The sequence below is a fragment of the Bacillus salacetis genome (genome assembly GCF_049177075.1).
Lineage (GTDB): Bacteria > Bacillota > Bacilli > Bacillales > Bacillaceae_B > Rossellomorea > Rossellomorea salacetis_A.
The window spans coordinates 1021647-1136989 of the sequence record NZ_CP185377.1 but is presented as its reverse complement, the minus strand read 5'-3'; the positions used below and the strand labels follow the sequence as shown (position 1 = coordinate 1136989).

General features: G+C 43.0%; 106 protein-coding genes, 16 tRNA genes, 3 rRNA genes, 1 pseudogene and 1 riboswitch (1 of these 127 only partly in view). Of the genes and pseudogenes, 31 read left to right on the top strand and 95 right to left on the bottom strand.

Annotated elements, in window-relative coordinates:
- Positions 1–66 precede the first annotated feature (66 nt).
- On the top strand, positions 67–252 hold the full coding sequence (locus ACOJQI_RS05750) for a YhzD family protein (RefSeq protein ID WP_421384059.1): 186 nt from the start codon (positions 67–69) through the stop codon (positions 250–252).
- A 35-nt stretch (positions 253–287) separates the two neighbouring features.
- Here ACOJQI_RS05750 and ACOJQI_RS05745 read toward each other — a convergent pair whose 3' ends face one another.
- The 6 genes from ACOJQI_RS05745 to ACOJQI_RS05720 all read right to left on the bottom strand — a co-directional run bounded on the left by ACOJQI_RS05745 (position 288) and on the right by ACOJQI_RS05720 (position 7415).
- Positions 288–1082, bottom strand: a complete 795-nt coding sequence (locus ACOJQI_RS05745) for an enoyl-CoA hydratase (RefSeq protein ID WP_421384058.1) — start codon at positions 1080–1082, stop codon at positions 288–290.
- A gap of 155 nt (positions 1083–1237) precedes the next feature.
- Positions 1238–2851 (bottom strand): long-chain fatty acid--CoA ligase, encoded by a 1614-nt coding sequence (locus ACOJQI_RS05740; RefSeq protein WP_421384057.1) that lies wholly within the window; start codon positions 2849–2851, stop codon positions 1238–1240.
- A 197-nt stretch (positions 2852–3048) separates the two neighbouring features.
- The gene (locus ACOJQI_RS05735; RefSeq protein ID WP_421384056.1) at positions 3049–4542 is read right to left on the bottom strand and encodes a coproporphyrinogen III oxidase; all 1494 of its coding nucleotides are present in this window, start codon (positions 4540–4542) and stop codon (positions 3049–3051) included.
- Positions 4543–4765: 223 nt separating this feature from the next.
- Positions 4766–5632 (bottom strand): Cof-type HAD-IIB family hydrolase, encoded by an 867-nt coding sequence (locus ACOJQI_RS05730; RefSeq protein ID WP_421384055.1) that lies wholly within the window; start codon positions 5630–5632, stop codon positions 4766–4768.
- Between the two features lie 200 nt (positions 5633–5832).
- The gene (locus tag ACOJQI_RS05725) at positions 5833–6186 is read right to left on the bottom strand and encodes a YlbF family regulator (RefSeq protein ID WP_421384054.1); all 354 of its coding nucleotides are present in this window, start codon (positions 6184–6186) and stop codon (positions 5833–5835) included.
- 92 nt (positions 6187–6278) lie between these two features.
- Positions 6279–7415 (bottom strand): DUF445 domain-containing protein, encoded by a 1137-nt coding sequence (locus tag ACOJQI_RS05720; protein WP_421384053.1) that lies wholly within the window; start codon positions 7413–7415, stop codon positions 6279–6281.
- Between the two features lie 155 nt (positions 7416–7570).
- Between ACOJQI_RS05720 and ACOJQI_RS05715 the strand changes: the two genes are divergently transcribed.
- Genes ACOJQI_RS05715 through ACOJQI_RS05700 form a run of 4 tightly spaced genes read left to right on the top strand, consistent with a single transcriptional unit; the run spans position 7571 to position 12549 of the window.
- On the top strand, positions 7571–8947 hold the full coding sequence (locus ACOJQI_RS05715) for a YheC/YheD family protein (RefSeq protein WP_421384052.1): 1377 nt from the start codon (positions 7571–7573) through the stop codon (positions 8945–8947).
- Positions 8913–9998: a YheC/YheD family protein gene (locus tag ACOJQI_RS05710; protein ID WP_421384051.1), complete on the top strand. Its 1086-nt coding sequence runs from the start codon at positions 8913–8915 to the stop codon at positions 9996–9998. Before ACOJQI_RS05715 ends, ACOJQI_RS05710 begins: the two co-directional genes overlap by 35 nt.
- On the top strand, positions 9995–11359 hold the full coding sequence (locus ACOJQI_RS05705) for a YheC/YheD family protein (protein ID WP_421384050.1): 1365 nt from the start codon (positions 9995–9997) through the stop codon (positions 11357–11359). Before ACOJQI_RS05710 ends, ACOJQI_RS05705 begins: the two co-directional genes overlap by 4 nt.
- Positions 11356–12549 (top strand): YheC/YheD family protein, encoded by a 1194-nt coding sequence (locus ACOJQI_RS05700; protein WP_421384049.1) that lies wholly within the window; start codon positions 11356–11358, stop codon positions 12547–12549. The genes ACOJQI_RS05705 and ACOJQI_RS05700 overlap by 4 nt, the downstream gene beginning before the upstream one ends.
- On the opposite strand, the gene ACOJQI_RS05695 is transcribed toward ACOJQI_RS05700, so the two are convergent.
- A complete protein-coding gene (locus tag ACOJQI_RS05695; RefSeq protein ID WP_421384048.1) occupies positions 12542–12934 on the bottom strand; it encodes a hypothetical protein in 393 nt (130 codons plus the stop codon). The genes ACOJQI_RS05700 and ACOJQI_RS05695 overlap by 8 nt on opposite strands.
- 303 nt (positions 12935–13237) lie before the next feature.
- Here ACOJQI_RS05695 and ACOJQI_RS05690 point away from each other — a divergent pair, with 303 nt between their 5' ends.
- From ACOJQI_RS05690 to ACOJQI_RS05680, 3 genes are all read left to right on the top strand, one after another.
- Positions 13238–13447: a YheE family protein gene (locus ACOJQI_RS05690; protein ID WP_421385399.1), complete on the top strand. Its 210-nt coding sequence runs from the start codon at positions 13238–13240 to the stop codon at positions 13445–13447.
- 129 nt (positions 13448–13576) lie between these two features.
- Positions 13577–14494, top strand: coding sequence for a PucR family transcriptional regulator (locus ACOJQI_RS05685; RefSeq protein ID WP_421384047.1), 918 nt, complete (start codon positions 13577–13579; stop codon positions 14492–14494).
- Positions 14495–14614: 120 nt separating this feature from the next.
- Positions 14615–15712, top strand: a complete 1098-nt coding sequence (locus ACOJQI_RS05680; RefSeq protein ID WP_421384046.1) for an ABC transporter ATP-binding protein — start codon at positions 14615–14617, stop codon at positions 15710–15712.
- 82 nt (positions 15713–15794) lie between these two features.
- On the opposite strand, the gene ACOJQI_RS05675 is transcribed toward ACOJQI_RS05680, so the two are convergent.
- Positions 15795–16007 (bottom strand): hypothetical protein, encoded by a 213-nt coding sequence (locus tag ACOJQI_RS05675; protein ID WP_421384045.1) that lies wholly within the window; start codon positions 16005–16007, stop codon positions 15795–15797.
- Between the two features lie 332 nt (positions 16008–16339).
- On the opposite strand from ACOJQI_RS05675, the gene ACOJQI_RS05670 reads away from it, so the two are divergent.
- Positions 16340–16561 carry a small, acid-soluble spore protein, alpha/beta type gene (locus ACOJQI_RS05670; protein ID WP_421384044.1) on the top strand — a complete coding sequence of 74 codons (222 nt, stop codon included), beginning with the start codon at positions 16340–16342 and terminating at the stop codon, positions 16559–16561.
- A gap of 59 nt (positions 16562–16620) precedes the next feature.
- Here the strand turns inward: ACOJQI_RS05670 and fumC are convergent, their stop codons facing one another.
- From fumC to ACOJQI_RS05650, 4 genes are all read right to left on the bottom strand, one after another.
- Positions 16621–18003, bottom strand: coding sequence for a class II fumarate hydratase (gene fumC, locus ACOJQI_RS05665; protein ID WP_421384043.1), 1383 nt, complete (start codon positions 18001–18003; stop codon positions 16621–16623).
- 181 nt (positions 18004–18184) lie between these two features.
- On the bottom strand, positions 18185–18919 hold the full coding sequence (locus ACOJQI_RS05660; RefSeq protein WP_421384042.1) for an amino acid ABC transporter ATP-binding protein: 735 nt from the start codon (positions 18917–18919) through the stop codon (positions 18185–18187).
- An 18-nt stretch (positions 18920–18937) separates the two neighbouring features.
- Entirely contained in the window at positions 18938–19642 is a 705-nt protein-coding gene (locus tag ACOJQI_RS05655; RefSeq protein WP_421384041.1) for an amino acid ABC transporter permease, read from the bottom strand.
- Positions 19626–20453 carry an amino acid ABC transporter substrate-binding protein gene (locus ACOJQI_RS05650; RefSeq protein ID WP_421384040.1) on the bottom strand — a complete coding sequence of 276 codons (828 nt, stop codon included), beginning with the start codon at positions 20451–20453 and terminating at the stop codon, positions 19626–19628. The genes ACOJQI_RS05655 and ACOJQI_RS05650 overlap by 17 nt, the downstream gene beginning before the upstream one ends.
- A gap of 167 nt (positions 20454–20620) precedes the next feature.
- Here ACOJQI_RS05650 and ACOJQI_RS05645 point away from each other — a divergent pair, with 167 nt between their 5' ends.
- Complete coding sequence (locus ACOJQI_RS05645) at positions 20621–21241, top strand: NAD(P)-dependent oxidoreductase (RefSeq protein WP_421384039.1); 621 nt, start codon at positions 20621–20623, stop codon at positions 21239–21241.
- A 45-nt stretch (positions 21242–21286) separates the two neighbouring features.
- Here ACOJQI_RS05645 and ACOJQI_RS05640 read toward each other — a convergent pair whose 3' ends face one another.
- From ACOJQI_RS05640 to ACOJQI_RS05595, 10 genes are all read right to left on the bottom strand, one after another.
- Complete coding sequence (locus ACOJQI_RS05640; RefSeq protein WP_421384038.1) at positions 21287–21784, bottom strand: hypothetical protein; 498 nt, start codon at positions 21782–21784, stop codon at positions 21287–21289.
- The gene (locus tag ACOJQI_RS05635; protein WP_421384037.1) at positions 21781–22161 is read right to left on the bottom strand and encodes a hypothetical protein; all 381 of its coding nucleotides are present in this window, start codon (positions 22159–22161) and stop codon (positions 21781–21783) included. The genes ACOJQI_RS05640 and ACOJQI_RS05635 overlap by 4 nt, the downstream gene beginning before the upstream one ends.
- 242 nt (positions 22162–22403) lie before the next feature.
- On the bottom strand, positions 22404–24422 hold the full coding sequence (locus ACOJQI_RS05630) for an ABC transporter ATP-binding protein (RefSeq protein ID WP_421384036.1): 2019 nt from the start codon (positions 24420–24422) through the stop codon (positions 22404–22406).
- Complete coding sequence (locus ACOJQI_RS05625) at positions 24419–26176, bottom strand: ABC transporter ATP-binding protein (RefSeq protein WP_421384035.1); 1758 nt, start codon at positions 26174–26176, stop codon at positions 24419–24421. The genes ACOJQI_RS05630 and ACOJQI_RS05625 overlap by 4 nt, the downstream gene beginning before the upstream one ends.
- Before the next feature lie 512 nt (positions 26177–26688).
- Positions 26689–27003, bottom strand: a complete 315-nt coding sequence (locus ACOJQI_RS05620) for a YbjQ family protein (RefSeq protein WP_421384034.1) — start codon at positions 27001–27003, stop codon at positions 26689–26691.
- A gap of 2 nt (positions 27004–27005) precedes the next feature.
- Entirely contained in the window at positions 27006–27215 is a 210-nt protein-coding gene (locus ACOJQI_RS05615) for a sigmaY antisigma factor component (RefSeq protein WP_421384033.1), read from the bottom strand.
- A complete protein-coding gene (locus tag ACOJQI_RS05610; protein ID WP_421384032.1) occupies positions 27212–27544 on the bottom strand; it encodes a YxlC family protein in 333 nt (110 codons plus the stop codon). The genes ACOJQI_RS05615 and ACOJQI_RS05610 overlap by 4 nt, the downstream gene beginning before the upstream one ends.
- The gene (gene sigY / locus ACOJQI_RS05605; protein ID WP_421384031.1) at positions 27513–28061 is read right to left on the bottom strand and encodes an RNA polymerase sigma factor SigY; all 549 of its coding nucleotides are present in this window, start codon (positions 28059–28061) and stop codon (positions 27513–27515) included. The genes ACOJQI_RS05610 and sigY overlap by 32 nt, the downstream gene beginning before the upstream one ends.
- Positions 28062–28261: 200 nt before the next feature.
- Positions 28262–29533, bottom strand: a complete 1272-nt coding sequence (locus ACOJQI_RS05600) for an MFS transporter (protein WP_421384030.1) — start codon at positions 29531–29533, stop codon at positions 28262–28264.
- 134 nt (positions 29534–29667) lie between these two features.
- Entirely contained in the window at positions 29668–30537 is an 870-nt protein-coding gene (locus ACOJQI_RS05595) for a hypothetical protein (protein WP_421384029.1), read from the bottom strand.
- Positions 30538–31037: 500 nt separating this feature from the next.
- On the opposite strand from ACOJQI_RS05595, the gene ACOJQI_RS05590 reads away from it, so the two are divergent.
- Positions 31038–31547: a universal stress protein gene (locus tag ACOJQI_RS05590; protein WP_421384028.1), complete on the top strand. Its 510-nt coding sequence runs from the start codon at positions 31038–31040 to the stop codon at positions 31545–31547.
- Between the two features lie 100 nt (positions 31548–31647).
- Here ACOJQI_RS05590 and ACOJQI_RS05585 read toward each other — a convergent pair whose 3' ends face one another.
- On the bottom strand, positions 31648–32115 hold the full coding sequence (locus tag ACOJQI_RS05585; RefSeq protein WP_421384027.1) for a helix-turn-helix transcriptional regulator: 468 nt from the start codon (positions 32113–32115) through the stop codon (positions 31648–31650).
- Between the two features lie 374 nt (positions 32116–32489).
- Between ACOJQI_RS05585 and ACOJQI_RS05580 the strand changes: the two genes are divergently transcribed.
- A complete protein-coding gene (locus ACOJQI_RS05580) occupies positions 32490–33605 on the top strand; it encodes a histidine kinase N-terminal domain-containing protein (protein WP_421384026.1) in 1116 nt (371 codons plus the stop codon).
- A 40-nt stretch (positions 33606–33645) separates the two neighbouring features.
- Here ACOJQI_RS05580 and ACOJQI_RS05575 read toward each other — a convergent pair whose 3' ends face one another.
- Positions 33646–34326 (bottom strand): GNAT family N-acetyltransferase, encoded by a 681-nt coding sequence (locus ACOJQI_RS05575; RefSeq protein ID WP_421384025.1) that lies wholly within the window; start codon positions 34324–34326, stop codon positions 33646–33648.
- 147 nt (positions 34327–34473) lie between these two features.
- Between ACOJQI_RS05575 and ACOJQI_RS05570 the strand changes: the two genes are divergently transcribed.
- Positions 34474–34905, top strand: coding sequence for a hypothetical protein (locus tag ACOJQI_RS05570; protein WP_421384024.1), 432 nt, complete (start codon positions 34474–34476; stop codon positions 34903–34905).
- A gap of 52 nt (positions 34906–34957) precedes the next feature.
- On the opposite strand, the gene splB is transcribed toward ACOJQI_RS05570, so the two are convergent.
- The 7 genes from splB to ACOJQI_RS05535 all read right to left on the bottom strand — a co-directional run bounded on the left by splB (position 34958) and on the right by ACOJQI_RS05535 (position 39658).
- Positions 34958–35986 (bottom strand): spore photoproduct lyase, encoded by a 1029-nt coding sequence (gene splB, locus ACOJQI_RS05565; protein ID WP_421384023.1) that lies wholly within the window; start codon positions 35984–35986, stop codon positions 34958–34960.
- A gap of 12 nt (positions 35987–35998) precedes the next feature.
- Positions 35999–36244 (bottom strand): transcriptional regulator SplA domain-containing protein, encoded by a 246-nt coding sequence (locus ACOJQI_RS05560; RefSeq protein ID WP_421384022.1) that lies wholly within the window; start codon positions 36242–36244, stop codon positions 35999–36001.
- Positions 36245–36597: 353 nt separating this feature from the next.
- Positions 36598–36738 (bottom strand): hypothetical protein, encoded by a 141-nt coding sequence (locus ACOJQI_RS05555; protein WP_421384021.1) that lies wholly within the window; start codon positions 36736–36738, stop codon positions 36598–36600.
- A 107-nt stretch (positions 36739–36845) separates the two neighbouring features.
- Positions 36846–37583, bottom strand: coding sequence for an ABC transporter ATP-binding protein (locus tag ACOJQI_RS05550; RefSeq protein WP_421384020.1), 738 nt, complete (start codon positions 37581–37583; stop codon positions 36846–36848).
- Positions 37555–38346 carry an ABC transporter permease gene (locus ACOJQI_RS05545; protein ID WP_421384019.1) on the bottom strand — a complete coding sequence of 264 codons (792 nt, stop codon included), beginning with the start codon at positions 38344–38346 and terminating at the stop codon, positions 37555–37557. The genes ACOJQI_RS05550 and ACOJQI_RS05545 overlap by 29 nt, the downstream gene beginning before the upstream one ends.
- Complete coding sequence (locus ACOJQI_RS05540; protein ID WP_421384018.1) at positions 38343–38633, bottom strand: thiamine-binding protein; 291 nt, start codon at positions 38631–38633, stop codon at positions 38343–38345. Before ACOJQI_RS05540 ends, ACOJQI_RS05545 begins: the two co-directional genes overlap by 4 nt.
- 14 nt (positions 38634–38647) lie before the next feature.
- Entirely contained in the window at positions 38648–39658 is a 1011-nt protein-coding gene (locus tag ACOJQI_RS05535) for an ABC transporter substrate-binding protein (protein WP_421384017.1), read from the bottom strand.
- A gap of 132 nt (positions 39659–39790) precedes the next feature.
- Positions 39791–39902, bottom strand: a riboswitch (TPP riboswitch).
- 200 nt (positions 39903–40102) lie between these two features.
- On the opposite strand from ACOJQI_RS05535, the gene ACOJQI_RS05530 reads away from it, so the two are divergent.
- On the top strand, positions 40103–41005 hold the full coding sequence (locus ACOJQI_RS05530) for an aldo/keto reductase (protein WP_421384016.1): 903 nt from the start codon (positions 40103–40105) through the stop codon (positions 41003–41005).
- Positions 41006–41152: 147 nt separating this feature from the next.
- On the opposite strand, the pseudogene fbpA reads toward ACOJQI_RS05530, so the two are convergent.
- The 5 genes and pseudogenes from fbpA to ACOJQI_RS05505 all read right to left on the bottom strand — a co-directional run.
- Positions 41153–41239, bottom strand: a pseudogene (gene fbpA / locus ACOJQI_RS05525) (Fur-regulated basic protein FbpA); the annotation flags it as partial.
- A 101-nt stretch (positions 41240–41340) separates the two neighbouring features.
- Positions 41341–42585, bottom strand: a complete 1245-nt coding sequence (locus ACOJQI_RS05520; protein ID WP_421384015.1) for an ATP-binding protein — start codon at positions 42583–42585, stop codon at positions 41341–41343.
- A gap of 132 nt (positions 42586–42717) precedes the next feature.
- Complete coding sequence (locus ACOJQI_RS05515) at positions 42718–43902, bottom strand: site-2 protease family protein (RefSeq protein ID WP_421384014.1); 1185 nt, start codon at positions 43900–43902, stop codon at positions 42718–42720.
- Between the two features lie 150 nt (positions 43903–44052).
- Positions 44053–45240: an HD-GYP domain-containing protein gene (locus ACOJQI_RS05510; RefSeq protein WP_421384013.1), complete on the bottom strand. Its 1188-nt coding sequence runs from the start codon at positions 45238–45240 to the stop codon at positions 44053–44055.
- A gap of 314 nt (positions 45241–45554) precedes the next feature.
- Positions 45555–45893 (bottom strand): hypothetical protein, encoded by a 339-nt coding sequence (locus ACOJQI_RS05505; protein WP_421384012.1) that lies wholly within the window; start codon positions 45891–45893, stop codon positions 45555–45557.
- 183 nt (positions 45894–46076) lie between these two features.
- Between ACOJQI_RS05505 and ACOJQI_RS05500 the strand changes: the two genes are divergently transcribed.
- Positions 46077–47429, top strand: coding sequence for a TrkH family potassium uptake protein (locus tag ACOJQI_RS05500; protein ID WP_421384011.1), 1353 nt, complete (start codon positions 46077–46079; stop codon positions 47427–47429).
- A gap of 29 nt (positions 47430–47458) precedes the next feature.
- Here the strand turns inward: ACOJQI_RS05500 and ACOJQI_RS05495 are convergent, their stop codons facing one another.
- The 5 genes from ACOJQI_RS05495 to ACOJQI_RS05475 form a co-directional block, all read right to left on the bottom strand.
- Positions 47459–49594: a heavy metal translocating P-type ATPase gene (locus ACOJQI_RS05495; protein WP_421384010.1), complete on the bottom strand. Its 2136-nt coding sequence runs from the start codon at positions 49592–49594 to the stop codon at positions 47459–47461.
- The gene (locus tag ACOJQI_RS05490) at positions 49587–49955 is read right to left on the bottom strand and encodes an ArsR/SmtB family transcription factor (RefSeq protein ID WP_421384009.1); all 369 of its coding nucleotides are present in this window, start codon (positions 49953–49955) and stop codon (positions 49587–49589) included. Before ACOJQI_RS05490 ends, ACOJQI_RS05495 begins: the two co-directional genes overlap by 8 nt.
- Positions 49956–50149: 194 nt before the next feature.
- Positions 50150–51568, bottom strand: coding sequence for a SpoVR family protein (locus ACOJQI_RS05485; RefSeq protein WP_421384008.1), 1419 nt, complete (start codon positions 51566–51568; stop codon positions 50150–50152).
- 115 nt (positions 51569–51683) lie between these two features.
- On the bottom strand, positions 51684–52889 hold the full coding sequence (locus ACOJQI_RS05480; RefSeq protein ID WP_421384007.1) for an MFS transporter: 1206 nt from the start codon (positions 52887–52889) through the stop codon (positions 51684–51686).
- Between the two features lie 158 nt (positions 52890–53047).
- Positions 53048–53353, bottom strand: coding sequence for a DUF3889 domain-containing protein (locus ACOJQI_RS05475; RefSeq protein ID WP_421384006.1), 306 nt, complete (start codon positions 53351–53353; stop codon positions 53048–53050).
- A gap of 169 nt (positions 53354–53522) precedes the next feature.
- On the opposite strand from ACOJQI_RS05475, the gene ACOJQI_RS05470 reads away from it, so the two are divergent.
- Positions 53523–53780 carry a YhdB family protein gene (locus ACOJQI_RS05470; RefSeq protein ID WP_421384005.1) on the top strand — a complete coding sequence of 86 codons (258 nt, stop codon included), beginning with the start codon at positions 53523–53525 and terminating at the stop codon, positions 53778–53780.
- A 104-nt stretch (positions 53781–53884) separates the two neighbouring features.
- Positions 53885–54277, top strand: coding sequence for a VOC family protein (locus ACOJQI_RS05465; RefSeq protein WP_421384004.1), 393 nt, complete (start codon positions 53885–53887; stop codon positions 54275–54277).
- Positions 54278–54335: 58 nt separating this feature from the next.
- Here the strand turns inward: ACOJQI_RS05465 and ACOJQI_RS05460 are convergent, their stop codons facing one another.
- The 5 genes from ACOJQI_RS05460 to ACOJQI_RS05440 all read right to left on the bottom strand — a co-directional run bounded on the left by ACOJQI_RS05460 (position 54336) and on the right by ACOJQI_RS05440 (position 60384).
- On the bottom strand, positions 54336–54977 hold the full coding sequence (locus ACOJQI_RS05460) for a response regulator (protein ID WP_421384003.1): 642 nt from the start codon (positions 54975–54977) through the stop codon (positions 54336–54338).
- 14 nt (positions 54978–54991) lie between these two features.
- Positions 54992–56107, bottom strand: coding sequence for a GAF domain-containing sensor histidine kinase (locus ACOJQI_RS05455; protein ID WP_421385398.1), 1116 nt, complete (start codon positions 56105–56107; stop codon positions 54992–54994).
- Between the two features lie 153 nt (positions 56108–56260).
- Complete coding sequence (locus tag ACOJQI_RS05450; protein WP_421384002.1) at positions 56261–58006, bottom strand: phospho-sugar mutase; 1746 nt, start codon at positions 58004–58006, stop codon at positions 56261–56263.
- 222 nt (positions 58007–58228) lie between these two features.
- Positions 58229–59770: a GNAT family N-acetyltransferase gene (locus ACOJQI_RS05445; protein WP_421384001.1), complete on the bottom strand. Its 1542-nt coding sequence runs from the start codon at positions 59768–59770 to the stop codon at positions 58229–58231.
- Between the two features lie 62 nt (positions 59771–59832).
- Positions 59833–60384: a hypothetical protein gene (locus ACOJQI_RS05440; protein ID WP_421384000.1), complete on the bottom strand. Its 552-nt coding sequence runs from the start codon at positions 60382–60384 to the stop codon at positions 59833–59835.
- A gap of 192 nt (positions 60385–60576) precedes the next feature.
- Between ACOJQI_RS05440 and ACOJQI_RS05435 the strand changes: the two genes are divergently transcribed.
- The 3 genes from ACOJQI_RS05435 (at position 60577) to ACOJQI_RS05425 (ending at position 62472) form a co-directional block, all read left to right on the top strand.
- Positions 60577–60999 (top strand): disulfide oxidoreductase, encoded by a 423-nt coding sequence (locus ACOJQI_RS05435; protein WP_421383999.1) that lies wholly within the window; start codon positions 60577–60579, stop codon positions 60997–60999.
- Between the two features lie 3 nt (positions 61000–61002).
- Positions 61003–61470 carry a thioredoxin family protein gene (locus tag ACOJQI_RS05430; protein WP_421383998.1) on the top strand — a complete coding sequence of 156 codons (468 nt, stop codon included), beginning with the start codon at positions 61003–61005 and terminating at the stop codon, positions 61468–61470.
- Positions 61471–61563: 93 nt separating this feature from the next.
- Entirely contained in the window at positions 61564–62472 is a 909-nt protein-coding gene (locus tag ACOJQI_RS05425) for a nuclease-related domain-containing protein (protein WP_421385397.1), read from the top strand.
- 632 nt (positions 62473–63104) lie between these two features.
- On the opposite strand, the gene ACOJQI_RS05420 is transcribed toward ACOJQI_RS05425, so the two are convergent.
- A complete protein-coding gene (locus ACOJQI_RS05420) occupies positions 63105–63500 on the bottom strand; it encodes a DUF5365 family protein (RefSeq protein WP_421383997.1) in 396 nt (131 codons plus the stop codon).
- Positions 63501–63674: 174 nt separating this feature from the next.
- Between ACOJQI_RS05420 and ACOJQI_RS05415 the strand changes: the two genes are divergently transcribed.
- On the top strand, positions 63675–64589 hold the full coding sequence (locus tag ACOJQI_RS05415) for an RluA family pseudouridine synthase (RefSeq protein ID WP_421383996.1): 915 nt from the start codon (positions 63675–63677) through the stop codon (positions 64587–64589).
- Positions 64590–64644: 55 nt separating this feature from the next.
- Here the strand turns inward: ACOJQI_RS05415 and wrbA are convergent, their stop codons facing one another.
- From wrbA to ACOJQI_RS05385, 6 genes are all read right to left on the bottom strand, one after another.
- A complete protein-coding gene (wrbA, locus tag ACOJQI_RS05410; protein ID WP_421383995.1) occupies positions 64645–65250 on the bottom strand; it encodes an NAD(P)H:quinone oxidoreductase in 606 nt (201 codons plus the stop codon).
- A 311-nt stretch (positions 65251–65561) separates the two neighbouring features.
- A complete protein-coding gene (helD, locus tag ACOJQI_RS05405; RefSeq protein ID WP_421383994.1) occupies positions 65562–67832 on the bottom strand; it encodes an RNA polymerase recycling motor HelD in 2271 nt (756 codons plus the stop codon).
- Positions 67833–67995: 163 nt separating this feature from the next.
- Positions 67996–68433, bottom strand: coding sequence for a large conductance mechanosensitive channel protein MscL (gene mscL, locus ACOJQI_RS05400; RefSeq protein ID WP_421383993.1), 438 nt, complete (start codon positions 68431–68433; stop codon positions 67996–67998).
- Between the two features lie 72 nt (positions 68434–68505).
- Positions 68506–69060, bottom strand: coding sequence for a hypothetical protein (locus tag ACOJQI_RS05395; protein ID WP_421383992.1), 555 nt, complete (start codon positions 69058–69060; stop codon positions 68506–68508).
- On the bottom strand, positions 69044–69943 hold the full coding sequence (locus ACOJQI_RS05390) for a hypothetical protein (protein ID WP_421383991.1): 900 nt from the start codon (positions 69941–69943) through the stop codon (positions 69044–69046). Before ACOJQI_RS05390 ends, ACOJQI_RS05395 begins: the two co-directional genes overlap by 17 nt.
- A gap of 232 nt (positions 69944–70175) precedes the next feature.
- On the bottom strand, positions 70176–71825 hold the full coding sequence (locus ACOJQI_RS05385) for a M20/M25/M40 family metallo-hydrolase (RefSeq protein WP_421383990.1): 1650 nt from the start codon (positions 71823–71825) through the stop codon (positions 70176–70178).
- Between the two features lie 175 nt (positions 71826–72000).
- Between ACOJQI_RS05385 and ACOJQI_RS05380 the strand changes: the two genes are divergently transcribed.
- The 6 genes from ACOJQI_RS05380 to ACOJQI_RS05355 all read left to right on the top strand — a co-directional run bounded on the left by ACOJQI_RS05380 (position 72001) and on the right by ACOJQI_RS05355 (position 79848).
- Positions 72001–73299: an NCS2 family permease gene (locus tag ACOJQI_RS05380; RefSeq protein WP_421383989.1), complete on the top strand. Its 1299-nt coding sequence runs from the start codon at positions 72001–72003 to the stop codon at positions 73297–73299.
- Positions 73300–73634: 335 nt separating this feature from the next.
- Positions 73635–76667 carry an efflux RND transporter permease subunit gene (locus ACOJQI_RS05375; RefSeq protein ID WP_421383988.1) on the top strand — a complete coding sequence of 1011 codons (3033 nt, stop codon included), beginning with the start codon at positions 73635–73637 and terminating at the stop codon, positions 76665–76667.
- 220 nt (positions 76668–76887) lie between these two features.
- Positions 76888–77835: an L-lactate dehydrogenase gene (locus tag ACOJQI_RS05370; protein ID WP_421383987.1), complete on the top strand. Its 948-nt coding sequence runs from the start codon at positions 76888–76890 to the stop codon at positions 77833–77835.
- Positions 77836–77927: 92 nt separating this feature from the next.
- Complete coding sequence (locus tag ACOJQI_RS05365) at positions 77928–78362, top strand: collagen-like protein (protein WP_421383986.1); 435 nt, start codon at positions 77928–77930, stop codon at positions 78360–78362.
- 9 nt (positions 78363–78371) lie between these two features.
- Complete coding sequence (locus ACOJQI_RS05360; protein WP_421383985.1) at positions 78372–79040, top strand: SIMPL domain-containing protein; 669 nt, start codon at positions 78372–78374, stop codon at positions 79038–79040.
- Between the two features lie 163 nt (positions 79041–79203).
- Positions 79204–79848, top strand: coding sequence for a spore coat protein (locus ACOJQI_RS05355; RefSeq protein ID WP_421383984.1), 645 nt, complete (start codon positions 79204–79206; stop codon positions 79846–79848).
- Positions 79849–79885: 37 nt separating this feature from the next.
- Here ACOJQI_RS05355 and proC read toward each other — a convergent pair whose 3' ends face one another.
- The 7 genes from proC to ACOJQI_RS05320 all read right to left on the bottom strand — a co-directional run bounded on the left by proC (position 79886) and on the right by ACOJQI_RS05320 (position 88029).
- Positions 79886–80692: a pyrroline-5-carboxylate reductase gene (gene proC / locus ACOJQI_RS05350; protein WP_421383983.1), complete on the bottom strand. Its 807-nt coding sequence runs from the start codon at positions 80690–80692 to the stop codon at positions 79886–79888.
- Positions 80693–80769: 77 nt separating this feature from the next.
- On the bottom strand, positions 80770–81792 hold the full coding sequence (locus ACOJQI_RS05345; protein ID WP_421383982.1) for a phosphotransferase enzyme family protein: 1023 nt from the start codon (positions 81790–81792) through the stop codon (positions 80770–80772).
- Positions 81793–81947: 155 nt separating this feature from the next.
- Entirely contained in the window at positions 81948–83114 is a 1167-nt protein-coding gene (gene yhbH, locus ACOJQI_RS05340) for a sporulation protein YhbH (RefSeq protein WP_421383981.1), read from the bottom strand.
- Between the two features lie 357 nt (positions 83115–83471).
- Positions 83472–85367, bottom strand: coding sequence for a PrkA family serine protein kinase (locus tag ACOJQI_RS05335; protein ID WP_421383980.1), 1896 nt, complete (start codon positions 85365–85367; stop codon positions 83472–83474).
- A 413-nt stretch (positions 85368–85780) separates the two neighbouring features.
- Positions 85781–86530: an oxygen-insensitive NADPH nitroreductase gene (gene nfsA, locus ACOJQI_RS05330; RefSeq protein ID WP_421383979.1), complete on the bottom strand. Its 750-nt coding sequence runs from the start codon at positions 86528–86530 to the stop codon at positions 85781–85783.
- A 93-nt stretch (positions 86531–86623) separates the two neighbouring features.
- A complete protein-coding gene (gene trmL / locus ACOJQI_RS05325; RefSeq protein WP_421383978.1) occupies positions 86624–87106 on the bottom strand; it encodes a tRNA (uridine(34)/cytosine(34)/5-carboxymethylaminomethyluridine(34)-2'-O)-methyltransferase TrmL in 483 nt (160 codons plus the stop codon).
- A 65-nt stretch (positions 87107–87171) separates the two neighbouring features.
- On the bottom strand, positions 87172–88029 hold the full coding sequence (locus tag ACOJQI_RS05320) for an amidase domain-containing protein (protein ID WP_421383977.1): 858 nt from the start codon (positions 88027–88029) through the stop codon (positions 87172–87174).
- Positions 88030–88249: 220 nt separating this feature from the next.
- Here ACOJQI_RS05320 and ACOJQI_RS05315 point away from each other — a divergent pair, with 220 nt between their 5' ends.
- The gene (locus ACOJQI_RS05315; RefSeq protein ID WP_421383976.1) at positions 88250–89146 is read left to right on the top strand and encodes a glycerophosphodiester phosphodiesterase; all 897 of its coding nucleotides are present in this window, start codon (positions 88250–88252) and stop codon (positions 89144–89146) included.
- Between the two features lie 88 nt (positions 89147–89234).
- Here ACOJQI_RS05315 and ACOJQI_RS05310 read toward each other — a convergent pair whose 3' ends face one another.
- Entirely contained in the window at positions 89235–89537 is a 303-nt protein-coding gene (locus ACOJQI_RS05310) for a protein mistic (RefSeq protein ID WP_421383975.1), read from the bottom strand.
- A 159-nt stretch (positions 89538–89696) separates the two neighbouring features.
- Between ACOJQI_RS05310 and ACOJQI_RS05305 the strand changes: the two genes are divergently transcribed.
- Positions 89697–89969: a DUF1292 domain-containing protein gene (locus ACOJQI_RS05305; protein WP_421383974.1), complete on the top strand. Its 273-nt coding sequence runs from the start codon at positions 89697–89699 to the stop codon at positions 89967–89969.
- Positions 89970–89983: 14 nt separating this feature from the next.
- On the opposite strand, the gene ACOJQI_RS05300 is transcribed toward ACOJQI_RS05305, so the two are convergent.
- The 4 genes from ACOJQI_RS05300 to queG all read right to left on the bottom strand — a co-directional run bounded on the left by ACOJQI_RS05300 (position 89984) and on the right by queG (position 94544).
- A complete protein-coding gene (locus ACOJQI_RS05300; RefSeq protein ID WP_421383973.1) occupies positions 89984–91261 on the bottom strand; it encodes an MDR family MFS transporter in 1278 nt (425 codons plus the stop codon).
- 13 nt (positions 91262–91274) lie between these two features.
- A complete protein-coding gene (locus ACOJQI_RS05295; protein ID WP_421383972.1) occupies positions 91275–91883 on the bottom strand; it encodes a TetR/AcrR family transcriptional regulator in 609 nt (202 codons plus the stop codon).
- 145 nt (positions 91884–92028) lie between these two features.
- The gene (locus tag ACOJQI_RS05290; protein ID WP_421383971.1) at positions 92029–93258 is read right to left on the bottom strand and encodes a Bcr/CflA family efflux MFS transporter; all 1230 of its coding nucleotides are present in this window, start codon (positions 93256–93258) and stop codon (positions 92029–92031) included.
- Positions 93259–93407: 149 nt separating this feature from the next.
- The gene (gene queG / locus ACOJQI_RS05285) at positions 93408–94544 is read right to left on the bottom strand and encodes a tRNA epoxyqueuosine(34) reductase QueG (RefSeq protein ID WP_421383970.1); all 1137 of its coding nucleotides are present in this window, start codon (positions 94542–94544) and stop codon (positions 93408–93410) included.
- Positions 94545–94883: 339 nt separating this feature from the next.
- Here queG and ACOJQI_RS05280 point away from each other — a divergent pair, with 339 nt between their 5' ends.
- On the top strand, positions 94884–95555 hold the full coding sequence (locus ACOJQI_RS05280) for a B3/4 domain-containing protein (RefSeq protein ID WP_421383969.1): 672 nt from the start codon (positions 94884–94886) through the stop codon (positions 95553–95555).
- Positions 95556–95672: 117 nt separating this feature from the next.
- Here the strand turns inward: ACOJQI_RS05280 and ACOJQI_RS05275 are convergent, their stop codons facing one another.
- The 29 genes from ACOJQI_RS05275 to ACOJQI_RS05135 form a co-directional block, all read right to left on the bottom strand.
- On the bottom strand, positions 95673–96641 hold the full coding sequence (locus tag ACOJQI_RS05275) for a sugar phosphate isomerase/epimerase family protein (RefSeq protein ID WP_421383968.1): 969 nt from the start codon (positions 96639–96641) through the stop codon (positions 95673–95675).
- A gap of 12 nt (positions 96642–96653) precedes the next feature.
- Entirely contained in the window at positions 96654–97694 is a 1041-nt protein-coding gene (locus tag ACOJQI_RS05270) for a Gfo/Idh/MocA family protein (protein ID WP_421383967.1), read from the bottom strand.
- A gap of 12 nt (positions 97695–97706) precedes the next feature.
- Positions 97707–98735 carry a Gfo/Idh/MocA family protein gene (locus ACOJQI_RS05265; protein ID WP_421383966.1) on the bottom strand — a complete coding sequence of 343 codons (1029 nt, stop codon included), beginning with the start codon at positions 98733–98735 and terminating at the stop codon, positions 97707–97709.
- Positions 98732–99466: a ThuA domain-containing protein gene (locus ACOJQI_RS05260; protein ID WP_421383965.1), complete on the bottom strand. Its 735-nt coding sequence runs from the start codon at positions 99464–99466 to the stop codon at positions 98732–98734. The genes ACOJQI_RS05265 and ACOJQI_RS05260 overlap by 4 nt, the downstream gene beginning before the upstream one ends.
- 16 nt (positions 99467–99482) lie before the next feature.
- Complete coding sequence (locus ACOJQI_RS05255; RefSeq protein ID WP_421383964.1) at positions 99483–101060, bottom strand: response regulator transcription factor; 1578 nt, start codon at positions 101058–101060, stop codon at positions 99483–99485.
- Positions 101041–102852 (bottom strand): sensor histidine kinase, encoded by a 1812-nt coding sequence (locus tag ACOJQI_RS05250; RefSeq protein WP_421383963.1) that lies wholly within the window; start codon positions 102850–102852, stop codon positions 101041–101043. The genes ACOJQI_RS05255 and ACOJQI_RS05250 overlap by 20 nt, the downstream gene beginning before the upstream one ends.
- Before the next feature lie 142 nt (positions 102853–102994).
- Positions 102995–104278: an ABC transporter substrate-binding protein gene (locus ACOJQI_RS05245; RefSeq protein ID WP_421383962.1), complete on the bottom strand. Its 1284-nt coding sequence runs from the start codon at positions 104276–104278 to the stop codon at positions 102995–102997.
- A gap of 71 nt (positions 104279–104349) precedes the next feature.
- The gene (locus tag ACOJQI_RS05240) at positions 104350–105177 is read right to left on the bottom strand and encodes a carbohydrate ABC transporter permease (protein WP_421383961.1); all 828 of its coding nucleotides are present in this window, start codon (positions 105175–105177) and stop codon (positions 104350–104352) included.
- Positions 105177–106118 carry a carbohydrate ABC transporter permease gene (locus ACOJQI_RS05235; RefSeq protein ID WP_421383960.1) on the bottom strand — a complete coding sequence of 314 codons (942 nt, stop codon included), beginning with the start codon at positions 106116–106118 and terminating at the stop codon, positions 105177–105179. Before ACOJQI_RS05235 ends, ACOJQI_RS05240 begins: the two co-directional genes overlap by 1 nt.
- A 264-nt stretch (positions 106119–106382) precedes the next feature.
- A tRNA-Gly gene (locus ACOJQI_RS05230) sits at positions 106383–106456 on the bottom strand.
- A 10-nt stretch (positions 106457–106466) separates the two neighbouring features.
- A tRNA-Leu gene (locus tag ACOJQI_RS05225) sits at positions 106467–106551 on the bottom strand.
- A 10-nt stretch (positions 106552–106561) separates the two neighbouring features.
- Positions 106562–106635: transfer RNA gene (locus tag ACOJQI_RS05220), tRNA-Cys, on the bottom strand.
- A 5-nt stretch (positions 106636–106640) separates the two neighbouring features.
- Positions 106641–106715: transfer RNA gene (locus ACOJQI_RS05215), tRNA-Gly, on the bottom strand.
- A gap of 5 nt (positions 106716–106720) precedes the next feature.
- A tRNA-Gln gene (locus tag ACOJQI_RS05210) sits at positions 106721–106795 on the bottom strand.
- Between the two features lie 42 nt (positions 106796–106837).
- A tRNA-His gene (locus ACOJQI_RS05205) sits at positions 106838–106913 on the bottom strand.
- A gap of 12 nt (positions 106914–106925) precedes the next feature.
- A tRNA-Trp gene (locus ACOJQI_RS05200) sits at positions 106926–106999 on the bottom strand.
- Positions 107000–107011: 12 nt separating this feature from the next.
- Positions 107012–107095, bottom strand: a tRNA-Tyr gene (locus tag ACOJQI_RS05195).
- A gap of 12 nt (positions 107096–107107) precedes the next feature.
- Positions 107108–107183 (bottom strand) — tRNA-Thr (locus ACOJQI_RS05190).
- A 12-nt stretch (positions 107184–107195) separates the two neighbouring features.
- Positions 107196–107271, bottom strand: a tRNA-Phe gene (locus tag ACOJQI_RS05185).
- Positions 107272–107341: 70 nt separating this feature from the next.
- Positions 107342–107418 (bottom strand) — tRNA-Asp (locus ACOJQI_RS05180).
- Between the two features lie 6 nt (positions 107419–107424).
- A tRNA-Met gene (locus ACOJQI_RS05175) sits at positions 107425–107498 on the bottom strand.
- Between the two features lie 69 nt (positions 107499–107567).
- A tRNA-Val gene (locus ACOJQI_RS05170) sits at positions 107568–107643 on the bottom strand.
- 66 nt (positions 107644–107709) lie between these two features.
- A tRNA-Glu gene (locus ACOJQI_RS05165) sits at positions 107710–107784 on the bottom strand.
- 13 nt (positions 107785–107797) lie between these two features.
- Positions 107798–107889: transfer RNA gene (locus tag ACOJQI_RS05160), tRNA-Ser, on the bottom strand.
- Between the two features lie 4 nt (positions 107890–107893).
- A tRNA-Asn gene (locus ACOJQI_RS05155) sits at positions 107894–107968 on the bottom strand.
- An 8-nt stretch (positions 107969–107976) separates the two neighbouring features.
- Positions 107977–108093, bottom strand: a 5S ribosomal RNA gene (gene rrf / locus ACOJQI_RS05150).
- A 269-nt stretch (positions 108094–108362) separates the two neighbouring features.
- A 23S ribosomal RNA gene (locus ACOJQI_RS05145) occupies positions 108363–111298 on the bottom strand.
- A gap of 294 nt (positions 111299–111592) precedes the next feature.
- Positions 111593–113143 (bottom strand): 16S ribosomal RNA (locus ACOJQI_RS05140).
- The 16S, 23S and 5S rRNA genes sit together here with 16 tRNA genes alongside, the layout of an rRNA operon.
- Positions 113144–113462: 319 nt before the next feature.
- Positions 113463–114338 (bottom strand): nucleotidyltransferase-like protein, encoded by an 876-nt coding sequence (locus tag ACOJQI_RS05135; RefSeq protein ID WP_421383959.1) that lies wholly within the window; start codon positions 114336–114338, stop codon positions 113463–113465.
- Positions 114339–114489: 151 nt separating this feature from the next.
- Here ACOJQI_RS05135 and ACOJQI_RS05130 point away from each other — a divergent pair, with 151 nt between their 5' ends.
- Positions 114490–114852 (top strand): YgzB family protein, encoded by a 363-nt coding sequence (locus tag ACOJQI_RS05130; protein ID WP_421383958.1) that lies wholly within the window; start codon positions 114490–114492, stop codon positions 114850–114852.
- Between the two features lie 85 nt (positions 114853–114937).
- On the opposite strand, the gene perR is transcribed toward ACOJQI_RS05130, so the two are convergent.
- Positions 114938–115343, bottom strand: the 3' portion of a protein-coding gene (gene perR / locus ACOJQI_RS05125) for a peroxide-responsive transcriptional repressor PerR (protein ID WP_421383957.1). The gene runs 32 nt beyond the window's last position; 406 of the gene's 438 nt are visible here — the last part of the coding sequence; its start codon lies off the right edge, out of view; the stop codon is at positions 114938–114940.

The following is a 115343-nucleotide window of genomic DNA, read 5'->3' as shown; positions in this document are numbered from 1 at the left end:
TAATTTCAGAAATTATGCAAGAATAATAGTAACAATCAGAATTTTTCAAAAGGGGATAGGAAACTGATGAAAGTTTACAAATTAACAGTTTATGAACAAACAGGGGAAAATATTTTAGAAGATTCATTTGAAGCTTCTTCAGATGATGAAGCAAAAGAAATCGGGAAGAGAATTTTAGAAGAAAAAGGATACGAAGATCACACACACCGTTGTGCTTCTCCACTGGGGAAATTGGTATTGTTTCACCCCTAAAGCAAACCGGGATGACTGCAGTCATCCCGGTTTTATTATTGGCCTTTAAATTGAGGCGCACGTTTTTCTACAAAAGCTCTTATGCCCTCCTGGTGGTCATGAGTCTGGCGCATTTTCCACTGCCCTTCTTTTTCCAGCTGCAAGGTCTTTTCCAAGCGATCCTTATTCAGCTCGGCATAAATGGATTTGGACTCTACGATGGACATTAAAGGCTTTTGCAGGCATTCTGTAATGTATTTTTCTATCGCCCTGTCCAGTTTACCTGATGGAATCGCTTCATCGACAAGCTTCTTCATCAAGGCTTCCTGTCCTTCTATCACTTTTCCTGTCCACATCAGCTTTTTCGCCCTTCCAGAACCAAGGCGTTCCTGCAGGAAAAAGTGACCTCCTCCATCAGGTATCAATCCAATGCCGATAAAATTCATCGCCAGCTTGCTGTCTTCTTCACAAATGATATAGTCGGTTGCCAAAGCAAGACTTAATCCCAATCCGGCTGCAGCTCCATGGATTCCAGTAATGGTCAGCTTTTTCATTGTATACAAGGTCATTGAGAGATCACTGATCACTTCCATAATCTCTGAGAACTCCGCTTCCCCCCCCAGGTTCAGCATCTCCTTGATATCTCCTCCAGAAGAGAAGCCTTTTCCCTCACCTTTTAACACAACAATCAGGATTTCTTCATCCTTCTCAATTTCTTTCAAGCAGTTTAACAGCTCTCTCATCATTTTCGTGTTCATCGAATTCAAGGATTGAGGACGATTTAAAGTGACTGTGGCTGTTTTCCCTTTTTTTTCAATCTTAATGGTTTCATAAAGTGCATTAACATTCATGAGATACACCCCTTATGTAGTAACGTTCCTAATTTTTAAAATATTCTATTAATAATTATATAACAATTTATCGTAAAAGAGTATCCAGAGATATCCCCTGTCAATACTAAATAGAAGAAAGCCGGATCATTCCCGGCTTTCAACATTCTTCTAATCTACTGGCCGACCCTTTCCTTCACTTGGTCCCGGAGTGCCCGCTTGAGAAATTTACCTACTGAAGTTTTTGGTATTTCCTCGAAAAATAAAATTTCGTCCGGAAGCCACCACTTGGCAAATTGCGGTTTAAGAAAATCATAGATTTCTTCTTTTGTTGTGTTCTGATGGTCGCCATCCTTTAATACGACACAGGCAACAGGACGTTCCTGCCATTCCGGATGGGGTACAGCCACCACTGCCGCTTCGAATATACTTTCATGTGCCATCAAAGCATTTTCCAAGTCTACCGACGAAATCCACTCACCGCCCGATTTTACCAAGTCCTTTGTTCGGTCAACAATTTTCACAAATCCTTCCTCATCGACTGTTACAACATCGCCTGTATAAAGCCATCCATCACGGAAGGCATCGACTGTCCGTTCATCCTTATAGTATTCGGAAGCAATCCATGGACCCCTTAAAGTCAATTCGCCCATTTCTTTTCCATCCCAGGCAACCTCTCCATCCTTACCAATGATTTTCATCTCCAGCCCAGGTACGAGGATTCCCTGTTTCGCTTTGACATTGTATTTCTCTTCTTTACCCCAATCCTCCATATAGCTTTTTTCACCGGTGACTGTGGCAAGAGGACTTGTTTCTGTCATTCCATAAGCATGCATGAAAGGAATTCCATGCTTTTCCTCAAAGGCTTTTATCATGCCAAGCGGCGCTGCTGATCCCCCGCAAAGAATCGATCTGACACTGGATAGGTCATATTCATTTTCATCCAGTTCTTTTAACAGGCCGAGCCAGATAGTGGGAACTCCCGCAGTAATAGTTACTTTCTCTTCCTGCATCAACTCTGCCAGCAGTTTAGGGGTGAAATATGGACCTGGAAGAACTTGAGAAGTTCCAAACCATGTTGCCGCAAACGGAAGCCCCCAGGCATTCACATGGAACATCGGAACGACCGGCAGGGCAATATCCTTTTCTGAAACCCCTGTAGTGTCAGCAAGTCCAAGCGCCATACTGTGAAGCACTATACCTCTGTGAGAGTAAACAACTCCTTTGGGATTTCCAGTCGTGGCACTGGTATAGCACATTCCGGCAGGTGCATTTTCATCCAAATCATCACGGAAAGGATGTTCTGGATTGCCTTCAGCCAGAAGCTCTTCATAATGATATACTGGCGAAAGTGTCGTTTCAGGCAGGGTTTCGTCATCCGTCATAATGACAAAAGCTTCCACTGTTTTCAACTGGTCCTTCACCTTTTCAATCAACGGCAGGATATCAGAATCAATCAGAAGGACTTTGTCCTCAGCGTGATTGATTATGTAAATAATATGTTGAGGGGCCAGCCTGATATTGATTGTATGCAGCACGGCACCGCTGCAAGGAATTGCAAAATAGGCCTCCAAATGCCTATGATGGTTCCAGGCCAGGGTCCCGACTTTATCTCCTTCCTTCACACCCAGCTTTTCGAGGGCGCTTGCAAGCCTTCTTGTCCGGGATGCCATTTCTTTATAAGTAAATCTGCTGATACCGCCCTCCGTCCTTGATACAATCTCTTTCTTCGGATAATATTTTTCAGCACGTTCAATCATTTGTGTAAGCAGCAAAGGAGTATTCATCATTTGACATCTCTCCCAACTTTTTGAAATCGCTTTCAATTCACTTCACTAGAATATATGCTTTGTCTTACTATTCTCATTCGCTATTTAAATGAGAAACCCTTTTTAGTTGAGTGAATTTTCTAAATTTTTATATCAAGTGAACGATGAAGAGTTAGGCTAAAAATGAAAACGGTCCTCATTACGAGGACCGTTTTGAATTATTTTAGAAGCTCGCCCAAAATCTGCAGCTTCTTTTCTGTATAGTTTTTGAAGCCTTCATTATAGGCTTTTGGTTCTTTAGGGTTGGCAAAATGAGTGATCTTACCTGTTTCAGGATCGATGAATTTACTTGCAGCACCACACCCGATCCCTATGATTGTCTGCATCTCTTCCATGATCATGATGTTATAAATACTGTCTTGTTCAGGAAGTGCATAACCTACATTTTCAAGATTGCCAAGGATGTTTTTCTGGCGGTACAGATAGTATGGGGCATAGTTATGCTCTTCGGTCCATTTATCTGCCAATGCCATCATTCTTTCAATCTCTTCCCTGTCTGCCACTTTATACTTTTCTTTATTTCTTGTCATTTCTGACGCTCTTTTAAATGATAAGGTGTGGACAGTCAATGATTCAGGCATCAATTTTTCGGTTTCATTCAGTGAATTAGTGAATTCCTCTACCCCTTCTCCAGGCAGTCCGATAATGAGGTCCATGTTAATATTCTTCATGCCCATTTCCCTGGCAAGATGGAACTTTTCAATGGTCTCTTCCACTGAATGATGCCTTCCGATCGCCTTCAGTGTTTCATTTGTGTAAGATTGCGGGTTGATGGAAATGCGGTCAATGTTCCATTTATTCAGAACATCTAATTTTTCCGGTGTAATTGTATCCGGACGTCCTGCTTCCACCGTCACTTCCCGTACTTTATCTACACCAGGGAATGAGCGGTACATTTCTTCATACAACAGATCCATTTGTTCAGCTGTAATGGACGTAGGTGTTCCGCCTCCATAATAAATCGTGGTTATTTTAACTCCATTTTCCTTCAGCCAGCGTCCTGTTTCCTGAATTTCATAATGAAGGCCGGAAAGGAAGGAATCGACTCTGCCCTGCTTTCCTAAGATTGCATAAGCCGGGAATGTACAGTAAGCACATTTGGTTGGACAGAACGGGATCCCGATGTAGATGCTCACTTCTTTCTGTAGGGAATACAAATCAGGAATCACCGATAATTGACGGTCTACGATCCGTTCCATCAGTTCGATTTTCTCATCGGTTATCAGATAATCCTCTTTCAGCTTGCGGCGGATTTCTTCCCTTGGCACACCTTCTCTAACACTTTTATGAAAAAGTTTAGTCGGACGGATTCCCGTAAGGATTCCCCAAGGCTGAATGATGCCGGTATAGTCCTGCAATACGTTTAAATAGACATGGGAGAGAGCATTTTTGAAACTGCGAAACTCCTCTTTATCTGTTTGCTCCCTTTGCACTTCCTTTTTATAGTGCGAAGAATGGCTTCGTTCTTTGGATTCAAGGGTTGCTTGTGCCTTCACATGTCCATGATCTTTGCTCAACTGAAACTCTATATGGAGATCCCCCTTGGTTTCTTCGTAAGGGGCGATCTTGGGTTCTTCAAAAAATAGATTGGCGATAAGCTGCAACGGACGATTGAAACGTTCATCACTCAAACCGCTGAATGTAATGTTCAATGAAATCACCTTTCAAAATCGATTTTCAACTTGTTTAAGTGTACAGAAGGAAGGGGGAATGGTCAATACTAAAGCGGAAGTGGTGCTTTTGGTAGTCCATAGAGGGCTAGCGACCGGCATCATTTTTAAAAAAAAATGCTGCTACCTGTCGCCCCTTCAAATAGAAGTAATTTTCACAGCAAAACAAAAAAACTGACCATGCCAAGGCCAGTTTCTCTAGAATCTATGATTTTATCACATTCATTTTCTTTAAGAATTCAATCGGCTGCTGCTTCCGGAAGAGTTCCTTTACTGCATAGGCAACTCCGTTCTGCTTGTCGGTGCGGGTAATCCAGTCCGCAGCATTTTTGACTTCCTGGGGAGCGTTACCCATTGCAATACCGAGCCCGCAGCAATCCAGGAGATCCCGGTCATCATGATTGGAACCTACCATGACAACCTGTTCTCGGGTGATACCCGCTCTTTCACATACGTACAGAAGGCCCCTCAGTTTAGATACCCCTCTTTTGACGATATCCATTCTGTTATTTCCTGTGATGATGCAGTCCACTTCATGATACATGCCTTTGATCGCCTTCATGGCATCGTGGAGATCTGACTGAGAATTGAATTTCGCTTCTATTTTCAGTGCAGAAGAAGGATCCTCAAACAGGTATTCACTCAGAGAATCTGTATAGTGGGTACTGTAAATAAAGCTTGATTCCCTGTTAAATAAGACTTTTTCCCGCAGTGAACCTGACAGTTTCACTCTGTTCATGACCGCCATCTTATCCTGTACCACTCTCAGCTGGCAATCGAGCTCTTCAAGGAATTTCACCAATTCATAGGCAATATCTTCATGGATTTTATTGACGTACAGCGGTTTATCCAGTTGAGTACCGATATATGCCCCTTGATGGGTTACCAGGGGATTATCAATTTTCAAAGCTTTGGCAACTCTTTTGGCAGAAGGAAATGTCCTCCCTGAAATGAGAGTTACATAGATGCCCTTGCTTTGGACATAATCTATTGCTTCTTTCGTTTCTTTGTTTAAACGGCCATTGTTTAGAAGAGTACCGTCGATATTCATTGCTAACATACGATAAATCATGGATGCGCCCTCCTCGATTGTTGTCTATTTTCACCCTGTGGGAATATATAGATTGGGAGCGGAATGTTGCCATGTCCACTCTGGTCCTTTGTATACTGATATGTTCTTGTCTAGGAGAATATGACAAGTTTTGGAGGGCCTTAAAAGACAAAAAAACTGCCCCAAAGCTTATTAAAGCTGTGGGGCAGTTTCAACTGCTATTACTTCTGCATGGAACCGTATAGGTCTTCTAGTGGTTTCATGATGACTTTATTTAATTCGTTGATCAGCATGCTCATTCTTTGTTCCGCTTCCATCAGCTGGGAAATCTTTTCGTGCTGCTGAACAAGCATTGCCGTTTTTTGCGCATGTTCCACTTCTTCTTGTGTAAGTTCCTGACCGTTCATTTGTTTTTGCTGAAGATTCATTTGGATGTTGCGGAAGTTTTCGAACATTTTGTTAGCCTGCTCGTCATTGTTCACTTCATCATACATCTTCTTCAAATTGTTGAATTCGTCACTTTTTCTAAGTGCACTTTCCAGTTCATTTGCGTAATCGTATAAGTTTACTGCCAAAATAAATACCTCCTAAGATTCTCTAGCCAATCCCCTACCACTATAACAAAAGTGGAAGAAGATTGCGAGGATACCCGTTTTCAGTATTATATCTATGCAATAAACAGTACAATAGCACCCTGGATCAAGCCGATGAGTCCGCCCAGTAATGCACCGAGGTACGTAATCATTTTCAGTTCTTTTGAGGTGATCCCGAGGACAAGGTCTTCCAACCGCTGCACGGAAAAGGTTTCGACCTGTTCCCTGACCACTTCCTGAAGATGAAGTTTTTCCATAATGACCTCGATTTTTTGCGAGACGGCCATTACACTCATTTCAAATACATGGGGTACAATGATGTCTGTAATTCTCTGTTTGAAAGGAGCTAAAATGTCCTTCAGATCCATAGACATCAGCTTGTCCACCGAAACCACTTCAATAATGGAACTCTTCAGGGATGGCAGGACATCTTCATCCTGTACATTTTTCAAGACTTCTTCCCACTTTGATTCTTTCAGCTTCTCCCATTCTTTTCTAAGTAAGTTCCGAAGGATTTCTTTTGTTCCGTCGTGTTTAATGAATTTGATGATTTCCGGCTGGATTTTTTCCGATACGGAAGAATTCCCGAGGAACATCCCCAGCATATTTCCGAGCATCCCTCTTCCTTCAAGAAAGTCGTCGATCATGATCTTTACTTTGCGCTTGCCTTCCGGGCTGTTGAAGTAGGCCTCCCCTTTGCCGGCAATGAAATCAGCTGCCATTGGGATGGCATCCTCAATTTTTTCCTGCCAGTGAAGCGGCACGGTGGACTCTATCGTTCTTGAGCGATATCGTTCTTTGAAGCTGTAATATTTCTGGTCAATCCAATTTTCCATACCTTTTTCGATGACTTCTGTTGTTAAGGGGATGCGTAATTTCTCAAGCCATGCTTCAATGCTTTCATCAGACTCGATGACCGGCTCCACGCTTTCCCCTATCCATTTCACGATATCTGTCTTGAACTGGCTGTTCGTTAATTTTTTTTGAATGCTCTCAGGAGTGATCAAGTGATGCACGACCATATCCCCGAGCTGCACGGCCATTTCACTTCTTCTTTTCGGTATCAAGCCCGGTGTGAACGGGACTCTCCACTTTCCTATATAAACAGGTTTATAAGGCCTGAACAGCATCTTGATGGCAAGGGAGTTGGTCATCCCGCCGATTGCCGCACCAATCACGACCATTATGATAAAGGTAATAAGAATATCCATTATTTCATCCTTCCTTCAGGCTTGCTCGATAATTGAGATATTTAAATTTGTCCCTGAACATTTTCAATAATCTTACATAATATGCTATATCAGCATCCGCCCATTTTAATATTATAAAATTTGTCCAACGACAGCGCAAACGGGGAGTTTTTTTTATGCTATTTAGGTTTGAAGTTTCTAAAACGAATATTGACCAGCCTGTCTTACACATTCCGGAAAGCGCATCTCAGGATTTGAGAACTTTTACAGATGAGACGATTTTCATCAGGATCGGGAATTCACAGATTGAAGCCAGAATAGATGCTAAAACGGGTACTCACGACGTTTATGAGCTGCTTATTCCTCCAGGATATCCGTTGCAGCTGTCGGGATGCCGCAACTTCAACACCCGTTTTTCAAAAAAAATCAGAACCCTGTTCCTTGGCCCTGTCATTACTGTTTTGACTGATATGGACTCTTCAGGAAAGCCCATGCTTGGCCGCCTCGAACAATATTATGATGAGGTCTGCCGTTTTGCTGACACGCATGGAGGATTATTCTGCCTCACCTGCCCGACTCTATTAAACAGGCAGACGGGATATATATTTAATGAAGAAAAAAGAGAATGGTCCAAAAGCAGCATACCACTTCCCGACCTCCTCTATAACAGGATTCATTCACGCAAATCCGACATGGATATACAAGTAAGGACTATTATAGCTGATCTGGAAGAAAAGTCTGTATTTGTTTTCAATACCTCTTACTTAACAAAAGAATATGTTTATGAACTGCTCTCACAGGAAGATCATTTTCTTGAATACCTGCCGCATACTGAAATCTTTTCCTTTTCAAATCTCCGCCGACTTCTTGAATTTCAACAGGACCTTTTCATCAAACATATTGCCGGCAGTCAGGGAAAAAAACTGCTGAGACTAACGTACTTAGAAAATGAGTATCGATTGATCCAAAACCTAGGAAATGAATCTGTTCAGAATTCTTTCTCCTCATTCAATGAAACCGCGGAAGAGCTGGCAAAGCTGAAGGTGTCCTCCAATTTCATCATTCAGGAAACAATCGATCTGCTTAAATCAGATGAAAGATCCTTGGATTTCCGGTTCCTCTGCCACCTCGTTGATCATCGTGAGTGGAAATTGATTTCAGCAGTTGCCAGGATATCCGGAGACGGCCAATTCGTCTCCAATCTTGCTCAAGGTGGCGAGCTTGCCAAACCGTTGAGTGTCCTTGGCGAGTTTTTCAGTCCTGCTGAAGCCTTAAGAATATACCGCCTCATGGAAGAATTAGCTGTATCTGTGTGCAGCAGGCTCGCTGAAAACAGTCCTCTGACGCTTGGGGAGTTAGGTGTTGACCTTGGTGTGGATGAAACAGGGAAGCCCTGGTTGATCGAGGTGAATTCAAAGCCATCCAAGCAGACTTACACCGAAAACAACACAATCCGACCGTCCGTTAAAGCCCTTTATACCTTATCAAAAAACACTTGGGAAGAAAGGAGAGCTTCATATGACCAGACTGGGAATCATGATGCTGGAACCTGATACAACTCATCCCTTTTACACAGGGATGGCGAAAGAAAGTAAAACATATGATGTGGAAGTCGTAATATTTTCACCATTGCAGATTCACCCTCATACCGAATGGATTCAAGGCTACCGGTATTGTACGGATACCCGCTGCTGGAAAAAAGACATCTTTACCATACCCGAATATATATATGACCGAACATTTTATAAGGATGATTTCACATCAAAACAGGCTAAGGCAATCGTTCAATGGCTGAAGAACAGAGATGACTTATGCTTTTTGGGGTATGGACTGCCGAACAAGTGGACGATTTACCGGCATTTAAAAGAACAGGTTAAGGTGTCTCCATATCTTCCTGAAACGACCCTTATCGAATCCATCCCTGAGGCGGTTTCTTTGATCAAAAAAGAGAAGCGTGTAATCATTAAGCCTTTTGATGGGGCGCACGGTGTTGCCGTTTATGAAATACAGGCAGATAAAGAGCAAGTGACCATCCGGACAACGAAAAAGACGGAAATCGTAGAGAAGAAAATGGATGAGGAAACTCTCGCCCGTTGGCTTGAAAGCCTGACCCGCAAAAAAAGCTTCATTTTGCAAAAAAGACTCGATAACCGGGATGAACAAAATCGCCCTTTTGATTTACGCCTGCTTCTTCAAAAAAATGAAAAAGACAATTGGTCGGTTTCTTGCAAAGGATTCCGCGTCGGGAATCAGGCCAGTTTGCTGACCAATCTAAGTGCAGGAGCTGCGGCTATTCCTTATGAAGAATGGAAAAAACATCAGAAGCATTATAACTGGACCTATATTGAATCCGAACTTAAGGACATCATCCGCTATCTGCCCGAGACACTGGAGGAGGAATTTGCGCCTCTTTTCGAAATAGGGCTCGACATCATCATTTGCAGGGACAGTTCCGTCTGGATACTTGATATGAATTCCAAGCCGGGACATAAAATGCTTCAGCTTCTTGCACAAGAAGAAATTGATCGGTTACATTCACTGCCTTTGCGTTACTGCAAGGCGCTGCAAAGAAAAATGCCCGCTACAGGAGGCGATTCTTCTTGATTAAATCATATAAACTGGAAAGATTCGAAACAAACGAAAAAATCATCTATCTTCCCGTCAGTTTCAACCAGGAAAACATCCAAGCCATCTCCCTTGGTTCCCTGCAGGCACAGGCGGTATGCAGAAAACACCCCAACGGACGAAATGTTGTTTCCATCAGCTCCAGCCTGGCAGAGGAATTGGCTCTTCCCCCGTTCATCACGGATATTTACTTGTTCTGCCATGATAATACCATCATATTGGGGCCTTTGATCGGCATCTTCACTTCCGGGTTTACTTCCTTTTTAATGAAACCCATAGGAGAGCGGTCGGCCTTTTTTTCCAAGCTATTATCTCTGCAGTCTTCACTAGGTGTCATCCCCTTTGTTTTCGGTGAAAACCATATCGACTGGGAAAACGGACTAGTGAGAGGACATTTTTTCATCCGGAACCATTGGGAGACCCATGTGGTTCCCCTTCCAAATGTAATCTATGACCGCCTGCCCAACAGAAGAAGCGAGAAAAAGCAAGGATATCAGGATATTAAGGCCCGGCTTCAAAAAGAGTATGGGATACCTTGGTATAACCCCGGCTTCTTTAATAAACTGGATGTTTTCGAAAGGCTTGAAAATGATGAAGGAGCAATCCGTTATCTTCCAGAGACGCATGCTTTTCAATCTTTTTCACAAATCGAGAGAATGATGTCTAAATACGGCCATGTGTTCATTAAGCCTAAAAACGGCAGCCTTGGTCTGGGTGTCCATCAATTTACGTTTGACCGGGACACCGAAGACTATCTGTGCCGGTTCCAGGATAAGGGCGGCAAAAACCGATTGATTAAATCTTCTTCCTTTGAAAAACTGCTTCAAAGAGTGATTCCTGCGAAAGTGTTGAACCGGATGCTCATACAACAGGGGATTCACTTGATTAAGTCTGAAGGCCGCGCTGTTGATTTCCGGGTCCATACCAATAAGGACGAAAATGGGGAATGGCAAGTAAGTGCAATTGCTGCAAAGGTTGCCGGTGAAGGAAGTGTGACGACTCATCTTCATAATGGAGGCAAGGTGAAAAGCTTACAGGAACTATTCACTGACCCGGAACAATGCGAGAGAACGAATGAAAAGCTCAGGAAGGCAGCGATTTCTTTATCCTCTGCACTAGAAAGGAATATGGAAGGATTCATTGGGGAAATCGGCTTCGATTTTGGGATTGATACGCTTGGAAGGGTCTGGCTGTTTGAAGCCAATTCAAAACCCGGCAGGTCGATTTTCTCGCATCCTGACTTAAAATCGTTTGAATTGCTGACACGGAAACTTTCGCTGTCATTTGGTCTATATTTAACACAACAGGTCATGCAGCGTCCCCAGGAGACATTCACATGAAGATTTATTATCAGCCTCAGAAGAAAATTTTCTTTCACTCCGACCCTTCTGTCTCATCACTTTTGTTCGGGAAGAACTCATACGTCCTTCACCGGGAAGATGAGCCTTATAAATATGGATTCGATGTGTCTGTCAAAAACAATATCTGCGGTCCGGTCATCGGTATATTGGCAGCTAAAGAAAAGGGAAGTTACCAGGGTAACTTCCCTTTGTTTCAGGATCTTCAGAGGGTCATCCAATCAAGAGGCGGCATATCTTTCGTCTTTTCCCTGAGCGATATTGGAAGGGAAAGAATTGAAGGCTTGTGCTTTCATGAAGAGAGAAACATGTGGGTATCATGCAGTTTTCCCATCCCTCATTTCATATACAACCGTATTCCTTCCCCTGCCCTTGAAAAAACAGAAGAGTTTTCTGCTTTTCTTCAGTGGGCCAAAGAAAAGAATATCACTTTTTTCAATCCCCATTTTTTTAATAAATGGGAAGTATATCAGTGTCTGGCGGAAAATAATGGGTTAATCCCTCACCTGCCCCAAACGAAATTGCTGCAGGATAAAGATGAGCTGAGAGAGGATTTAACCTCCAGACAAAAGATTTATATCAAGCCTGTTCTCTCTTCCAAGGGAAAAGGGATACGGCTCCTCGAACTGTGCAGTGACGGACAAATCATCTGTAAAAGCACCAAGAAGATTGAAAAATTTAAACGATATGATCGATTAGTGATGAAGTATCCTGAATGGTTTGAGTCGGAAGAATATATTTATCAGGAAGCCATCCAGTGCCGAAAATTGAATAACCACCGGTATGACCTGCGTGTGCTTGTCCATTTTACAGGAAGCAAGTTTGAAATCAGCGGAATAGGGATACGAATGTCCGAACGGCAGGAAGTCACGACCCATGTTCCCCAGGGTGGTAAGATCCTGCCGTTTCACCATATTGAATCAAAAGGACTGGTGGAAAAGATAGAAGTCATTGCAGCAGAGTGCGGCAAACAGCTATTAGCAACATACGGACTCATAGGAGAATTTTCAATGGATTTAGGAATCCAAGAAGACAACGGAGAACTCGTTGTCTTTGAAATCAATTCCAAACCCATGAAATTTGATGAATATGAAATTGAAGCAAAACGGCTGGACCGTCTTGCAGATTCCTTTTTCCATTTCTCAAGAGCAGCAAGGAAATTGTCTACTTGAGAGCATTGTAGATGCATGTAAACCTCACTGCATTCAACGGAGCATCTGTCATGACCATGAAAATAGGCTGGTGAACAGACCAGTCCGGAATATTCATCAGAAGGTCACGGTAAAAGGCCGCTTCCTTAAGCTCTGTTTTCAATGCCATCAGGACACCCTCCCGAAAAGTAGAGAAGGTCCTCTTCTGTTTGTTTAATGTGTGATATTTTCCTGTCAGCATGTAATGCACATATTGCAGGAGTTCATAATGCTTTCGTTTATCACTTTCTGCTTGTTCAATGAATTCCTTATAGACAGGGTTATTGGTCCTTATCAGCAGCTCTTTATAAAAATGGCCAGATGTCCATGTATGATCAATCCCGGTTTGCAGATTATTTACAAACATCCTCAACCCCCCAGTTCAATAAAATCACTTCAGCCCTTTAAAGCGGCGGGGGACAGTCCCCCGCCGCTTTAACGCGTTACCACACTAAGAGGGACTGTCCCTTTTAATGCACTAAAGCATTGACTTAAGGGAAAAAGCTTTATTAAACCGTATGACAGATCATACAAGCTTATGTCATATCTCAGGGATTTTTCGGCAAGATTGTTGTTTAATGCTCCCTCTGTAAATAATGAAGCGAAACGTTTAGAATAGTAAGAAGAGACAGGCATATTAAGCCGGAGCAAAAATGAGGGAGCAATAATGATGATTCAGCATTTTCAATTTCAAAGCATGTATGAAAATAAAAAATTACCAGGTTGGACTTTTTCGTTTTACTATAAAGGGAACAAATATAATGGCAGTTACCATAAAAATGGAACCATTGAATGGAAGGATGAACAGCCTCCAAATTCTGATGAAGAGATGATCAAAAAGCAGATCCATGAGCTCATGCTGTTCCATGTATATGAATAAAGTTAGCAGAATAAAGAGGATTGGCCGCCGGGCCGATCCTTTTCATCTTCCTTTAAAACCATATCGCTTTGAAACCCGTTCATTCTAATCGTAAAATGATACTTATCAAAGAAAATCAAAAGAGGTAATATGATGCTTTCAAAACTTCAACAAAAATACCCAGAATCCAAATTATATACAAATCCTCCTTCAGGGAAAGACCCGGATACTCTTTGGCTGACAACAAAAGAAAATGAGAAATTCCTGGCCATCCCAAAACACCTTTTAACTTCATCCGAAGTCGACCTGCTTCTTACCCTTTTCTCCGAAGCAGAGCCATCCGGAGGCTGGGAGAATGATACACCGGAAAGCCGCAGCTGGCATGACTATCTCTACGAACGCCAGTCTTTAGAAACAAATTTCCCCACAAAAGATCAGTTTCGCGTAATCCAGTTTTCTTTTAAAGAAAAAATGGAAACCGAATTATTAAAAGAAGCTTTTCGCAGTATCTTTGCTGAGCACGCAATCATAGTGTTTACATCATCTGGAACGGGTGCCATTGTGGAGAAGCAAACCGGGACGTCCCTGCCAGAAGAAGAGCTTCTATCTGCAGCCGCTGTCATTGAAGGTGATTTTTTCGCTTCACCCGCCTTTTTCATCGGCAGGTTCCATCCGCTCAATGAGTGCTTTCTTTCCTTTTTTAAAGAAGAAAAGAACCTGTTTTCGTTTGCTGAAAAAAATATATCCAAGAGAAGGGTATTCACGTTCCCTTCAACATTTCCATCATTCGCCCTTCAACATGTGCCAAAACAGATAAAAACAAGACTCTTTGCGGATATCACCCAGCTATTCACAGAAGATGAAGAACTGAGAAAAACTATCAAGACATATCTTGAAAACCAATCCAATACGAGCCAGACGGCTAAAGTGTTATTTATGCATCGGAACAGCGTCCAATACCGGATTGACAAGTTCATTGAAAGAATTGGGATAGACATCAAAACATTTCAAGGTGCACTGACCGTCTATCTTGCCTGCCTGGAATTCGAGCAGGAGGAAAGCAGATGAATGAGCAACCTGCCCAAACCCTCCAGATTTTTTTATGCACATTAACCATTACATTCGGTAAGCGTTTTCTATTACAATGAACCTAACAAAAGAGATAGAAAACAGTAGGAGGAATTTAAAGTGGCAGAATTACAAATGAAGAATATCTATAAAATTTATGATAAAAACGTAACAGCAGTAAAAGATTTCAACCTTGATATCAAAGATAAAGAGTTCATCGTCTTCGTAGGTCCATCAGGGTGTGGTAAATCCACAACACTAAGAATGGTAGCCGGTTTGGAAGAAATCTCAAAAGGTGATTTCTACATCGATGGCAAGCGTGTGAATGATGTGGCACCAAAAGACCGCGACATTGCGATGGTATTCCAGAACTACGCTCTTTACCCTCATATGAGTGTTTATGATAACATGGCATTCGGTTTGAAATTACGTAAATTCGATAAGCAGGAAATCGACCGCCGCGTTCAAGAAGCTGCTAGGATCCTTGGCCTTGAATCTCTATTGGATCGTAAACCTAAAGCATTGTCCGGTGGTCAGCGCCAGCGTGTGGCATTGGGACGCGCCATTGTCCGTGATGCAAAAGTATTCTTGATGGACGAGCCGCTTTCCAACCTTGATGCTAAACTGCGTGTACAGATGAGAGCCGAGATTGCTAAACTTCATCAGCGTCTTCAAACAACAACGATTTATGTTACACATGACCAGACAGAAGCGATGACAATGGCTTCCCGTATCGTTGTCATGAAGGATGGTATCATCCAGCAAGTCGGTTCTCCTAAAGAAGTATATGACAAGCCGGAAAATGTATTTGTTGGCGGTTTTATCGGATCACCGGCAATGAACTTCTTCCATGGAAAGCTTCAAGAAGGCAAATTCACATTCGGAGATGTATCTGTTGAAGTACCAGAAGGAAAAATGAAGGTATTGCGTGAGCAAGGATATACTGGGAAAGACATCATTCTTGGTGTAAGACCTGAAGATATCCATGATGAACCAGTATTCATCGACTCTTCCCAAGGTTCAAAAATCAGAGCAAAAATCGAAGTATCAGAGCTGACCGGTGCGGAAACAATGCTGTATTCCCGCCTTGGCGATCAGGATTTCGTAGCCCGCGTCGATTCCCGTACAGATGTTCAAGCCGGAGAAACTATCGACCTTGCATTCGACATGAACAAAATCCACTTCTTCGATGCTGAAACAGAAGTACGTATCCGCTGATAATAAGAACACATAAAAAAACTGCCGTTCCTATTTGGAATGGCAGTTTTTTTGCAAGCTCTTCGGGATGACTGGATGCATATTAGATTTCTGTGAATTTTATTACCCTTGTTTCCTCGTGCCCGCAATCCCCCGAAAACAAGTGAACGCATTCATCAGAACCTGAACTGTTTGGTACACCATCAGCCAGCTTGATTTCATCAATATCCATATAAGCGCTGTAATCGTCATAGAAATCGTAGATCCTCCCTCTGTCCGTCAATTTCGAACCACATTGGGAACAATCTATCTCCATTCGGGTTACACCATTGCATAATGAGCATACTTTCATTTCAATCACCGTTTTTTCTACAGAATTTAATCATTATTATCCTTTGTTTTTCCTCTTCTTTTATGTGCTAATCACCTGTTTCACTTTAGGAATAAATTCCCTCTTACAAACTTGTATATATTCTTTTAAAAGTTCCATAATACAGAGTAAGAGCAGCAAAGAAACAAACAACGAGACAAACAAAGAGACAACACTTACAACGCTGGGTTACCCAAATTAGATGGCCGCAGAAAATATGCGGGACTGGTGCAAGTCCAGTTGACCCAACCATAAAAACAACAAGGAGATGACAAAACATGCAAAACCAACAAAACTCACGCAGCAACAACTCTAACCAACTAGTAGCTCCAGGAGCTCAACAAGCAATTGACCAAATGAAATTGGAAATCGCTTCTGAATTCGGTGTACAACTTGGTGCTGATACAACTGCACGCGCTAACGGTTCTGTAGGTGGAGAAATCACAAAACGCCTTGTACAAATGGCTGAACAGCAAATTGGCGGTTACACACAACAATAATCTAACTTAATATTAATATGGCTAGAGCCCCTGACATTCAGTCAGGGGCTCCTATTGTTTTACTCTTTTAGATTCACCATCTTCATCGGATCGATCCATTCATTAAATTGTTCTTCAGTCAGATATCCCGAACGTACAGCTGCCTCTTTCAATGTCAGTCCTTCTTTATGGGCAGTCTTGGCAATTTCGGCGGCTTTTTCATATCCGATATGAGGGTTCAGTGCTGTTACAAGCATCAATGAACGGTTGACGAACTCTTCTATCACTTCATTATTTGGTTCTATTCCCTGTGCGCAGTTCTCATCGAAGGAACGGATACCATCCGCCAAAAGCCTTGTTGATTGAAGAAGATTATGGATGATTACCGGCTTGAATACATTCAACTCAAAATTCCCCTGGCTTGCTGCAAATCCAATGACGGCATCATTCCCAAACACCTGTGCAGAAACCATTGTCAATGCTTCACTCTGGGTAGGATTCACCTTGCCGGGCATGATGGAGCTTCCCGGTTCATTCGCAGGGATCGTAATTTCGCCTATGCCGCTCCTTGGGCCGCTTGCGAGCCAGCGGACATCGTTGGCAATCTTCATGACGTCTGCCGCCAGTGCTTTCAAGGACCCATGTACATATACAGCCTCATCATGTGAAGTCAATGCATGGAATTTATTATCGGAAGACACAAAAGGGAATCCAGTTTGATCCTTCAACTGTGCAGCCACCTTATCCCCGAATTTCGGGTCAGCATTAATTCCTGTTCCGACGGCTGTCCCTCCTATGGCCAAATTCAGAAGATGCTTGCTGCTATCCTCAATCATCTTTTGAGACCGTTCTATCATGGTTCTCCATCCGCTGATCTCCTGCCCTAATGTTAAAGGCGTTGCATCCTGCAGATGGGTTCGCCCGATTTTAATGATGTCCATGAACGCCTTTTCTTTGTCCATCAGAGTCTTATGGAATTGTTCCAAGGCCGGCTTCAATTTCTCCTGAATCTCTTTGTATGCCGCAACATGCATGGCGGTTGGAAAGGTATCATTCGAACTTTGTGACATGTTTACATCGTCATTTGGATGGATTTTTTCACCACTGTCCTGGATCATCTGGTTTGCCCTGTATGCAACAACCTCATTCACATTCATATTGGATTGCGTCCCGCTTCCTGTCTGCCAGACAACTAGAGGAAAGTGCTCATCAAGCATCCCTGAAATAACTTCATCACATGCTTTTACAATAGCATCCTTCTTTGTTTCCGACAGTTTTCCGAGTTCATGATTGACAATGGCTGCTGCTTTTTTCAATTGTGCAAACCCGTATGTAACCTCAAGAGGCATTCTTTCCTGGCTGATTTTGAAATTCTCCTTGCTCCGCTGTGTCTGGGCCCCCCAGAACTTATCGGCAGGAACCTGAATCTCACCAATCGTATCGCGTTCTGTTCTGTACTCCATTCCATCTCCTCCTTAACATTTCTCTCTTTTATTTTTCCACTAAGAATCAAGAAATAACATCATTACCAAAATAATGTAGAAATTTTTCATTCTATTCAAAGCCTATGTTATCTTAGGGATCGATATCCACACCATCCAATTCCCAACAAAAAAAGCTTAACCAAAATGGCTAAGCTTTTATTTATTGAATCAAGTTCAAAAACTGGCGTGTCCGTTCATGTTTCGGGTTTTCAAATATATCTGCCGGCTTTCCGCGTTCAACGATGTATCCGCCGTCCATGAAGATGACTTCATCCGCCACTTCTTTGGCAAATTTCATTTCATGTGTAACCACGACCATTGTCATACCTTCCTCGGCAAGGTCTTTCATTACTTTCAATACCTCTCCGATCAATTCCGGATCCAGAGCAGAAGTTGGTTCGTCAAAAAGCATGACTTCCGGTTCAATGGCCAATGCACGAGCGATTCCGACGCGCTGCTGCTGCCCGCCGGAAAGCTGGTAAGGATAATAGTCCATTTTGTCGCCCAAGCCGACCTTCTCCAAAAGAGAAACCGCCTTTTTCCGTACCTCTTCCTTGGACTTCCGTTGAACGATAATCGGCCCTTCCATTACATTCTCAAGTGCAGTCCTGTGGGGGAACAAGTTATAGTTCTGAAAAACCATTCCTGTTTTCCTCCGCATGTCCAATAAATCCTTTTTACTCAGTTTTTTGCTGAAATCTAAATTTGTCCTGCTGATATCAAGCTTTCCCTCATCGGGAACTTCCAGAAGGTTCAGACAGCGCAGGAAGGTTGTTTTACCTGATCCCGATGGACCGATCAAGACGATAACCTGGCCTTTTTCAACCTCTACATCAAACCCTTTTAAAACCTCTAAATCTCCAAAACGCTTCTTCAATCCTTTAATGCTGATCATCCATTATCCCTCCTCTCTTTATTTTGCTATATACCGGTCCAGCCTTGATTCCACCCTGTCCTGAATGAGGGTAAGAATGAAGCACATGACCCAGTACAAGAATGCCGCTTCCATATATAACAGGAGAAATTCATAGGTCGTCGCTGCGATTTCCTGTGCCTTTCTGAACAACTCTGTTACCAGAATTAGTGAAGCCAATGATGTATCCTTCACTAAACTGATAAATGAATTCGATAACGGAGGAATCGATACCCTGGCAGCCTGAGGAAGGATGACTCGTTTCAGATTCTGCCCATAGGTCATCCCGATAGAGTAACCAGCTTCCCATTGGCCCTTTGGAATCGACTGAATGGCTGCACGCACGATTTCAGATGCATAGGCTCCCACGTTTAATGAAAAAGCGATGACAGCTGAAGGAAACGGATCGAATTTCAAAGCTTCGATCCCGAGATTGCCCAAGCCGTAGAAAATAATAAATAATTGCACAAGCAGAGGAGTACCTCTGACAGCCGAAACATACACACGGGCGATGCCCCTGAATATTTTACTGCCCGACAATCTTGCGAGGGCTGTCAAAATCGCCAAGATCATTCCGCATACAAAGGATATCAGTGTTAGAGGAATAGAATAATACAAAGCTCCCTTTACCATAGGAAGCAGGGAGCTTTGCAGGATATCCATCATGCGTTCAGGATCTTGAAAGATGCTACCTAGGAGATACATCTTCGCCAAACCATTTTTCAGAGATTTCGGCGTACGTACCGTCTTCCATCATTTCCTCTAACGCTTTATTTACTTCTTCCACCAATTGATCATTTCCTTTTCGGAACATCAAGCCGCTTTGTGCAGCATCTTCTTCTGTGGCTACAATTTCAATGCCTGCATTCTTTTGCTTTTGCATGTAATCCAATATAGAAAGCTTATCATTGACTGTTACATCCACACGGCCTTGTTCAAGCAGTTGAATGGCCTGTGCCAGACCGTCCACACCTTGAATTTCAGCTCCATAGCTTTCTGCAATATCGCGGTAGTTACTTGTAAGGGACTGAGCAGAAGTCAAGCCTTCAATATCCTCAAAGGAATCAACGTCACTGTCTTTACTTGCTACAAGGACGGCAGAAGATTCAATGTAAGGAATGGAAAAATCATATTTTTCCTGGCGGTCTTCCCTGATTCCAACCTGATTGGCAATCATATCAAAACGGTTTGAGTTCAAACCTTCAAACATTGCATCCCATTGTGTCTCTTTAAATACAGGCTCTACCCCAATGCGGCTGGCAACTTCTCTTGCAATTTCCACATCAAATCCTGTAAGTTCCCCTGATTCATCATGGAAAGTGAATGGAGGGTATGTACCTTCCGTTCCAATGAGAAGCTCGCCATTTTCCTGGATCTGTTCATATAAAGTTTGTTCTTCCTGGCTTTGGTCATCACCCGCACCTGCAGATTCATCATTCTCAGAATTATTTCCACATGCAGCAAGCAGGAATACTGCACCTAAAAAGAACAAAATGCTCATTGTTAACTTTTTCATTTTTAAAACCTCACTATTCTTATCGGAATTATTTAGTCACGGTTGTTATCATAGAATGTTATACCCATTCTGTCAATAATAATGTCTGCCCTTTTTAGTTTTCTCTAAAAGCAAAGAAAACATTAATGCTATAATGAAATTTAAGATTTAAAAAGGAGGGGGCAATCATGAAGATAGCCTTATTGGGGGCTTCAGGCAGAGTGGGCTCCATCATTATGGAAAATGCCCTGAGAGACGGTCACAGTGTGAAGGCTGTTGTGAGGGATATTTCTAAGATCAACATCACTCATGCAAGCTTAACCCTTCTTGAGGGGAACGTATTGGAAGAGAGTGCTGTCAATGCCTGTTTACATAATTGTGATGCGGTTATAAGTGCACTTGGAACCGATAAAAATAATGTACTTTCAAAAAGTATGCCGCTTATACTTAGGTCCATGAGGAAGAACAACATTTCCAGAATCATTACAATTGGCACCGCGGGAATCCTTCAATCCAGGGAACCCCCCGCCCTATATAGATTTCAAACGAGTGAATCAAAAAGAAAAAGTACAACAGCTGCTGAAGACCACCTCAGGACCTACCTAATGTTAAAGAGTTCGAACTTAAGTTGGACCATCGTGTGCCCAACCTACCTTCCAGTTGGAGAGAGATTCGGAAAGTTCCGCACTGAAAAAGAAGTTCTTCCTGAAGATGGAAAAAGCATCTCCATTTTTGATACAGCTGACTTTGTATACAGCATAATTCAAAACGAAAAAAGTTTTCATTCCAGAATAGGGATCTCCTATTAAATACAGAAAAATAGCTCCTTTGATTGTCAAAGGAGCTTCTTTTATTTATTTGAATATGATTGAAATGATCTCATCCATGGACATGCCGCTTTCGAATTCGAAGGTCCCTGGTCTCAATTCATTCTCAAGGCCGCGCTTTTCTACCTCTTTATAAAAATTCATGCCATCGTCAATGATTTTTGCTTTTTCCAGGGCATTGCCGACATCGATGCTTGTCATCCCCATTGATACTGAAAGAATGGCCCTGTAAACGACCTTTTCTTTACTCGAATCGTCATGTTTTTGTTCCGGCTTATCTTCCGTTTTTTGATTTTCAGCTGCAGCAGCCACCTGTTTGTTCCACTCTTCTTCTGTATGTATGACATAACCTTTGGATGCCAGCTGGTCCATCATTTCCTCTTCAGTAAGTGCTTTTGGTTTAGCTGCCTCAGCCGGTTGTTCCGTACTTTCGGCTTTGGATGGTCCAAATAAATAGACCGATCCAATCAAAGTAGTTGCGATTAACAGACCGGAGGCAAAACTGCGCAATGAATTCCTCATCATTGTACCGCCATGCTCCTTTCCAATTTCCTTACCATATATGGAGCAAGTAATCTCTCTACTTCATGGGGGTTCAGTTCGGTTTTTTCAGCAATACTGTCAACAGAATACCCGCGTTTATGCATATCGAGTACTTCACGCAGCATCAGGCGTTCCTGCGAGTCCATCTCAATTGCCCCTGCCTGTTTTGCTGTAATTTCTGCATCTAATTCAATATTTCGTATCTGTTTCTGTAATTCGTGGATTTCATTCATCAAGGAAATTGAAGAATGTTCAATTTGATATTCGAGTTGTGATTTGGATTGTGTCGTTTTAATAAACGATAAAATGAGCAGCACTACTGCTGAACCAAACAAAATGGCTATTACCCATCCCATCATGGAATCCTCCCTTACTTTCAATCTACTAATACAAACTAGATTATACCTTGATACCAAACAGAATGGGCTAAATTCCGACAAAATCCCCCATTGGTCCCGTCTTTATGACAGTATACCGAAACCCCCGTGCTACATAGGGGCTAAATTATTTGGAGAAAATGGTTGGTTTGTTCTGGACATATAAAAGAGAGTGTGTTCCTTTGAACACACTCTCTTTACATCATTCAATGAAAAAGCACTGCCTATCCTGCGTGCCCCATCTGCTTCCCTTGCTGAAGCTCATACATTTGATAATAACGGCCTTTTAGTTCCATCAGTTCGTCATGTGATCCTTTTTCCGCTATGGTTCCTTTATCCAGGACGATAATCTGGTCGGCATTTTTAATGGTCGACAGCCGGTGGGCGATGATGAATGTCGTTCTTCCCTGTTTCAGGACCTCCATCGCTTCCTGGATTGTTGCTTCTGTTTCTGTATCAATGCTTGATGTCGCTTCATCAAGTATCAGGATGGCCGGATCGAAAGCCAGAGCCCTTGCAAAAGATATCAACTGACGCTGGCCGGAGGATAATGTGCTCCCCTTTTCAATCACCGGCTCATCATACCCGTTTTCAAGATTGTGGAATACCTTTTGGGCTCCGACTGCATTCAACGCCGCCTCTACTTTTCCGCGTGAAATCCTTGGATCATCCAGGCTGACATTGGATGCAATCGTACCTGTAAACAAATAGGGATCCTGCAGCACGATGCCCATGTGTTCGCGGATGGTTTGATAAGGGATATCCTTGATATTCTGTCCGTCTATCAGGATCTCACCTTCATTGCAATCATAGAAGCGGAAGAGCAAGTTCATGATGGAACTCTTACCTGAACCGGTATGCCCGACCAGCGCCACCGTCTCCCCTTGATTGGCCGTGAATGAAATATCTTTTAATACATACTCTTTTTCCTTATAGCCGAAGAAGACATTTTTAAAGGCAACATCTCCTTTATAGCGCTGCATTCTTTCATCCTCTACATTTGTACCCTTTTCATCCAGCAGTTCAAAAACTCTCTCTCCCGCTACAAGGGCCTGCTCCAGGTTGGCCAGCTGATTCACTATTCCAGTCACCGGCTGGAAGAGACGATTAATGTAATCTACAAAAGCGTACAGAACCCCAAGTGAAACAACTGCATCAGTCCCGATTGCACTTCCTCCAAAGTACCAAATGAATGCTACAAATGTGATGTTACGCAGCACCCCTACAAGGTTATGTGAAGTCATGGAGTTCAAGCTGAGCATCTTATTTTGATATTTAAAATGCGTTTCGTTCAGCTCTTCAAACTCATCCTGGGATTTCTGCTCTCTGCGGAAAGCCTGGATGATGTTCATCCCTTGAATGGATTCGTTGATCATCGCGTTGATATCACTGACTTTTGTCCGGATAACATGGTTATACTTCGATGCATACTTTCGATACAGGACCATCCATACTGCGATGATCGGGAGTAACAAAAGACAGATCGCTGCCAGCTTGACATCAAGGATAAATAACGCGATATAGATTCCAGTGATATAAATTGCACTTGTGAAGAAAGTAGATAATACCGTCACGTAAAGTTCCCTAATCGCTTCCGTGTCATTGGTGATTCTGGCGACCACTTTCCCTGCCGGCAAATTATCAAAGTAGCGGATCGGCAGTCTTTGAATATGTTCAAACACATCTGACCTCATCTTTTGAATCACACGGTTTGCTGCTTTCTTCAGATAATACCCTTGGCCATATTGGAAGAAGGACGCTGCCACAAGCAATCCGAAATACAGTGCCAGCAATGTAATGATGCGCGGTATTTCCGGGTTATAGAAATTGATCAGCTGCGCAGCAGTAATCTTTTCTGCATCGTGGGATACAGTTGAACCCTCTTTCGTAATGACCAATTTTCCATTTTCGACTTTGCGTTCACCGATTTCTGTGACAGGTTCTTCAATGAAATAAAATTCCCTTCCTACTGAGAGGATCCGGACTTCCTTTCCCTTAGGCTCGTTTTCAATAAAGTACTTTTCCCTTTTGTACCAATTCCCCTGATAGTGGACTGCGTCTTTTCCTTCATCTGTTTGATACCAAGTGGCTTCAATTCCAAGTATGTGATCATCAATCATTTTTTTGGCGATGAACGGGCCGGCCAAGTCTGCTGCCACTGACACTGTAAGCATCAGCAGCGCAGCTATAATAATCTTTTTATATAACAGTGCGTAATTTAATAGTCGTTTTCCTACACTCATACTTTTACCTCCTCAAGCGAGGATTCCTCAATTTGCTGGCGGTCATGTTGTTCCTTATACCAGCCATTTTTCTTTAACAGAGTTTCATGAATTCCTTCTTCGGTGATCACACCGTTATCGATGACAGTAATCCAGTCAGCATGCTCTACAGCCGATAACCTGTGAGTGGTTATAATGGTTGTTTTGCCGCTTCTTTCACGGCGGATATTTTCAATGATCCTCGCCTCTGTTTTCGCATCAACAGCCGATAATGAATCATCCAGAATAAGAATTTCAGGGTTTTTAATCAGTGCACGCGCAATGGAGATCCGCTGTTTCTGTCCGCCTGATAATGCTACTCCCTTTTCCCCGACAAGAGTTTCAAGTCCGTCTGGCAGCATTTCCAGATCTTTTTTAAAATCAGCAAGCTCAATGGCTTTCTCCAGTTCATCCTCACCAGCATCTGGCTGGCCGAATAAAATGTTCTCCCTCACCGTTCTTGAAAACAAAACATGGTCCTGAGGGACATAGCCTATCCAACCGCGGACAGCCTGTAAGTTTTGTTCCTCGATCGGTACATCATTAATCGCAAGGGTCCCCTCTCCATGCGGATACTCCCTCAACAGCTGTTTGATAATGGTCGTTTTTCCGCTGCCGGTTTTTCCGACGATCCCAAGGGTTTCTCCTTTCTTCAATTTCAAGTTAATATCACTCAAATTATTGGCATTGGAAGAAGGATACTTAAAATTCACCTCATTGAAGCTGATTATATCAGGCTCCTGGACGGTTTTAGGGTCAGCAGGATTCTTCACGTCTTGTTCATAATTCAAGGTTTCCTGCACTCGGTCAAGGGATGCGTTCCCCCTCTGCATGACATTGATCAGTTCACCCACTGCAAACATCGGCCAAATCAACATTCCTAGATACACATTGAATGATACAAGTTCACCAAGTGTGATGGTCTGATGAAACACAAGATAAGCTCCATATCCCAATCCAATCAGGTAACTCAGTCCGACAAGCACCTTAATGGTCGGTTCAAACAGAGAATCAATTTTTGCGACTTCGATATTTTTTTTGTAAACATCCTCTGTCATGCCGGCAAACTTTTCTTCATCCGCTCTTTCCTGCACGTATGCCCGGATCACTCGGACACCGGCAATGGATTCAAGGACTTTGTCATTCAAATCTCCGAATGCATCCTGCGCTTCTGTAAACCTCTTATGGATCCTTGCCCCATAGACCTTCATCAGCCATGCCATGAATGGTAACGGCAATACAGCAGCAAGTGTCAATTTCCAGCTGACAAAAAACGCCATTGTACAAAGGATGGTCAGCATAAAGACACTCGAATCAATCAATGTCAGGATCCCGAATCCCGCTGTAACGGAAATGGCTTTCAAATCATTCGTCGCTCTTGCCATCAGGTCTCCCGTTCTATTTTTCTCAAAGAACGTGGGAGTCATCTTCAGCAAATGCCCCATAAATCTTGATCGTAGTTTTCTCTCTACAAGAAAGGCTCCGCCAAACAGCTGATACATCCATATATAAGTGAGGCCGTAAGAGACAGTGAGAATAATCGCAAGCCAGATCAAATACTGGCTCAGATTACTCATTGCCATCCTGCCGATTTGTATATCATCAATGGCCATGCCAACAATCTTTGGCGGCAGAACATCAAGGATTCCCACGAATATCAACAGTCCTACTGCGACTGTATACCGTTTCCAATTTTCTTTAAAAAACCAGCTTAATTTTCCTAAAATACTAAACATCTGATCAGTCCTCCTTTTTCTCGCTGCTTACTATCCGCCTTCTGTCTCCACAATAGGCATCATCATTTCAAATCTCACCTTTAACATTTTGCATTCCTCCTAAAAGAATTTTTATATGTGAACAGGTCGCCCTGCTGACAACTTGGAATATAATTCCATACAAAAACAATAAAAAAAGACATACCGCGCCAGGCAGCATGTCTTTGGACATAAAAAGGCACAGGTTACAGACGTAACCCGTGCCCTTATATCATAGCCATATAATTAAAAGGCATTAAAAGGCTGGAGCTGACTCCAGACAGGTTACGTGATTATGTTGTTTTAAAGAACGAGCTCTTTTGCTTTCTGCCATTACAATCATCACGAAACCCTCCTTTTTTCATTAATTTTCTAATTCAAGATAACATTACCATGATGCATTGACGGTGTCAATTGACATTTTCGGATTATTCATGGTATTCTTTCTTTTGCTTTTTGGCTGGGCCAATTATTTATATTCCTGAATTTTTCTATTATGCTACTACCACCGCTGTTCCATAAGCAATAATCTCAGATGCATTCTGCATCACGGCTGATGTTTCAAAACGGACTGTAACAATCGCATTGGCTCCTTTTTGTTCTGCATCCTTGATCATCCGTTCGATTGCCTGCTGGCGGGCCTGCTCCATCAACTCGCTGTACTCACTGATTTCCCCGCCTACTATAGTCTTTAGACTTGCAATGATGTCCTTACCGATATGTTTTGCTTGAACCGTGCTCCCTCGTACAAATCCTTTCAGCTCAACGATTTCTTTTCCAGGTACTGTTTCTGTCGTTACAATGATCATTTTCATTTCCCCCTATAGGTTCCTATTTTTTTCAATGCTTTTCTGGCAAAGATAAAGTAAAAAATGAGTGGGAAAGGACATTGAATCAATCCCCATAACCCCCAAAACCAGTATTTATGACCTCTTTTTCTTGCATCCGTAAACAGGAACAAGCTTTGCAGGAGCAGGAGAGGTGCCACTACGAGAAGCGTCAAAAGTTCTTCTTCTGTCATGTTCTCTTCACCTGCTTCAAGTAAGACAATCCACTATAGCCTACAGCTGCCACAAATACACCCACTTGAATTACGGCGAAGAGGACGATGCTCTTGTTAAAGGCAAAAAGGATGACGCTGATCATCATGACAGCAATTACCAGAAAAATGGCCAGTTCTTTTCGGTATTTATGTTTTAAGGTCTCTTGCTGATTTAAGGCAAATTGTTCAAACCATTGATCAGAAGGAGTTCCATCTTCAATATCTTTATCTATCGCTTTAAAGCTATCATCCAAAAGCTCGTGAAGGTCATCCCAATCACTTTGCTGTTCCTGTTTTTCTTGTTTCATCAACTTTTAACTCCTTTCGCAGAGAATGTATACCATGATGAATTCGTGATTTCACAGTTCCTTCCGGCAGCTTTACCATTCCGGCAATCTCCTCGTACGAAAAACCATAATAATGTTTCAGCACGATAGGCAGCCTGACTTCTTCTGAAAGCTTGGACAAAGCTTCCAGAAGGTCATTCCATTCCTCGTTTCTTGACTGCATATCCCATTTCATCTTTCGAAGATTGATTTCCTGCTGCTGCCAGTCCCGTTCTTTTTTCCGTTTTCTCTGCAGATCAATAAACCGGTTCGTCGCTATTGTCATGAGCCAGGAGGAAAATTTCGATTTACCATTATAAAGATGAATTTTTTCCACACACTTCGCCATGGTATCCTGTGCGAGTTCTTCAGCCAGGTCGCGATTCATTGTCACCTTGACAAGATATTTTACAAGGAAAGGATAGTTCTCTTTAAAAAGAACCGCAAAAGCTTTGTGATCTCCTTTTTTTGCTTTTTTTATCAACTCTTTTTCGTCCATCCCTTAAATTCCTCACTTTTTCTTCAGCTTGGCTGATTCATATATATGACGGATAACTTTTCATTTCGTTCATTTTTTATGTAAAAAGTTTCAGGTGTTTTTGGAAATAATATAGATTGCTCATCCCTTTACCTATAATACCGTTTTTTGGATGGAAGTATGACAAAGAAAAGGACTTCTTCAAGAGAAGCCCTTCTGAGTCAGGAAGAAGCGACAGCATGCTGAATTTCCTCTGTCTCTTTCATGAACTTCGGCAGGATGACGGTGTAGAACACACCTACAAACATCAAACATCCGCCGACGATCCAATAAAGCATTTCTATACTTAAAATCGCCGGAAAACTGAATGCGATGAAGCCCAAGGTAACCGATTGTGACAGCATCATGATCGGGCTGATCCACCCCTGGACCCTTCCCATCATCTTCGGTTCGATGATACTTGGCATCCATCCCCCGATTGCAATGTTCACAAGCGGAAGTCCCAGGGCAGCAAAGAAGATTATACCTAGAAACATCCAAGTTGTTGTTGCAAATGAGGATAAGATGATGAAGCTTCCTGATATCGTTAATCCAGCGACAATCAAATGATGAAATTTAAATTTCTGCGTAAGCATTGATGCTATGACACTGCCGATGAGAACCCCGGCACCGAATGCCACCCCAAGAAGAATTGAATATTCCTCATAGGTTTGTGGAGCCAGTTTGTATTTCAAGATAAAGATCGGCATTACTGAAAATCCTCCATTGACCACGCCGAATACAAAGAAGCCGCCAATCAGACTCATCAAAAGTTTATGCTTGAATATATACAGCATTCCGAGCTTGAAATCCTTCATGATGAATGAAAAACTGAGATCCTTTAATTTATGCGGCCCATTAGGCAATCTCGCTTCAACCGGCACTTGGCATTTTTTGATTAAAATGGCGCTGATAATAAAGGTCAGCGTATCAAGGATGACTGCTCCATATATACCGGACAGCCAGTAAATCAGGATGGCGATTCCATTCCCGAACAGCATGAAAAGGCTCATTACCATTTGATTCAATCCAGCCGCAGTGGAGTAATCATCCTTCGTCAACACCCCTTGCAGGATTCCCTGCTCTGCCGGGAAGAAGAATTTCTGAACAGCACTTCTTAAGAAAAGGATAAAGAAGATGAAAGGCATCCAGCCGATGAAGATCGCCGCCAATAGGACCAGGGACAAAACGGCGCTGATTGTGTCACAGTAATACGCTATCTTCTTTCGATCCATCCGGTCTGCCAGGACTCCGACCAGGAAAAAGACTGCCAAAGTAGGAATCGAATACATCATTTCCGTTATCGATGCAAAGACCGGCTGCTCCGAGAAACGGTCCAGCAGATAAAACATGAAGGCGGTAAGTCCAATTACACTTCCCATGTGAGAGGTGAAATTGGCAAAGAACAATTTTGTAAATGTAGGATTTTGAAAGATTTCCTTAAATTTTTTCATGATTAATTCTCCCATCCAATTATTTGATCAATCCTAATTGTAAGAAAATGGCGGGATCATGTTCAGAGGCTTGTGATGGTTTCTTTCTCCGTCTTCAGGCTGATTAGGTATAAGACCGACTGGCATCTTTCGGTTTATTCAGATTGATTTTTCAGTTCCTTCATAATGCTTGACACCTTTTTTATAACAACATCCAACTCTTCCCCTGCTCTCTCCCTTCTTTTTACGGAAACCGGGATTATGTACGTCTGCATTTTGAGATGGGAAATTATTTGCTTTTCCAAAGCCATCCTTTCTTCGAGCAGTTGAACAACCCCTTCCACCCCTCCAGGCAAGGCATGAGCTCTTCCGTATTCCTGTTCGGTATAGTAGCTTGATACATGTTGGAACCATTCTGAAGATCGGCTGGATCTAACGTCTTCAATAACATCACGAACTGAGTCCGGAGCGAGATAAAACAACAGTGAATCTAATCCTGCGATGATTTGCTCGATGTCCAAAACAAACTCCATGATGGACTCGGGAGATTCATTGCATTTTGCCATCAACATCGTCAGGGGATTCTGCAGGAAACAGCAATCCGTTATGACTATTGAATCCGATTTTTCCGCTTGTGCAGCAAACGTTTTCCATTTTGATAAAACAAGCTCTTTATAAACGCCGGAGGACATCTCATAGACATCATACTTTGAAAGTTCTGCTGCACACTCTTCTGTTACCATACCGGTGCTGGCAAGTGTTCCATATGGAATCAGTACACCTTGATAACACCCATTATGGTGATATGAATCCCTGAGTTTTTCCAATTCGGGGAAAGTTGTTTTCAAGTCGTCCAGCCTTTCGTATGAAACAAATGCTGTGGACTCATAATCAATGGGGTGGTTAAGATCCCCTTCTCCGTACACTCGGGCATTCACCCCCGCGTCGTGCAGCTGGTTTTCAATATATTCACATGCCGAAGTCTTCCTCGCACCGGGAATTCCTTCAACCAAAATCAATTTCATAAATCTTCCTCCCTTCACACCCTTTTAGAATATTCGCCTAAATCTGCATTAATCCTTTCCCAGTTGAAATTTTACCCCTTTAAAGCGCTAAGGGGGACTGTCCCTTTTAGCGCTTTAAAGCACTGGGGGACTGTCCCCTGTTACGGTAAAGCGTTAAAGGATGCTGATTTTACAGGGTTTTACAATGTTTAATAAAATTTCGTGCGGGGTACTACTCTAGTAAATACAAAATTCATCATTTAAATGAATGACTCTATTAAATCTAAAGCTGAGGTGAGTTTACATGATTCGTACAATACTAATGATCATTGGAGCTATCGTCGTGATCGGAGCAATTCTGGCACTAATCTAATCTTACACAAGGAATGATGGAACAGCATTGCAGAGATGTACCATCATTCCTTTTTTAAATTCAGCGAAGTTTCCCCATGCAAGATTCTTGGGTATATAAAGCCAATATAAGAAACTTCATAAAAATTATATTTAAGAGGTGAGGACAATTGTTTAAGAATATCTTGCTTGCTTATGATAATAGTGATGGAAGCAGAAAAGCTCTTGAAAAGGCCATCGAGCTGCTTGCCCATAACAAAGAAGCTAATTTGACTGTCGTTCATGTAACGGATGGCAGCGAGTATACAGAGGAACAGGGAAGTGAACAATTCACCCGGTCCCTGGACGTGATCAACACCGGGTTGGGTTCCCTGGAAGCCCAAAATCTTCCTACCAGCTACGACAACAAAATCGAAGACCGCCATCCGATCAGGAAGAATAAAACAGGAGATCAATTCAAAACTGTCAGGGAAGATCTTGAATCAAGAGGGGTTCATGCAAATTATGAACTGCTTACAGGTTCTGAAGCAGACAGCATTTGCCATTATGCAGAAGAAAAGGGTGTTGACATCATTGTTGTTGGCAGCAGCAGCAAGACAGGGATCAAAAAATGGTTCCTTGGAAGCGTCAGCGAAAAGATTTCCCATAACTGTTCCAGCAGCATACTGATTGTAAAATAATATACAGAAAAAAAGAGGCTGTCTCCTCAGGGTATGACACCATCAGCCGGCCAATACTACTCATTGCCGTTAATGGTTCACCCTTCTGCGGGACAGCCTCTTATAATTTCATATCCTGCTGGGCAAGCAGTTCATTCATGCGTTTCTTTGCTTGTTTTTCGTCAAAAGTACTATAGATGTGGTAATATTCTTCATCGAGGATTCTATAATGGTGGCTGATGATATTCTGCTGCAGAATATATCCCCCATCTGCATTGACTTCCTTCCACCAAATCTTTCCGCCCATGGTTTTCTCTTTACGGTAATCAACATCTTTCCTGGCTACGACCTCAACGACTTCAAGAGGTTCACCGCCGAATGAGTTCATCAGTGTTTCACTATTGCGGAAAAGAGCGCATACTGCAATAACGGTCGTCCATCCGGCCACCATACGGCCTTTCTCAATTTGCACCAGCGTTTTTTTGGAGACACCGATAACAGATGCCATCTTATCCTGTGTATACCCGGCTTCTGTACGGACTACCTTAAGCTTTTCGGAAACAATTAGAATCAATTCCTCTTTTGTCATAGCACACACCTCCAAGACTTCCAATAGTGTAATTTTACTCTATCAATATATTAATTGCCAATTTACTTTTTTTAAATAAGAACCAATTTAATAAAATCTAATATATACCCAATTATTATATCGGATTTCCCGTTAGACCGCCTCATTAAATATTAACCGCTGGCATCCTTGAATAACCTGGTCATTTAAGCCTTGGTTTTTAGGATTTTATAGCTATTTTTAAATGAAATTTGGTGTTTTTTCCAATTTACCCTATAAAAAGTCCTTCATTAAAGATATATTAAGAGTAGAGATTTTCTTTTTAAAACCATTATATAAAGATAAGATGTCAGACTCCATAGATAAAAATAAATATGGTTATTAGAGGTGAAACGATGTCTACTGTTAAACAAGAAGTGATTAATTTCTTCAATAGTCATAAAGAAGAGATGTTACAAGGCTGGGTCAATCAGCTTTCGCCTTCTGATGTTAAATTCTCAAAAGATCAAATTATCAAAAACGGCCTGCATGTTTTTGATAAATTCATAGAATGTTTACATATCCCGCAAGAGGACCTGGACCAATATATACAGGCCGAAGCCTATTTTGTTGCCAAGCAGCGTTTTGAATCTGAAACCAATATTGGGGAATTTGTGTACAATTTAAATCTTGGACGTTCAGAGGCCCTCAAACACCTCGATGGTTTAAGCACTGAATGGGTTGAACTTCAGCGCATCGTCAACAAAATCAACTATTTTTTTGATAAATTTACATATTACACGGTTTCGCACTACACGCATATGAAAGACCAAATTATCAGGGAAAAAGAGCAGTATATCGATTCTCATCATGAAGACAGACTTTCCCTCCTTGGAAAAATGACCTCAAGCTTTGTCCACGAGTTCAGAAATCCTCTTACGTCTATCAATGGTTTTATCCAGCTGCTAAAAGCCGACCATCCTGATATGTCTTATTTGGATATCATTTCCGCTGAACTTGATCAGCTGAACTTCAGGATTTCACAATTTCTTCTATTGTCAAAGAAGTCCGCTGTCAGCACAGAAAAGACTGCCTTCTCTTTAAATGAATTGATTGAGGAAGCTCTGGCTTTCTTATACCCAAGAATCCTTGAGGTTAATGTCTCGGTCCATAAACAGCTTGAGAATGATTTTGAAGTGTTGGGATGGAAGGAAGAATTCAGGCAGGTCATCATCAATATTATATTCAATGCAATCGATGTTCTCAGCACAAGTTCTGCTGCACCGAAAATCTGGATAGAATCCAAGCATCAAGCAGACCACTTCAGCCTTTGTATATGCAATAATGGTGAAAAAATACCTGATGAGATCTTAACCAGTATCTTTGAACCATTCGTTACTTCCAAAAAAGATGGTACAGGTTTGGGACTTTTCATTTGCAAAGAAATCGTGGAGAAGCACGATGGAAAGTTAACGTGTCAATCTACGGATGAATTCACATCATTTATCATTACACTTCCGGCAAAATTTTAGGACTATCTCTTAATTAGAAAGATAGCCCTGACAATTTTGCCTAACGGGAGTATATTTTAATGGATTGAATTTTCACGCAGCCATTCTTCTGAAAGACCTTTTTCATTGGTAAATTTTGAACATCGGTAGTTCCGATATAGGAATCAGCTTTGAGTTCCATCCTTAATGATGCTGCTGCAAAATTATGGACCTCAGAAGCCAATCCTTGGCCTCTGAATTGAGGTGTGATGCCAAAGAAGAAAATTCTTCCCTCTGTCTTTGTATAAGGTTCGATATGAGGAATAAAGAAACCGGCATCTTTACCAGCCTTCCTCACCAAGTAGATCCGGAACTTATCACGCTCCACCTCAGTATACAGCCCATCCAGCATCCTTTCTGCTTCCTCGGGGCTTCCCAGTATTAAGCTCAAACACCGCTGTGCCTCTTCAGTGGATGGATGGCAAATATACTCAAGAGAACTATCAGGAAAATCTGTTGTTTCCCGAAGATCTTTATAATATACCTCCCTCTCCTTCACCTGCTTCAATCCCAGTTTTTGCAGGGTTCCCGCAATACCAAGCCCAATATTGCCCGCAGGGATGACAACCGTTACCTTATTGGCTCCAGGAATTCTATTATACGCCTCTTTCAGTTCTTCAATATCCTTGTCTCTTAGACCCTCATTCATTGAACTCCATTCCAATGTACTGTATCCTTTTCCTTCTAGCAGTTTCCAACTCACATTCATCACTCCCATGCTCTTTATTCTATTAATCATGGTAAAGCATAAGGAAGCATGTTCCAATAAATTTCTGCCTTTTTATGAGTAATCATTAACATAGCGGGTATTGAGTAATAACTCAACTTAATAAGAAAGGACTTCATAAGAATGGCGCAAAATGAAATATACTTTTTGTCTCCAAGTCACCAAAGAAGCTTAATGGCAGAGGGTTGGGCACAAAAAACAGATATTTCCGGATGGAAGTTTAACAGCGGCGGATGGGTCGATGCGCGCACACACACCTTCAGCGTTGAAGCTATGAAAGAGCTTTGTATAGATATCTCTGAGAAGAAAAAGAAGAAAGCGGATCCTCTACAATTGAACGAAGCCTCTGTGATCATTGCCATCCATGATTTTGACGAGGACCTTGAGTTTGAAATTCCTCATCATTGCCAGGATAAAGTCGTTCATTGGAATTTGCCCAATCCGGAAAAAAGAGCGAAGACACCTGTTGAAGAGTGGGTTCTTTACCAGGAACTATGTGATTCACTCGCAATGAAGGTAAAACATCTTAAAGAAGTATTAAATACGATCACATAAATAACCACCTTGTCAGAGAGATGACCAGGTGGTTTTCTTTTTATGGCTTTTCTTACGTGAAATACTCCAGCTTTGCATCAGGGAAGAATTTTTCCATATATCCATGTAAATGGTCCTTAATATCTTGTTCTTCTTCCTTTTGATAAATATATTTGCCGATACCATATTTACCCCATTTATATCTTCTTTGAGTTTCATCCAGTTCAAGCTTTGTCATCGGATAATTCTTTTCGATGACCCGTTTGGCAGGCTTGGTGAAACGATGCTGGATGAATTCGAAGGTCAAATCTTTTTTGGCGTAATCAGGAAGTTCGGCATCAAGGCGTTCAAACATGTGGTGATACCCTTCTTCCCACCCCTCATGAAGATAGATTGGCGCCACGATAAAACCAAGCGGGTAGCCAGCTCTTGCTACTTTGCCTGCTGCTTCGATTCTTTTATCAAGCGGTGAGGTGCCAGGTTCAAAATTCTTAATGACATAGTCCGCATTGACACTGAACCGGAAGCGGGTTTTCCCATTATGCTTAGCGTCGAGCAGGTGATCGACATGATGAAACTTTGTCACAAATCTCAATTTACCATGCTCTGACTCGCCAAAGTGTTCAATCGCTCTTTTGAGCGTGTGTGTCAGATGGTCAATTCCGACTATATCTGACGTACAGGCCGCTTCGAATCTTGTAAATTCAGGCGCTCTTTCTTTCATGTAATTATCTGCGGCATCAAGGATCTCATCTACATTCACATAAGTCCTTATGTACGGCTTGCTCCCCATGGTTGTTTGAAGATAACAATAATGGCAGTGGCCCATACAGCCGGTTGCAAAGGGAATGGCATATTCAGCAGATGGTTTTGACGTATCAAACTTCAATGTTTTCCTGACACCCACCACCAAGGTTGATTTAGCAACCCTGTACTTTTGAAAATGGTTGTCTCCCGGGAGATTGCGGACCTGATTGTGCGAGGTTGTTTCCCGGATCTCAATATCCATCTTCTCAAATTTTTCTTTTAGTTGTTTACCGAGGGGATATTCAAGAGCTCCAGGTTCAATATAGACTAATTGAGGAACAAATGGTTTATTCATTGCTTCACCATCCTAAATTTCCCCGAAATAGCTCATGTACGCCTGCTCAGCCTGATCGGCTGTCTGGTACACCGCTATTTCATCATTGAGCGGATAATAGGTTTCATATAAAAATAAGGCAAGCTGTGAAGGGTCCTCCGGATTATGGACAACCGCAGCTTCCTGTACATTCGCAACACTCTGGGTATGGGGATTGCGGTAAATCACATAAACTACGTCCCCCGCCTGATAAGGAGTCAATTCATTATTCAGCTCCATTAGTAACATCCTTTCCTTAGACAGTATGTACTCATTTTCCCTAAAGGAAGCGGATATTATAGGTGGGTTTTTTTGGTGTTTTTCACTTACACTTCCGTGTGTGGACCCTTAAATGGCTGCTGCATGCGCAAAAAAGCGAGGTTTCGAAAATGGCGGGGTGTGCGTGCCGGGTTGATGGAAATGAGGACTTTAATTGGGGACTGCAAGGGATTTAAGGGGATGTTGGGACGGAATCTCTTTAAGGACATGATTTTCACTTCTCACTTCATTTGATGACGGCATAGACCCTCTTAGAGGACATCATTCTCCTCTTGCTTCTCTTTTGATGGCGGCATAGACTCTCTTTGGCGACATCATTCTCCTCTCGCATCTCTTTTGATGACGGCATAGACCCCCTTTGGCGACATCATTCTCCTCTCGCTTCTCTTTTGATGACGGCATAGACTCTCTTTGGCGACATCATTTTCGACCAGCTTTTCTTTTGATGACGGCATAGACCCTCTTTGGCGACATCATTCTCCTCTCGCTTCTCTTTTGATGGCGTTATAGACCCATTCTTCCTTAAATAAAAAAAGCCCTTCCCTAAGGAAAAGGCTTCTGTTTAGTCATGAATAACCAGTTCTTCATAAATTGTCTTTTTACACTGAAGGAACTCCTCGCTGAGAACAAGGTTCTTGTCTCTTGGTCTTGCGAATGGGACATCGAATTCTCTTTTTATCGATGCAGGTCTCTGCGAAAGGACAATCAGTCTGTCTGAAAGAAACAGAGCTTCTTCAATATTATGTGTGACAAAAATTATGCTTTTCTTATTTTCCTCCCAGATGGATAAGAGCCATTTTTGCATATCCAGCCGGGTGAATTCATCCAGGGCTGAAAATGGTTCATCAAGGCAGATGATCGGCTGCGGGCTGAGCAGTGCACGGATGAACGCAGCCCTTTGTTTCATGCCGCCGGATAATTCATGAGGGTAGGCTTTTTCATATCCATCCAGTCCGGCCCTGGCTATCATTTTGCGGGCGCCTTCCCTGTCTTTTTTTCCCGATAACTCTTGACCGAGGAGAACATTATCTTCAACAGTTCTCCAGGGAAGAAGTGACGGGGCTTGCGGCATATAGCTTATATAGCCCCTTTGCCCATTGATATTCTCTCCGTCTATCTTTATGCTTCCCTTTTCAGGTGAGTAAAGGCCTCCGATTAAATGAAAGAGTGTACTTTTTCCGCTCCCTGAAGGACCAAGTATGGATACAAATTCTCCATCCCCGACTGAAAGGCTGAGATCATCAAGAACGAGCTGGTCATCAAATGACTTATCAAGATGTTCGATTTTCAACTTTTCCATTCGTCTCTTCTCCTTTCGGCCGCCACTTGACCAGCCATTTTTCCAACCCGATAATTATGGCAAAGAACACAAGACTTAACACCATAATCGCAAAAATAGCGACAAATACACGATCTGTCCTGAATGAAGATGAAGCCAGCGTCATAAAGACACCGATTCCCTGCTTTGCTCCCAGCCATTCAGAAATGACAGCCCCCATCACACTGTAGGTGGCCGAAATCTTTAGTCCTGAAAAAATGGACGGAAGGGCATGCGGCCATTCCAGTTTCCGAAAAATCTGCATCTTGCTTGCACCCGCCATCTGCATGTAGTGTTTAAGCTCATTGCCTGTCTGCCTGAAACCATCCAAGGCAGCGACAGCCACAGGGAAAAAGCAGACCAGCGTAATAACGATCATCTTTGGCAGCAAGCCGAACCCGAACCATACAACCAGCAACGGAGCCAAGACAATGATCGGGATGTTCTGGGAAAGAATGAGAAGCGGATAAACCGATTCCCTTAAGACCGGAATCAGGTGGAGTCCCACTGCAACCACTAAACCGATACCGCAACCAAACAGGAATCCGAGAAGTGTCAGGGAAACCGTGGAAGTCAAATGTCCTTGGAAAGTCGGCCATACAGCGACTGCCTCACTGGCGATACGTGATGGAGACGGGAGCAGCCACGCAGGGATATCAGCGGTCCTTGCACTGATTTCCCAAATAATGAACAAGAGGATGATGACCACGGTAGGCCGCCATCCTCGTTTAAGGAATCTGTTCATCGATATTTCTCCGTTAATTGTCCCATGGAAATACCGCTTGGCTGATACAAAATCTTAACCTGGGAGATAACATTTATGCTTCCCATTTCAATCATCTTCTCGTTCATTTTTTCAATTATTTTCATTAAATCAGGTAAGTTCCCCTCCATTGTTGTTTCAAGAGGATGAACCTCGTATTTAACCCCCGATTCCCCAATGACTGATATAGCTGCATCAACATAAGGAATGACATCTTCGCCATTTTTGGTTTTCGGCAGTATTTGAATACTGATTAAACTGTTTTCCATATTAGAAACACCTCTTATTCCGGCAAGAATTCATTCGTAAACGCTTTTTCAGCGTCTAATTCAGCTTCCAGCAATTCATTTTCATACATCCAGTCCGCATAGTTCTTCCAGACTTCCAGCTTTTGCTCCCCCCATCTCGGGGCATCATCCGTATACTTGGAAGCGAGCCACTCCTGGCTTGCTTTTACGAGATCTGCATCCAGATCCGGCGCCGCATCGATGAGGATTTGAGCCGCTTCTTCAGGATTATCGATGGCGAAATTATACCCTTTAGAGGCAGCAGCTAAAAACGCTTCAACAGTTTCCGGGTCATCTGCAATCATTTCTTCATTTGTCGTCAATACCGGAGTATAGTAGTCAAGCTTCCCCGAGTAGTCTGTTAAATATATCATATTGATGTCTTCATTTCTAAGTTCAGCTTCAATCCCCGTCCAGCCATAATAGATCCAGGCAAAGTCAATGTCTCTTTGAACAGCTGTAAAGAAGTCACTGTCACCCATGTTGACGAAATCCACTTCCGTTACATCTGCATTTTCCTGCTTCATGATTGATGCCATGACAGCCTCCTCAACAGGTGAACCCCAGCCGCCATAAGTTTTTCCTTCAAAATCCTTTGGTGTCTCGATATTCTTGTCAGCAGGAGAGGCGAACCCCGAGGTATTGTGCTGAATGACCGCCGCTATGGATACCAGCGGAACATCCTGAACCCTTGCCTGTGTCACGCCTTCCTGGTAGCCTACACCGAATTCAGCTTTGCCGGAAGCCACAATGGAATCGGCCCCTGCTTCACCAGGCATGATGATTTCCACATCAAGTCCTTCTTCTTCAAAGTAGCCCTTTTCCTTCGCTGCGTATAAACCGGTATGGTTGGTATTCGGAGTCCAATCCAACACTACAGAAACTTCTTTCAATGTTTCTGTTCCGTTCCCATTACCGTTCTCATCCTGATCGGCATTGTTGTTCTGCCCACAGCCGGCAATCAAAACAGCTGAGGCTGAGAATAATGCTAAAAGTGCTTTTTTCATTATAGGTTCCTCCTAAGTGTCAAAAATTTGCGAGTGTTTAAGAACCTGTTAAACCTGTTCACATTTACCTTTAGTCTGTCCAAATAAAAAAGCGCCCCGGCGTTAGTCCGGGACGCATATTAAAAACAGAATTACCGTTTAGAATATGTTCCCTACGCTGGTCTCAGCCAGATCAGGTTCCAAGGGTCAGTATCTAAAAAGGATACAATCTCAACCAGCTTCACTGGTCCCCCCACTATTCTCGCATATTTAATTAATTCCATTCTCTACTTTGACATAAACATCCCTATAATTCAAGAGATTTCATTTAACACTTTACCCCTTTAACGCAGTGGGGGACAGTCCCCCGCCGCGTTAAAGGGGTAAAGTAACAAGCTTTCTTATTTTGAAGATTGCTTCATACAGGCTATAATTGATGAAAGAGAAATGATTAGGAGGATACAGATGGATAGAATTCAGCTTGCAGAGGACCTTTCATTCTCAAGGTTCATTCATGGACTTTGGCGGTTAAACGATTGGAACCAATCGAAAGAAGAAACATTGGCATTAATAGAAGAGGTTATGGCAGCAGGTATCACGACCTTTGATCATGCTGACATTTACGGAAGCTACACTTGTGAAGATTTATTCGGAGACGCACTGGCTCTGAAACCGTCTTTAAGAGATCAAATGGAGATCGTAACAAAATGCGGTATCGTGCTGCCTTCCCAAAATCGTCCAGAGCACAAAACTCATCATTATAACACAAGCAAAAAACACATAATCACGTCAGTGGAAAACTCTCTGACCAGCTTGAAAACGGATTACATTGATGTACTGCTCATACACCGTCCAGATCCATTTATGGACCCTGAACAAACAGCAGATGCATTTAGCCAGCTCCATAAAGAAGGTAAAGTACGCTACTTTGGTGTTTCCAACTTTAAAGATCACCAATTCAGCATGCTGCAGTCCTATTCAGACTTCCCCTTGATCACCAACCAACTTGAATTGTCACCATATGAGCTGGAGAATTTTGAAGACGGGACATTGAACCATGCCCTGCAAAATCGGATCCCGCCTATGGCCTGGTCTCCATTGGCAGGAGGCAGGCTCTTCTCGAGTGAAGATGAAAAAGCTGTCCGCCTGCGCAGCACATTGGAAAAAGTCCGGGAAGAAAAGAATGCGGCTGATGTCAGCCAAATCATTTATGCATGGTTACTAAACCATCCTTCCCGCATTATGCCTATCATTGGTTCCGGCAAAATCGAAAGGATCCGGTCAGCTGCCGACTCTCTTGATATCAAATTGAATCATGACCAATGGTTTGAAATCCTGCAAAGTTCCATGGGACATGATGTACCTTAGAAGGTATAAAAAAGAATCCTGCTGCATGCAGGATTCTTTACTTTGTAGAAAGATTTAATTTTTTGCAGGACTCAAGCTGAAAGCACTCTTTTCATTCACATTGTTTCCGATAATCGTCGATAATGAATGATCCACATAGTGAGCCAGGTACTCTTTCTGAAGTTCATTTTTACTCAATTCATAAAGCTGTTTATCCGAAATTTTATAAATTCCTATTCTTAGTAACTGTTTAATATAAAAATCTTCTGTTGTATTTGTGTTTCTTCGTTGCACGGTTAATCCCTCCGAAAAGAGTATACCCGCTTTTCTGCTTTTCTAACCTTTCACACAAAACTCTATGAGATTGGCTGTGTTATCGGAAGTTCAATAGAAACAGTTGTCCCTGTTCCTTCAACACTATCGTACTGTATGGTACCATGGTGCTCTTCAATAATCTTAAAACTCACCATTAAACCAAGTCCCGTGCCATCTGATTTGGTGGTATGAAATGGTGTCCCCAGCTGCTCGAGATCTTTTTCAGCTATCCCCTGACCTTCATCCTTAATGGTCAGAAGTATCGTTCCGGAATCAGCCATTTCTGTCTTGATGATGATCTGTCCCCCGGAAGGCATTGCCTCCATTCCATTTTTGATCAGATTAATCAATACTTGCTTCAAATGTTTCGCATCACATTCAATCCCCGGGAGGTCAGCACCCGTTTTCACAGTGAAAGATACGCTCTGATTTTTCGCATCACTATCCAGTACTTTTAATACATAATGAATGATTTCCTTAAGATCATGATTTTCAAAATTCATCCCTTTTGGTTTCCCAATCACCAGTAGATCATCAAGCAAAGACGAGATTCTTTCAATTTCATTTATCATAATCGTATAGTACTCACTGTCTTCGGGATGTTTTTCATGCTGCAATTGGGTAAAACCCTTCAAAGACGCCAGCGGATTCCTAACCTCATGGCTGATCGAAGTGGCGAACCTGCCGACAGCCGCAAGTTTTTCTGTATGGCGGAGTTCGTCGTTTAATTTCAATCTCGTTTCAAGGTTAGAATGGAATCGGCTGAGAAATATATACGAGACAACTGAAACAATTCCATAAAGGACAATAGGTAAGATCACTTGAAAAGCACCCAGTATCAGGCCCAATAAGGCATATTTTATTATCATGCCTAGTGAAGTAAACCAAAAAAACCGTTTGTTAATAAAAATAGGAGAAAATAAAATGAAAATAATTTCTACAGCATGCCCAGAGCTGAATTCCAAATCAGTACCTAAATAGATCATAAGACTATTAATAATATCGATAAAGATAAAGCCAAATAAATAAAGATACTTTATAGAATAAACTCTTCCCTTTTTAGCTAGAAAGATGGATATTGGCAGAAATAATATCAATATTATATGAAACCAAAAACCAAGGCCGTCTGCAGGCAGGCCCATTTGCTTATTCTCATAATATCTAAATCCATAGTAATAAAACAGATCATACGCTATTAGCAAAAAATAAAATAAGGATAAAAATAGTTTTAGTGTTTTTACCTCTTCTCTATGCAATTTTATATTATCAAGTTTTTGATTTGTCATGTGCGCTCCTTTTAAAATCTATAAACTTCTTTAGGACTATCCACTTAATAATATAAGAAAAACAGGTATCTTGTAAAATTTTGTAGAATTATGTTGGTTTTTCTTGAGGTTTTCAATGTTAAAGAAGGTATTTCATACTTTTTTCACCCTTAATAGGTAGTTTCTCAAACCTCTCATCCAAGAAAAAATCAAAATGAATACCATGAGAGCCAGTTGAATAAAAAATATCATACCGTCCCAAAATTGGAGAGTACTTACGGGGTGGTATAACTTAGACCAGGTTGCCTTGACTGCATAAGCAAGCTGCGGGATGTAATAAAAGAGAAAGAGACTTATGGAGATCAATGTTCCTATTATATAAATAACACTGTAAACCTTTATGGTGTTTCCGTATGCGGCTTTTGATTTTTTTGGAAAAGTAACAATTTCTTTAAGGTATTCTTTTGCTTCTTCCATAAGGTTATATCGTCCCGTCAAATTCTCAACTACATAATAAAGATCTGTTTTCATGTAAAAACAGCACTGATAAATGATTCTAACAAGTATATTGAAGTTTATAATGGCGGTTAAAGCATAAGGCAGCCCTTCTGTATCTTCGAATATGAATTTTTGTAAAATAAAACTTAGAAATAGGATGGCAATGTCAAAGTTTATTCCGGCAAGATATACCCTGTTTCGATTTTCGCGTGGAATCTTCCATAAATTACTTACATCTGATTCCAATACCGGAAAGAAGAGCCTGTGGCCAAGACTCAGCCTGACAGGAATATCAAAGGACCTTGCTGCCAATACATGTCCTGCCTCATGTATTAAAACAAGAATTAAACTCACTATTGAAAAAATCAAGATGTTGTATAACATGATATCAGACCAAAATAAATCTTTATAATGGGGAAATAATGAAGGATAAAGTATTATTAATAAGACAGAACATGAAAAAGAGATACAAAAGAATAACCTGCTGAATCTATTAAAGAATTTCATCGCAAACGTTTTTTTTATCCATAAAAATCCATCATTCTGCCGTTTAACTGGCCTAACATGAATGACTCTATCATCAATTTGAGTAATCAAGTTCAATTCAATTAACTGATTTATGAATTCAGCCATGTTAACTTCTTCTTGAGGGTACTTGGCTTTCAGATACTCTTCAGTTTCTTTGACAGTTTTTCTTTTTGAAAGACAACCTATAGCCACAACGGCCAATAAAGGCATCTCATAGAAATCCCCTGAAAATTTATCCTCTAAGATGAACTTCTTTCTATCCCGGTGAATTTCATAATCAATCAACATTACTCTGCTTTCATCACTCCACATGCAATTCTCTCCTTTTTCTACAGAAAAGGGATGCAAGCAAAAGCAAGCATCCCATCGGATTAAATTCTAAGCCACTCACACCACCAGCAAGTCGTTTTGATCTTACTAAGCTTTTTGATTTTCAACATTTTCACCTCCTATCTATTGAATTTATAATTCTCGAGGCGGGGCAGAAATAGATGCTGAACGGTTTGACTCTTCTCTTATTTCAATCCATTCAGAAAAAACCGTTTTAAATGTATGAATAAGATCTGGATCGAACTGTGTTCCCTGACCTTCAAGAATTCGTTGATAAGCTGTTTCTGGAGATAGAGCTTCTCTATAAGAACGGGTGGAAGTCATGGCATCAAATGCGTCAGCTATAGCGGTAATCCTTGCGGCTATAGGAATGTCAACACCTTTTAATCCCTGTGGATATCCTTTGCCATCCCACCTTTCATGGTGAGAAAGTATAACATTCAAGCTGTCACTTAGCACTTCTACCTTTTCTACGGCTTCCGCCCCTACAGCCGGGTGAGTTTTAATAACCTCGAATTCTTCCTTTGTAAGCTTATCCGGTTTCATTAATATCCTATCTGGTATATGGATTTTTCCGATATCATGTAATAAACAAGCATAGTAAAATGCTTCTAACTCTTCATCTGAATATATATCAAGTTTTTTTGCAAGTGAAAGGGCATAAAATGCCACCCGCTCACTATGCCCTTTAGTATAGGGGTCTTTCAGCTCCAACGTAGCGATAATCCCCTTAACTATCCCTTCCAATTGCCTATTATAGGAACCTTTTATACCATCGACATACCCTAAGATTCTTTTAAGCAGCAAGTAAGCAATTGATGAAATGAGGATAATTAATAGTGAAGGAATCAACAATACAACAATATCTTGAGTAACAATACCAACTAAAGCATATTTCAAAATAATGGAACCGCACACCAATAAAAAGAATGACTCACTTACAAAGATTGGTGAAAAAACAATCAAGAATATTTCTACTATATTCCCTCCACCAGTAATGCTCGGAGTAACACTGTGAACGATAATATCATTAATGCCGGTAAGTCCTATATAAGCCAACACAATAATGTACTTTATTCGGGATATATTTTTTTTACTGTATAAATAGTAACTGACCCCTGTCAACGTAAAAGTAAGTATATAGATAAAATATCCAAATAAGGAAGGCATCCCCACCTGCTTATCTTCAACAAACCCAGGAATAATAAAATAATAGAAAACTTCATACAAAATAGATATAGTAAAAAACAACACTAAAAACCATTTCAGTGTCCTTTTCTCTTCATGAATTAACGCTGGATCTTTTCTGTTTTTTAACATGTCTGCCCTCACTTGGTGTGGATTATTTATACTCAAAAACTCTCAGTCGTCATCTTTCGACATTGTTAATTCTATAGCAAAAGACCCATTAGGGAAATAGTTTATTTTACTTATTTAAAAGGGAGGCTGATTTGGTGGAACTTTACTTTCATTTTTCAAGAAATAGATAGTGTAATTGTTGGATCTCTTAGATGCTTTCCTCTTCTTTATATCGTAAGAGAACAAGCTACCTTAACAGGGAATCCCAAAAAGGGTTCAAAAGTACCGTTATTTACAAAAAAAAGCAAAAGAAAAAGACCCTCACTCAGGGGCCCTTACTTTTCTGCAAATTTTTGCTCAATATCACTGTTCCGCTTCATCAGAAAGTCGATAGCGAGCCAGAAGAAAACGGAAATCAATGCATAAATACCAATTGAATAGTAGATATCCTCTGTTTTCCAATTAAGTTTCGGAATGAATAATCCTAGAATACCCGTAAAAATATAGTAACCCCCAATTAAATGGAAGAATAGTTTTTCAGTTGTCAGATTTCTTTTTTCCATATATCCTTTGCCTGCTTTTCCAAAGAAAATAGCTATTCCCCTGATAATAAAATACACGGAAAAAGCAATAATAACAGCAACTATTGTCGTATTGTTAAAAACATTTGCCATTTTTGATGCTCCTTTCAAACATAAACCAGTCTTTCATCTTTAAAATTGTACCATAAGAATCCAGATTTTGAGTAGGAATTACTTACCATTTGTCATGTTCAAATGGCGTTTTTTTATATGTTACCTCCTTAAACCATGTGGTATAGTGTTTAATAGCCATTATTCCTAAAGGAGATTTATTTCATGTCCAGTTTTAAAAAGAGAATAGACCATTTATCTCCTGCCCAGATTATTGTTGTTTTCTATGTTGCGGCAGTCGGTATAGCCATATTATTGTTGAGTCTTCCTATTACAGCCAAGCCTGGTGTGGACCTGAGCTTCCTCGATATCATGTTCACAGCGGTCAGCGCGATTAGTGTAACGGGACTCACCGTAATCCATATAGCTGATTCTTTCAGCACAGCAGGAATATTCATTCTGATTTTCATCCTTCAAATTGGCGGCATAGGCATCATGACACTTGGAACTTTTCTCTGGTTAATCTTAGGGAAAAAGATCGGATTAAAAGAACGCCGACTAATTATGACAGATCAAAATCAGTCGAATCTTTCCGGCCTGGTTAATCTTATGAAGCAGATTATGTACATCATCCTCCTAATTGAATTGATGGGGGCTCTAATATTAGGTACCTACTTCTTAAAATACTATCCAACCTGGCAGGATGCTTATCTTCATGGGATTTTTGCCAGTGTCAGTGCTACAACAAACGGTGGATTCGATATCACCGGGCAGTCACTGATCCCATATGCAGATGATTATTTCGTTCAGTGTGTGAATATTATCTTAATCACTTTGGGGGCTATCGGCTTTCCTGTGTTGATTGAGTTGAAAGATTTTCTATTAAATACGAATCAAAAGGTGCGCTTTCACTTTTCACTTTATACAAAATTAACTAGTGTGACCTTCTTTGGGTTGATGATTGTCGGGACAATACTCATTCTTGTTATAGAGTTCAACCGTTTTTTTGATGGCCTTTCATGGCACAAATCATTCTTCTATGCCTTTTTCCAGTCCACTACCACACGGAGCGGCGGGCTCGCTACGATGGATGTCAGCCAGTTTTCTGAGCCTACCCTGATTATCATCTGCATGTTGATGTTTATCGGGGCTTCACCAAGTTCAGTCGGGGGTGGGATACGGACCACTACATTTGCTATCAACATCCTGTTTCTCATCAACTTCGCGAGGGGACGATCAACCATCAAGGTGTTCCGAAGAGAGCTGGATCAGACAGACATCATGAAATCACTTGCCGTTACACTGTTAGCAAGTTTCATGTGTGCAGGTTCAGTCATCTTCCTCTCCATTACCGAATCTTTAACGTTTATCGAAATTCTTTTCGAGGTTTGTTCGGCTTTCGGAACGGTGGGGCTTTCAATGGGGATTACCGGTGAGTTGAGTGTTTATGGGAAACTCATCATTATGGCCCTTATGTTCATTGGAAGGATTGGTCTCCTGACATTCCTGGTCATCTTGGGGATTAAGCAAAAAGAAACATTATATAACTACCCGAAAGAAAGGGTTATTATTGGATAATAAAAGAAGAAGCCCGCAGGCTTCTTCTTTTATTTGTCTTTCACTCTGAGAAGGCGGAGACCATTGAGGGTGACAATCAAAGTGGCTCCCATATCGGCAAATATCGCAATCCATAGTGTAAGCCAGCCCGGTATCACCAGGAGGAGAGCAAGCAGTTTTATGCCTAAAGAGAAGGCGATATTCTGCTTGATGATCATCAAGGCTTTCCTGCTGAGCTTTACAGTGAAAGGAAGCTTTCTTAAATCATCTCCCATAAGAGCTATATCTGCTGTTTCCAATGCGGTATCCGTTCCAGCCCCTCCCATGGCAATTCCCACAGATGCGGCTGCAAGAGCAGGGGCATCATTCACCCCATCTCCTACCATCGCGACTTTATCATAACGTTCCCTAAGATCTTTGATATACGTTAACTTATCCTGCGGCAGCAACTCCGCGGCTGTATCACTTACGTGTGTGCGTTTGGCAATCGCTTCAGCAGTTCCCTGGTTATCTCCTGTCAACATAAATGTTTTCTCGATTCCCAGTTTATGAAGCTTTTCAATGACATCGGCACTGCTTTCCCTGATTTCATCAGCAACAGCAATCAGAGCAATGACCTCGCTAACCGTCCCTAAAGATATGACGGTTTTTCCTTCCTTTTGAAGAGCGAGGATGGTACTCCTCATATCGTCCGGCAAAGGCATCCCCATGACTTCTTCCATGAAAGAAGGACTTCCTGCATAGTAGGAAATATTGTGGATGGTTCCCTTAATCCCTTTTCCGGTAACAGAAGTGAAATCCTCGATGGCCACTGATTGGTAATCGATTTGTTCCTCTTCTGCCTTTTTCATGATCGCTGATGCGAGCGGATGCTGAGATCCATTTTCAAGTGCGGCTATCAGCTTAAGGTTCTCATCCCTCTGTTCTTCGGGGAAGGAAAGGAAATCTGTGACTTCCGGGACACCTTTGGTAAGAGTTCCAGTTTTGTCAAAAGCGATGGCTTTCAGGGCACCTGCCTCTTCCAGATATATACCGCCTTTAATCAAGACTCCATTGCGGGCAGCATTCCCTATTGCGGTCACGATTGATACCGGTGTGGAAATGACAAGTGCACAAGGGCAACCCACAACAAGTACGGCAAGCCCCTGATATACCCAGGTGCTCAAATCAGCCGCAAAAAACAACGGAGGCATGATGGCTACCAGGACAGCAACCAAAATGACTGCAGGCGTATAATACTTCGCGAAACGGTCAACAAACGCTTGGGACGGAGCACGTTCTGCCTGCGCTTCTTCGACCAAGTGGATGATTTTCGCAATCGTCGTATCTTCAGCAAGCTTTGTGACTCTTACTTCAAGCAAGCCTTCTTCATTTAAGGTACCTGCAAAGACTTCATCATCCTTTTGTTTAGTGACAGGGACAGATTCACCGGTGATGGCTGCCTGATTGACTGCCGAAATCCCTTTTTCAACAACCCCATCCATAGCAAGCTTCTGACCTGGTTTTACAATCATAATGTCGCCTACTTGAATATCTTCTATTTCTACAAGCAGTTCCCTGCCGTCCCGCCGTATAAGGGCTTCCTTCGGTGCAATATCCATCAGTGAGCGGATGGACTGCCGTGCTTTATCCATTGAATAGGCTTCAAGGACCTCACTGATTGCAAACAGGATGACGACTGTCGCTCCCTCTCCCCATTCGCCAATAAAGGCGGCTCCGATTATGGCGATGGTCATGAGTGTTCTCATGTCGAACTCTAAACGAAACAGGTTTTTTATTCCGGTTATGAAGAGGCGGTAACCCCCCACTAAAATGGAGATAACATAGGCAAGGATGGAAAAGATATTCCCTTCCCCGTTCATATATCCTATTGACCATCCAAGAGCCAGGAAGGCAGCTGATAGCAATACATTCGCATATTTTTTGGAAAATGGCTGTTTTTCTTCCGAAAACTGCTGATTTTCCGGTATTATTTTAAGACCCTCAAAAGCTCCTGCTTTTTCAAGTTCTTCTATTGTTGTATCTCCAAAGACTGTGAGCTTTGATGCTCCGAAATTGACATTTGCTTCAGAAACACCATCCAGGTGCTTCACGTTCTTTTCGAACTTTGCGGCACAGCCTGCTCAGGAAAAGCCCTGAACACGGTATGTCGTTTTGTCGGTTGTTTGCTGTAATCCTTCAGACACGCTGTTCCACCTCCTTGTGATGGGCAATCGCAATGTTGATCAGGCTTCTCACATGATCGTCATCAAGGAAATAATACACCAGCTTCCCCTCTTTCCGATACTTCGCGAGCCCCATGTTCCGAAGCAGCCTTAAGTGGTGGGAAGCGGTCGCTGTTGTAGCACCTACAATGCGGGCAACATCGCAAACGCACAGCTCCTTCTCAAGACTGAGAGCATAAGCTATCTTCATTCTAGTATCATCCGATAGTGCCTTAAATATTTTTGCCGCACCATCGGTATTGGTTTGAGAGAGTTCCTTTTGGATGAAATCGGCTTTTTCATCTTCGTGACAATCAACCTCACAAACATCATTCTGCTTCAAACGATCACCCCTACATTCAAACGTTCATTTGAATATTAGTATATGTATGAAATGCAAATATGTCAAAACATTCTCTCATCGCTTTAACCTTTAAAGCACGAAGAGGGACTGTCCCTTTTCATGCTTTAACGTACTAAATCAAGCAAACAGAAAGAGGGCACTGTACCCGTTTGTACAGTGCCTTCTTTCTGAGTTCATAAGTATTTGCGTTGAACATTCCTGCCTTCATAGGTGAACAGGATTTTCCGGTTCTCAACATTGGTTTCAATATGGACGGTTCTGCCCCAAAGCTGGTGGACATACGGAAGGACTTTCTCTAAATATTTTATATCCAGTTCAATTCCTTCATACCAGTGCTTCAGATAAAGTTCCCCATTCTTCATATAGTCCCCGTCATTGACGGTGATGAATGGAAAGCCTCCGTTGACCCTCATACTTACCAGCTGGTCCCTGACTTCTTTCCATTCTTTATCGACTATTTTATAATCTTTACCCTGTTTTTGGAAAAGGTACATATCCTCTCTTGTCACCAAGTCCTTAGTCAAGTAGTTGCGGAGGAAAGAAATATCTGACTCGATTTCTCTTACCTCAAACATCTTTTCACGCCCAGATCCCGGTTTTTCTCCGCGTTTAATCATTTCTTCAGTCGGATTATTATATCTTTCTTCGATGTCCTCAAAGATTTTCAGCCCCAAATAGTAAGGATTGATGCTTGTTTTGGAAGGCTGCACAACCCCGGCATTCAGTTTGGCAAATTCAATGGATTCGCCGCTGGTCAAATCCAACTCTCTGATGATTCTCTGGTGCCAGTAAGAAGCCCATCCTTCGTTCATAATTTTTGTTTCAAGCTGAGGCCAGAAGTAAAGCATTTCTTCCCTCATCATCGTAAGGATATCACGCTGCCAATCTGTAAGCTCACGGCTGTATTGTTCAATGAAAAGCAGGATATCTTTTTCAGGCTGCGGCGGGAATTTCTTCTTCACTTTCCTGCGCTGCTTCCTCTCTTTCTTCGGACCATCATCAAGTGACCATAAGTCGTCATATGGCGTGACCGTTGAAACTTCTTCTTCCTCCCATTCCACATCGTCCATGCTCCACGTCAGTTTTGGCCTCATCAGGGAAGGATCGATATGTTCATCGATTGCGAGGACGGCATCAAGGAAGGTTTCCACCTCTCTTTTTCCATGATCGATTTCATACTGCCTGATCCTGTCTGCCGTTGCCGCCATACTTTCAACCATATCCCTCTTTGTGTTCTGGAACCTGACATTATTTTTGAAAAAATCACAATGAGCAAGCACATGGGCCACAATCAATTTATTCTGTATGAGCGAGTTGGAATCCAGCAAAAATGCATAACACGGATTGGAGTTGATAACGAGTTCATAAATTTTACTCAATCCAAGATCGTAATGCAGCTTCATCTTGTGATATTGTTTTCCAAAGCTCCAGTGAGAAAATCGTGTCGGCATCCCATATGCCCCAAATGTATAAATAATATCTGCAGGACAGACCTCATATCGCATCGGGTAAAAATCAAGTCCAAATCCTTTCGCTATCTCCGTTATCTCTGCAATCGCATACTGTAATTGTTTCTGTTCCTCTTCTCTCATCCAAGTTCCCCCCAGTAGAAATTTGCACCTTCGGCTCCTAAGTAGTCTTACTTCAATATATGAGACGGGGTAAGGATTCATGAGAAGAAAAACCGGATTGCCCTTGCAAGCAACTTTAGTCTTCCGTTAAGTTATTTTTCAGTGCAATGGCCGGAATGACAGCCGTCATAAGAAGTATTGAGGATCCAATGAATACCGGTGAGACCCCCGCTGCTTCTGTAAAATAACCCGCCAGCATAGAAAAAATCCCAAAAATAAGTGTTGTAACAGCTCCTTGTGCGGCAAACACTTTTCCCAGCTTTTCAGGTGTTACACTGTGCTGGACAGCTGTTTGCAGGAGGATGACTTTTAATCCATCAAAGAACCCAAATATAACAGAAAACAATAATGAGATTACCGCAATATGCGTTAACCCAAAAAACAACGTAGCCAGAGAAGTAGAAATCAACGCTAATGGCAGCCACCGGTATACATTACCGGAAAAAAGCCTGTGTATTTTCAACAGCAGAAGTCCCGCCGTTATCAGGCCGATGAAAAAGGCTCCATTGATAAACCCCCACCATTCCTCCCCGCGGCCAAGCTGCTGATCAACATATACATATAGGATCGCGGCAATCCACACAACAGTGGCAGCTGATTCAATCGCATAGATAAGGAAAATATTCCTTAGTTTAGTATTCCTCCAGATATCTGCCCAGCCTGACGCCATTTTTTCTGCCAGGCTTACAGCTTGCTCTCGCTTTTCAGGAATGCCGCTGCCATACACAGGCAGACTATACATCATAAAGCTGCTGGCAAGAAATAAGATAGCAGTCAAAACAAGCGTCCACTCCTCACCGGCAAATGCGGCAAGAATACCGCCAGCAGCCCATGCTGAGAACTGGACAGCCTGATCGATGGTTGATAAAAAACCGTTTGCCCCCATTAAATCTTCCCTTCTCACAATTGAAGGTACATAAGCATTTCTTGCAGGCAGAGCCCATCCATCCAAAAACGCAACACTGCTCACAAGAACAAAAAATACAACCATGTTCTCTATGTTCATGAACAAGGTTATAGAGAGAAGGATCATTATAATGGTTTTGAACGACTGTGAAAAAAACAACAAATTCTTAAGATGAAAACGATCCAAAACAAGCGGTGCAATCACACTGCTGATGAACCGGGAAAAGGTGATTACTACAGGGATGATACTCATTAAAAATGGGGAGTGCGTTTTCTCAAAAAGTGCCGCGATGATGGCAACAATAAAAAAGACATCTCCTCCATTCGCCAAAGCCTGGCCAACCCATAAATAACGAAAAGCCTTCGTCTTCATCATTCTTCCTCCTTACATAGTATGAAATTGTCCGGGAAAAGAATGAATAGTATGTATTCTTACTAAAAATTATATGATCAATGATTCATTTTTGCGAATAAAACAAAAAAGCTTGTCCTCCAAATAAGGCAAGCTTTAGTCCAGCTGATCCTGGCTGAAAATCATTGGCTTTCATTGACAGAAATACTTAAATCATTCGGCTTGGCCGGATTATGAACAATCCTTACCTTTACTGATACTTCTTTCCCGTCTTTCATGACGTCAAACGTAAAGGCATCTTCAATCTTGCCGCCTGCCAGTGTTTTCCTGCCATCATACTTATAATCTGCAAGCTTTTCTCCTGTGTAGTCTTCTTTCACAACGGCTGTCGCGATTCGTCCGTATTTTTGGTAGCCCTGCTGTGCAAATGCCTGCTGGCTTCCCACCATGAAAAATACAAGCGAAAAAATAACCATCCATTTTCTCATCTTTATCACACCTCTGCATATAATTTCATATATAATATGCAGTATTATTCTGCTCACTATGCATCCAATAGAAGGAAAGCCCTTCACCATAGGAAAACCAACTTTTTCAGCGAAATTTCGTCAGGATGGTGAACATACTATTATTAACCCTTCAGAAGGAGGGAGTTAATTGAATAAAGTCGATTACGACAGAGCTTTGTACTATACACATCGGAGCGAATGGGATAACCTTCTCATTCTTATGGTACGAACCAAAGATGATCTTTTAGCCAAAAGGATCGAACATTTTCTGCACGCTTATCATTTTTCCCGTGACTATACAAATATCGAACAAAATATGTATACCCTTCTCAGATATATCGAACACGCCAACCTGACTGCCAGTCAAAGAGAGCCGATGGAAGAAGAACATATCATGAAAATATAGGATTCCACCAATCCTGCGGGCTGAATTATTCAGCCCGCTTTTATTTATTGAAGGATTTTTGGTAATTCTGTCAAATATGAAACAGTATAAGGAGGTAATAATAATTGAAGCAAATACATAGTTCATTAAAAGTATTATTAGTATCTGATTTAAAAAGCTCAAAAAAGTTTTATGAAGAACAGCTTGGCTGTGAAGTCACGGATTGGTGGGTAATCAGGGATGGATTCAGCGGACTTGCCCTGAAGCTGCTGCAAGCAGTTTCTTCAGATGATGTAAGACCTAATAAACCATCAAAAGGAGCATCAACTTCTTTTGACCTGTATTGCTATGTAGAAAATTGGAATGCCCTTGATGAGCTGTATCAAGAATTCACCGAGAAAGATGTTTCGGTCGTTGTCGAACCATGGGTAGATGAGGCAAACGGTCCCTGGAAGGAATTTGTCATTGAAGATCCAGACGGATATCATCTTGCCTTTGGCGGCACGGACGGGCACTAGTTGAAGGCAATACTTTTGAAGTGAACCCCGAATAAGGAGTTCACTTCATCTGTTTTTTCTACTCTCCTGCCAGCCCATGCTTCACCGCATACAAAGCAGCCTGGGTCCTATCCGAAACCTCCAGCTTCGAAAAAATATTTGAGATGTGAGTTTTGACTGTCTTCTCTGTAATGAACAAACTTGAAGCAATTTCTTTATTGCTCTTTCCTTTGGTCAATTCAAGCAGCACATCTTTTTCTCGATTAGTCAGCTGATGAACTTGATGCGGCGGCTGGTTGTTCCGGGAAACCCTTTTTAGCAGATGGTTTGTCGCTTTAGGATGCAGCGAATTCTCCCCCCGGACCAGCTTTCGGATGGATTCCACCAATTCATCCGGTTCGATGTCCTTCAACTGATATCCTGCAGCACCCGCTTCAATGGCAGGGATGACATGATCCTGATCGGAAAAGCTAGTCAGCATCATAACCTCTATGTCGGGATGGGAATTTTTTATGTGCTTTGTAGCTTGAATTCCATCCATTTCCGGCATGACCAAATCCATTAAAATGAGATCAGGCAGAAGTTTTTCAGCTAGCTCAACGGCTTCCCGCCCATTCGATGCTTCCCCGACAATTTCAATATCTTTTTGTGTTTTCAAAAAGAAAACCAGCCCCCGTCTTACCACGTGATGATCATCTGCAATCAATACTCGTATAGTCATACTCTTTCCCCTCTTTAGTATGGAATTTCCACTGATATTTTTGTTCCGTCATCCGGCTCGCTCTGCAAATGAAAATTCCCTCCCAGCTGCATTACTCTTTCTCTCATGCCCTGAATCCCGAGCGAAGGAATTTTCTGAGCGGGATTATAATGAAATCCGCATCCTTTATCTTCAATATAAAGGGTGACCATTTTCGGAAAGGTTTTCAGGTGAAAATAAATAATATCCTCTCCAGAATGTTTTTTGGCGTTATTGATGGCCTCCTGCCCAATCCTCCATAACGCTTCCTCAATTTTAGAAGGCAGAGCCACTACTCCCTCTACTTTTACAATAACGTCCATTCCAAGCATGCCGGCATAGCCTTTTACTGCTTCACTGAAGCCATTCTCCAAGCCATGGGGTTTAAGCTGCCATATCAGAGCGCGCATTTCAGACAGCGCTTCCTGGGCGAGACTTTGAATGGTGGAGAATGTTTCTTTTATGTCCTGTTCTTCACTTAGCATGGTTCCGCCTCTGGCTGTCAGTGTCAGGGAAAACAGCAGCTGGTTGACTGAATCATGCAGATCTCTCGCCAAGCGGTTTCTCTCTTGCATCAACGCTACTTCCTGTTCTTTTTTGGTTAAGATAATCCGTTTGATGGCAGAGCCGATTTGAAAAGCAACAGATTCGAGAAGAGCCAATTCATGTTCATGAAAATGTGTTTTCCCTGGAGCCGCCACATTCAGGAGGCCAAATGATTCATTCCCTGATTGAAGCGGTACTGTAGCATGATAAACGATATTTCCCGTGTCACCGCGATTTTCGGCTATTGATTTCTCGATCCTCTGACATTCAATGATATTGGATGCTTTGGTCAGCTTCCCCGCCCTGAACCGATTCACACACCAGCAGCCGCCATTCCTAAGCAGTCCGCACCCCTCATCTGCTAAAGAAGTAGGAAGGTTATGATAGGCCTCGAGCGAATGTCCGCCGGACTCATCTATAAAAAATATCCAGCCTGTTGTAAAATCAGAACCGTTTAGAAGGACCTGGAGTGCACATGACAGCATCTGCTTCAGCTCAGTTTCCTCATTAAGCAGTTCAGCAATTTCTTTTAATAAATGTATATTGGAATTATTTCTATTCTCTATGTTCAAGAAGTTAACCTCCTTTGTTAATAGTATATATAATCTTACCGAAGTCCGGGTGGCCTGTATGTATGAAACTTTCTACGACTTTAGTTGTAGGAATTGTATTTGACCGTTAATCTCACTGACGTAAAAAAAGCAGGAAGGCATTCAGCCTTATCCTGCAAATGAGTTAACCATGTTATCTATTTTTTCCATCAGCGCTTGTTTCAATCCTTCCAGCTTATCTTGGCTTTCACTTAATGACTGGCCGGTTACGCTGAAATAGAACTTGATCTTTGGTTCCGTACCAGAAGGACGAAGGCAGATCCATGAACCGTCTTCCAGGAAATATTTTATGACATTGGATTTTGGAAGGGAGATTGTTTCTTCCAGCCCATTTTCCAGTGTCGTGCTTAAGCTAGTTTTGTAATCCTCATATTTTTCAACGGCTAGTCCACTGAGTTCTTTAAGAGGTTCTTCACGGAAATTGGAGAGGATCGCCTGAATCTGTTCCGCCCCTTCTTTACCTTTCAATGTAAGGGACTCAAGTCCTTCCTGATAGTACCCGAAACGCTCGTAAAGATCCAATAACGCATCATACAAAGTTTTTTCCTGCTGCTTGAAGTATGCTGCTGCTTCAGCTGCCATCAATACTGCCTGTACGGCATCTTTATCGCGGGCAAAATCGCCGATCAGGTAACCATAGCTTTCTTCATATCCGAACAGGAATTGATATTCACCGGATTCTTCATAGTTTTTGATTTTCTCACCAATGAATTTAAAGCCTGTCAGGACATCTTCCACTGAAGCCCCATAGGACTCGGCCACTTTTCTGCCCAGTTCAGATGTAACGATGGTCTTGAACACTCTTCCATTGGCAGGGATCATGCCTTTTTCTTTCTTTCTGCCCAGGATGTAATCGATCAGGACTGCACCCGTCTGATTGCCTGTTAACAGAATGTATTCTCCGTTAGAGTCTTTAACTGCAACACCAAGACGGTCTGCATCAGGATCTGTAGCAATCAAAATATCGGCATTTTTTTCTTTTCCGTCACGGATGGCAAGCTCAAATGCTGCTTTATCTTCCGGGTTGGGCGATTTTACTGTTGAGAATTCCGGATCTGGCACCGACTGTTCCTTAACAATATGAACATTGGAATAACCCAAGGCATCCAATCCTTTTTCGACCATCTTCAAAGCAGTTCCATGCAGCGGTGAAAATACGATGCTGAGATCCACTTCTTTCGCAATTTGTGGCTTTTCTGAAATAGAAAGCAGATGTTCAAGATAAGATTGGTCAATTTCGTCACCGATCATTTTGATGAGTCCGGCTGCTTTTAAATCGTCTTCAGATTTTACATCGATCTGCAGCTCATTCTCCACTTCATTGACTTTTGCGATGACTTCATCCGCTTCTTTTGGAGGAAGCTGGGCCCCGTCCTCACCATATACTTTATATCCATTGTATTCAGGAGGATTATGGCTTGCCGTCACGACAATTCCTGAAAAAGCATTTAAGGTCCTTACTGCAAAAGAGAGTTCAGGCGTAGGTTTCAGCTCATCAAAAACATATGTCTGGATTCCATTTGAAGCCAGTGTTTTTGCGGCTTCCATCGCGAACTCCGGGGACTTATGACGCGAATCATAGGCAATGGCCACTCCACGTTTTTTCGCCTCTTCACCATGAGAAATTATGTATTGAGCCAGGCCTTCTGAAGCCTTGCGCACCGTATAAATGTTCATGCGGTTGATTCCAGCGCCGATTTCTCCGCGCATCCCGCCTGTTCCAAACTCTAAATTTTTATAAAAAGCATCTTCCAGGCTTTTTTCATCATCCTTCATTTCAGTCAGCAGACTGCGCATTTCGCTATCAAGTTCTGCAAATGTATCCCATTTTCCCCAAGCTGATTTCCAATTCAAGTTTAATCTCCTCCTATCGATGACTTACTATATGTAATTCTTTATGGATTGGAATTTTCCTGTAAAAAGTATCCGCCTTTTTATGACAACCTTTTCATTCTTTATATTATCACACAGGCCGAATGAGGCAAGGTGTTTTACAATGTAACGGGCTGAAAAATCTGGATAAGAAATTCCATTTTCATGAAAATAAAAAGACCGCTGAATAGCGGCCTTTCAAACTTACCTCTTATATTTCACCTCATACACATCATGGCGGCGGTCTTTCAGCTGTCTGACAGTCCCCGACTGGCGCTGGCGGCGAAGGACTTCCAGGTCCACATCCCCGATCATGACCATTTCGATATTCGGGTTCGTTTCACCGACGATGCCATCGCGGGCAAATTCGAAATCAGATGGAGCAAAGATGCCTGACTGTGCATATTGAATGTCCATATTTTCTGTCTGCGGCAGGTTTCCGACCGTTCCGGAAATCACAGTATAAATTTGATTCTCCACAGCACGTGCCTGTGCACAATAGCGGACTCTCAAGTACCCTTGGCGGTCTTCTGTACAGAATGGCGTGAAGATGATCTTTGCCCCTCTGTCTGTAGCAATACGCGCCAGTTCCGGGAATTCGATATCGTAACAGATTTGGATGGCAATTCTTCCACAGTCTGTATCGAAGACCTTGACACGGTCTCCCGGACTGATTCCCCACCATTTGCGTTCGTTTGGTGTGATATGGATTTTGTACTGCTTTTCTATTGTGCCGTCACGGCGGAAGAGATAAGCGATATTATAGATTTCATCGTCCTCTTCTTTTACAAAGTGAGATCCGCCAATAATGTTGACATTATAGCGGACAGCCAGGTCAGTAAACACCTCAATATAATCCTCTGTGAAATCAGTCAGCTTGCGGATAGCCAGGCTCGGCGATTTCTCATCAAGGAATGACATCAGCTGTGAAGTGAAGATTTCCGGGAAAACGACGAAATCAGATTTAGCATCTGACGCTACATCCGTAAAATATTCAACCTGATTGGCAAACTCTTCAAAGGAATTGATTTTCCTCATCATATATTGAACAACACAGATCCTGACTGGGTAGCTTGTCTTGAAATGCCTTTTGCTTGATGGACGGTAATCCACGTTATTCCATTCCATCAAGGTAGCATAATTTTGGGACCTCTTATCATCAGGCAGGTAGTTTGGATTGATCCTCATCAATGTAAAACCGTTCATCAATTGGAATGATAGAACAGGATCATAAATTTTATGTCTCGATACAGAATCAACGTACTCCCTTGGAGACATTTCCTCTGAATGCTTATGGAAATTTGGAATGCGGCCCCCAATGATGATACTCTTCAGGTTCAGCTGTCGCGCCAGGTCTTTTCTGGCTTCATATAAACGATGGCCGACCTTCATACGGCGGTAATCCGGATGAACCATCACTTCAATCCCATAAAGGTTGTATCCATCCGGGTTATGGTTGGTGATGTATCCGTTGTCCGTAACATCATCCCAGGAATGGCGGTCATCATATTCATCGAAGTTGATGATTAAACTTGAACAAGAACCGATGATTTCCCCTTCCAATTCAGCCACCAGCTGCCCTTCAGGAAAGATCTCCAGATGACTTTCCAAATGCTCCGGCTTCCACGGTTCCATACCGGGAAAACAGACACTCTGCATCTTGATAATATCGTTGATGTCTTTATGCTGCATCTGCCTGATAATCATTTTTTTCTCAAACTGAGATAAATCCAGTTTTTCTGACATTTATTGAAACACTCCTTTTGCACTCATCTTTACGTTTTACCCTTGAGGCTGCGGGCTTCAAACTAATAACCCGGACGCTTCTCCCAAGGCTCTGTGACTCCTGTAATTGTAACGGGAACCCCGGCAGTTAATGCAGAAATGACTCCTTCGGAAATTTCTTCATTTGTCAGCCACCTTGATTCTCCATTCTCTATTTTAAACCCTAAAATGATATGATGCATGTTTATTGACTGCTGTTTTGGAAACAGGAGCTTACTGCGCGAAGCGGCACTTCCGTTCACCTTGAAAATCTCTACAGGTTGGCTTTGCCCGCCCAAAACGCTTAATAGGGCGTCGTGGGATTCCACCGCCGTGCTCCTCATCCAAACGACCGCTTGATCAAAAGGTCCATTCATTTTAATATGCGCATTCAAGACTTGTACTAATGCGTCCGTGTTAAAATAATCTGCCGGAATGAATGAAACGTCTTCCGGTTTAAGGTTGTGTTTTGAAAGCATCCTTTGGAATTTATCAATCGACCTGGTCAGAACGGTGACGTTATCACCTTTTTGCACCAAGTACTCAACCACTCCTCCGAGCATTCCGGTTCCGCCGATGACCAGTGTTTTTTTCATAACAAGACCCACCCTTTTGTAAATTATTTCTTTTTCATCGTAGTACTGTATGGGATCAAGCTCCTCTTTGCACAGTATGTGTCAGACCTATGTCCTTCCTGCTGTTTTTTGTGATAAAATTAGTGCTAGTGATTTTACTTTGATTACTGCAAGGGACTATAATTTGTGTAGTACAAGCGAAAGGAAACGATTATGGAAAAGAAAATAGAAAACCTGTTATTTACTGCTTGGGCAGCTGCTTTGATTGCCATGCTGGGCAGTTTGTATTTTTCCGAAATCAAACAATATGAACCATGCATTTTATGCTGGTACCAGCGAATCATCATGTATCCAATGGCCGTAATTCTAGGCATTGCTGCAGTGAAAAAAGATGCTTCGATCGCTATTTATTCTTTGGTTCTGTCAGGTATTGGTATATTGACTTCCCTGTATCACTATTCACTGCAGAAAGTCGATTTCCTTTACGACACCGCTCCTTCATGCGGACGTGTTCCATGTACCGGGGAATATATCAACTGGCTTGGTTTCGTGACGATTCCATTTTTAGCGCTGACCGCATTCATCATCATTTTTGCATGCAGCCTTATCCTTTTAAAAACAGCAAGGGAGAAGTGAGAAATGAAAAAAGTCATTATCTTTTTAGTAATCATAATCGGCATTTTTGCCGCTATTGCGGTGGTAACCAAAATGCAGCAGGATCAAGCGGCGGAAGATAATCCGTATAATAAATCGGATCTCCAGCCTGCAACAATTGACCAGCTCGATGATCCCCTCTATCAAAACCTGATTATGCCTGATGAGCTTGAAACAAAGCTTGAAAACGGCGAGGATGTTACAGTTTACTTCTTCAGCCCAACATGTTCTCATTGTAAAGCGACTACACCAATTGTTGCACCTTTGGCAGAAGACATGGGAATTGACCTGGTCCAGTACAATGTCCTTGAATTTGAACAAGCTTGGGATCAGTTCAATATTGAAGGCACCCCGACCATCATCCACTTTGAAGATGGAAAAGAAACTGCCCGCATCGTAAGCTCTCAATCAGAAGAAACATTTGAGAACTGGTTTAATGAGAATGTAAAATAATGTTAAAATGAACAGCTCCTTTATGGGGCTGTTTTTTATGGTTAGTGGTAATTTATGGTATGATGACATGTAAAGGAGTGATGTTTATTGAAAATGAAAGACCGTTTGGAATCCGATGAATTGAGGATTTATAAGTCTCTTGGTTCCAGGAAAGATCTAAAGGTTAAAGAAAAAGTTTACTTTGCCGGTTTGGAAAAAGGTTTTATCGGAGAGAAATTATTTGATGAATGGCTGGCACCTGCCCTTGACCAGCGCATTCTGCTGCCTGACATGCAGTTCATGCCCAGCACCACTTTTGTACAAATCGATACCCTTCTGCTGTCTTCAAAAGTAATCTATTTATTTGAAGTCAAAAACTACGAAGGCGATCATCTTTTAGAAGGCGATAACCTTCTCAGAGCTGCTGACCGGTCAGATGCCAAAAATCCCATTCTTCAATTAAAAAGAAGTGAACCTGTCCTTCAAAGTATCTTGAATAACCTCGGCTGCAAAATCCCCATTCAACCCATCGCCGTTTTCGTCAATCCCCGCTTCCACCTCTATAACGCACCTCAAGACCTTCCCATCATTTATCCCACTCAACTCGAGCGATTTATCGAAAAGCTTAAAAAGACACCTTCATTTTTAAAAAGGGATCATATTGAGCTTGGCAAGAAATTGATTTCTTCGACTGTAGCTGAAAACCCTTATACCCAGCTGCCTGAATATCGGTATGATGAATTACGGAAAGGGATTGTTTGTCCTGGCTGTGGAATGTTTTATCGGGAGTATGTTAGGTCCACATTGACATGTGGTTTTTGTGGGGGGCGAGAAAGTGCTCATGCTGCAGTTATAAGGAGTATTGAAGAGTTCAAGCTATTGTTTCCTGGTGTTCGGATTACGGTTTCTTTGGTTATGGATTGGTGTGACATCATAAAAGAAAAAAAGACGATTAGAAAAATACTTCAGACAGAGTATACACTTAACAATAAAGGGAGGGGGTCTTATTATTCCAAAAAATAGTATCAGCTGATCCTTACAAGTATTAATTTGGAAACGGTTCTGTTATATTATGCAACTACTGATATGATTTTAAGGAAATATACCACTATCGTTAGTTAGTCATTTTATAATGGTGCGTTTCCTTGTTAATCGTACCACTTTGCCAAGTAGCCCCTTCTGTAATGGCACGATTCTCATCTAATCAGACCACTACGCCAAGCAGCCTCTTCTGTAATGGCACGTTTCTTCTCTAATCGGACCACTATGCCAAGCAGCCTCTTCTGTAATGGCACCTTTCTCATCTAATCAGACCACTACGCCAAGCAGCCTCTTCTGTAATGCCACCTTTCTCATCTAATCAGACCACTACGCCAAGCAGCCTCTTCTGTAATGCCACCTTTCTCATCTAATCAGACCACTACGCCAAGCAGCCTCTTCTGTAATGGCACCTTTCCCCAGCTAACACCCCCTCCCCACAACACAAAAAACCACCAAGCGCCTTCCAAGCACTCAGTGGTTGATGATTCTGCACAAGGCAGAATAATAGAGGAGAATTACAAGATGAATCAACGAAGAGATTGGTGAGGATCTCTTCTTGATTATTTATAAGTATGCCTCCACATATCCCTTTTATACAACTTTGCCAAAAATTTTTATACAAGGAGCTGGTTTGCCGGTTTGGCGTACAGGCTGAATTTGTCTTCGTAATCGCAGCATTTGCGGAAATGGTCCAGCTCAAAAGGGAAAAATAAGTTGAAGCTTTTCAGGATGCACAGGTTGTGATCATACATTTCTTCATAATCGTTTTGTGAGGAGTCTGCCTCGATTAGTGAAATGAGTGTCTGGAGACTGGAGATCAGCTGGAAAGCTTCTTTCAGCGTACCGTTATACTTTGTGTGTTCCGTATCAGTATGGAGTACCTCGAGTTCTTCGAATTGCTCAATCTCGTCATCTGTAAAATAACGAGGGAAAATAGTACAATAAATGTACGAAATAAGTTCTTGAATGGTATCTTCCTGTTCCTCTGTGGAAGCCAATAGGATCTTCACTTCTAGCCCACCTTTGTAACGATTGTCATCTCTATGTAATAGTTATTCTAAGAATACCATAAATATAGTTCTTTCTGGGTGGTAATTATAGCCATGGTGACATCAGAACTAATTAAAAACAAGGATAAACGAACTACATAATAGCGTTATCATCGCGAAAAAAGGAGTTTTTTGATGAAACAATATGATAAAGGTCCTGTGTTCACCTTATCCATCCCTTCAAAATGGGATAATGTAACAGCCGAATTCTTAATGCGTGACATTTGGCAGGCACCTAAAAAGACGGTCCATCAGTTAAGGATGGATAAGGCCATTAAACTGAATGGGGAACCCCTTAACTGGACGTCACCCCTTAAACAAGGAGATGAACTCCACTTTTCAATAGGCGAAAAGGAATCAGGGTTAATCCCTGTCAGAATGCCGATCCAAGTGTTATACGAGGATGCACATGTGATCATCGTCAACAAACCTGCTGGAATGAACACTCATCCAAACGACCCCCTCACAGAAAAAGACACATTAGCCAATGGGGTTGCATGGCACCTTCGGCAAAAAGACGAAAAAGTGGACGTTCAGCATATTCACCGGCTTGACCGGGACACGACAGGAGCGGTCGTTTTTGCCAAGCATGCACTGGTAAAGGGGATATTGGACCGGCTCCTTGCAGAAAGAAAGATCAAGAGAACATATTGGGCGATTGTACATGGTTTGATGAAACAAAATAAAGGGACGATTAATAAAGCGATCGGCCGAGACAGGCATCATAATACACGAAGAAGAGTCTCCCCGTCCGGCCAGCCGGCAGCCACCCATTTTCAGGTGTTGGAGGAGAATAAATCTAAGAATCTCAGCTTGGTCCAATTGGTCCTCGATACAGGAAGAACCCATCAGATCCGGGTACACATGAGTTCAATCACCCACCCTCTTGCAGGGGATACATTATATGGAGGTAAGCCCATTGTCAAAAGGCAGGCCCTCCATGCAAAGTATATCGAACTTCCTCATCCATTGACCGAGGAAGCACTATCTTTTGAAGCACCTTTTCTGGACGAACCTCCATTGTTTCCTGCTTTATTCGAAATAAATTAGTGAACATACAAAAAGCAGGCATCCTCCAAAGGATACCTGCTTTTATAAAGAATTATTATTTTAAGCCGTTTACAACCGCTTCAGTTACAGCTACTGTGCGTTTTGCTTGATGCTTCACAGCTGCTTCAACATCTTCGACCATGTTGCCTTCCTGATCAACTGTTACGCTTGTGCCGTAAGGGTTTCCTCCTGCAGCGAATAGTACCGCGTCAGTGTAACCAGGTGCAGCAATGATTGCACCCCAGTGCATCATTGTTGTGTAAAGAGCGTGGATTGTCTGCTCTTGGCCGCCATGCGGGTTAGCAGCAGAAGACATTGCGCTGACAACTTTGTTCGCTAGTTTACCTTGTGCCCAAAGGCCGCCAGTACCGTCAATGAATTGTTTTACTTGGCCAGGTACGTTACCGTAACGTGTTGGTACGCTGAAAATAATTCCGTCTGCCCACTCAAGGTCATCGTTCGTTGCTACCGGGATGTCTTTTGTGTTTTCGAGATGCTGTTTCCAAGCAGGGTTGGAAGAAACAGCCGCTTCTGGTGCGATTTCTTCTACTCTTAATAACTTAACCTCCGCACCTGCTTCTTTTGCTGCAGCTTCTGCCCACTGTGCAAGCTGATAGTTTGTTCCTGTAGAGCTGTAATAAATAACCGCGATATTAGCCATGTTGAAAATCTCCTTTTCCTTCAATATATTTTTAACCTTTGACAGGTTAAATTCTTTCCAAAAAACATCATGCCTAGACCCTTGCGCTACCCCATACATTTCCCTATGGAGCTTAAAATAAACTTTTCGAAATCAATTAGTTCAAAAATATTTATCTTTAATTCGAGATAATTATATCGCTGATATAACCTGTCTGTCAAATAAGAAAATCCTTCTTTAACACATTAACGCGATGGGGGACAGTCCCCCATCGCGTTAATGCGGAGATTAAAAAAGCCCTTCCCGTAAAAACAGGAAGGGTCTCCACTCCTCTATTCCAGCAGGAAGTCCGATTTTTCTTTTCCGAAGAAGTACAGCCTGTGAAGGGGGCGCGTCATCCCAACATAGAGAAGCTTAATGTCCAGTTCGTTTTCTTCTTTGTACTGCTCGTCAATGGAGGTGATGATGACTGCATCAAACTCAAGTCCCTTTGATAGATATGAAGGAACGACAACTATTTTGTTTTTTGGGATGCTTTCCTGTTCAGCCAGCAGTTTGACTCCATCAGGGAACTTCGTTTCCAAAAATGCAGCGATTTTTGCACAGTCCTTCATTGTTTTCCCGATTACCGCAAAGGTCTGGAAGTCCTCTTCTTCCCTCAACTCCGAAATGAGATGGGACAGTTTCTCTATTAATTCCTCTTCCCCTTCATAGGAAAAGAATTCCGGCTTATCCCCGTGCCGGACGACCGGGTTCACTTTCGGGAAGTCATGCGGAAGCTTTTGTAGTAGTTTATTGGCTTCTTCCATTATTTCAATCGTCGTTCTGTAGCTTTTTTGCAATTCAGTATAGGTCGCCCGCGGAAAGATTTCTTTATAAACCGGTTCCCATGAATCCAATCCCCGGTAGGAATGAATTCCTTGGGCAAGGTCTCCGACGAGTGTAAACATATCTGTCTGCAGCGCCGTTTTCAAGGCATATAACTGCATATAGCTGTAATCTTGTGCTTCATCAATGACCACATTCTTTGCCCTGTAAAAAGAATCGATGCCGTAAAGGGCCGTCTGTAAATAAAGGAGCGGGGCCAGATCTTCCATCTCAAACGTTTTCTTCTTCAGCCTTTTCAGGGTATATTCGCATATCTCCCTTGCTTGCTGCTCCGAAAGCCTCCCCTTTGAATACTCAACAAGTTTATCCCAGTCAGAAAACAGCTCATCGTAGTATTGAACCAACGTTTTCTTTTCGAATTGTTTCATATACGAAGCCAGTCCGGTGCGGATTGCTTTTTGAATGTCCTTCATTCGCTCGGCCTTTTTATCCAAAGCTTTGGAGATATATTCTTTCCGGTTGGCTGCATATTTTTTATGATAGAGTGCTTTTTCAATCTTTTCATCAAAAAACTTCTCTACCTTATCAACCATCATCTTTTTGTTGGAGCGTACATAACTCTGAAGGAGAAGCTTCAGTTTCTCGACTCTTCGATAGATTGGCATATAAGTATAATCATCTTTTAATAATGAAGTGAATTTTTTTGCAGAGAACAGCCGGTATTTGTCGATGACAAAGTCCTCTGTCGGATAAAATCGGCTTTCAATGTCTGCAATATATGCATCGAGGATTTTCCGGAAATCCCTTGAGCCCTTCCATCCCGATATCCAGGCAGCTTGCTTAGCTTCCTCATCCGTTTTTTCAATCAAGCGGATCAATTTGTTATCTTCAGTAAGCTTCAGCTGCTTTTCCAGGCATGTCATCACATAATCACTGAACGTCGTCTGGCGGACTTTTTCCACACCAAGTTCGGGAAGCGCTTCAGAGATATAGTCAATGAACAGCCTGCTCGGTGCGAGGATCATGAGCTGACGGGGATCGAAATGCTGCTTGTAATTGTAAATAAAATAGGAAATCCTATGAAGGGCAATGGTCGTCTTACCGCTTCCTGCAGCCCCCTGCACAATGATCGGCTTATTCAAATCTGCCCGTATGATTCGATTTTGTTCTTCCTGGATGGTGGAAATGATTTCAGTCAAACGATTGCTGGAGCTTTTCGACAGTGACTCTTGAAGAAGTTCATCTGTTGTGGTCAAATCAATATCCCGGATTTCCTCCAGGCTTCCATCTTCGATCATGTACTGTCTTTTCAAGGATAGATGGCCAGTATAGGTTTCATCTTCTGCTTCGTAAGAAACATCGCCGATACGGCCTTCGTAGTAAAGATTGGCTATAGGAGAACGCCAATCAACTATGATCTGTTCCTGGTTCTCGCGCTGATAGAGTGATGTTTTCCCAATATAGTGCCTTTCTTCATCCGGAGATTCATCATGCTTGAAGTCAATCCTGGCAAAATAAGGCTTCTTTTTCGCCTTCTGCAGCGCTTCCAACTCTTCCTTGGACATTTCAAAAAAGCTGGCATTCGTCAGGATATCGATATAGGCAGCGGATGATTCGAGCCAGTCGACATCGCCGAAGGCATTTTCAATATTCTCTTTGAACTTGTCTTTACTTGTCTGGGCGGTTTGAATAACAACATCGATGTAGCGTTTGGTGAATTCGAGTCTGTCTTTTTCTTTTGATAAATCGGGGTGATAGTGAATTTCGTTTGTCATAAATTTCTCCCTTCATTTGTTTTCAGCCGCAATGGAGAAAGTTGACTATTATGTAGGCGTTTTGGTGAGCAGAAGAATATATTATCAGAAAAGTGGGACGGTGACAATATTTCCTAATCAAATTGCAAAAAAATAAGACTGATGCAAATCGGTTCTCTTTGCATCAGTCTCTTTTCTTAAAACGTATGGTTGCTCTTCTGCCATGGACCGGAGGAAGGTCATCTTCTTTTTCCTCCTGCATTTCCTTAAGGATTTCCCGAATTTCAGTGAGCACTTCCAATTGTGTTGCAGCTTTTATTTCATAAGATTTACCTTTTCCACGAAGCCGGTTGAATACCTTGATCATCAGGAAAATGGACGCTGCCATGAGAAAGAAATCAACAAGTGTTTGGATAAAGGCCCCGTAATTGATCACCTCTGCCCTGATTCTGTAGCTCAGCCCGGCAAAGTTGACCCCGCCAAACAGTATCCCGACCACAGGCATCATCAGATCTTTTACAAGAGATTCGACAATCTTGCTGAACGCAGCCCCAATCATGACAGCAACGGCTAAATCGAAAACATTCCCTCTTGAAATAAACTCTTTAAATTCCTTCCACATATCTCCTCCGTGCCTGCCCTTTGTTTTTAGGCTATTTAATGCCTTGTAACACTTTATGCTGTGCACACGGGGTTAAGAAGCAAGATCTTCCGTTGTAGGAACTCTCTTAAACGAATTGATTTTTACAATATAAATAATTTCGACAATCAGGCCAGTGAGAATCAAAATAATCAGGTATAGCACAGCCATTTCCCTGAACACAAGGATGGCCGGAAGTGACAAAATCGTTATCAAATTAACTATTAAATAAAATTGTTGAAACTTCTTTGTAGAAGACAGGATTTCTTCACTCTCTGTCAATGTCATAACGGAAGACAGCACATTCATATGAAAAAACAATGACAAGATGGAAAGCAGCCCAATTGCCGGGACCTTCCAAGTGAAATCCTGATTCAGTCCATCCAGGTTAATATTTGAAAACCCAAAGATTTCCGTTAAGGACAAAACGCCCAAGATGACAGCGGAGGCTTTCGCATATGCCAGCCATTTAGATTGAGGAAGCTGTTTAAGACCTCTATATAATAAAATATAGCCTATGGCATCATGAATGAGGTCAAACGTGATAATCCTGATATCAATCAGTAAAAACAAGAGGCCCCATACCAGTAATTTAATTGCCTTCTCCATGCTTACTTTCCACCTCCCTAAGTTTTTTCAGCTCTTTGATCTGTTTGGAGGTTAAATAAGGCTGTTCGGAAATACGGACTAAACGCTGCTGGATTTCCTTATTGTCAGTTTTGAAAGTCCCGACGATATCTGCTTCGATCGCATGGATATCATTTTTGTACATATCATCTTTATAAACCAAAGCATTCAGGCTCAACCTTTCATCACTTTTCAATTTTAATGGCAGCTCTATGTCATCAATGCTCTCTTTGGTTTCACCCTTTTTGAAGTCCTCAATGTCCATAGCTTCTGGTGCCATGGTGTCAGAAGCTTCTACTGCAAGTTTTATAACGGGCGAGAGAACCCCCTCGTATGGCAGCTTGATTTCAGTTAATCGGCTTTCCCTTAGAACATCAAGGGATGAGTAAGATTCCCCTTGATTGCTTCCTCCGCCTCCAGTGATCTTCACAACTTGCTGCATGGATTCCATACTCTCCATGCTGCTCAATTGAATGGCTCCAATATCAGCTTCCACAACTTTCCCATTTGAGAAATTAAAAGTCATTTCTTCAAGCAGAAGCTCATCTTCTTCGATTCCTTTAATACTGAGGATTGCTTCGTGCTGCTGATATATGCCTTCCTGATAATGTATACTTTCATCCTCCACAAAGATCATGCGGCTCGGGAACTGTTTTGACTCAGCACTGACCAGCCGCCAATCCTCCCCGGAATTTGAAATATAGTAGATTGAAATATGGTCTGCCGAAGACTCTGTGATTTCCTTCTGATAATAATGTGTTAAGAATAATGGCTCTTTCAACTGTGATACTTTTAAATATGTATAGAAGCTTCCAAAAACAAGGCCATATGCCAGAAAAATAAGGATTAGCGTCTTTATTTTCACTGCTCCACCCCCTGCTTTCATTCTATCAGAAGCATGGCATCGGCAGACCTCAAAAATAAAAAAATGAGGAAGCTGTATACAGCCCCCCTCTTCTAAAAGAAAAACCTTCTCAATATTGCTGCCAATAGAAATAGCGCTACGACAAACATGACGATGACAAGAATTTTCTCTTCCTTATTACCGAGCATATGAACATCCTTTCTTGTAGGAAATTTTGTTATTTATTTTTTTATCATTCAATTTTAAGCAGCTCCCTAGCAACCCCCCGGATGATACCTGGCAGAGTCGAAAAGGAATAGGGTTTGTAGACCCTTTCTGTCCACTGGTGGCCGTCTCTTCCGTAGACACCAATATTGATGGAAGGGATGTTCAGCTCGCGTATCCGGTCGATCGGTACGGGATACAAAGATTCAATCATCGGCATATTGTCCTTGAATGCCTCGATGTCTTTATCGCTTTCATGAAGGGACAAGAAGCTTCCATCAGCCAGATAAGGAAAAAATCGTTTAATTTCGAACTCTTCCCCTGTTTCGTCCGCCGTCTTTTTCAAGCATTCCATCAACACCTTATTCACATTCTTTCCATATTCATTCTCGCTGCTCAAATAATTGTGCGGCAGGAAAGGCGGGGCAAAGAATACAATCACCCTCGGTCTCTTTTCGGGATCAAGCTTCTGCAGAGCCTCTACCATGGAAAAGGCTATTTCACGATTATCTTCGCCTTTCAGTTCACCAAGGATCTCTTTCATCACTTCTTCAGGGTTTAACCCTTTTTCTTTTAATTCCTCAACGAAATCTTCAAAGGTGGTGACCTCAACCTTCCAGGATACTTCTCTTTCCGGGAATCCATGGAGGCTGCGGTATTTTTCATATTTCTCCTTGGAGGAAGCCTCCAGCTGACTCACTGACTGCTCCGCAATTCCAACCAGTTCATCCATCACTTCCTTGGAAGTCTTTTCATATACAAAATAGTTAAAGTATATCCTGGTTTCCAAAGGTGTCTGCACATTGTACACCGTCTTTTTGTCCTTAAAATATAAGCAGGATGGCGGAAGGACGAACTCTCCCTCAATGTCTTCAAGCAAGTCGATATTCTGATTGATTCTCAGGTTGATATCCGATGCGATGCGGGTCGGATCGATTGAAGTCAGAATATCACCAACATGGGCTTCCCTGCCAGCTATATAAAAACACGGAAGCAGCTTTCCCGCTGCACCTGTATAAATATATCTTTTGCAGTCCCCATCGTACACCGGCGAAATAAAATCATTATTGATTGCTGCCAGAAACTGAGTTCCCTGTTCTTTTAAGCGGTACAGTTCATCAATGGCTGCAATCATTCCCGCATGTTCGCTTTCCTCGTCAGGATTAAAAAGAAAGAGAAGGTCTCCTTCCAGCTCATCCTCACTGCCGGAAAAGTGTAAAACGTTGGCTAAATGCACAGCAATTCCACTTTGCATATCAAGAGAGCCCCTGCCAAACATCCACTCGCCAGACTGCGCATCCTCCTTTACTTTTTCATCCCCTTCATAATCAGAAAAAAACGCTTTCAAGAAATCAGGATCATGAGCGTGCTCTTTCAGTATCCCGAAGTCATCCGTCCCCACTGTGTCAAGATGCGCATGGAAAAGCAAAGTTCTGCTTGATTTCCCATTTACTCTGGCAAAAACATTGAAGCGGCCATGCTCATCACCGGGTATGGGCTGAATCCAGAGGTTTTCAGGATGCTGTTGAAAATAGGGGAATGACTGTATGATCTCCTTGATTTGAACAGCCTTGCTTTTTTCTCCGGCTGTATTATTGTAGCTTTGATGTCCAACAAGAGTTTTGGTCAATAATTCAATCTGTTCATAGACTGACTTGCCTTGGAGTACACTATACACGTCCAAACATCCTTTCATTCTGTGTTTATATCATCTTATCGAAGTCACCTTTCCTTTGGAAGCGAAGGCGGTTAAAAAATTTTAGAGATTTTCTTATCCCTCTTGAAAAATGTTCAATAAACGAATATTATAGAATTTGTGTTTAAAAATCGTTCGTCTTTTTGGAGGTTTCTCTATGTTTAAATTAAAAGAGCACAACACAAATGTTAAAACGGAAATCATTGCAGGTATTACTACCTTTTTAACCATGGTATATATCGTGATTGTCAACCCTGTCATTTTATCAGATGCGGGCGTCCCATTCGAACAGGTATTCACAGCCACTATCATTTCTGCAGTTGTCGGAACCCTGTGGATGGCGCTGTTTGCCAACTATCCCATTGCGATTGCACCAGGAATGGGCTTGAATGCTTACTTCACCTATTCTGTTGTCGGCGTCAATGATAATATTTCATATGAAACAGCCTTTGCAGCCGTTTTTGTTGCCGGGATCATCTTCATTATTTTATCCCTGACACCTTTCAGAAAAAAACTAATTGAAGCGATTCCGGAAAACTTAAAACATGGTATCACAGCAGGTATCGGATTATTCATCGCTTTTATCGGATTGAGATTGACTGGAATCATTACTTCACACCCTGAGAACCTGGTAGCCTTGGGGGATCTTCATTCCTCTTCTGCAGTGCTGGCATTAATCGGTCTTGCGGTCACGTTGGTCCTTATGGTCCGGAATGTTCACGGTGCCTTGTTCCTCGGAATGATCGTTACCGGTATTATTGCATTCTTTACAGGAGATTTGAAATTTGATGGTATAGCATCTCTTCCTTCTCTTCCCGATGGATTGATTGTTGCAAACCCTGTTACAGCTTTTGCAGATGTTTTTCAGCACAGCCTGTACGCGGTCGTCTTCTCTTTCCTGCTTGTGACGATATTTGATACAACAGGAACGATGATAGGTGTAGCTGAGCAGGCCGGACTGATGAAAGGCAAATCAATGCCTCGTGCAAGAGCAGCACTTCTTGCCGATTCTGCAGGAACTACGATCGGTTCCATGTTCGGTACAAGCCCGACCACAGCCTATATTGAGTCTTCTGCAGGAGTCGCTGCCGGAGGAAGAACGGGATTGACTTCCCTGACGGTTTCCATCCTTTTTATCGCTGCCGCTTTCTTTGGACCGCTTGTCAGTGCGGTTTCAGGTATTTCAGCCATCACGGCTCCTGCCTTGATCATTGTCGGAAGCTTGATGATGGGAAGCATCTCCCATATCAAATGGAATGAACTTGATGAAGCATTCCCTGCATTCCTGATCATTCTGAGCATGCCGCTTACATCGAGCATCGCTACTGGAATTGCGCTTGGTTTCATCTCCTATCCGCTGTTAAAGATCGTCAAAGGACAATGGAAACAAGTACATCCTCTTGTTTACCTCTTCGCCGTCCTATTCATGTATCAATTAGCATTCCTGCCTCACTAATCGAATATATAAACAGAAACAGCCGGGACCCTTCATGGGTCCCGGCTGTTTCTGATAATGACACTTTAACACTGTAAAGTAACAGGGGACTGTCCCCCGCTGCTTTAACGCGGTGATGTACTAAGAGGGACAGTCCCTCTTAGTGCTTTAAAGCACTGAATTCCCATTCGACAAAATCCCCTCAGACCTGAGACTTAGGGCCCCCTCCTCCCTTCTATGTAATTATGAAAATTTAACCACTTTTTACAAAAATATGATTCTATTTAGTGAGATTTGGTGATAATATTCTTATTGTATTTCAGATAACTATGGATTTTGAGAGGGGAAAAAGGGGTATGTCCTGGTTTACAAAATGGTCTTTTAAGAACAAAGCAGCAGTATCGATTATGTCAGTTCTCATCCTGGCATTGGGGGTCGTAAGCTACTTCACGCTTCCGATGGAATTCCTGCCTGCTGCAGACAATCCACAGGTTTCAATTGTCATGATGGGGCATGGAACGGATGCAAATACAATGGAAGAAATCGTCACCACGCCGATAGAAGATGCGCTGGCTTCCGTTAAAGGAAAGAAGAATATATTCTCCACAACAGGAGACGGCTATTCCAAAATTGATATCTTCTTTGATTCCAAGACTGATATGAAGGAGGCTAAAAAAGAAGTTCAAGACCTTCTGCATCCTGTACGTTTTCCTGAAAATGTAGGAGAACCGATCATCGTTCAGCTGAACACATCCATGATCCCGATTTCAGAGGTAGCTGTTACCTTTGAAGATGGAGTAACTGCTGAAAACCTGGAACTGGCAAAGAAAGAAATCATTCCATATTTTAAAGATATTGACGGAGTTGCAAGCGTCCAGACATTCGGTACCATCAATTCTTATGTCTCCATCGACTTGGACAATGAAAAGCTTGCACAAAACCAATTGACACTGCCCGCGGTGATGTCTGCACTCCAGGGACAGAATCAAACGGCCGCTATCGGTGAAAAAATCATTGATGAAAAAACGAGCAATCTTAAAGTTATCAGCAACATCACATCTCTGGAAGACTTCAAAAAGATCCGCATCTCTCCAACCGCTTCACTAAAAGATATTGCCACCGTAGAATTAACCAAACCTGAAACGAATTTAACACGCATCAACGGCGAAGACGGCGTCTTTCTTGTCATCACTAAAGACAGCAACTCCAATGCCGTCAGTGTAAGCAAAGATGTGCGTAAAGCAGCAAAAGAAATAAATAAAGAGTTTCCAAATGCAGAAAGTAAAGTTGTCATGGCGACAGCGGATATGGTCGAGAGTTCAGTCCACAGCATGATCAAAGAAGTTCTGCTGGGTGCCCTTTTCGCAACCATCGTTATCATGCTGTTCCTAAGAAACATCCGTTCAACGTTCATTACCATTGTTTCTATTCCTTTATCACTATGCCTGACGCTGTTCCTTCTTTCCAGGTCCGGGGTTACCTTAAATATCCTTACACTTGGAGGGGTAGCCGTTGCAGTCGGAAGGCTCGTTGATGACAGTATCGTTGTCATAGAGAATATCTTCAGAAAAATGCAAGAAGAAAAATTTTCAGTCAAGCTTATTATCGATGCTACCAAAGAAGTCGGTTCGGCAATCACTTCATCCACTCTGACAACAGTAGCGGTGTTCCTGCCAATCGGTATGGTTTCCGGAAGTCTTCAAGATTTCTTGCTGCCTTTCGCGCTGACAGTTACGTATTCATTGCTTACATCTTTGTTAGTCGCCCTGACGGTGGTGCCTTTAATGAGTGCAGGCTTACTCAAAAACGCCAAACTTGCGACTCATAAACCATCTGCTCGTTTTAAGAATTGGCTGACGTGGTCATTGAATCATAAGTGGGTCATCCTGCTGCTGTCTTTCCTCATTTTTGCCGGTTCAATCGGAACTTTTGCCGCCATGCCTAAAGGAGCAGTTGATAATTCCTCAGCTGAATTTGTCATGGCTACTCTGAAGTATCCGAACCGTACACCTATCGAAGACGTCAGGGATAACACGTTGAAACTGGAAGAGTTTGTGAACGGCGTTGAAGGCGTCAAATATCTATACACACAGCTGGGCTCAACAGAAGATTCGGCTCAGTTTGGTGAAGTAGCTTCCGCCACCGAAGCAAGACTGAGCATCATTCCTGAAGATGATGCAGATATGAACAAGTTAATCGAAGAAATCGAAACTCAAAAAGACCAATATCCTGGAGCCGAAGTTGAAGTCATGGCCGCTTCCCTCATGGGAGGAAGCTCCACTAATATTACGATTGATATAGTCGGAAATGACCTTACTGCCCTTGAGGAGAATGGTGAAAAAATCAAAGAGGCTATTGCTGATATAAATGGTGTAGAAAAAGTTGAAACGAATATTGAAGAAAAGAAAACCGTTTATTCATTTGAAATTGATACTTCAGAAGCCAATACAAGCCAGGTTGCAGGACAACTGGCAATGCTGTTGAATCAGACCCCGGTCGGAACAATGGAAATCGAAAGCCAGAAAACCCCGATCATACTGGAATCCAGCATCAATCCTGAAAATGAAAGTGATTTAAAATCAATACCGGTCATGACCGGCACTGGTATTGCCAAACTATCCGATATTGCAGAGCTGAAAGCGGAAGATAAATCAACCACAATGTTTCATAAAGACGGAGATGCATATATCCGATTAACGGCATCAGTGGTTCCCGAGAAACTTTCATCCATTTCTGCAAAAATAAACGAAACCATTTTTGGAACAAAAGATAAGGACGGATTGGATATCCCGGAAGATGTTGAAGTACTGATTGGCGGAGCAAGCGCCCAGCAAGCAGAAGATTTCACAGATATCTTCATTACCATGCTGGTTTCCATCGGAATCGTGTTCCTCATCATGGTCATCACTTTCAAAACGATTCGTGCGCCGATTGCCATTCTCTGCTCACTGCCGCTTGCGGCCATAGGAGCAGTCCTGGGACTATTGATCAGCGGCATCACAGTAGATATCACCGCACTCCTTGGCGGGTTGATGCTGATTGGGATTGTCGTAACGAATGCCATCGTCCTTCTTGACCGGGTCAAACAGAATGAAAAAACGATGATTATCAGGGAGGCCATTGTCGAAGCTGCAACCATCAGAATGCGGCCGATCATCATGACAGCGGTAGCGACTATTTGTGCCATGATTCCGCTTCTGTTCAAACAAGCCGAAACCGGAAATCTTGTTTCAGCAAGTCTTGCAATCGTCGTCATCGGCGGTTTGAGTGTCGCCACCCTATTGACACTTGTCGTCATCCCGGTCATCTATGAACTGTTACACTTCAGAAAAGCCAAGAAACAGCGTCTGGCTCAAGAAACTGTGACAGAAACAGAAGTAACAATGTAGAAATCCGAATGGACGGTTCCCCCTTTAGGGAATCGTCTTCTTTATTTGTGGGAAGGATGGAATGGGATAAGTTAACGTATTCCATAAATAAATTCTAAACAACTGCCAACCTTCATATTTTTGTCACATGCTTTTTGCATTCATCTATGATATATTTAATTTGTGAAATAATTCACAAGTATAATCATTCGAAAACAAAACTCAAATAAGGGTGATATATATGACTAGTTTTAAAAGAAAAGTCGCTTTAATCGGTACAGGTTTTGTAGGATCAAGTTATGCCTTTGCGCTATTGAACCAGGGAGCTGCGCGTGAACTGGTGTTAATTGATTTGAATAAAGAAAAAGCTGAAGGCGATGCCCGTGACCTCAGCCATGGTCTTCCCTTTTCTTCTCCTCTGAAAATTTGGGCAGGCGATTACAGTGACTGTGCCGATGCCGATCTTGTTGTCATTACAGCCGGTGCAAACCAGGCACCTGGTGAAACCCGTTTGGACCTTGTGGATAAGAATATTAGGATCTTTAAAAACATTGTAAGTGAAGTGATGAAAAGCGGATTTGACGGCATCTTCCTTGTTGCTACGAATCCGGTTGATATCCTGACATATGCGACATGGCATTTCTCAGGACTCCCAAAAGAGCGTGTAATCGGCTCCGGCACCATTCTTGATACTGCCCGTCTTCGTTATCTGCTTGGAGACCATTTTGATGTGGATGCGCGTAATGTCCATGCATATATAATGGGAGAACACGGTGATACCGAATTTCCTGTGTGGAGCCATGCAACCATTGGAGCCAGCCCCCTGCGGGAGATGATTGATATGGATTCACCTGAGATCCAACAAGAACTCCATGAAATCTTTGTGAATGTCCGTGATGCAGCCTATCATATTATTGAAAGAAAAGGTGCCACTTATTATGGTATTGCGATGGGACTGGTAAGGATTACGAAAGCTATATTCAATAATGAAAACAGCATCTTGACTGTTTCTGCCTTATTGGAAGGCGAATACGGCATGGACGACCTTTATATTGGTGTTCCCGCCATCATCAACCGCGATGGAATCCGGAAAGTGATTGAAATGCCGCTTAATGAAAAAGAAAAAGAACAATTTGCCCATTCTGCAAATACGCTAAAAAGCGTCATTGATAAGGCTTTCCAAGGATAACTTACATTCATTAATCCCCTGTTTGAACCAGGTACCTGAATATGCCCCTCTGCATATAGTGAAAATGACTATATTTGAGAGGGGTATTTTCTATGTACTTTGATTATAGACAAATGCAATTTCCCGGGTTCCCTCCCGGTCAGGGCGGACCAGGATTCCCTTCCTTCCCGCCAGGCGGAGGAGGACAGGGATATCCAGGATTTCCTCCAGGCCAGCCTGGAGCTGGTCAGGGACAGGGACAGATGCAAGCACCATCCGCACCGCCGCCTTCTTTTACACCATCACAAGCTCAAGCCCAGACACTTACGACAACCAGCCAGGGAGCTACGACATTTGCAGTTGATCCAGGGGCCATCCAAAGATGTTTGTTCCGCTATACGTATATCTGGTTGAGAGGCGGACAGCAGTTCTGGTTCTATCCTACCTTCGTCGGCCGCCGCTCGATTTCCGGATTCAGATGGACCGGATTCAACTGGGTTTATTTCGGAACCGACTTACGGAGAATCCGTTCCTTCCAGTGCTTCTAGGTGATGAACATGTATTATCAAGATCCCTATCGAAATCATCATCCTGAAAAGAAAAGCAGCAGAACGGTCTCTGTTACCGGTGAAAAAACGATAGATGTCCAACCTGATATGGCTATTGCTCAAATCGGGGCCGTCACGAGCGATAAGGAGTTAACCGAAGCTCAGCGTAAGAATACTGAAATCAGTACGGCCATCTTGAACTCTTTTAAGCAGAACGGAATTGCTGAGAAAGATATTCAAACATCAACTTATCAGATTTATCCCCAGTATGATTACATTGATGGCAAACAGATGTTTAAAGGGTATGAGGTCAGGCAGGTTTTTTCTGTAAAAATAAGAGCAATTGAAAAGATCGGAGAAATTATTGATGATGCTGTCCAAAGCGGGGCCAATATCATTGAGCGGGTGCAGTTTGCCGTAGCAGAACCTGAAGTCTATTACCAGCAGGCTCTGAAAAAAGCGTATAATGATGCTTTTAAGAAGGCTCAGGTACTGGCAAAATCCTCAGGGACTACACTTAACCCGCTGCCGTTGGAAATAAATGAGGACAGCAGCATACCCATGATCCCAAGGCCTGGGAAAGCATTTGTCCTTGCTGCTGAAAGTACGGCTCCCGTCCAGCCTGGAGAGGTGGGCATCACCGCTCGGTTGACTGTGAAATATAAACTCATGAAATAGAAAAAACACCCTTACCGGGTGTTTTTTCATTTACTGAAATTCCGCTCTTTGCCATTCGCTATTCATGATGATTTTCCATTGAATTCTGACGGATATCCTCCCTGAATCTGAACAAAATAAAAGAGTCCAAAAAGGACAGGACCATTTCAGGGAGGGAATTATATTGCAACTAAACAATCAACAGCAGCAGCAAATGCCTATCCAGCCTTCACCAACCGGCCAGCCTCAAGCAAATCATGGCGGCCATGAAGTATTTGATGCTCATGAATGCTTATCAGGCTTGATTTGCGCTTTAGATCAATACATGATGCTTGAACAAAATATCCAGGATCCTGAGTTGAAATCGATTCTTACCCGCCAGCGCAGCTTTATTGAACAAACTTATAACTGTGCAGTTCAGTCATTCACTACGGGTCAAGATCCTGCTCAGCCAACTCAGCAGTACAAAATGAACCAGGATAATTCTGTAACTTATGGACTTACTCCTTCGCAGCCATCCAAACCGATGCAAAATCCTTCTGAGCTCAATGACCAGAAGATCTCCGGACAGATGCTGGGCGCAGTCAAATCAACTGCGGGAATGTTAACAATGTCAGCTCTGGAAGTGACGAATCCTGTATTTAGGCGTGTTCTTGCTGACAGTGTTCCGAATTTCATCGAGATGGGCTACGAGCTGTTCTTATATCAAAACAAACATAAGTATTATCAAGTGCCGCGGCTTGAACAGCAGGATATGCAGCAAATGCTCCAGGGATTTGCTCCCTCCAATGGAATGGCACCACCTGCTCCAACAACTAAGCTTCAATAGCAAAAAAGGATTTCCCGAAGGCGGGAAATCCTTTTTGTTAATCAATCATATTTGTGGATTTTTTATAACAGCTTTCCATAGCAGAAATGACAGAAGCACGGAAACCTGTCTTTTCAAGCGTACTGACTGCTTCAATTGTCGCACCGCCTGGAGAACAAACGGCATCTTTCAAAGCTCCCGGATGACTCCCTGTTTCGAGAACCATTTTTGCCGCCCCAAGCAAGGCCTGGGAAGCCATTTTATATGCTGTATCCCTTGGAATCCCCTGTTTAACAGCTCCATCCGCAAGGGCTTCTATAAACATAAAAGCATAAGCCGGTGAAGACCCACTGACTGCAGGGACGGCATCCATTAGATATTCATCCAGTATTTCCGCCTGTCCAAAGCTCGTGAACAATTCCATGACTTCGGCCATTTCTTCCTCGGTCACCTTATCATTTGGACACAGTGCACTCATTCCCTCTCCTACCAAGGAAGGAGTGTTTGGCATCGTCCGTACGATCTTCACCCCTTCACCCAGCTGTTCTCCCAATGAATGAAGTGTCACCCCTGCTGCAATAGTGATGACGATCGCATTTTCTTTAATGTGATTTTTCACCTCTTCAATGACACCTGCATATTGATCAGGTTTAACGGCTAGAAATAAGTAATCTGACGAGTTGGCAACCACCTTATTATCTCTTGTTGTTTTAATATTGAATTCTTTATTAATGGTCTGGATGGTCGCTTCTGTCAATGCACTTGCCACAATACTATCCTGTGCAGCCACACCTGATGACAATAATCCCCCCAATATAGCCTTAGCCATATTTCCGCTTCCAATAAAACCAATCTTCTTATCCATATTTATCACATCCTGTATCGAATAATTGCTTATTCTACACTATTATAAGAGAAGGCCATTTTCAAGAAATCAGGAACTCACGCTTTTTGCAAACTGCGGATAATCTTTTCGTAATCAAGTTCCACCATTGGTTCACCGTTCACAAGTCTCTTCCTGATACCTGCAACTGCTCCGGCTTCCCTCTCTGACAAATTGTCCATATCGAATTTTTTATGAAACACAGTGTAAAGGACGATATCCCTTAACTTCAAAAACAACGGGATCCGCTTTATCCATTGCTCATCCAGTATATTTTCTTCATAATACCCCATCAGAAAATGGAACAGAAACTCTTCTCCGAAGGCAGAACGATCTTCTAAATTCTCCCCTCCCATCTTAGCCCATACAGAATAAAACAGAGGAATCGCTATATCACTGGCAAACCAGTGATAGGAGCTGTCGTCAAAATCAAACACATGAATTTCTCCCTCATGATAAAAGAAGTTTCCAAGATGAATATCAGAATGGATCAGCCCGTATTCATCTCTTCCTGAAGAGAAGGAATGAAGCGTTTCAACCAGTTCCTTTCCAGCTATTGAGATTTCCTTATCTTCTTCAGGCAGATAAAGGCTGATGTTTTTCAATAGGTCTTCATCATACCAATGTTCCCTGACGGAGCTGCCCTCCACGAAATCTTTCGCGGCTCTGTTCATTTTCCCGATCGTCCTTCCCCATTCTTTAAAAAGGGAAGGTCCCAGCAGATCGGATTGAACACCGACCGGGCTGCCGGGTGCCTTATCAAAAAGGCAGACAAAGAATGAAGTATCCCCCACTGGAATTTCTTCTACCAGGTTTCCAGCCTCTGAATGGCTTACCTGCGAAACATTCACACCTTTTGAATGCAGGTAATTCACCCACTCGAGCTCCGCCTCTACCTGATCCTTGCTTCTGTGGGAGCTGTGAGTCAATCGCAGTATATAAGGCTTTTCTTCTTTATGTATTTCATATACGTAGTTTTCAAAATCCCCCAGCTTTTTTGAATTTGTAAGGCTGCCTCCATAAAAATCAGCTGCTTTCTGTAAAATGTCTTCATTAAAAAGTTGCTCAACCCAATTTTCCATTTCGAACCTCCAAGTATCATTTCTATAATACATTCGCCATCAGATGACATTTCCCTCCAACGCTTTACCCCTTTAATGTACTAAGAGGGACTGTCCCTCTTAGTGATTTAAAGCACTAAAGTGAATTCAAAATAAAAGACAGGTTTCCCTGTCTTTTATGCGTACATCTTATTTTCTTCCTGTTTAAAAAAGCTTTTCATGGCATGGAATACGTCAGCTTTCTGCTTTAAGATAAAGTACCTGAATTGTTCGTCTTTGATGTTCTTATAAGCACTCATCAATGTCGAATGGCGGTTATACTGGTTGACCTCCCCGTATCCAAACATATTTGAAACCTTCATTAACTCTTCGACCAGCTTGACGCAGCGGACATTGTCTGAAGTTAAATTATCTCCATCTGAAAAGTGGAATGGATAGATATTGTACCGTGAAGGCTGATACTTTGTTTCAATGAGCTCCAATGCCTTTCGGTAAGCCGATGAACAAATCGTTCCGCCGCTTTCTCCCCTTGAGAAGAAATGTTCTTCCGATACCACTTTTGCTTCAGTATGGTGGGCGATGAATTCAATTTCCACTGTTTCATATTTCGTACGGAGGAAGCGGGTCATCCAGAAGAAGAAACTCCTGGCCATATATTTTTCCCATACTCCCATCGATCCGCTCGTATCCATCATTGCGAGTACCACTGCTTTGGATTCAGGCTTTAACACTTCATTCCATGTCCTGAATTTCAAGTCTTCCTGATAAATAGGGTGAAAACTCGGTTTTCCGCTTATTGCGTTTCGTTTAAATGCTGTCATCATCGTTTTTTTCTTATCAATATTGCCCATTAAACCAGTTTTACGGATATCATTGAATTCTATATTCTCCACCGTTTGGACATCTTGTTCTTTTTTCTTCAAGTTGGGCAGTTCCAATTGGCTGAACAGTGCCTCTTCAATCTCCATCATCGAAACTTCTGCTTCATAATAATCTTCTCCAGCCTGATCCCCTGCACCTTGGCCTTTACCAGGACCTTTTTGCTGTGAGCCGTCCCGAGCTACCACATCTCCAACCTGACTGTCTCCCTGTCCCTGGCCGACATGTTTGTTCTTATCATGATTATAGCGGATTTTGTACTCATCCAATGAGCGTATAGGTATTTTTACAACGTCCCGGCCGTTTGACATAATGATGTTTTCCTCGGAGATTAAATCGGGCAGATTATTTCTTATGGCATCTTGAACTTTTTCCTGGTGTCTTTGCTGATCATCATAGCCTTTGCGGTGGAGGGACCAGTCTTCCTTTGAAATCACAAACTGATGATTATCCATTTGACTCATTCTTTTCCCCTCCTTATTTGATTATTCACAAAGATACAACGGTTTGCATATAATGTCTTGAGTGCCCAAAATAGAAAAGCAACAGAGATAAGAACTATCTCTGATTACTCTATACTATGCAGAACCGCCGATAAATTTACAAATAATTTCGACAATTGTACGTTCACCTATAAAATGGACAAGCCATCTTCTGGCTGTAATCAGGTGTGTATAAATAAGTATTAAAGGGACTGGCTGCTTATGAGTAAAAGTAAGAAGAAACTTAAAAATGGGCGGTTTCTATTTCACTCTCCAAAGAAAAAACAGAAAGCCGGCAGCCCCCGTAAGCAGACTGCCAGCTCTTCCTTTTAAACCTGGTTATCGATTCAACAAGCTTCCGACATATTTTAACAGATCATTAGCTGATGTTGAGTTATAGCCGTATTCGTCAATCAATCTCGCAACAACTTCATTAACCTTCTTCAGTTGCTGCTCATCCGGTGTCTTGGAAGAAGTCGTAATCTTAACGACATCTTTAAGGTCGGCAAACAACTTCTTCTGGATAGCTTCTCTCAAGCGGTCATGGGAGTTATAGTCAAATCGTTTACCTTTCCTCGCATACGCAGAAATGCGAATCAGGATTTCTTCACGGAATGCTTTTTTCGCATTTTCCGAGATGCCGATCTGCTCTTCGATTGACCGCATTAATTTCTCATCTGGATTAATCTCTTCACCCGTTAAAGGATCACGCAGCTTCGCTTTGTTACAGTAAGCTTCCACATTATCCAGATAATTGTCCATAAGCGTCTTCGCAGATTCTTCATACGAGTATACAAACGCTTTTTGGACTTCTTTTTTGGCAATGTCATCGTATTCTTTCCGTGCAACGGATATGAAGTTGAGGTACTTATCTCTTAATTCCTGCGTAATGGATGGATGCTGATCCAGTCCTTCTTTCAAGGACCGCAGGACATCCAATGCATTGATTGACGACATTTCCTTACGTATGATTGTAGAGGAAATCCGGTTGATGACATAACGCGGATCGATGCCGCTCATGCCCTCATCCTGGTATTCTTTTTTCATCTCATCTACATCCGCAGAGTTGAAGCCTTCCACACTCTCTCCATCATACAATCTCATCTTCTTGATCAAATCGATGTCGCCGCGTTTTGGTTCCTTTAACCTCGTTAGGATGGTAAACATCGCCGCGACCCTTAATGTGTGCGGTGCAATATGGACATCAGACACATCACTTTCCTTGATCATTTTCTCATAGATTTTTTCTTCTTGAGTCACTTTTAGATTGTATGGTACAGGCATTACAATGATCCTTGAGTGCAAGGCTTCATTTTTCTTATTGGAAATAAAGGACCTGTACTCTGTTTCATTTGTATGCGCCACGACCAGCTCGTCGGCTGAAATCAGTGCAAACCTGCCAGCTTTAAAGTTGCCTTCCTGGGTCAGGGACAGCAAATGCCAGAGGAACTTTTCATCACACTTCAACATTTCCTGGAATTCCATCAGCCCGCGGTTGGCTTTATTCAGTTCTCCATCGAAACGGTAGGCACGGGGATCCGATTCCGACCCATATTCAGCAATGGTGGAAAAGTCGATACTTCCCGTTAAATCGGCAATATCCTGAGATTTCGGATCTGATGGACTGAACGTTCCGACACCCACCCGCTTATCTTCTGAGAAGAAAACTCTTTCGACCAGGACATCTTCAATCCGGCCGCTGTATTCCTTCTCCACTCTCATTGTATTTAACGGTGAAAGATTGCCTTCAATCCTGATACCATATTCTTCATGAAAATCTTCACGCAGATGCTGTGGAATCAAATGAAGCGGATCTTCATGCATCGGACATCCTTTAATTGCGTAAATGGCTCCACGATCTGTTCGTGAATAAGCCTCCAGACCTCTCTTTAACATGGATACCAGCGTAGACTTACCACCGCTGACAGGCCCCATTAAGAGCAGGATTCTTTTTCTGACGTCAAGCCTTTTGGCAGCCGGATGAAAATATTCTTCAACCAGCCTTTCCAAAGCTTCCTCCAGCCCGAACAGCTGGTTGCTGAAGAATTTATATTTTCTTTTCCCGTTAACTTCTTCTACCCCTGCATCTTTAATCATATTGAACACACGTGAATGTGCTGACTGAGCTACAATTGGTCTTTCTTTAATAATGTTTAGATAATCTGCAAATGTACCTTCCCATTTCAACTTCTCTTCTTCAACACGATAGCCTTCAACCTTTTTTAAAATATCCATATAGGACCTCCCCTGTCACTTGTTGAGAGCGATTATTATACTCTATGCCCTCAATTAGACAATCATGCTAAATAAAGAAAAATGTCCTGATGTTCAAAAAGCTTTCAAATATTTCTTATAAAAAAACCGGGATAACATTCACATAAACAGGGAAATAGGCTATACTAAGAGAAGGATTGACTACGAATCATTGATATGAGGAGGCTTACATAGATATGGGTACAATTATGATTTTAGGCGTTTCCGCTGCATTCCTTACAGCCATCTTTACAGCTGGCTACAACAGCAAGCCTGGCACAAACAAAGACTGATCATGAGTACAAAAATCCCCGCCGGATGGCGGGGATTTTCATTTTCAGCCGGTCATGGATTTGTGGTTCATTTTCTCGACTAGTGAAAAAAATAAACCGCAATCACTTCAAATCATACTTCTTCTTCTCAACAAACTCTTTCATATACATCCGTTTTTTAGCTGACAGCATTCTTGCCATTTGAGCGGACCAGGTGTCCGTCCGCTTTCCATTGGTCCGTTCCTGATAATACTTCGAAACAGTCTCATCATACTCGTCGAGTTCCCTGGCCACCGTTTCCTTGTCGGATCTGTAGGTGTTTTCATGATACACATGGGATAAAGGCCTTCTTGGCTTGAGTTCATTATCTTCATCAGGTACCCCGACTGCCAGTCCGAATAAAGGAATGACCCTTTCCGGAATCCCAAGAACCTCACTCACCTTATTTAAATCATTCCGGATTCCGCCTATGTAGCAAATCCCAAGGCCCATTGATTCGGCAGCAACACTTGCATTCTGGGCGGCAAGGGCTGCATCAATGAGTGCAACCATGAATTTCTCGGTACTTTCGAGTGACTCGGTTACTTCTGCTCCTTCCTTTTCGCCGATGACTTCATGGCGGTAAAGGTCTGCACAAAATACGAAGAAGTGACCGTTTTCTTTCACATAACTTTGATTCCCGGCAATTGCAGCAAGTTCCGCCTTCTTTTCCGGATCGGTTACCCCGATGATCGTGTAAGCCTGAATCATGCTGGAAGTTGATGCTGCCTGTGCACTTTTCACCAATGTTTCGATTTGTTCCCCCGTCAGCTGCTCATCCTTGAATTTCCTCACTGACTTATGAGATAAAATGGTCTCGATAGTAGAATTCATGTATTAAGTACCTCCCATTGTCCATAATATCCTCTATGTTAAGGCTCCCCCTGGAACAAGACAAATAAAAAGAACCGGAATGAACCGGTCCTTTTAATATTTCCTATTCAACTGTAAGTAATCCTGCTGGCGCAATGCTTCATAAACAAGGATTGCTGCCGTGTTGGAAAGGTTAAGGGATCTGACATTTTCATTCATCGGTATGCGGAGGCAGCGATCCTTATTGTTTTCGATGATTTCATCCGGCAGACCTGTTGTTTCCCTGCCAAAGATAAAAAAGTGATCCTTCTCCTTGTTGCTGTAATCATAGCCGGAATGGACATTCTGACCATATTTTGTCAGATAATAGAACTCTCCGCCTTCATTTTTCTCGAAAAATTCCTCAATGGAATCATAGTAGATGATCTCGACAAACTGCCAGTAATCAAGCCCCGCTCTGCGGAGCATTTTATCATCCGACGAAAAACCCAATGGCCTGATCAGATGCAAAGTCGTGTCTGTTGCTGCGCATGTCCGGGCGATGTTTCCTGTGTTCGCCGGAATCTCTGGTTGATATAAAACTACATGTATACCCACTAATTCGTCACCTCGGTATTAAACTCTATGTGACATTATACCACTGATTGTTCCAGGAACAATCTCTATTCATCATCAACAATGGTGAAAAATTTATATTTGATATTCGGTGTATAGGCGGTTGAATCCTCATAGTTCCAATAACGCAGCCTGCTGTTGTACGTATGGGCATTGACCAGCGGCATTCCAAAGGCGTCCTTGGATGTCACGATCGTGTTGTGATTATACCTTCCATCCCCTTCAAAGTCATAACAAATGACGTCACCAAGTTTTAATTCATCCGGACTGCCCACTTCATTTGCCCGTAAACCCGTTTTGGAAGCAGGCAGATACAAACGAAGTGAGTTGGCTACAGACCAGCTGTAACTCCAGTTATTATTCCGCATCCACCAGCCTGTTCCCCGTTTTGGATATCCTCTCATCGGTGCCTCGCCTGCGTGCAGGCACTGTGAAATGAAGTTCGTACAATCCACCTCAAATTTTTTGTAAGCAGGATTATAGCTGTTCCACCACTTTTCTGCATATTGTACGGCCTTCAGCCGGTCATATTGATAAGAGACACGTTCATCTTCCTGCTCCCGGAAGTTGATTTCCGGCTCTATCAGATGGCTGTAATCGACTGCAACCTCATCATCGCTCACAAGCTGGTCTTTGTAAAAAAAAGCTTCCCTCGTTTCAATTTCTTCCTCTATATGCATCATGTCTTTTTGTTTAATCAAATATTTCAGGTGCAGGTGGTAATCAACCTTGCTGCCATTCTCAATTTTTTCAATTGATTGGATTTGACCCGTTCCTTCAATTTTAACGATTTCTCCGTTCCTGTTCTGAAGCAGTTCATTCTTTCTTTGAAACTTATCAGAACCTTCCCCATCAACAAATTGATCGATCCTTTCCTCCAGTCTCGATTGCAGTTGCCTTCTCATGTTTTCAGCCTCCTTCTCTCATTCATTTCTATGATGGAAGGAAGCGGTGCAAAACTATTTTTTGATCATGAAAATTAGAATAATCAATTGAAAATGCCGATTGGTTCACTGACCATCCGTCCCATTTCTGCATATTTTATTATATAAAGAACATTTTTGAGTGTAAAAACCTTTTAGTATTGGGTAAAGAGTAACAAAGGACAAAAATTGGAAGGGAGGAATGTTTATCAGGATACTGCTTTCTTTGTTTCTTAGCTTCTCCGTATTCTTTTTCTTGAATGGAATTTCAGAATCTTTCGCCAGCGATTCAGCTGACAATACAATGATTGTCGCTCACCGCGGAGCTTCTGCCCTTGCCCCGGAAAATACCATTTCCGCCTTTGACATGGCTGTCAGCCTTGGCGCTGACTACATTGAAGTCGATGTTCAAATGACAAAGGACGGTAAGATAGTGGCAATGCATGATGTTACGGTAGACCGGACAACCAATGGGACCGGAAGAATCAAAAACCTAACCTACGAAAATCTGGCGGTTCTTGATGCCGGCAGCTGGTTCAGCCCAAAATTCAAGGGCGAGAAAGTCCCCTCTCTTGAAACTATCCTTGACCGATATGAGGGACGGATCGGAATTTTGATTGAACTTAAACACCCCTCTATTTACCCCGATATTGAAGAAGAACTGGCAGCTATTTTAAACGAAAGATTAACTTCAAATGAGTCTCCAGCCAATATTATTGTCCAGTCATTTGACAAACAATCCATTCAGGAATTTCATCAATTGATGCCCATTATCCCAACAGGAATCATCATTGGAACTTCTGAGTTCTCCTCTGAGGAAGATTTATTTGCAGTTGATGGATTTGCCTCTTTTATCAACCCTAAAGCTACCCTGGTAGATGCGAATTTCATGCAGCAGGCCAAAGATAGAAACCTGAATGTCTTTACATGGACGGTATCTGATTCAAAAACGGCCCAAAACTTGCGAAACCTAAATGTAAATGGCATCATTACCAATTACCCCGCAGAACGTTACTATACTTCAGACGGATTACTGGAAAAGGCCTCATTTATCATCAGCGCCATAACCTTCCTGGCTATGGTCCTTGTAAAAAAATGAAAGGAGGCGTCCCCTCCGTCAATGAAACAGATGAAATCCTAAAAAAACAGAGAAAATTCATTTCATTTTCTCTGCTTTTTCATGGTCTTCAACTCTCTTCGTCCCCTGTTTCTTCCTCTTCACTTTCTTCATTATCCTCGCCGGATTCCACATCATCGAGCGGCAGCCATTCAAGGAGTTCAGCTATCACCTTATTTACCTTTGCATTGACTTCTTCACCGCCAAACTTGATGATGGCTCTGCTCAATAGACTTTCATTGGCTTCTGTCAACTGGAGAAGCGGCTTATCTTCCACCGATTCATTATACAGCTCAATAAAACTGTCCAGTCCTTCCGATAACTGATCGATTGCCTGACTGAGCTGATTCCTTTCCTGATCGTCAATCTTCAAAACGATCCGCCCCCCTTACTGAAATTTTATCTTAGTATGTCCGTTCATCCACCCAATCAAATAATTTAAATATGTTTGTTCTTTTTACACCCTTACACACATGAACCCTGATCTGAATGGAAACGATAATCAGGAAAACTATCACTGGGGGAATAGACGATGCATGATGTGTATAGAGACAGCATTACAATTGAAGATGTAAATGGTAAACAGGAACAATATTCGGTAGAAGCCTTATTTGAAATGAAAGGCAATTCTTACGCAATGTTAAAGTCAGAAGCTGCGAATCATACAATTGTGATGAAAGTCGAGGAGGAAGGGAATGAGCAGTACCTTGTAAGCATCGGTAATGAAAAAGATTATGACTCCATCCTTGATGCCTACCAAATTGCTGTTGAAGGTACAGAAAACCTTGAACCAGAACAGCAATAAATCCATAAATCAACTCAAGACGGAACTGCTGTTTTGGCTTCCGTCTCATTATCTGTCTTTTCAAGTCTTTTCATAATAATTGAGTAAAGCGATGTGCCTGTCAGCCCCAAAACAAGCAATATTGCGCCCATTGAAACAGGGTGGATCCATTCACCGGCAATGATCAATAATGAAGCTACAATCATCGCCCCATAGAAAGTCAAACTATAAAATGCCATATACGTACTTCTTGCATGAGATGGGGCCAAATCGCCTATCATTGCCTGTTTAATCGGAACATACATGAGCTCCCCGACTGTTCCGATGAACATCGCAATGAACAAGAACCAAATATTGTTGGTAAAAGCGAAGACGCTGAAGCAAACGGAAAAGACAAACATGCCTGTCACAAGGGTCGAGCGGTCTTTCCATTTTTTAAAGAGAACCAGGACAGCCGCTGAAAGTATGACCACCAATACTGTATTTTCCGTCCGCAGAAAACCGAGCACCTTAGTGCCATCAAGCATGAAATCCATCCCCAAGAAGGAAGCGGACTGTTCCGGAATGTCTCTTTCCAACCGGATACCGACATAGTTGGTTAACGACTGTTCCAAAGAAAGAACCAATACGGCCCCCGCTATATAGAACATAAAAAGTTTATCTTTCATAACGGCAGCATATTCCTGGAGCATTGAAGATGAAGTGTTTTTTTCCTTAGATTTGACTGGTGAAGGATTGGGTGTGTAGGTTTCTGTGATGAAGAATACGGTTACGAGTACCGAAAGCAGGGAAATGGCTGAAACTCCGATAAAAAGTTCGAATAAATAAGTTTTGAAGAGGAAGGCTCCTATTATCCCCCCGATGGCGGTAGCAAGGTTGCCCAGCCAATAACTAATGGTGAACACAAGTTTTCTTGATGCGGAATCAGTGACATCAATAATCATGGCTTGCGCTGCAGGCTGAAACATCCCCCCTGAGAACATATTGATAATGAATAATCCAGCTGATACATAGGGCAGGTCAAACCAGGGAGAATTACAGACAGCAATCAGAAGATAAGAAATCAGTACACCAATTTCAGAATAAATCATGATTTTCCTTCGCCCGATTTTATCAGAAATATGGCCCCCTATGAAACCGCCGGCAACTCCGCTGATGACGATCAGCACCAGGATGATGCCAGTCACTGCCGCACCAATTTTTTGCGCAAAATAAATGGCCAGAAAAGGAATGACTGCCATTGAAATAAGCCCTCCTAAAAACTGCATGCCCAGCCGGAGTTTAATATTAGGATGAATGTCTTTCAATTTCATAAGTGATTCCTCCTTATTTTGTTGTAACGGGTCCGAATAACCGCAGTGCCTGGATGGTCAAAGCTGGCCAAATAGAGTGAGTCGGTTCATCGATGAACGTAAGCCTCATCCCATTCAAAATCGATAAGTAGGATTGCGCTATTAAAGCAGGGGATTCATCATAAAAAACCTCTTGCCCCTGTCCTTTTTCAATTACAGGAGTAATACTTTCCACAAAGGTGTCCACAAAATGATCGAGTTCCTCAAACAGTTTTGGAAAGCGGTCAGGCCTTCCGAGCACCTGTTGAATAAGGCGCAAAAATTCACTTCGTTCAGAAAACAGGTCAACATGGAAATCAATCATTTGCCTGATTGCTTCTATTGGTGTTCCCTGAAACCGGGTTTCCACCTCATAGAAAAATGGCTTTATCTCTTCCAGCGGCTCCAGAATTGCTGCCTCATATAAGGTCTCTTTTGTTTCAAAATAAGTGAAAACCGTTCCAAAACTGACACCTGCTTCTTTAGCAATCGCTGCAATTGTCGTTTCTGCAAATCCGTTTTCACTGAATATCTTGATTGCCGCCCGTAGAATTCCTTGTCTTTTGAGTTTCTTTTTTTCACTCATGGATAGATGTTCAGACATACTTATTTATCCTCTCTTATAAAATTGATTGATTAATCAATCAAAATATATCATGTCTTCCATCAAATGTAAATACTTTCTTTTCCAGTTAATTAAAAAACAGGCACAAAATTGTGCCTGTTCCCTTATGGTCTTTAAGAAGTTATCAGTTCCTTTTTGCATTTAAATTAAGAGCCAGCCCTTTTCTTGCACCTGTTAAGGTGAAAAATGCAACCGCCCCTAAAGAAGCTGAAATAAACAAAACCGCCCCCATCGGGACAGCTGTGGTTTCATCAATGCCGACAAGTGGCGACACAATCGATCCAACGACCAGCGGCAGCATCCCCAGCACGGCACTGGCACTTCCCGCGCGATGTCCCTGATGTTCCATCGCCAGTGTAAAGGTACTTGTCAGGACCATCCCCATGGAAGTCATGTAGATGAAAATCGGGATGACGACAGCGGCAAGCGGTCCTTCGGTAATCGTCATGAGCAGCAGAAATGCCGTTGCGCTTACTGCGATGATAACTGCGGCTCTAAGCAGCTTTCTTTCATGAATGATTCCTCCCAATCTGCCTATGATAAAACTTCCAGTAATAATTGCCAGACCATTTATCCCGAATAATATACTGAAGACCTGGGGAGATACCCCATAAATCCCTTGATATACGAACGGTGTCCCAGATACATAAGCAAAACTTCCGCCATGAATCAAGCCAACTGTCAAAGCGTAGCCGATAAATGCCCGGTCTGTTAATAGACTGCCGATGGTGCGGACGGAACTTCCGAGTGAACTTGGAATTCGCTTTTCTTCAGGCAGCGTCTCCTTCAGTTTCATTGCGATGACTGCAACAATGATAAATCCAAGCAGTCCAAGAAAAAAGAATATCGTGTTCCATGTTGCAAAAGGGAGCAGCAGTATGGCTCCTCCTGCGATAGGAGCAATCAGTGGTGCTGTCGCATTTATGACCATAAGGAGAGCGAAGAACTTGGTCAATTCCCTCCCGCTGAAGATGTCACGGACAACGGCCCTGGAAAGCACAACTCCTGCTGAAGCTGTAAACCCCTGTAAGAAGCGGGCAGCTATGAGGATCGTAATATTAGGGGCGACTGCACATAAAATCGAAGCCAGTGCGAACAAAAAGATAAACAGCAGTAAAGGGCTCCTCCGTCCCTTTGCATCGCTGACCGGGCCTACTACTATCTGCCCCGCAGCCAGTCCGATCAAACAGCTTGTCAAACTGAGCTGAACCTGTGAAGCTGTTGCAGCCAAGTCTTCCGCGATACCTGGAAAACTTGGTAAATACATATCAATATTGAGGGGGCCGAGAATTCCGAGCATTCCAAGAAGAAATGCCAAACCGATCCGTTCCCTGCCTGTTGGTTGTTGAATCATCGTTCCTTAACTTCCTTCCTGTCCGACACTTTCAGTTTTTTCCAAATAGTTCATTTGATTCTAGCAGAAGTGTCAGCCAAAATACAAAACAAATGACTTGGTTATTTTAAAAATAAAAACAGCCAAAGCATGACAGCTTTAACTGTTTTTCATTGTGTTGATATCATTTCCAAGCCTTTATTGACCTCAGATATCACATCTTCATCCTTTTCTTTTGCAAGAATCTTTTGAAGTGCCTCTTCAGCTTCAGCTCCCCCGATTTTGCCCAAAGCCCAGGCAGCAGTTCCTCTGATTACAGGTCTTACATCGTTCTCCATCACAGAGATGAGATCGGGAAGCGCTGTTTCATCTTTATAGTGAGCTAAAGCGATTATCGCATTTCTTTGAATCGGCTTTTTCCCTCTCCATGAACCTGACACATGACCGTACTTTTCTTTGAAATCCCGGTTGCTGATCGTCAATAGTGGTTTCAGCAAGGGCTTGGCGATTTCAGGATCGGGTTCCATTTCCCAGTGATTATGAAAGTCTTTCCCTTTATTTTCAGGACAGACTGTTTGGCAGGTATCACATCCATATAACCTGTTGCCAAGTTTGGCCCTGAATTCATCAGGCAGGAAACCTTTTGTCTGAGTTAAAAAAGCTATGCAGCGCTGAGCATTGAGTTGTCCGCCCTCAACCAGCGCTCCAGTCGGGCAGACATCCACACACTTATTGCATGTGCCGCACTGGTCCTCCATCGGCTCATCGGGTGCAAACGGCAGATTGGTGATCATCTCGCCGAGATATACATAGGATCCGAACTCCGGAGTAATAATCGCACAGTTCTTTCCGCTCCAGCCTATACCCGCACGTTGTGCAACCGCCCTGTCGACAAGTTCTCCCGTATCGACCATGGATTTGAACTGAGCTTCCGGGACTCTTGATCTGATGTAGTCTTCCAGCTTGGCCAAACGGTCTCTTAAAACATCATGATAATCCGTTCCCCATGAAGCCCTGCAGAAAATCCCTCTGCGTTCTCCTTTTTTGCTTTGGGGAGCGTTCTTCATTCTTGAAGGGTAGGCGAGAGCAATCGCGATGATTGATTTCGGCCCATCGAATATCAGTGAAGGGTCCACACGTTTTTCTATATCTTTTTCCTCAAAGCCGGATTGATAGCCCAGCATTTCCTGCCGAAGCAGCCGATTCTTCATTTCGGAAAATGTATCGGCTGTAGTAAAACCGATTTTATCAATGCCAATTTCTTTACTGTATTCAATAATGTCCTGCTTCAGTTGATCGAAATCCATTGCTCTCTCCTCCTTTCTAAAAAAACGATTTCCGCTCCAGGTGGGCGACTCCGCGGGGCGGGCGGTGAGCCTCCTCGGCTTTGCCTCCGGGGTCTCACCTGTCCCGCTAATCCCGCAGGAGGTCGCACACCTTCCGCTCCAATCAATTATATAGAATTGCTAACTATTAGATTTAGGTCACTCTTTCTTTATAAGCAAAGCTAATGTATTCATTTTAAATATCAAGGTCAAGGTAGTAACTCTTCCTCGGTATATACTTTAAATCATCAAATTCTCTTCTATGAAATATAGCCGTGTATTATGATAAACTATTTTAAAATAAATGTGGAGGGAAAATTAGTGGAAATTTCAATAAGCCCGGAAATTGCAGCCAAAGTGGACGGCTTTAAAGTCGGATTTATACACTATAAAGGTATAGAAGTCGGAGCCTCACCCCAAATGCTGAAAGGAAGACTGCAGCTGTTTCAAGAATCAATTTTCTTTGACCTTCAGGAAAAACCTGTTACAGAGATTGACGGGGTTGCTCAGTGGAGAGAGATTTTCAAATCAGTCGGAAAAGACCCAAATCGATATCGTCATTCCGCTGAGGCACTATACCGCAGAATCAAAAAGCAGAACTACCTGCAAACAATAAATTCTGCCATAGATTTAAACAACTTCTTTTCACTTCAATACGAAGTACCGATCGGCATTTATGACCTGGATAAGCTGAAGGGTGATCGTATTGAACTTAGACTTGGTTCAGAAGGTGAAACATATACAGGGCTGAACGGACGGGAAAACTCGCTGGAAAATCTGATTGTTGCCTGTGACAATGAAGGCCCATTTGGCAGCCCGTTTGTCGACTCTTCAAAAGCTCCTGTTGGAGAAGAAACCCAAAATGCAGTGCAGATAATCTTTTTAAAACCATCCCTTTCGCTGGAGGATAGTGAAATGCTGACAAAATCCCTTATGGATATGTTTATCTCCATTCATGGCGGAGAGGGCCGCTTTTCAATTTCGGAAGGATAAATCAATGTTTAGCAGAGACCATTTGGGTTTCTGCTTTTTTGTATGCTGCTCTAGGTGTAATACCCCTCAAACCAGAAAAAGAGACCCTGCAGGATCTCCTTTCCCAATAAACTGTACTCACACCCACCACATATCCGCTGGTTGTTCTTCAATTAAAATGGATTTCAAGTTTTTCACCGCACGAGAGAATCCTTCTTCAATGGACATAATTGGATCTTCGTGTTCTATGCTGACAACGTAATCATATCCGAAAGTCCGCAGTGCGCTCATCATGTCAGACCATTCCTGCATGCTGTGGCCGCAGCCGACCGAGCGGAAAGACCATGCTCTCGTCTGGATGTTTCCGTATGGCTGCATATCTGTCAGGCCGTACATGTTGACATTGTCCTGGTCGATATATGTGTCCTTTGCATGGAAGTGGTGAATGGCCCCTGCCTTGCCAAGGATCTTGATAGCCGCGACAGGATCAATCCCCTGCCACCATAAGTGACTTGGATCCAGGTTGGCCCCGATTGCCTCACAGGTTTCTTCACGCAGCTTCAACATTGTATATGGAGTGTGTACAAGGAACCCTCCGTGAAGTTCCAGGCCGATTTTCACATTGTTTTCTTCAGCCAACTTACCCATCTTCTTCCAATAGGGAATCAACTTTTCTTCCCACTGCCACTTTAATATATCGCCATATTCGTTAGGCCAAGGAGAAACCGGCCAATTTGGATGTTTTGCCCCTTCATGATCTCCGGCTGTGCCCGAGAAGCAATTGACAACAGGAACATCCATCAAACCGGCAAGCCTGATCGTTTTTTCTAACGCGAGATGGGACTCTTCAGCAAACTCCTTATCGGGAGAAATTGGATTACCATGACAGCTGAATGCACTGATGGATAACCCCCGGGATGTCACTTTGTTTAAATAAGCCTCTCTCTTTTCTTCACTTTCCAAAAGAGCATCCAAGTCACAGTGAGCATTTCCCGGATACCCCCCTGTTCCGATTTCAACAGCACTAAGCCCCGCTTCTTTTACATAATCCAGCATATCTTCAAAGTCTTTCTGTGAAAACAGAACGGTAAATACACCTAATTTCATAAACGCTTCCTCCTACTGCAGCCGGATGCTTTGACCCTTTTCACTGCTTTGGTATATTGCATCGATGATCTGCGATACTTTCATTGCTTCTTCCGGTTTGACAACAAGTTCTTCAAGACCCAGGCAGCTTTTGATGAAGTTCTCTGCCTGCGGAACACCCGGATTATCTTCTCCTGGCACCCAATCGGCATTACTGCTCAGAAGCATACCATGTTTTCTTTGGTTTATATGAAGGGGAAACAAATCAAGCCCTCCAGAGAGGCCCGAGATGCTCATCACTTCTTCGTCGCTCTTCACATTGGCGCTCCAGGAAGTTTCAAATAACAAGGATGCCCCGTTATCAAACTTAATATAGGCAGTTACGTGGTCATCCACTTCGAAGGTTTCCCTGTCAAAGTCCCCCCACATATTGACTTCATCTTGTATTTTACTGAGTTTGTTATAGGTGGTGCCCGTAACCTCGACTGGGGTCGGATTCCCCAGCAGCCACAAGGATAAATCAAGGAAATGGCAGCCGTAGTCAATCAGGCTTCCTCCGCCTTGAAGTTCTTTATTCGTAAACACTCCCCATCCGGGAACTTTTCGTCTGCGGACTGCTCTGGCTCTTGCCACGATCGGTTCTCCAATTTCGTTCTGGTCAATCAGTTTTTTCGCTGCCTGGCACTCTTTCATGAACCTGTAATGATAGGCAATACTCAAGGTTTTGCCAGACTCTTCTGCCGCATTGATCATTTCCTGGCATTCTGCAGGTGCCATCGCCATTGGTTTTTCACAGAATACATGAACACCCGCTTTCAGTGCGGCGATTGAAATCTCCGCATGAAACTTGTTCGGTGTACAGACCGTCACTGCATCCACATGGGAAAACATTTCATGGTAATCAGCGAACACTTTTGGTATCCCAAACTCGGCAGCCGCGTCTTCTGCTGTTTTGAAGTTGATGTCACTGACTGCTTCGATTGAAACGATTTCAGATAATTGTTTATAGGCAGGAATGTGGCGTGACTGGGCAATCCCGCCGACGCCAATCAATCCCATCCGGAGTTTTGTCATGTTGAAAGCACCTCAGTCGATTTTTACAATTCGTTTAGTTTCGTTTGATTCCAGGGCGGCCAGTACGACCTGCAGAGATTTCATCCCTTCGTCCCCCGTAACAGCCGGTTCAGTATCATTCACAATCGCACCCACAAACTGTTCGATGACATGGGAATTCCTTTGTCCGCCTTCTTCATTCGTCTGGATACCGCCAAGCTCATACTTGACCACTTCCCCTGTTGCGTATTGAACAATCAGAGAGTGAACAGGATCATCTTCAAGGCGCAGGATGGCCTTCTCCCCGTAGATAATCGTTGAATTGTCTTCTTTCGAGACATACGACCAGCTGGCTGCAAGAGTCCCGATAATGCCGCTTTCTGTTTTTAACACACAGACAGCTGTATCATCTACATCTGCATCTGCCTTTGCAGTTGTTTCTATGAACGAGCCTACCTCCGCAAATTCTTCACCGAGTATGTAGCGCAGCAAATCTGTTTTATGGACACCCAAGTCACCCATTGCGCCAATAAACGCCTCACTCTTCTTAAAGAACCAGCTGTCCTTGCCATCTGCACTCCAGCCTTCCGGTCCTCCGTGTCCAAAAGCTGAACGGAAACTGTAGATTTTCCCGATCTCTCCGCTCTCGATTAACTTTTTTGCCTTTTGGTGTGAAGGAACAAAGCGCTGATTATGAGCAATCATCAGTTTTTTCCCGCTTCCTTCCGCTGCCTGAATCATTTCCTGTGCTTCTTCTGAAGATGTGGCCATAGGTTTTTCACACAGAACATGCTTGCCTGCTTTCAAAGCCGCAACTGTGATAGGAGCATGCAGGTAATTAGGGGTACAGATACTGACAGCCTCAACATCTGCATTGGCAAGCAGTTCCTCATATTGTGTATAGCCCCTGGCTCCATACTGGTCGGCCACCTTCTGCACCCGTTCTTCAACAATGTCACAGACCGCCGCAATTTCCACATACTTATTATTCATATATTCAGGCAGATGGCGGTGCTGAGCAATGCTTCCACAACCGATTACACCGATTTTAATCTTTTTCATGATTCTTCCTCCGATCCTTTAATGGTTTCCAATGGTTTTGCATTTCCATAGACAGGTCTTTCGCGATTCACAGGGGCTGCCCACTTCACGGCATTCAAAATTACTTTTTGGACTTCCTTGTTGTAATAAGTCGGATAGGTTTCATGGCCTGGACGGAAATAGAATACTTTTCCGTTGCCGCGCTTATAAGTGCATCCGCTTCTGAACACTTCCCCTCCCTCGAACCAGCTCACCATCACTAGCTCATCAGGAGCCGGAATATCAAAATGCTCTCCGTACATCTCTTCTCTTTCAAGTTCAATATACTCTCCAAGGCCTTCCGTGATCGGATGACTCGGATCGACCATCCATATGCGCTCCTTCTCATTTGCCTCCCGCCACTTAAGATCACAGGAAGTTCCCATCAATGTTTTAAAAATCTTAGAAAAATGGCCGGAGTGCAGGACGATCAAACCCATTCCATCCAGGACGCGCTGTCTTACTCTCTCCACCACTTCATCAGATACTTCTTCATGTGCGATATGTCCCCACCATAAAAGGACGTCGGTCTTTTCCAGCACTTCTTCTGTCAGGCCGTGCTGCTCTTCATCGAGGGTGGCGGTCTTCACATTGAAAGATTCCTCTCCCAAGAATGAAGCGATAGCCCCGTGAATTCCCTCAGGATAGATTTCCCGTACTTTCTCACTCTTTTGTTCATGACGGTTTTCATTCCATACTGTAACGTTTAACATGATATAACCTCCATTGTCAGGATTTTGCAGAAAGAGATTGCCTATAGTCATTCGGCGTAATTCCTTCTACCTTTTTAAATACTTTGCTGAAGTATTTTTCGTTTTGGTAACCCACTCCATAGGCCACTTCATAAATTTTCAAATATGGATTCCCCAGCAGTTTTTTGGCTTTTTCCATCCTGATGCCCGTCAGGTAATCTGTAATGGTTGCATCATAGTCCTGCTTGAATTTCCTCGATATATATTCCCTGCTAAGATAGAACCTGTCGGCAATCTCCTGAAGAGTAATATCCTCCTGATAATTTTTTTGCAGGTACTCTTCAATCCTCTGCATACTGTTTTTCTCTTTCTGATATTTTGCTTGTGACAAAAGGTTGACCAGTTCCTTAAATTCTCCCAATTTCTCCTTTTTGAATTTTTGGAGAGAAAAAGCACCATCTTCCTTCCAGTAATCCTGCCGCTGCGGCAGTTCCGTATCACTATTCATTTCGTATTCTTTTAACCAATTATTCTTCAATAATTCAAATTGACTTTCCCATGCTTCAATTTGTTCCAAAGAGATGATGAATTCTTCTTCCAGCAAGTTGAAGAGACGGTTGATTTGTGATTCTATTTGTTTCATGCTTCCAGTACTCAGAGCCCACTTCAAGTCATTGGAATAATCAAGCAGGTGCAAAAGCGGGCTGCCAGCTATATCCTTGGCCGTCACCACTTTCTTAGCTTTCATAAGGTCATGTTTTCTTACTATTTGATGGGAAGAGTTGTATGCCTCTTTGATATTGGAAGATCTCATCCCAAGGGCCATGATGGGCTGAGCTTTGCTGTATTGATAGATTGCTGCATGGATATCATGAAGCAGCAGTGGAGCGTTTTGCTCATTCCATATTAAAATGACAAGTTCCTCTTCATTGTTAATGTTCTGAAAACAGACACCTTCATTATTTTTCCTTAAGAGTTCATTCGCAATATTGCTAAGTGTGAAGAAAGCCAATTCCACTTCAGACTGAAACGCCTTTATCACCAGCGGCCATATGGGAATTACCGCGATTCTCACTTCCTTTTCGGATAAGGATACACCAAATTCACTCCTGAACCTGTCTTCTGCTGCTGGTGGCAAAGCTCCCGTATGGCAAAGCTTGGAGAACAAGCGGTCCCAGTAAAGGGGCTTCACCTCATTGAGGACCTGGCTTTCTTTGACTTGACTTTTCCTTGTACGTGCCTGTTCCATCCACTCACTGACGGCTTTCCCAAGTGCTTCATTCAACAATTCAGGTTCAATCGGCTTCAAAATATAATCAAAACTCTTATAATAGAGAGCATTTCTCATATATTCATAGTCATCATGGCCGCTCACAACGATTGTTTTACTATGAAGCTCGCATGAATGAAGCCATTTCAACAGGCTGATTCCATCTCTGCGGGGCATCCTCATATCAGTAAATATGATTTCCGGCCGATGTTCCTTAATCAGTTCGATGGCTTCCTCCCCGTCCTCTGCTTCCAAAATTGTATGAATTCCATGCTGTTCCCAATCGGCAAGCAAAATCAGCCCTTCTCTGACATGCTTTTCATCATCAATTATGATTGCTTTCAAAAGTTTCCCCCTCCATCCTTACCGGCAGCCTCATTGTGACAATAAAGCCTCCGTCTTCTATATTCTGTAATTCGAGGCTTGCCTCCTGTTCATAGTAAAGTTTCAGACGGACATACACATTCTTTAATCCAATACTCGTATTGTCACCTGTCTTATTCCTGGAGTCAGTGTTAAAATGGTCATGGATTTCCTCGAGCCTTTCCTTCGTTACCCCTGCGCCGTTATCTTCAACAGTGATGACCAGGTCCCCCGACTCCCCGAAACATTTGAGGGTCAGCCTTCCTATCCCATCCCTGATATCAAATCCATGTTTAAAATAATTCTCTATAACCGGCTGCAGCAGCATTTTGGGCACCTGTGCTTCCCTGATCTCCTCTTCAACTTCAATTGAATATTCCAGGTGTTCTCCAAACCGCTCCTTCTGTAAAAGAAGATAAGCCCGGGTATAATTAATTTCTTTACTGAGCGGAACGATATCTTCCTCCATATCCATCCCATATCTCATGATTTTGGAGAGATGAGTAATCAGGGTATAGATTTGCGGGACTTTATTTTTCAAGGCAATGGTCCCGATTGACTGCAAGGCATTATAAAGAAAGTGCGGGTTGATCTGTGACTGCAGAACCTTCAGCTGGTTTGTCTTATTCTCCAGTTCCAATTTATATTCCCTGTTGATCAGATGATTGATTCTTCCGATCATTAGCTGGAACCGGGAACCAAGGAGCCCGATTTCATCCGTTCCAAAAGATTGGGACTCAATTTTCATATCGCCTTTTTCCACCTGCTGGATATTATGGAGAAGCACCCGGATCGGGGAAGTGATTTTGAACGATACGAACAATATGGACAGAATGACAAGCGACAGACCTACAATCCCGAACAAGATATTGATCTTTGCTACGCTGAAAGCACTCTCGTACAGGTTGGCATAGGAGACCCTTTTCACTAAAATCCAGCCGCCTGCAGATGGAGAGAGACGGTCATACATCATTACTCCATTAAAAGAATCCTCTTTCCATTCGAGTGTGCCGGATGCTTCTTGAGCTTCGACGATTTCCGGGATCCAGTCCTGGCTTTTCTGTTTGCGGGTGATGTTACTGTTGGAGCTGTAAATCATCTCTCCTTCGGAAGTAAGCAGGTAGAACTCTTCAGTTTCAGCGTTATATAAATTCCTGCTCAAGTCCAAAATCTTTTCTGGTGATATCTCCATTGAAATATAGGAGAGTACTTCATCATCCGGAACGTTTGTAAAGGCTCGATGGATGGTGACGATATTTCTTGATTTTTTCCAGCCATTCTCCTGCTGGGCGGGGGCAGGCTCGATATACATGTTATATGGGCTCCGTTTGGCTCTCATAAAAACATCAAGCATTTTCTCTTTATTTCTGGTTGAAAAAACTACCGTTGAATGTTTCGTAGCAGAAATCACCCGGTCATCTTCCGCGAAAGAAATGCTGACCTCGTTTATCGTATCTTCCGTGTAGAGAATCGTTTGCACAACGTTCTTGACAATACCAATGGTCAGGTAATTACTCTCATTCCCCGGGGATCTTAAATAATTGATGAAGTCAGGGTTGTTATATAGAGATATAGTCAAACTATTTAACTCATTAATATAGTTTTCCAGATTTACTTTGCCTTGATAGAGCAGGTTGCTGCTTTCCTGGACGACTTCTTCCTCTATCGAATTTTTCGTGTATAAATATGTAATGATGATTGAACTTCCAAATGGAATGATGGTGGTGATCATTAACAAGACGATCAGCTTGTTCCGGATACTGTTCTTTAACATAAAGGTGATCCCCCAAGTTTCTCATATACACTAGTATAGAGTGTATAACCTCATTAATGAAAGCGTTTTTTTGTGGTTTCTGTCAAGGATATAAATAGAAAGCATGTCTGTGAAAGACATGCTCTCTCTATGAAACTATTCCTTACTTCAGATTATCCCAAGTAGTTTGGAATCTCTCAAGCAGGGTGTCATAATCGATTTTTCCTGCAGCATATTCCTGGATAGCCGCTGCAAATTCCTTGTTCGCTCCGTCCGGCCATCTGAACCAAGTCCAAGGAATGGTCTTTTCCTCTTTTGAATACTCAAGGATTGACTGCCCTAAGTCACCAAGACCTGCCGGTTCAATGTTATCGAATGCCGGAACGAACGCAAACTCTTCAGTGATGTAGCGTTTACCCGTTTCCGAAGAAACCATCCACTCCAAGAATGTTTTCGCTTCTTCCAAATGCTCGGAATTCTTATTCAATACCCAGTTGTTCGGTACTCCGACCGGCAAACGGTCAGCACTGCTTTCATCATTGCTTATCGGAATCGGCAGGAAGCCCATATTGATGTCCGGATTGATTTCAGTAATCATGTTTTCAGTCCAGTTACCTTGCTGAAGCATAGCTGTTTCACCAGAAGCAAACAGAGTGACTTGAGTGTTATAATCTGTTGTCAATGGATTATCATTTGCATATTTCAACTCAGTATCAAGTACTTCCTTGAACTGCTCAAACTTCTCATTTCCAACAATCTTTTCAGATCCGTCATAAAGGCCTTCGATATAGGCAACAGGATCATCTTGCTGAGCAAATGGGATGTTAAGCAGATGCTGTCCAATTACCCACCACTCGCCATATCCGGCAGAGAAAGGTGTGATACCCGCAGATTTTAATTTTTCCGACGCATCTTTCAATTCATCGATTGTTGCAGGCGGCTCAGTGATCCCCGCTTTTTCAAATAAATCTTTGTTATAAACAAATCCATAGCCTTCAAGGTTAACCGGCATACCATACAGTTTGCCGTCTGTATCCGTCATCGGTACTTTACCAATCGGAAGAACGTGTTCCACCCAAGGCTCTCCTGACAGGTCAGCCAGCTTTTCCTTCCAAAGTTCCAACTCTTTGAATCCACCGTTATTGAATATATCCGGCTCTTCACCAGAAGCGAACTTAGCCTTAAGCGCTGCACCGTAATCGGCACCGCCGCCGACCGTTTCAAGCTTAACCTTGATGTTTGGATGCTCAGCTTCGAATTCTTTGATCATTTCCGCAAGCTGATCAGCAATTTCAACTTTGAACTGGAAGAAGTTAAGTGTCACCACTTCATCCCCTGAGTCCGTGTTTCCTTCTGAATTTCCTGAACTATTTTCAGAAGAGGAGCATCCGGAAACTATACCGAATACAAAAACTAAAGACATACATAAAAGCAGAAAACGTTTCATAAATGGTTTGACCTCCCTGGTACTTAATATTATTTTATATAAATTCCTGTAGATTACCAGGAACTTTATATCTACTTAATAGATCCTGCAGCGATTCCCTTAATGATATGCTTTTGCAAAAATAGGAAGAAGATGATAATTGGCGTTATTCCAAGAACCAATGCCGCCAGTCCCATATCCCATTGCTTCGTATATTGAGCAAAGAAGGAGCTGGCTGCCAATGGAATTGTTCTCAGTTCAGCGTCCTGCAATACAAGCAGCGGAAGCAGATAATCATTCCAAATCCATAAGGTGTTTAAAATGATAACAGTGACTGTAATCGGCTTGAGGAGAGGAAAAACAATTCTCCAGAATACCCCAAACTGGCTGGCTCCATCGATCATCGCCGATTCCTCGATTTCCACCGGCACGGTTTTCACAAAGCCGTGATATAGGAACAGTGATAATGGAACACCGAAACCGAAGTACATGATGATCAGCCCCGGTATACTGTTAGTCAGGTGCAACGCCCCTCCCAGCTTCATAAGCGGGATCATCACCGTCTGGAAGGGAATCACCATTGCAGATACAAAAAAGATGAATAAGATCTTGCTTACCTTGCCAGGTGTCCGCACCATCTTCCATGCGGCCATTGAGCTGATGATGACCAATCCCAGGTTGCTGAACACAGTTATAATCAGTGAGTTCCAGAAGGCTCTAGGGAAGTTGATGATATCCCAAACCTTTGAGTAGTTAGAGAACAGGAATTCTTCCGGCCATGCTGCCGAATCAATTAGGATGGCCGCAAATGGCTTTACGGAGTTAATCAGCACAAAGTAGAAAGGTATAAGGAAAATGAGCCCTACTGTAATTCCAATAATCTCAAGAACAAATGTCTTTTTCGTATAGCGGCTGCCCATTATGCCTCAACCTCCTTCTTCTTTGTCAGCATTACCTGAGCAGTAGTAAAGATGGCTACGACAACAAAGAAAAGGATGGATTTCGCTGTCCCCAAGCCGTAACGGTTATTTTGGAACGCTTCCTGATAAATGTTTATGGCTACTGATTGAGTCGAGTTGAATGGTCCTCCGCCTGTCAGGGATATATTCAAATCAAAGATCTTGAAGGCCATTGAGATGGTCAGGAAGAAACAGATGGTGAATGCCGGCAAGATCAACGGAATAATGATCTTGGTGAGAACAGCCCAGCTTGAAGCCCCATCAATTTTTGCTGCCTCTAGCAGGTTATTGTCGACCCCTTGCAGAGCTGCTACATAGATGACCATCATATAGCCGCTGATCTGCCAGGCAAAGACGATCACAATACCCCAGAAGGCAGTTGTTTCATCCCCAAGCCACGGCATTTTAAAAAATCCGATATCCGTCATGTTCCCAATTGAAGCAAACCCTTTGACGAAGATGAACTGCCAGATGAATCCGAGCAATAAACCACCGATGACATTTGGTATAAAAAACACCGTTCTTAATATATTCCGAGTTTTTAAGGCGGCATTCAAAAGCAGCGCAAAACTAAATCCTATTAAGTTACTAATAATGACAGCTGCAAACATGAATTTCGTTGTAAACATGAATGAATTGAAAAAGGCAGGATCATCCGAAAAGATTTTCTTATAATTTTCAATCCCTACCCATTCAACGACCGAACTGACTCCGTTCCACGAAGTAAAAGAATAATAAAGCCCCATTAGAAAGGGAACGATCTGAATCACCAGGAAAAACAACAGCGCAGGCCCTACGAAGGCTGCATAGGATAATATCCTCTTGTACCTTGTCTTTCTCTTGGATGGCGTCTTGATCTGTATCTCAGGACTCACAGGCCCTGTCTCAATCTTTGTCTCCACCGGTATCACCGCCTAATATCATTACTTTCTTAAAGTATAATGGAAGCGCTTTCTTAAAAAGGTATACTAAATTGACAAAGAAGGAGCAAAATTGTGATTAGTGAAGAAGTGACTATTGGTGACAGTCACTTCCCGGAATATGAGGTTTTTTGTCCAAGGATGAAGAGATTATATTAATGGTTTTCATTCCAGGCACTATATAAGTAATAAAATAAACCACAAAAAAACCTTTCTCATGTTGAGAAAGGTTTGAGTTTGTATGTATGGAGCGGGTGAAGGGAATCGAACCCTCATCATCAGCTTGGAAGGCTGAGGTTTTACCACTAAACTACACCCGCAATATACATATGGTACCGGTGGCCGGGGTCGAACCGGCACTCCAGAAGGAACACGATTTTGAGTCGTGCGCGTCTGCCAATTCCGCCACACCGGCAAGTGTTGTTTGGAGGCGGCAACCGGATTTGAACCGGTGATAGAGGTTTTGCAGACCTCTGCCTTACCACTTGGCTATGCCGCCAACAATGGAGCGGAAGACGGGATTCGAACCCGCGACCCCCACCTTGGCAAGGTGGTGTTCTACCACTGAACTACTTCCGCAAGATTGGCTGGGCTAGCTGGATTCGAACCAACGCATGTCGCAGTCAAAGTGCGATGCCTTACCGCTTGGCTATAGCCCATTGATATAATATATGCACTAAGAGCAAATTGGTGAAAACTTATGGGGCGACTGATGGGAATCGAACCCACGAATGTCGGAACCACAATCCGATGCGTTAACCACTTCGCCACAATCGCCACAAGATAAATTGGCAGGGGTAGTAGGAATCGAACCCACACCGGAGGTTTTGGAGACCTCTGTTCTACCTTTAAACTATACCCCTATATTCATTAAATGGTGGAGGGGGGCAGATTCGAACTGCCGAACCCGAAGGAGCGGATTTACAGTCCGCCGCGTTTAGCCACTTCGCTACCCCTCCAAATATTCTCGATGGTGCCGGCAAGAGGACTTGAACCCCCAACCTACTGATTACAAGTCAGTTGCTCTACCAGTTGAGCTACACCGGCACTTCAGGAAAATGGTGGCTCAGGACGGAATCGAACCGCCGACACATGGATTTTCAGTCCATTGCTCTACCAACTGAGCTACTGAGCCTTAATAGTTTCGGCTTCCGCTAAGCTGCGAATCGAAACCCTCTTAGTTTAGACTAAGATTTTTTTAAAAATGGCGGTCCGGACGGGACTCGAACCCGCGACCTCCTGCGTGACAGGCAGGCATTCTAACCAACTGAACTACCGGACCATGGTATTGCGGGGGCAGGATTTGAACCTGCGACCTTCGGGTTATGAGCCCGACGAGCTACCGAACTGCTCCACCCCGCGACGATGATAATAATGCTTTACTTACTTTTTGGTAGATTATTTTACTTCGCTTTGCTTCGTAAAAAATCGTGGTGGAGGATGACGGGATCGAACCGCCGACCCTCTGCTTGTAAGGCAGATGCTCTCCCAGCTGAGCTAATCCTCCGAATTAAGTTTCAAGGTGTTTCTTTAAGGATGCTTATTTTACTCCGCTTCGCTTCGTAAAAAAGCTTGGTGACCCCTACGGGATTCGAACCCGTGTTACCGCCGTGAAAGGGCGGTGTCTTAACCGCTTGACCAAGGGGCCAGTTAAGATATAATGGCGGAGAGCAAGGGATTTGAACCCTTGAGACAGGGTTACCCGCCTACACGATTTCCAATCGTGCTCCTTCGGCCACTCGGACAGCTCTCCATATTGGCTCCGCAGGCAGGATTCGAACCTGCGACCGATCGGTTAACAGCCGATAGCTCTACCACTGAGCTACTGCGGAATAATTCAGCCTGGCGACGTCCTACTCTCACAGGGGGAGATCCCCCAACTACCATCGGCGCTGAAGAGCTTAACTTCCGTGTTCGGCATGGGAACGGGTGTGACCTCTTCGCCGTAGTCACCAGACAATGTCTTTTTTAAGGACAAGTTCTATTATAGCGAGTTTTATAATTTTTTCAAGTGTTTTTTTGAAATTCTTTTAAAAAATTATTCACTCAAAACTAGATAAAGGTATGAAGAAAAGAAAGTATTCCGAGTTCGCTATTTTGCAATCCAGCTCCGGCGGCTAGAGGCTCGGGGTCATTAGCCATCAACCAGCCGAGGGCAAAGAACGCCCTCATCTGTTCGCTGTCTAACGCCTGTCGCCTCTGGTCAAGCCGCCTGCGCTTTTTAACGTGGTTAAGTCCTCGATCGATTAGTATCTGTCAGCTGCACGTGTCGCCACGCTTCCACCTCAGACCTATCTACCTGATCATCTTTCAGGGATCTTACTCACATAAAGTGATGGGAAATCTCATCTCGAGGGGGGCTTCATGCTTAGATGCTTTCAGCACTTATCCCTTCCGCACATAGCTACCCAGCGATGCCTTTGGCAAGACAACTGGTACACCAGCGGTGCGTCCATCCCGGTCCTCTCGTACTAAGGACAGCTCCTCTCAAATTTCCTGCGCCCACGACGGATAGGGACCGAACTGTCTCACGACGTTCTGAACCCAGCTCGCGTACCGCTTTAATGGGCGAACAGCCCAACCCTTGGGACCGACTACAGCCCCAGGATGCGATGAGCCGACATCGAGGTGCCAAACCTCCCCGTCGATGTGGACTCTTGGGGGAGATAAGCCTGTTATCCCCGGGGTAGCTTTTATCCGTTGAGCGATGGCCCTTCCATGCGGAACCACCGGATCACTAAGCCCGACTTTCGTCCCTGCTCGACTTGTAGGTCTCGCAGTCAAGCTCCCTTGTGCCTTTACACTCTGCGAATGATTTCCAACCATTCTGAGGGAACCTTTGGGCGCCTCCGTTACTCTTTAGGAGGCGACCGCCCCAGTCAAACTGCCCACCTGACACTGTCTCCCACCCCGATCAGGGGCGCGGGTTAGAAGTTCAACACAGCCAGGGTAGTATCCCACCGACGCCTCCACCGAAGCTGGCGCTCCGGTTTCCAAGGCTCCTACCTATCCTGTACAAGCTGTGCCAAAATTCAATATCAGGCTACAGTAAAGCTCCACGGGGTCTTTCCGTCCTGTCGCGGGTAACCTGCATCTTCACAGGTACTATAATTTCACCGAGTCTCTCGTTGAGACAGTGCCCAGATCGTTGCGCCTTTCGTGCGGGTCGGAACTTACCCGACAAGGAATTTCGCTACCTTAGGACCGTTATAGTTACGGCCGCCGTTTACTGGGGCTTCGGTTCGCACCTTCGCTTGCGCTAAGCACTCCCCTTAACCTTCCAGCACCGGGCAGGCGTCAGCCCCTATACTTCGCCTTACGGCTTCGCAGAGACCTGTGTTTTTGCTAAACAGTCGCCTGGGCCTATTCACTGCGGCTCTCTCGGGCTTGCACCCTACCAGAGCACCCCTTCTCCCGAAGTTACGGGGTCATTTTGCCGAGTTCCTTAACGAGAGTTCTCTCGCTCACCTTAGGATTCTCTCCTCGCCTACCTGTGTCGGTTTGCGGTACGGGCACCTTTTTCCTCGCTAGAGGCTTTTCTTGGCAGTGTGGAATCAGGAACTTCGGTACTATATTTCCCTCGCTGTCACAGCTCAGCCTTAACGGTGACGGGATTTGCCTCATCACCAGCCTAACTGCTTAGACGCGCATATCCAGCAGCGCGCTTACCCTATCCTCCTGCGTCCCCCCATCACTCAAACGGAAAAGAGGTGGTACAGGAATATCAACCTGTTATCCATCGCCTACGCCTTTCGGCCTCGGCTTAGGTCCCGACTAACCCTGAGCGGACGAGCCTTCCTCAGGAAACCTTAGGCATTCGGTGGACAGGATTCTCACCTGTCTTTCGCTACTCATACCGGCATTCTCACTTCTAAGCGCTCCACCAGTCCTTACGGTCCAGCTTCACAGCCCTTAGAACGCTCTCCTACCACTGACACCAGACGGTGTCAATCCACAGCTTCGGTGATACGTTTAGCCCCGGTACATTTTCGGCGCAGAGTCACTCGACCAGTGAGCTATTACGCACTCTTTAAATGGTGGCTGCTTCTAAGCCAACATCCTGGTTGTCTAAGCAACTCCACATCCTTTTCCACTTAACGTATACTTTGGGACCTTAGCTGGTGGTCTGGGCTGTTTCCCTTTCGACTACGGATCTTATCACTCGCAGTCTGACTCCCATGGATAAGTCTTTGGCATTCGGAGTTTGTCTGAATTCGGTAACCCGATGAGGGCCCCTAGTCCAAACAGTGCTCTACCTCCAAGACTCTTACTACATGAGGCTAGCCCTAAAGCTATTTCGGAGAGAACCAGCTATCTCCAAGTTCGATTGGAATTTCTCCGCTACCCACACCTCATCCCCGCACTTTTCAACGTGCGTGGGTTCGGGCCTCCATTCAGTGTTACCTGAACTTCACCCTGGACATGGGTAGATCACCTGGTTTCGGGTCTACGACCACATACTCATTCGCCCTGTTCAGACTCGCTTTCGCTGCGGCTCCGTCTTTCCGACTTAACCTTGCATGGGATCGTAACTCGCCGGTTCATTCTACAAAAGGCACGCCATCACCCGTTAACGGGCTCTGACTACTTGTAGGCACACGGTTTCAGGTTCTATTTCACTCCCCTTCCGGGGTGCTTTTCACCTTTCCCTCACGGTACTGGTTCACTATCGGTCACTAGGGAGTATTTAGCCTTGGGAGATGGTCCTCCCAGCTTCCGACGGGATTTCTCGTGTCCCGCCGTACTCAGGATCCACTCAAGAGGGAACGAAGTTTCGACTACAGGGTTGTTACCTTCTGTGACGAGCCTTTCCAGACTTCTTCGTCTACTTCGTTCCTTTGTAACTCCGTATAGAGTGTCCTACAACCCCAAGAGGCAAGCCTCTTGGTTTGGGCTAATCCCGTTTCGCTCGCCGCTACTCAGGGAATCGCGTTTGCTTTCTCTTCCTCCGGGTACTTAGATGTTTCAGTTCCCCGGGTCTGCCTTCCATACCCTATGTATTCAGATATGGATACTGCACCATTACGTGCAGCGGGTTCCCCCATTCGGAAATCTCCGGATCAAAGCTTACTTACAGCTCCCCGAAGCATATCGGTGTTAGTCCCGTCCTTCATCGGCTCCTAGTGCCAAGGCATCCACCGTGCGCCCTTTCTAACTTAACCGTCGGCGAACGATAAGCTTCGGATTGCGGCGTTGCCTTCGTTTCTTCCGCTGCTCATGTACTGTTAAGGTACAATCCGCTGCTCAGAAACTCGGCGCCTTGCACTCCTCGCTTCTCCTTCACCTTAGTTTTAATGAAATATCTCATAAGAGATATCCTAAAATGGCGAATTCTCGGTTCTTTCTTGACTTTCTTCATATATCTTTATCTAGTTTTCAAAGAACAATGGTTTGATGGTTAAACCATCAAAACTGAACAAAACAAAATCAAATCGTCACGTCTCATATATCCTTAGAAAGGAGGTGATCCAGCCGCACCTTCCGATACGGCTACCTTGTTACGACTTCACCCCAATCATCTGTCCCACCTTAGGCGGCTGGCTCCAAAAGGTTACCTCACCGACTTCGGGTGTTACAAACTCTCGTGGTGTGACGGGCGGTGTGTACAAGGCCCGGGAACGTATTCACCGCGGCATGCTGATCCGCGATTACTAGCGATTCCAGCTTCATGCAGGCGAGTTGCAGCCTGCAATCCGAACTGAGAACGGTTTTATGGGATTTGCTGAACCTCGCGGTCTCGCTGCCCTTTGTACCGTCCATTGTAGCACGTGTGTAGCCCAGGTCATAAGGGGCATGATGATTTGACGTCATCCCCACCTTCCTCCGGTTTGTCACCGGCAGTCATCTTAGAGTGCCCAACTGAATGCTGGCAACTAAGATCAAGGGTTGCGCTCGTTGCGGGACTTAACCCAACATCTCACGACACGAGCTGACGACAACCATGCACCACCTGTCACTCTGTCCCCCGAAGGGGAAAGCCCTATCTCTAGGGTTGTCAGAGGATGTCAAGACCTGGTAAGGTTCTTCGCGTTGCTTCGAATTAAACCACATGCTCCACCGCTTGTGCGGGCCCCCGTCAATTCCTTTGAGTTTCAGTCTTGCGACCGTACTCCCCAGGCGGAGTGCTTAATGCGTTAGCTGCAGCACTAAAGGGCGGAAACCCTCTAACACTTAGCACTCATCGTTTACGGCGTGGACTACCAGGGTATCTAATCCTGTTTGCTCCCCACGCTTTCGCGCCTCAGCGTCAGTTACAGACCAGAAAGTCGCCTTCGCCACTGGTGTTCCTCCACATATCTACGCATTTCACCGCTACACGTGGAATTCCACTTTCCTCTTCTGCACTCAAGTCCCCCAGTTTCCAATGACCCTCCACGGTTGAGCCGTGGGCTTTCACATCAGACTTAAGAGACCGCCTGCGCGCGCTTTACGCCCAATAATTCCGGACAACGCTTGCCACCTACGTATTACCGCGGCTGCTGGCACGTAGTTAGCCGTGGCTTTCTGGTTAGGTACCGTCAAGGTGCCGCCCTATTCGAACGGCACTTGTTCTTCCCTAACAACAGAGCTTTACGATCCGAAAACCTTCATCACTCACGCGGCGTTGCTCCGTCAGACTTTCGTCCATTGCGGAAGATTCCCTACTGCTGCCTCCCGTAGGAGTCTGGGCCGTGTCTCAGTCCCAGTGTGGCCGATCACCCTCTCAGGTCGGCTACGCATCGTCGCCTTGGTGAGCCGTTACCTCACCAACTAGCTAATGCGCCGCGGGTCCATCTGTAAGTGGCAGCCGAAGCCGCCTTTCCACCATCCCCCATGCGGGGAAAAGAACTATCCGGTATTAGCCCCGGTTTCCCGGAGTTATCCCAGTCTTACAGGCAGGTTACCCACGTGTTACTCACCCGTCCGCCGCTGACTTCAGGGAGCAAGCTCCCATCAGTCCGCTCGACTTGCATGTATTAGGCACGCCGCCAGCGTTCGTCCTGAGCCAGGATCAAACTCTCCGATAGAAGTTTGATTTGCTCATTTGCTAATTATAGTATTAGCAACTTTGTAAGAACTCGGTTCTTACAAGAATTAACGTTGACGTTTTGTCTTGTTTTGTTCAGTTTTCAAGGTTCAATCTTTAGCGCCTCTCTGAAGCGACTTTATTATCTTAACATCTTTTTTGTTATCTCGTCAATAACTTTTTAAAAGTTTTTTTGAGAAGTTTTTAAGATGTTATTTTGTGTAATTCAGTCGCCACTGACCAAAAAAGTAATTTCGTTCAGCAGCGACGTTTATTAATATAACAAGGATCATTAGTTAAGTCAACACATTTTTAATATTTTAATATAATTTTGTAGGAACCCTGTAATATCTATGGAACAAACCTTGCCCCTTCGTTTCCAAATTAACTGTTTCCAGGATATTCTTTTCTGTAAGATACTCAATCAATACACTTAGATCTACAGAGTAATGCTGGATTTCCTCGTGCTCCTGCAATTCATTGAAACTCCATTGTTCTTTTTCATTCATTATGCTGACCAGATGCTCTGATCCAATTTTCAACCTTGAATGAATGAGGAATTCACTTGCAAGGAATAATAGTTCCAGCCTTTTTTCAAGGTTCTCCTCACTATTTATGAGTTCTTCATATAATTTAAATATTTCCGGCTCGATTTGTTTCACCTGATTCCATACTGTCACCTCTGGGTGGAACCCATTTTCTATGACAGCCAGCCTGGCAAGGTGATGCAGTGAATGGACTACATGGTTATAAGCATCAAGATAGTGCTTGTTTTCAAAGAACGCTTTTCCATCCAGATATCTTCTGATTAACTTTGAGAATTCCAGTCCTATCTTTATTTTTCTTCCATAGAACGGAAAGTCCCTTAATTCCATTTTCAAGTTGCTGATATATTCATTCCTGTCAAAAATGATCTTTCCATTAAACAACCATTCAACAATCTTTCTGTTCGTTCCAAGGAGCATCCATTCTTTCAACTTCTCCTCACTAACAATATGCAAGGCAGCTTTTTGCTGTTCATAAGAATAATGTTTAACAAAAACAGGTGTTTCAGATTCCTTCACTATAATCAATAAGACGATGTCAAACGTATCTGTCAGCGGACTTGCTTTTTGCCTTTGATCAATCATCAACACACCCAGGGTATTGGGATGGCTGGCTCTTTCTTGGTATATGGGTCGTAAAATATCCTCCATCTTATAATTCCTCCACTTACATTCATTGGGTTACTATTTCGACGGCAATAAAAAATATCCTTCCTCTTTTGTAGTCAAATTTCGACAAACTCATATTAAAACACTCATTCCCAAATAAATATGGTATAGTATTTTTTTAGGAGGGACAACAATGGCCAAAAAATATTCCAGTAAAATTAATAAAATCCGCACGTTTGCATTAAGCCTTATTTTCATAGGTTTCATTATTATGTATGGCGGAATTTTCTTTAGAGAACACCCAATTGTTATGACGATCTTCATGCTCCTCGGATTACTCGCTATCATTGCAAGTACTGTGGTTTATTTCTGGATCGGGATGCTTTCCACGAAAGCAGTCCAGGTTGTATGCCCCAATTGCGGAAAACCGACAAAGGTTCTCGGCCGCGTGGACATGTGCATGTATTGTAATGAGCCGCTGACGCTCGACAGGAACCTGGAAGGAAGAGAATTCAACGAAGATTATAATAAAAAGGGTGAGACCCCGTCCAATTAAGTCAAAGCAGTACCTGCTTAAATTGGATATTCATTATAAGAGAGCATTAAAAAAGGAATTGCCGAAATTCGCGGCAATTCCTTTTTTAATGTTCATTATTGGCACTGCAGTTATCGCAGGTTCCGTATATCTCCATTCTGTGATTGCGAACTTTGAAACCAGTGACATGTGAAGCCAGCTGTTCGACTTCGTCCAGCCCCGGATAGTGGAAGTCGACTATTTTCCCGCATTCATCGCATATAACATGATAATGATCTGATGTCACATAATCAAAACGGCTTGATGCGTCTCCATAGGTCAACTCTTTTACAAGTCCCACTTCCCTGAAAACCCTCAGGTTATTATAGACTGTCGCTACACTCATATTCGGGAACTTACCTTCTAATGCTTTATAAATATCATCAGCAGTTGGGTGCGCCATAGAATGTATCAAATATTCCAAAATCGCATGACGTTGGGGAGTAATACGGACTCCAGTTTCTTTCAGCGTG

Coding starts and splice junctions, on each gene's coding strand:
- ACOJQI_RS05750 (WP_421384059.1), top strand. CDS start 67: ATGAAAGTTTACAAATTAACAGTTTATGAACAAACAGGGGAAAATATT.
- ACOJQI_RS05745 (WP_421384058.1), bottom strand. CDS start 1,082: ATGAATGTTAATGCACTTTATGAAACCATTAAGATTGAAAAAAAAGGG.
- ACOJQI_RS05740 (WP_421384057.1), bottom strand. CDS start 2,851: ATGATGAATACTCCTTTGCTGCTTACACAAATGATTGAACGTGCTGAA.
- ACOJQI_RS05730 (WP_421384055.1), bottom strand. CDS start 5,632: ATGATTTATCGTATGTTAGCAATGAATATCGACGGTACTCTTCTAAAC.
- ACOJQI_RS05720 (WP_421384053.1), bottom strand. CDS start 7,415: ATGGATATTCTTATTACCTTTATCATAATGGTCGTGATTGGTGCGGCA.
- ACOJQI_RS05715 (WP_421384052.1), top strand. CDS start 7,571: ATGCTATTTAGGTTTGAAGTTTCTAAAACGAATATTGACCAGCCTGTC.
- ACOJQI_RS05710 (WP_421384051.1), top strand. CDS start 8,913: ATGACCAGACTGGGAATCATGATGCTGGAACCTGATACAACTCATCCC.
- ACOJQI_RS05700 (WP_421384049.1), top strand. CDS start 11,356: ATGAAGATTTATTATCAGCCTCAGAAGAAAATTTTCTTTCACTCCGAC.
- ACOJQI_RS05695 (WP_421384048.1), bottom strand. CDS start 12,934: ATGTTTGTAAATAATCTGCAAACCGGGATTGATCATACATGGACATCT.
- ACOJQI_RS05690 (WP_421385399.1), top strand. CDS start 13,238: ATGATTCAGCATTTTCAATTTCAAAGCATGTATGAAAATAAAAAATTA.
- ACOJQI_RS05685 (WP_421384047.1), top strand. CDS start 13,577: ATGATGCTTTCAAAACTTCAACAAAAATACCCAGAATCCAAATTATAT.
- ACOJQI_RS05675 (WP_421384045.1), bottom strand. CDS start 16,007: ATGGAGATAGATTGTTCCCAATGTGGTTCGAAATTGACGGACAGAGGG.
- ACOJQI_RS05670 (WP_421384044.1), top strand. CDS start 16,340: ATGCAAAACCAACAAAACTCACGCAGCAACAACTCTAACCAACTAGTA.
- fumC (WP_421384043.1), bottom strand. CDS start 18,003: ATGGAGTACAGAACAGAACGCGATACGATTGGTGAGATTCAGGTTCCT.
- ACOJQI_RS05660 (WP_421384042.1), bottom strand. CDS start 18,919: ATGATCAGCATTAAAGGATTGAAGAAGCGTTTTGGAGATTTAGAGGTT.
- ACOJQI_RS05655 (WP_421384041.1), bottom strand. CDS start 19,642: ATGTATCTCCTAGGTAGCATCTTTCAAGATCCTGAACGCATGATGGAT.
- ACOJQI_RS05650 (WP_421384040.1), bottom strand. CDS start 20,453: ATGAAAAAGTTAACAATGAGCATTTTGTTCTTTTTAGGTGCAGTATTC.
- ACOJQI_RS05645 (WP_421384039.1), top strand. CDS start 20,621: ATGAAGATAGCCTTATTGGGGGCTTCAGGCAGAGTGGGCTCCATCATT.
- ACOJQI_RS05640 (WP_421384038.1), bottom strand. CDS start 21,784: ATGATGAGGAATTCATTGCGCAGTTTTGCCTCCGGTCTGTTAATCGCA.
- ACOJQI_RS05635 (WP_421384037.1), bottom strand. CDS start 22,161: ATGATGGGATGGGTAATAGCCATTTTGTTTGGTTCAGCAGTAGTGCTG.
- ACOJQI_RS05630 (WP_421384036.1), bottom strand. CDS start 24,422: ATGAGTGTAGGAAAACGACTATTAAATTACGCACTGTTATATAAAAAG.
- ACOJQI_RS05625 (WP_421384035.1), bottom strand. CDS start 26,176: ATGTTTAGTATTTTAGGAAAATTAAGCTGGTTTTTTAAAGAAAATTGG.
- ACOJQI_RS05620 (WP_421384034.1), bottom strand. CDS start 27,003: ATGATCATTGTAACGACAGAAACAGTACCTGGAAAAGAAATCGTTGAG.
- ACOJQI_RS05615 (WP_421384033.1), bottom strand. CDS start 27,215: ATGACAGAAGAAGAACTTTTGACGCTTCTCGTAGTGGCACCTCTCCTG.
- ACOJQI_RS05610 (WP_421384032.1), bottom strand. CDS start 27,544: ATGAAACAAGAAAAACAGGAACAGCAAAGTGATTGGGATGACCTTCAC.
- sigY (WP_421384031.1), bottom strand. CDS start 28,061: ATGGACGAAAAAGAGTTGATAAAAAAAGCAAAAAAAGGAGATCACAAA.
- ACOJQI_RS05600 (WP_421384030.1), bottom strand. CDS start 29,533: ATGAAAAAATTTAAGGAAATCTTTCAAAATCCTACATTTACAAAATTG.
- ACOJQI_RS05595 (WP_421384029.1), bottom strand. CDS start 30,537: ATGAAATTGATTTTGGTTGAAGGAATTCCCGGTGCGAGGAAGACTTCG.
- ACOJQI_RS05585 (WP_421384027.1), bottom strand. CDS start 32,115: ATGACAAAAGAGGAATTGATTCTAATTGTTTCCGAAAAGCTTAAGGTA.
- ACOJQI_RS05580 (WP_421384026.1), top strand. CDS start 32,490: ATGTCTACTGTTAAACAAGAAGTGATTAATTTCTTCAATAGTCATAAA.
- ACOJQI_RS05570 (WP_421384024.1), top strand. CDS start 34,474: ATGGCGCAAAATGAAATATACTTTTTGTCTCCAAGTCACCAAAGAAGC.
- splB (WP_421384023.1), bottom strand. CDS start 35,986: ATGAATAAACCATTTGTTCCTCAATTAGTCTATATTGAACCTGGAGCT.
- ACOJQI_RS05560 (WP_421384022.1), bottom strand. CDS start 36,244: ATGGAGCTGAATAATGAATTGACTCCTTATCAGGCGGGGGACGTAGTT.
- ACOJQI_RS05555 (WP_421384021.1), bottom strand. CDS start 36,738: ATGCCGTCATCAAAAGAAAAGCTGGTCGAAAATGATGTCGCCAAAGAG.
- ACOJQI_RS05550 (WP_421384020.1), bottom strand. CDS start 37,583: ATGGAAAAGTTGAAAATCGAACATCTTGATAAGTCATTTGATGACCAG.
- ACOJQI_RS05545 (WP_421384019.1), bottom strand. CDS start 38,346: ATGAACAGATTCCTTAAACGAGGATGGCGGCCTACCGTGGTCATCATC.
- ACOJQI_RS05540 (WP_421384018.1), bottom strand. CDS start 38,633: ATGGAAAACAGTTTAATCAGTATTCAAATACTGCCGAAAACCAAAAAT.
- ACOJQI_RS05535 (WP_421384017.1), bottom strand. CDS start 39,658: ATGAAAAAAGCACTTTTAGCATTATTCTCAGCCTCAGCTGTTTTGATT.
- ACOJQI_RS05530 (WP_421384016.1), top strand. CDS start 40,103: ATGGATAGAATTCAGCTTGCAGAGGACCTTTCATTCTCAAGGTTCATT.
- ACOJQI_RS05520 (WP_421384015.1), bottom strand. CDS start 42,585: ATGACAAATCAAAAACTTGATAATATAAAATTGCATAGAGAAGAGGTA.
- ACOJQI_RS05515 (WP_421384014.1), bottom strand. CDS start 43,902: ATGTGGAGTGATGAAAGCAGAGTAATGTTGATTGATTATGAAATTCAC.
- ACOJQI_RS05510 (WP_421384013.1), bottom strand. CDS start 45,240: ATGTTAAAAAACAGAAAAGATCCAGCGTTAATTCATGAAGAGAAAAGG.
- ACOJQI_RS05505 (WP_421384012.1), bottom strand. CDS start 45,893: ATGGCAAATGTTTTTAACAATACGACAATAGTTGCTGTTATTATTGCT.
- ACOJQI_RS05500 (WP_421384011.1), top strand. CDS start 46,077: ATGTCCAGTTTTAAAAAGAGAATAGACCATTTATCTCCTGCCCAGATT.
- ACOJQI_RS05485 (WP_421384008.1), bottom strand. CDS start 51,568: ATGAGAGAAGAGGAACAGAAACAATTACAGTATGCGATTGCAGAGATA.
- ACOJQI_RS05480 (WP_421384007.1), bottom strand. CDS start 52,889: ATGATGAAGACGAAGGCTTTTCGTTATTTATGGGTTGGCCAGGCTTTG.
- ACOJQI_RS05475 (WP_421384006.1), bottom strand. CDS start 53,353: ATGAGAAAATGGATGGTTATTTTTTCGCTTGTATTTTTCATGGTGGGA.
- ACOJQI_RS05460 (WP_421384003.1), bottom strand. CDS start 54,977: ATGACTATACGAGTATTGATTGCAGATGATCATCACGTGGTAAGACGG.
- ACOJQI_RS05445 (WP_421384001.1), bottom strand. CDS start 59,770: ATGTCAGAAAAACTGGATTTATCTCAGTTTGAGAAAAAAATGATTATC.
- ACOJQI_RS05440 (WP_421384000.1), bottom strand. CDS start 60,384: ATGAAAAAAACACTGGTCATCGGCGGAACCGGAATGCTCGGAGGAGTG.
- ACOJQI_RS05435 (WP_421383999.1), top strand. CDS start 60,577: ATGGAAAAGAAAATAGAAAACCTGTTATTTACTGCTTGGGCAGCTGCT.
- ACOJQI_RS05430 (WP_421383998.1), top strand. CDS start 61,003: ATGAAAAAAGTCATTATCTTTTTAGTAATCATAATCGGCATTTTTGCC.
- ACOJQI_RS05425 (WP_421385397.1), top strand. CDS start 61,564: ATGAAAGACCGTTTGGAATCCGATGAATTGAGGATTTATAAGTCTCTT.
- ACOJQI_RS05415 (WP_421383996.1), top strand. CDS start 63,675: ATGAAACAATATGATAAAGGTCCTGTGTTCACCTTATCCATCCCTTCA.
- wrbA (WP_421383995.1), bottom strand. CDS start 65,250: ATGGCTAATATCGCGGTTATTTATTACAGCTCTACAGGAACAAACTAT.
- helD (WP_421383994.1), bottom strand. CDS start 67,832: ATGACAAACGAAATTCACTATCACCCCGATTTATCAAAAGAAAAAGAC.
- mscL (WP_421383993.1), bottom strand. CDS start 68,433: ATGTGGAAGGAATTTAAAGAGTTTATTTCAAGAGGGAATGTTTTCGAT.
- ACOJQI_RS05395 (WP_421383992.1), bottom strand. CDS start 69,060: ATGGAGAAGGCAATTAAATTACTGGTATGGGGCCTCTTGTTTTTACTG.
- ACOJQI_RS05380 (WP_421383989.1), top strand. CDS start 72,001: ATGTTTAAATTAAAAGAGCACAACACAAATGTTAAAACGGAAATCATT.
- ACOJQI_RS05375 (WP_421383988.1), top strand. CDS start 73,635: ATGTCCTGGTTTACAAAATGGTCTTTTAAGAACAAAGCAGCAGTATCG.
- ACOJQI_RS05370 (WP_421383987.1), top strand. CDS start 76,888: ATGACTAGTTTTAAAAGAAAAGTCGCTTTAATCGGTACAGGTTTTGTA.
- ACOJQI_RS05365 (WP_421383986.1), top strand. CDS start 77,928: ATGTACTTTGATTATAGACAAATGCAATTTCCCGGGTTCCCTCCCGGT.
- ACOJQI_RS05360 (WP_421383985.1), top strand. CDS start 78,372: ATGTATTATCAAGATCCCTATCGAAATCATCATCCTGAAAAGAAAAGC.
- proC (WP_421383983.1), bottom strand. CDS start 80,692: ATGGATAAGAAGATTGGTTTTATTGGAAGCGGAAATATGGCTAAGGCT.
- ACOJQI_RS05345 (WP_421383982.1), bottom strand. CDS start 81,792: ATGGAAAATTGGGTTGAGCAACTTTTTAATGAAGACATTTTACAGAAA.
- yhbH (WP_421383981.1), bottom strand. CDS start 83,114: ATGAGTCAAATGGATAATCATCAGTTTGTGATTTCAAAGGAAGACTGG.
- ACOJQI_RS05335 (WP_421383980.1), bottom strand. CDS start 85,367: ATGGATATTTTAAAAAAGGTTGAAGGCTATCGTGTTGAAGAAGAGAAG.
- nfsA (WP_421383979.1), bottom strand. CDS start 86,530: ATGAATTCTACTATCGAGACCATTTTATCTCATAAGTCAGTGAGGAAA.
- ACOJQI_RS05320 (WP_421383977.1), bottom strand. CDS start 88,029: ATGAGAAGGCAACTGCAATCGAGACTGGAGGAAAGGATCGATCAATTT.
- ACOJQI_RS05315 (WP_421383976.1), top strand. CDS start 88,250: ATGTTTATCAGGATACTGCTTTCTTTGTTTCTTAGCTTCTCCGTATTC.
- ACOJQI_RS05305 (WP_421383974.1), top strand. CDS start 89,697: ATGCATGATGTGTATAGAGACAGCATTACAATTGAAGATGTAAATGGT.
- ACOJQI_RS05300 (WP_421383973.1), bottom strand. CDS start 91,261: ATGAAATTGAAAGACATTCATCCTAATATTAAACTCCGGCTGGGCATG.
- ACOJQI_RS05295 (WP_421383972.1), bottom strand. CDS start 91,883: ATGTCTGAACATCTATCCATGAGTGAAAAAAAGAAACTCAAAAGACAA.
- ACOJQI_RS05290 (WP_421383971.1), bottom strand. CDS start 93,258: ATGATTCAACAACCAACAGGCAGGGAACGGATCGGTTTGGCATTTCTT.
- queG (WP_421383970.1), bottom strand. CDS start 94,544: ATGGATTTCGATCAACTGAAGCAGGACATTATTGAATACAGTAAAGAA.
- ACOJQI_RS05275 (WP_421383968.1), bottom strand. CDS start 96,641: ATGAAATTAGGTGTATTTACCGTTCTGTTTTCACAGAAAGACTTTGAA.
- ACOJQI_RS05270 (WP_421383967.1), bottom strand. CDS start 97,694: ATGACAAAACTCCGGATGGGATTGATTGGCGTCGGCGGGATTGCCCAG.
- ACOJQI_RS05265 (WP_421383966.1), bottom strand. CDS start 98,735: ATGAAAAAGATTAAAATCGGTGTAATCGGTTGTGGAAGCATTGCTCAG.
- ACOJQI_RS05260 (WP_421383965.1), bottom strand. CDS start 99,466: ATGTTAAACGTTACAGTATGGAATGAAAACCGTCATGAACAAAAGAGT.
- ACOJQI_RS05250 (WP_421383963.1), bottom strand. CDS start 102,852: ATGTTAAAGAACAGTATCCGGAACAAGCTGATCGTCTTGTTAATGATC.
- ACOJQI_RS05245 (WP_421383962.1), bottom strand. CDS start 104,278: ATGAAACGTTTTCTGCTTTTATGTATGTCTTTAGTTTTTGTATTCGGT.
- ACOJQI_RS05240 (WP_421383961.1), bottom strand. CDS start 105,177: ATGGGCAGCCGCTATACGAAAAAGACATTTGTTCTTGAGATTATTGGA.
- ACOJQI_RS05135 (WP_421383959.1), bottom strand. CDS start 114,338: ATGGAGGATATTTTACGACCCATATACCAAGAAAGAGCCAGCCATCCC.
- ACOJQI_RS05130 (WP_421383958.1), top strand. CDS start 114,490: ATGGCCAAAAAATATTCCAGTAAAATTAATAAAATCCGCACGTTTGCA.